This window comes from Tolumonas osonensis, from assembly GCF_014202415.1.
In the GTDB taxonomy this organism is placed as follows: Bacteria; Pseudomonadota; Gammaproteobacteria; order Enterobacterales; family Aeromonadaceae; genus Tolumonas; species Tolumonas osonensis.
Window position 1 is genome coordinate 171,410 of sequence record NZ_JACHGR010000007.1, and the last position, 85,589, is coordinate 256,998.

General features: G+C 47.4%; 82 protein-coding genes and 2 tRNA genes (1 of these 84 cut by a window edge). 41 read left to right on the forward strand and 43 right to left on the reverse strand.

Annotated features, from left to right (window positions below):
* Positions 1–222, reverse strand: the beginning of a protein-coding gene (lpcA, locus tag HNR75_RS11165) for a D-sedoheptulose 7-phosphate isomerase (RefSeq protein ID WP_188027050.1). The gene continues 357 nt to the left of window position 1, outside the view; the window shows 222 of its 579 coding nt (coding positions 1–222); its start codon is at positions 220–222; its stop codon lies beyond the left edge, outside the window.
* A 42-nt stretch (positions 223–264) separates the two neighbouring features.
* Entirely contained in the window at positions 265–1,014 is a 750-nt protein-coding gene (gene dnaQ, locus HNR75_RS11170) for a DNA polymerase III subunit epsilon (RefSeq protein ID WP_188027051.1), read from the reverse strand.
* Between the two features lie 50 nt (positions 1,015–1,064).
* Here dnaQ and rnhA point away from each other — a divergent pair, with 50 nt between their 5' ends.
* Positions 1,065–1,529, forward strand: coding sequence for a ribonuclease HI (gene rnhA, locus HNR75_RS11175; RefSeq protein ID WP_188027052.1), 465 nt, complete (start codon positions 1,065–1,067; stop codon positions 1,527–1,529).
* On the opposite strand, the gene HNR75_RS11180 is transcribed toward rnhA, so the two are convergent.
* Entirely contained in the window at positions 1,526–2,281 is a 756-nt protein-coding gene (locus tag HNR75_RS11180; RefSeq protein ID WP_188027053.1) for a methyltransferase domain-containing protein, read from the reverse strand. The two genes, rnhA and HNR75_RS11180, sit on opposite strands and share 4 nt — an antisense overlap.
* 86 nt (positions 2,282–2,367) lie before the next feature.
* On the opposite strand from HNR75_RS11180, the gene gloB reads away from it, so the two are divergent.
* From gloB to HNR75_RS11195, 3 genes are all read left to right on the forward strand, one after another.
* Positions 2,368–3,138: a hydroxyacylglutathione hydrolase gene (gene gloB, locus HNR75_RS11185; protein ID WP_188027054.1), complete on the forward strand. Its 771-nt coding sequence runs from the start codon at positions 2,368–2,370 to the stop codon at positions 3,136–3,138.
* Between the two features lie 83 nt (positions 3,139–3,221).
* Complete coding sequence (locus HNR75_RS11190; protein ID WP_188027055.1) at positions 3,222–4,649, forward strand: LysM peptidoglycan-binding domain-containing protein; 1,428 nt, start codon at positions 3,222–3,224, stop codon at positions 4,647–4,649.
* 105 nt (positions 4,650–4,754) lie between these two features.
* Positions 4,755–5,582 carry an SDR family oxidoreductase gene (locus HNR75_RS11195; protein ID WP_188027056.1) on the forward strand — a complete coding sequence of 276 codons (828 nt, stop codon included), beginning with the start codon at positions 4,755–4,757 and terminating at the stop codon, positions 5,580–5,582.
* A gap of 42 nt (positions 5,583–5,624) precedes the next feature.
* On the opposite strand, the gene HNR75_RS11200 is transcribed toward HNR75_RS11195, so the two are convergent.
* Complete coding sequence (locus HNR75_RS11200; RefSeq protein WP_188027057.1) at positions 5,625–5,957, reverse strand: DUF1904 family protein; 333 nt, start codon at positions 5,955–5,957, stop codon at positions 5,625–5,627.
* A gap of 11 nt (positions 5,958–5,968) precedes the next feature.
* Here HNR75_RS11200 and HNR75_RS11205 point away from each other — a divergent pair, with 11 nt between their 5' ends.
* The 5 genes from HNR75_RS11205 (at position 5,969) to xthA (ending at position 9,878) form a co-directional block, all read left to right on the forward strand.
* On the forward strand, positions 5,969–6,886 hold the full coding sequence (locus tag HNR75_RS11205) for a TraB/GumN family protein (protein WP_188027058.1): 918 nt from the start codon (positions 5,969–5,971) through the stop codon (positions 6,884–6,886).
* A gap of 126 nt (positions 6,887–7,012) precedes the next feature.
* Positions 7,013–8,500, forward strand: a complete 1,488-nt coding sequence (locus HNR75_RS11210; RefSeq protein WP_188027059.1) for a carboxypeptidase M32 — start codon at positions 7,013–7,015, stop codon at positions 8,498–8,500.
* 206 nt (positions 8,501–8,706) lie between these two features.
* Positions 8,707–8,791, forward strand: a tRNA-Tyr gene (locus tag HNR75_RS11215).
* Positions 8,792–8,819: 28 nt separating this feature from the next.
* Positions 8,820–8,904 (forward strand) — tRNA-Tyr (locus HNR75_RS11220).
* Positions 8,905–9,071: 167 nt separating this feature from the next.
* Positions 9,072–9,878 carry an exodeoxyribonuclease III gene (xthA, locus tag HNR75_RS11225; protein ID WP_188027060.1) on the forward strand — a complete coding sequence of 269 codons (807 nt, stop codon included), beginning with the start codon at positions 9,072–9,074 and terminating at the stop codon, positions 9,876–9,878.
* Here xthA and HNR75_RS11230 read toward each other — a convergent pair.
* The 5 genes from HNR75_RS11230 to HNR75_RS11250 all read right to left on the reverse strand — a co-directional run bounded on the left by HNR75_RS11230 (position 9,871) and on the right by HNR75_RS11250 (position 14,975).
* Entirely contained in the window at positions 9,871–11,826 is a 1,956-nt protein-coding gene (locus tag HNR75_RS11230; protein WP_188027061.1) for a DUF3857 domain-containing transglutaminase family protein, read from the reverse strand. The genes xthA and HNR75_RS11230 overlap by 8 nt on opposite strands.
* A 70-nt stretch (positions 11,827–11,896) precedes the next feature.
* Entirely contained in the window at positions 11,897–12,592 is a 696-nt protein-coding gene (locus HNR75_RS11235; protein WP_188027062.1) for an ABC transporter permease, read from the reverse strand.
* 5 nt (positions 12,593–12,597) lie between these two features.
* Positions 12,598–13,338 carry an ABC transporter permease gene (locus tag HNR75_RS11240; protein WP_188027063.1) on the reverse strand — a complete coding sequence of 247 codons (741 nt, stop codon included), beginning with the start codon at positions 13,336–13,338 and terminating at the stop codon, positions 12,598–12,600.
* Between the two features lie 68 nt (positions 13,339–13,406).
* The gene (locus tag HNR75_RS11245) at positions 13,407–14,174 is read right to left on the reverse strand and encodes an ABC transporter substrate-binding protein (protein WP_188027064.1); all 768 of its coding nucleotides are present in this window, start codon (positions 14,172–14,174) and stop codon (positions 13,407–13,409) included.
* A 30-nt stretch (positions 14,175–14,204) separates the two neighbouring features.
* Positions 14,205–14,975, reverse strand: coding sequence for an ABC transporter ATP-binding protein (locus HNR75_RS11250; RefSeq protein WP_188027065.1), 771 nt, complete (start codon positions 14,973–14,975; stop codon positions 14,205–14,207).
* Positions 14,976–15,410: 435 nt separating this feature from the next.
* Between HNR75_RS11250 and HNR75_RS11255 the strand changes: the two genes are divergently transcribed.
* On the forward strand, positions 15,411–15,599 hold the full coding sequence (locus HNR75_RS11255) for a DUF3545 family protein (protein WP_188027066.1): 189 nt from the start codon (positions 15,411–15,413) through the stop codon (positions 15,597–15,599).
* 39 nt (positions 15,600–15,638) lie between these two features.
* On the opposite strand, the gene HNR75_RS11260 is transcribed toward HNR75_RS11255, so the two are convergent.
* Positions 15,639–16,181: a hemerythrin domain-containing protein gene (locus HNR75_RS11260; protein ID WP_188027067.1), complete on the reverse strand. Its 543-nt coding sequence runs from the start codon at positions 16,179–16,181 to the stop codon at positions 15,639–15,641.
* 96 nt (positions 16,182–16,277) lie between these two features.
* Entirely contained in the window at positions 16,278–16,949 is a 672-nt protein-coding gene (gene ung, locus HNR75_RS11265) for a uracil-DNA glycosylase (protein WP_188027068.1), read from the reverse strand.
* Positions 16,950–17,285: 336 nt separating this feature from the next.
* Between ung and grcA the strand changes: the two genes are divergently transcribed.
* Complete coding sequence (gene grcA, locus HNR75_RS11270) at positions 17,286–17,666, forward strand: autonomous glycyl radical cofactor GrcA (protein ID WP_188027069.1); 381 nt, start codon at positions 17,286–17,288, stop codon at positions 17,664–17,666.
* A 56-nt stretch (positions 17,667–17,722) separates the two neighbouring features.
* Here the strand turns inward: grcA and norR are convergent, their stop codons facing one another.
* The gene (norR, locus tag HNR75_RS11275) at positions 17,723–19,267 is read right to left on the reverse strand and encodes a nitric oxide reductase transcriptional regulator NorR (protein ID WP_188027070.1); all 1,545 of its coding nucleotides are present in this window, start codon (positions 19,265–19,267) and stop codon (positions 17,723–17,725) included.
* Between the two features lie 161 nt (positions 19,268–19,428).
* Between norR and ytfE the strand changes: the two genes are divergently transcribed.
* Complete coding sequence (gene ytfE / locus HNR75_RS11280; protein ID WP_188027071.1) at positions 19,429–20,094, forward strand: iron-sulfur cluster repair protein YtfE; 666 nt, start codon at positions 19,429–19,431, stop codon at positions 20,092–20,094.
* A gap of 33 nt (positions 20,095–20,127) precedes the next feature.
* A complete protein-coding gene (hmpA, locus tag HNR75_RS11285; protein ID WP_188027072.1) occupies positions 20,128–21,318 on the forward strand; it encodes an NO-inducible flavohemoprotein in 1,191 nt (396 codons plus the stop codon).
* Positions 21,319–21,384: 66 nt separating this feature from the next.
* Here hmpA and HNR75_RS11290 read toward each other — a convergent pair whose 3' ends face one another.
* From HNR75_RS11290 to asd, 10 genes are all read right to left on the reverse strand, one after another.
* The gene (locus HNR75_RS11290) at positions 21,385–21,615 is read right to left on the reverse strand and encodes a zinc ribbon domain-containing protein (RefSeq protein ID WP_188027073.1); all 231 of its coding nucleotides are present in this window, start codon (positions 21,613–21,615) and stop codon (positions 21,385–21,387) included.
* Positions 21,616–21,633: 18 nt separating this feature from the next.
* Complete coding sequence (gene der / locus HNR75_RS11295; protein ID WP_188027074.1) at positions 21,634–23,130, reverse strand: ribosome biogenesis GTPase Der; 1,497 nt, start codon at positions 23,128–23,130, stop codon at positions 21,634–21,636.
* A gap of 69 nt (positions 23,131–23,199) precedes the next feature.
* Positions 23,200–24,378: an outer membrane protein assembly factor BamB gene (gene bamB, locus HNR75_RS11300; protein ID WP_188027075.1), complete on the reverse strand. Its 1,179-nt coding sequence runs from the start codon at positions 24,376–24,378 to the stop codon at positions 23,200–23,202.
* A gap of 20 nt (positions 24,379–24,398) precedes the next feature.
* Complete coding sequence (locus HNR75_RS11305) at positions 24,399–25,049, reverse strand: tetratricopeptide repeat protein (RefSeq protein ID WP_188027076.1); 651 nt, start codon at positions 25,047–25,049, stop codon at positions 24,399–24,401.
* Positions 25,050–25,051: 2 nt separating this feature from the next.
* Positions 25,052–26,329 carry a histidine--tRNA ligase gene (gene hisS / locus HNR75_RS11310; protein ID WP_188027077.1) on the reverse strand — a complete coding sequence of 426 codons (1,278 nt, stop codon included), beginning with the start codon at positions 26,327–26,329 and terminating at the stop codon, positions 25,052–25,054.
* A gap of 102 nt (positions 26,330–26,431) precedes the next feature.
* Positions 26,432–27,553, reverse strand: a complete 1,122-nt coding sequence (gene ispG, locus HNR75_RS11315) for a flavodoxin-dependent (E)-4-hydroxy-3-methylbut-2-enyl-diphosphate synthase (RefSeq protein WP_188027078.1) — start codon at positions 27,551–27,553, stop codon at positions 26,432–26,434.
* Positions 27,554–27,556: 3 nt separating this feature from the next.
* On the reverse strand, positions 27,557–28,609 hold the full coding sequence (gene rodZ, locus HNR75_RS11320) for a cytoskeleton protein RodZ (RefSeq protein WP_188027079.1): 1,053 nt from the start codon (positions 28,607–28,609) through the stop codon (positions 27,557–27,559).
* Positions 28,599–29,375: a type IV pilus biogenesis/stability protein PilW gene (pilW, locus tag HNR75_RS11325; RefSeq protein WP_188027080.1), complete on the reverse strand. Its 777-nt coding sequence runs from the start codon at positions 29,373–29,375 to the stop codon at positions 28,599–28,601. The genes rodZ and pilW overlap by 11 nt, the downstream gene beginning before the upstream one ends.
* A gap of 26 nt (positions 29,376–29,401) precedes the next feature.
* On the reverse strand, positions 29,402–30,523 hold the full coding sequence (rlmN, locus tag HNR75_RS11330; RefSeq protein ID WP_188027081.1) for a dual-specificity RNA methyltransferase RlmN: 1,122 nt from the start codon (positions 30,521–30,523) through the stop codon (positions 29,402–29,404).
* A gap of 172 nt (positions 30,524–30,695) precedes the next feature.
* Positions 30,696–31,814 carry an aspartate-semialdehyde dehydrogenase gene (gene asd, locus HNR75_RS11335; protein WP_188027082.1) on the reverse strand — a complete coding sequence of 373 codons (1,119 nt, stop codon included), beginning with the start codon at positions 31,812–31,814 and terminating at the stop codon, positions 30,696–30,698.
* Positions 31,815–32,007: 193 nt separating this feature from the next.
* Here asd and ycaO point away from each other — a divergent pair, with 193 nt between their 5' ends.
* From ycaO to pflA, 4 genes are all read left to right on the forward strand, one after another.
* On the forward strand, positions 32,008–33,762 hold the full coding sequence (ycaO, locus tag HNR75_RS11340) for a 30S ribosomal protein S12 methylthiotransferase accessory factor YcaO (RefSeq protein ID WP_188027083.1): 1,755 nt from the start codon (positions 32,008–32,010) through the stop codon (positions 33,760–33,762).
* Between the two features lie 264 nt (positions 33,763–34,026).
* Positions 34,027–34,857 carry a formate transporter FocA gene (gene focA / locus HNR75_RS11345; protein ID WP_188027084.1) on the forward strand — a complete coding sequence of 277 codons (831 nt, stop codon included), beginning with the start codon at positions 34,027–34,029 and terminating at the stop codon, positions 34,855–34,857.
* Positions 34,858–34,910: 53 nt separating this feature from the next.
* Positions 34,911–37,193 (forward strand): formate C-acetyltransferase, encoded by a 2,283-nt coding sequence (gene pflB / locus HNR75_RS11350; RefSeq protein ID WP_188027085.1) that lies wholly within the window; start codon positions 34,911–34,913, stop codon positions 37,191–37,193.
* A 146-nt stretch (positions 37,194–37,339) separates the two neighbouring features.
* The gene (gene pflA, locus HNR75_RS11355) at positions 37,340–38,086 is read left to right on the forward strand and encodes a pyruvate formate lyase 1-activating protein (RefSeq protein ID WP_188027086.1); all 747 of its coding nucleotides are present in this window, start codon (positions 37,340–37,342) and stop codon (positions 38,084–38,086) included.
* Here the strand turns inward: pflA and yfbV are convergent, their stop codons facing one another.
* Positions 38,087–38,509 carry a terminus macrodomain insulation protein YfbV gene (gene yfbV, locus HNR75_RS11360; RefSeq protein ID WP_188027087.1) on the reverse strand — a complete coding sequence of 141 codons (423 nt, stop codon included), beginning with the start codon at positions 38,507–38,509 and terminating at the stop codon, positions 38,087–38,089. It lies immediately after the preceding gene.
* A 278-nt stretch (positions 38,510–38,787) separates the two neighbouring features.
* Here yfbV and HNR75_RS11365 point away from each other — a divergent pair, with 278 nt between their 5' ends.
* From HNR75_RS11365 to HNR75_RS11380, 4 genes are all read left to right on the forward strand, one after another.
* Positions 38,788–39,984, forward strand: coding sequence for an acetate kinase (locus tag HNR75_RS11365; RefSeq protein ID WP_188027088.1), 1,197 nt, complete (start codon positions 38,788–38,790; stop codon positions 39,982–39,984).
* A 75-nt stretch (positions 39,985–40,059) separates the two neighbouring features.
* Positions 40,060–42,219: a phosphate acetyltransferase gene (gene pta / locus HNR75_RS11370; protein WP_343043276.1), complete on the forward strand. Its 2,160-nt coding sequence runs from the start codon at positions 40,060–40,062 to the stop codon at positions 42,217–42,219.
* A gap of 300 nt (positions 42,220–42,519) precedes the next feature.
* Positions 42,520–42,861 carry a Rap1a/Tai family immunity protein gene (locus HNR75_RS11375; protein ID WP_188027089.1) on the forward strand — a complete coding sequence of 114 codons (342 nt, stop codon included), beginning with the start codon at positions 42,520–42,522 and terminating at the stop codon, positions 42,859–42,861.
* A 260-nt stretch (positions 42,862–43,121) separates the two neighbouring features.
* Positions 43,122–44,021 (forward strand): TIGR01777 family oxidoreductase, encoded by a 900-nt coding sequence (locus tag HNR75_RS11380; RefSeq protein ID WP_188027090.1) that lies wholly within the window; start codon positions 43,122–43,124, stop codon positions 44,019–44,021.
* 4 nt (positions 44,022–44,025) lie between these two features.
* On the opposite strand, the gene HNR75_RS11385 is transcribed toward HNR75_RS11380, so the two are convergent.
* Both HNR75_RS11385 and HNR75_RS11390 read right to left on the reverse strand, forming a co-directional pair.
* Entirely contained in the window at positions 44,026–46,461 is a 2,436-nt protein-coding gene (locus tag HNR75_RS11385) for an ABC transporter permease (RefSeq protein WP_188027091.1), read from the reverse strand.
* On the reverse strand, positions 46,458–47,138 hold the full coding sequence (locus HNR75_RS11390; protein ID WP_188027092.1) for an ABC transporter ATP-binding protein: 681 nt from the start codon (positions 47,136–47,138) through the stop codon (positions 46,458–46,460). Before HNR75_RS11390 ends, HNR75_RS11385 begins: the two co-directional genes overlap by 4 nt.
* Before the next feature lie 16 nt (positions 47,139–47,154).
* Between HNR75_RS11390 and HNR75_RS11395 the strand changes: the two genes are divergently transcribed.
* From HNR75_RS11395 to HNR75_RS11405, 3 genes are all read left to right on the forward strand, one after another.
* Complete coding sequence (locus tag HNR75_RS11395) at positions 47,155–47,754, forward strand: arylesterase (protein WP_223157881.1); 600 nt, start codon at positions 47,155–47,157, stop codon at positions 47,752–47,754.
* Between the two features lie 119 nt (positions 47,755–47,873).
* A complete protein-coding gene (locus tag HNR75_RS11400; RefSeq protein WP_188027094.1) occupies positions 47,874–48,563 on the forward strand; it encodes a response regulator transcription factor in 690 nt (229 codons plus the stop codon).
* Positions 48,564–48,566: 3 nt separating this feature from the next.
* A complete protein-coding gene (locus HNR75_RS11405) occupies positions 48,567–49,931 on the forward strand; it encodes an ATP-binding protein (protein WP_188027095.1) in 1,365 nt (454 codons plus the stop codon).
* A 29-nt stretch (positions 49,932–49,960) separates the two neighbouring features.
* Here the strand turns inward: HNR75_RS11405 and HNR75_RS11410 are convergent, their stop codons facing one another.
* On the reverse strand, positions 49,961–51,031 hold the full coding sequence (locus tag HNR75_RS11410; RefSeq protein WP_188027096.1) for a YcjF family protein: 1,071 nt from the start codon (positions 51,029–51,031) through the stop codon (positions 49,961–49,963).
* On the reverse strand, positions 51,028–52,440 hold the full coding sequence (locus HNR75_RS11415; RefSeq protein WP_188027097.1) for a YcjX family protein: 1,413 nt from the start codon (positions 52,438–52,440) through the stop codon (positions 51,028–51,030). Before HNR75_RS11415 ends, HNR75_RS11410 begins: the two co-directional genes overlap by 4 nt.
* A gap of 159 nt (positions 52,441–52,599) precedes the next feature.
* Here HNR75_RS11415 and sapA point away from each other — a divergent pair, with 159 nt between their 5' ends.
* Genes sapA through HNR75_RS11440 form a run of 5 tightly spaced genes read left to right on the forward strand, consistent with a single transcriptional unit; the run spans position 52,600 to position 57,836 of the window.
* Positions 52,600–54,213, forward strand: a complete 1,614-nt coding sequence (sapA, locus tag HNR75_RS11420; protein ID WP_188027098.1) for an ABC transporter substrate-binding protein SapA — start codon at positions 52,600–52,602, stop codon at positions 54,211–54,213.
* Between the two features lie 3 nt (positions 54,214–54,216).
* Entirely contained in the window at positions 54,217–55,179 is a 963-nt protein-coding gene (locus tag HNR75_RS11425; RefSeq protein ID WP_188027099.1) for an ABC transporter permease, read from the forward strand.
* Positions 55,163–56,056 carry an ABC transporter permease subunit gene (locus HNR75_RS11430; protein WP_188027100.1) on the forward strand — a complete coding sequence of 298 codons (894 nt, stop codon included), beginning with the start codon at positions 55,163–55,165 and terminating at the stop codon, positions 56,054–56,056. Before HNR75_RS11425 ends, HNR75_RS11430 begins: the two co-directional genes overlap by 17 nt.
* Positions 56,056–57,054, forward strand: a complete 999-nt coding sequence (locus HNR75_RS11435; RefSeq protein WP_188027101.1) for a peptide ABC transporter ATP-binding protein — start codon at positions 56,056–56,058, stop codon at positions 57,052–57,054. The genes HNR75_RS11430 and HNR75_RS11435 overlap by 1 nt, the downstream gene beginning before the upstream one ends.
* Positions 57,051–57,836 carry a peptide ABC transporter ATP-binding protein gene (locus HNR75_RS11440; protein ID WP_188027102.1) on the forward strand — a complete coding sequence of 262 codons (786 nt, stop codon included), beginning with the start codon at positions 57,051–57,053 and terminating at the stop codon, positions 57,834–57,836. Before HNR75_RS11435 ends, HNR75_RS11440 begins: the two co-directional genes overlap by 4 nt.
* Positions 57,837–57,904: 68 nt before the next feature.
* Here HNR75_RS11440 and pgm read toward each other — a convergent pair whose 3' ends face one another.
* Together pgm and seqA are read right to left on the reverse strand one after the other, a co-directional pair.
* Positions 57,905–59,554, reverse strand: a complete 1,650-nt coding sequence (gene pgm / locus HNR75_RS11445; RefSeq protein ID WP_188027103.1) for a phosphoglucomutase (alpha-D-glucose-1,6-bisphosphate-dependent) — start codon at positions 59,552–59,554, stop codon at positions 57,905–57,907.
* Positions 59,555–59,573: 19 nt separating this feature from the next.
* A complete protein-coding gene (gene seqA / locus HNR75_RS11450) occupies positions 59,574–60,098 on the reverse strand; it encodes a replication initiation negative regulator SeqA (protein WP_188027104.1) in 525 nt (174 codons plus the stop codon).
* Positions 60,099–60,407: 309 nt separating this feature from the next.
* On the opposite strand from seqA, the gene HNR75_RS11455 reads away from it, so the two are divergent.
* The 4 genes from HNR75_RS11455 to fur all read left to right on the forward strand — a co-directional run bounded on the left by HNR75_RS11455 (position 60,408) and on the right by fur (position 62,752).
* Positions 60,408–61,193 carry an alpha/beta fold hydrolase gene (locus tag HNR75_RS11455; RefSeq protein WP_188027105.1) on the forward strand — a complete coding sequence of 262 codons (786 nt, stop codon included), beginning with the start codon at positions 60,408–60,410 and terminating at the stop codon, positions 61,191–61,193.
* A 104-nt stretch (positions 61,194–61,297) separates the two neighbouring features.
* Positions 61,298–61,591 (forward strand): LexA regulated protein, encoded by a 294-nt coding sequence (gene ybfE, locus HNR75_RS11460; RefSeq protein WP_188027106.1) that lies wholly within the window; start codon positions 61,298–61,300, stop codon positions 61,589–61,591.
* 44 nt (positions 61,592–61,635) lie between these two features.
* On the forward strand, positions 61,636–62,160 hold the full coding sequence (fldA, locus tag HNR75_RS11465) for a flavodoxin FldA (RefSeq protein ID WP_188027107.1): 525 nt from the start codon (positions 61,636–61,638) through the stop codon (positions 62,158–62,160).
* Positions 62,161–62,320: 160 nt separating this feature from the next.
* The gene (gene fur, locus HNR75_RS11470) at positions 62,321–62,752 is read left to right on the forward strand and encodes a ferric iron uptake transcriptional regulator (protein WP_188027108.1); all 432 of its coding nucleotides are present in this window, start codon (positions 62,321–62,323) and stop codon (positions 62,750–62,752) included.
* A 75-nt stretch (positions 62,753–62,827) separates the two neighbouring features.
* Here the strand turns inward: fur and HNR75_RS11475 are convergent, their stop codons facing one another.
* Positions 62,828–63,451 (reverse strand): FKBP-type peptidyl-prolyl cis-trans isomerase, encoded by a 624-nt coding sequence (locus tag HNR75_RS11475; RefSeq protein WP_188027109.1) that lies wholly within the window; start codon positions 63,449–63,451, stop codon positions 62,828–62,830.
* A gap of 153 nt (positions 63,452–63,604) precedes the next feature.
* Between HNR75_RS11475 and HNR75_RS11480 the strand changes: the two genes are divergently transcribed.
* The 3 genes from HNR75_RS11480 to HNR75_RS11490 all read left to right on the forward strand — a co-directional run bounded on the left by HNR75_RS11480 (position 63,605) and on the right by HNR75_RS11490 (position 67,954).
* Positions 63,605–65,542, forward strand: a complete 1,938-nt coding sequence (locus HNR75_RS11480; protein ID WP_188027110.1) for an ABC transporter ATP-binding protein — start codon at positions 63,605–63,607, stop codon at positions 65,540–65,542.
* Positions 65,543–65,545: 3 nt separating this feature from the next.
* Positions 65,546–66,394 (forward strand): 23S rRNA (adenine(2030)-N(6))-methyltransferase RlmJ, encoded by an 849-nt coding sequence (locus HNR75_RS11485; protein ID WP_188027111.1) that lies wholly within the window; start codon positions 65,546–65,548, stop codon positions 66,392–66,394.
* Positions 66,395–66,793: 399 nt separating this feature from the next.
* Positions 66,794–67,954, forward strand: a complete 1,161-nt coding sequence (locus tag HNR75_RS11490; protein WP_188027112.1) for a type III PLP-dependent enzyme — start codon at positions 66,794–66,796, stop codon at positions 67,952–67,954.
* 74 nt (positions 67,955–68,028) lie between these two features.
* Here HNR75_RS11490 and pdxJ read toward each other — a convergent pair whose 3' ends face one another.
* From pdxJ to rpoE, 10 genes are all read right to left on the reverse strand, one after another.
* Positions 68,029–68,760, reverse strand: coding sequence for a pyridoxine 5'-phosphate synthase (gene pdxJ, locus HNR75_RS11495; protein ID WP_188027113.1), 732 nt, complete (start codon positions 68,758–68,760; stop codon positions 68,029–68,031).
* Positions 68,757–69,476 (reverse strand): DNA repair protein RecO, encoded by a 720-nt coding sequence (gene recO, locus HNR75_RS11500; protein ID WP_188027114.1) that lies wholly within the window; start codon positions 69,474–69,476, stop codon positions 68,757–68,759. Before recO ends, pdxJ begins: the two co-directional genes overlap by 4 nt.
* The gene (gene era / locus HNR75_RS11505) at positions 69,469–70,371 is read right to left on the reverse strand and encodes a GTPase Era (RefSeq protein WP_188027115.1); all 903 of its coding nucleotides are present in this window, start codon (positions 70,369–70,371) and stop codon (positions 69,469–69,471) included. Before era ends, recO begins: the two co-directional genes overlap by 8 nt.
* Positions 70,368–71,039: a ribonuclease III gene (gene rnc, locus HNR75_RS11510; protein WP_188027116.1), complete on the reverse strand. Its 672-nt coding sequence runs from the start codon at positions 71,037–71,039 to the stop codon at positions 70,368–70,370. Before rnc ends, era begins: the two co-directional genes overlap by 4 nt.
* The gene (gene lepB, locus HNR75_RS11515) at positions 71,036–71,956 is read right to left on the reverse strand and encodes a signal peptidase I (protein ID WP_188027117.1); all 921 of its coding nucleotides are present in this window, start codon (positions 71,954–71,956) and stop codon (positions 71,036–71,038) included. Before lepB ends, rnc begins: the two co-directional genes overlap by 4 nt.
* A 3-nt stretch (positions 71,957–71,959) precedes the next feature.
* A complete protein-coding gene (lepA, locus tag HNR75_RS11520) occupies positions 71,960–73,756 on the reverse strand; it encodes a translation elongation factor 4 (RefSeq protein WP_188027118.1) in 1,797 nt (598 codons plus the stop codon).
* A gap of 137 nt (positions 73,757–73,893) precedes the next feature.
* Positions 73,894–74,364, reverse strand: a complete 471-nt coding sequence (locus HNR75_RS11525; RefSeq protein WP_188027119.1) for a SoxR reducing system RseC family protein — start codon at positions 74,362–74,364, stop codon at positions 73,894–73,896.
* Between the two features lie 11 nt (positions 74,365–74,375).
* The gene (locus HNR75_RS11530) at positions 74,376–75,338 is read right to left on the reverse strand and encodes a MucB/RseB C-terminal domain-containing protein (RefSeq protein ID WP_188027120.1); all 963 of its coding nucleotides are present in this window, start codon (positions 75,336–75,338) and stop codon (positions 74,376–74,378) included.
* A gap of 10 nt (positions 75,339–75,348) precedes the next feature.
* Positions 75,349–75,927 carry a sigma-E factor negative regulatory protein gene (locus HNR75_RS11535; RefSeq protein ID WP_188027121.1) on the reverse strand — a complete coding sequence of 193 codons (579 nt, stop codon included), beginning with the start codon at positions 75,925–75,927 and terminating at the stop codon, positions 75,349–75,351.
* Positions 75,928–75,962: 35 nt separating this feature from the next.
* Positions 75,963–76,553: an RNA polymerase sigma factor RpoE gene (gene rpoE, locus HNR75_RS11540; protein ID WP_188027122.1), complete on the reverse strand. Its 591-nt coding sequence runs from the start codon at positions 76,551–76,553 to the stop codon at positions 75,963–75,965.
* A 169-nt stretch (positions 76,554–76,722) separates the two neighbouring features.
* Between rpoE and nadB the strand changes: the two genes are divergently transcribed.
* Entirely contained in the window at positions 76,723–78,336 is a 1,614-nt protein-coding gene (nadB, locus tag HNR75_RS11545; RefSeq protein WP_188027123.1) for an L-aspartate oxidase, read from the forward strand.
* Here the strand turns inward: nadB and HNR75_RS11550 are convergent.
* Both HNR75_RS11550 and HNR75_RS11555 read right to left on the reverse strand, forming a co-directional pair.
* Entirely contained in the window at positions 78,333–78,716 is a 384-nt protein-coding gene (locus HNR75_RS11550) for a protein YgfX (protein ID WP_188027124.1), read from the reverse strand. The two genes, nadB and HNR75_RS11550, sit on opposite strands and share 4 nt — an antisense overlap.
* Complete coding sequence (locus tag HNR75_RS11555) at positions 78,685–78,942, reverse strand: succinate dehydrogenase assembly factor 2 (protein WP_188027125.1); 258 nt, start codon at positions 78,940–78,942, stop codon at positions 78,685–78,687. The genes HNR75_RS11550 and HNR75_RS11555 overlap by 32 nt, the downstream gene beginning before the upstream one ends.
* 91 nt (positions 78,943–79,033) lie before the next feature.
* Between HNR75_RS11555 and ygfZ the strand changes: the two genes are divergently transcribed.
* The 4 genes from ygfZ to HNR75_RS11575 all read left to right on the forward strand — a co-directional run bounded on the left by ygfZ (position 79,034) and on the right by HNR75_RS11575 (position 84,777).
* Positions 79,034–79,939 carry a tRNA-modifying protein YgfZ gene (gene ygfZ, locus HNR75_RS11560; protein ID WP_188027126.1) on the forward strand — a complete coding sequence of 302 codons (906 nt, stop codon included), beginning with the start codon at positions 79,034–79,036 and terminating at the stop codon, positions 79,937–79,939.
* 420 nt (positions 79,940–80,359) lie between these two features.
* Positions 80,360–81,802, forward strand: coding sequence for a PTS glucose transporter subunit IIBC (ptsG, locus tag HNR75_RS11565; protein WP_188027127.1), 1,443 nt, complete (start codon positions 80,360–80,362; stop codon positions 81,800–81,802).
* 480 nt (positions 81,803–82,282) lie between these two features.
* Positions 82,283–83,734, forward strand: coding sequence for a PTS glucose transporter subunit IIBC (gene ptsG, locus HNR75_RS11570; RefSeq protein ID WP_188027128.1), 1,452 nt, complete (start codon positions 82,283–82,285; stop codon positions 83,732–83,734).
* 176 nt (positions 83,735–83,910) lie between these two features.
* On the forward strand, positions 83,911–84,777 hold the full coding sequence (locus HNR75_RS11575; RefSeq protein WP_188027129.1) for a Tim44 domain-containing protein: 867 nt from the start codon (positions 83,911–83,913) through the stop codon (positions 84,775–84,777).
* 220 nt (positions 84,778–84,997) lie between these two features.
* Here the strand turns inward: HNR75_RS11575 and HNR75_RS11580 are convergent, their stop codons facing one another.
* The gene (locus HNR75_RS11580) at positions 84,998–85,429 is read right to left on the reverse strand and encodes an early set domain-containing protein (RefSeq protein ID WP_188027130.1); all 432 of its coding nucleotides are present in this window, start codon (positions 85,427–85,429) and stop codon (positions 84,998–85,000) included.
* Positions 85,430–85,589: the final 160 nt, after the last annotated feature.

The following is an 85,589-nucleotide window of genomic DNA, read 5'->3' on the forward strand; positions in this document are numbered from 1 at the left end:
ACGATCTTCCCGGTAACGACCCGTTAGCTCTTCCGCAAAATGCATGGCATCACAATGAGAACCACCATTGCCGCATGACATCACTTTACCGCCAGTACGCAAGGAGGCAGCAATCAGTTTCGCAGCCTGTTCTATAGCATTAATATTTTCAGCATCAGCAATAAAATCAGCCAATGCCTGCTGAGCTGTTACCAATTCCTGCTTGATCAATTCCTGATACATATATTCTATTTTTCCTTTCAGATAGTTATATGGAAAAACAATTTATTCCTGCGTTGGTCGCCAGAGACAACTACCACCTTTTTTGGAAACCAAATCCAGTCTTTTCTCATGTTCGGCCAATTCATCAACTGAAGCCCGGAGAATTCTGAGTTCACCATTACGTTGTAACATTTTAGGCTGATGTCCGGAAACAGATACGCCTGAACTATTATCATTAACGCCAGCATGTAACTCCAGCCGGGTTTGCCCACCGGTCATCAATAAATAGACATCAGCCAGAATTTCGGCGTCAAGTAACGCGCCGTGCAAGGTGCGATGAGAATTATCGATACCGAATCGGGAACAAAGCGCATCCAGGCTGTTCCGCTTACCAGGAAACTGACTTCGGGCTAATGCCAGCGAATCGGTAACCTGGCAGAGATCCCTGGTTCGCTCGGTCCAGCCCAGCTTTTCAAACTCATAGTCCATAAAGCCCACGTCGAACGACGCATTATGAATAACAAGTTCAGCACCTTTGATAAAATCCCGGAATTCCTGTGCGATTGCCGCAAAGGGCGGTTTATCCGCCAGAAAGGCATCGCTGATCCCATGAACACGGAATGCCTCTTCATCCACCAGACGATCAGGTTTGATATAAACATGATAGTGATTACCGGTTAATCGCCGGTTAATAACCTCTACACAGCCGATTTCGATAATACGGTGGCCTATATAATGAGGGCCACCGTTTTGATTCATACCAGTGGTTTCGGTATCCAGAACAATCTGGCGGTTGGTTTGCATTGGGTTCATAGCACTTTTATGTCACACTTTACTCAGATGCTCAGAATACCACGACACAGATGTTAAAACAGATAACTCTCTACACTGACGGTTCCTGTCTGGGAAATCCCGGACCGGGCGGTTATGCCGCAGTGCTGATTTACAAACAACACCGTAAAGAATTAGCTCAGGGTTATGAGTTAACCACCAATAACCGTATGGAGCTGATGGCTGCGATAGCCGGCCTGCAATCATTAACCGAACCATGTCAGGTCCAACTGACCACGGATAGTCAGTACGTGCGTCAGGGGATTACGCAGTGGATCCACGGCTGGAAAAAGAAGGGTTGGAAAACAGCAAATCGGGAACCGGTAAAAAATGTGGACCTCTGGTTATTACTGGATGCCGAAATACAACGTCATGATGTTGAATGGCATTGGGTGAAAGGCCACTCGGGACATCCGGAGAATGAACGCTGTGATGAGCTTGCCCGGAATGCTGCGATGGCAGATGATCGTCGTCCTGATTCTGGTTATCAAACTTAATATTTCACATTCCCGCTGTTACTGCAGGCCGGATTTTTTAGTCTGGCCATGCCACCAACCATGACCGGGCGTCTTAGCCAGGCTGTTTCCTGAATACGGGTTAACGGAATCGTTCGCTTTCTTGCGGCCAGCATATAAGTTGACGCAAAACGGTGACCACTCCGTTTCCCGGTATTGTCCCGTAAACCATGGGTACGGTTGCGACGTTTCAGTGCAGAATAAGCAAAACCTTCAATGTGTACGATTTCAAAGCCGAGCAAATGCAACCAATCCAGCACACGCTCTGGCGAAAACATACGAGCCGACCAGGGTAACCGACGGCGCAGATTCGGTAATAACTTGCCAAGACCAACCACGCTATAAGGGTTAAATCCACTGATAATAATCCAGCCATCCGGAGTTAAAACCCGCTCCGCCTCTCTTAATATCTGGTGCGGATCATTGCTGAAATCCAGCAAATGAGCCAGCAAACAGGCATCAACACTGCCGGAACGGATTGGCAACTCATCAACATCAGCAATAATACCGAGAGAAACGCCAGATGAAGCAATTGCACACTGATGACGAATGGCGGACGCGGTACAGGAGAGCTGGCTGCTTAAAGTACCGAGCTTCAGAAGGTGGTAGCCAAACATAAAAGGACACCATTCATCCAGCTTGTGCTGAATTTCCATTGCCAGCCAATCGCCCATTGGCAATTCAGTCCAGGTTTCTGGTGCAATGATTTCCCGGTTTGTTTTTGCTGGTTTCACTTCATCCCCTCAATACGGGTAAATGTTGCCTTTCTTTCTTATTCATTCTATACACAACTTCTGTCATCAGACCCGGAGCACATCACATGTTGCAGGTACAAACAATTCCAAGTCGTCAAGATAACTATATTTGGCTGATAAAACAGGGAGATCAAGCCATTGTTGTGGATCCTGGTGAATCGGCCCCCGTTATTGAACGGCTCCGTCAGCAATCATTAAATCTCCGGGCTATTTTTCTTACGCATCATCATCATGATCATGTTGACGGTGTCGCCGCATTGTCAGAGTTATACCCACAATGTGAGGTTTATGGACCCAAGATAACATTATCCGCCGTACCTCAGTTAAAACCCATGAATGATCAGGATCTGATCAGTTTCCCGGATCTTGGACTAACATTCACTGTCTGGCATACCCCGGGGCATACTGCTGAACATATTGTGTTCCATAGTCATGGTGCCCTGTTTTGTGGCGATACACTCTTTTCCGGAGGCTGCGGTCGTTTGTTTACCGGAACAGCAGAACAGCTGTATAACTCTCTGCAACGGCTGACCACCTTACCTGAGGATACATTGGTTTATCCTGCTCATGAATATACTTACAATAATTTAAGCTACTGCCTGCTTGTTGAACCAGATAATATGTTCACAATAAAGCGAATTAAAGAAGTGAGTAAATTGCGGCAACAAGGTTGTCCAACGCTGCCCTCCACGATAGAAATTGAAAAACAGAGTAATGTGTTTTTACGGACGAAAATGCCCTCAGTAGCAGTTTTCGCTCAGAATTCAAGCAATCTCTATCTCGAAAATGAGATCCAGATCTTTGCTATTTTACGTGAAAAAAAGAATAATCTTTAACCTGTAAATGAGCATAATTTATGCAAGGCTTGATCTGAACCCCAATCACACTTACCATCTGTCAAAATTTTAAGGATGACTGGATGAACATGAAGCTACATTTGGCCCTTCTGGGCGCGTTGTTGCTGACCGGTTGCCAGGCGTTACAAACCGACTCAGATAAAAATAATTTGGGTTCTACCGTTAACGTAATGTCGAATTACAGGTCGCATGCGACTTCGGCACTGGATCGATCGGAACGCTCACACCCGTATATGTGGGATCGCATTGCTGACGAGATGCAACTGCCCATGCCAAACGATCCAGACGTCATCGCATTCCGAGACTGGTACATCAAACATCCTAAATACCTGCGCACAGTTACCGAACGTGCCGCCCCTTTCCTCCATCTGATCACCGAGGAAATAGATAAACGTCAGATGCCAATGGAGCTGGTGTTATTGCCCATTGTTGAAAGTGCATATAACCCTAATGCCCGCTCCCATGGCAACGCTGTTGGCTTATGGCAATTTCTTAGTGCGTCAGGCCGACGTTACGGTCTGAAACAGGATTACTGGTATGACGGTCGTCGTGACGTTGTCGCATCAACTCAGGCTGCATTAGATTACCTTGCTCAGCTTAATGCCTACTTTGAAGGCGACTGGCTGAATGCAGTGGCTGCTTATAATGCAGGAGAAGGTCGTATTCAGAATGCGATCGAGGCTAACCGATCCCGCGGTAAAGCGACTGATTTCTTTTCTCTGAATTTGCCACGTCAGACCATGGAATATGTACCTCGGCTGATGGCACTGGCTGACGTCATTAAAAATGCCAAAAAATATGGGATCGACCTGCCTAAAATACCTAACCGCCCATCAGTGCGTTTAATTGATACCAATGGTCAGATCGATCTCCGGACTGCGGCAGAACAAGCCAATATGTCCTTGCCAGCATTAAAACGACTGAACCCTGGCTTCAATCGTAACGCCACGTCACCGCAAGGTCCGAATCATCTTCTGGTGCCGATTAACGTAGCTGATGAACTGGAGTTAGCGTTGGCAGACATGTCACCGCAAAAACGGATGCGCAGTGACAGTGAACGCGTTGCAGTAGCCAGCAATAATGAAAATGATTCTGCCGCTGGTGGCCGTACCACAAAAACAACGTCAGTTATTGCCGTTCATCATAAAGTAAAACGTGGTGATACGTTATGGACTATTGCCAGCTCTTACGGTGTATCCGAGAAACAGCTGATGCAATGGAACAAGTTGAGCAAGAAGAAACTGAAGGCAGGTCAGGTGCTGTTAGTTAATGCGCCAACGAAAAAGGCGTCAGGCAAAGCATCTAAACTGTCTGTTGCAAAAGCAGCAAAATCCAAGCGTTATGAAGTTCGCCGTGGAGATTCGCTTTCTTCCATCGCAGAGAAATTCCAAATCAAAGTAAACGATCTGGTGCGCTGGAATGGACTGGATCATAACCGCCTTAAACCAGGTCAGACACTGACCGTCAGACTTGATGACAATGGCGTGTGATTACAGTATGTTCAAGAAAAATCGGGAGCCAGTGCTCCCGATTTTGTTTTCTGCACGTCTTCATTCTAAGATAAAACCTGCTTGCTGTTATCCGGGAAAAATACCATGTCCGATTTTATTCTCATTACAGGCTGCTCAACCGGTATCGGTTTACATTTAGCGCAACGGTTACAGCAGGAAGGGTTTAATGTATTGGCAACAGCCAGAAACGATGCTGATGTTAAACGTCTGAGCGAATCCGGTCTGAATGCGCATCTGTTAGATTTGGATAATGAAAAGAGTATTGAGCAGGCTGCCGGATGGGCTTTAACTCAGTCTTCTGGTCAACTATACGGACTCATAAATAATGGTGCTTATGGCCAGCCTGGTGCCATCGAGGATTTACCGACCCAGGCGCTACGGGCACAATTCAGTACCAATTTATTTGGCTGGCATCATCTTATCCGTCAGATCCTGCCTGTCATGCTCAAAAATAACCGGGGACGAATCATTCAGGTCAGCTCGCTGCTGGGTCTGGTAGCGATGAAATATCGTGGCGCCTATAACGCCAGCAAGTTTGCCCTGGAAGGTTATACCGATACACTTCGCCTTGAATTACGCGATACGGCGGTCCAAGTCAGCCTGATTGAGCCCGGCCCGGTACGCAGTCAATTCCGCAGTAACGCGCTTAAAAAGTTTCTACAGAATATTGATGTCAACGGAAGCCGGCACCAGGTAATTTATCAGCTAACATTACAACGTTTACAACGGCCTGAGCCCAAAAATCCGTTTACACTGGAACCGGAGTCCTGCGTGGCACCGGCACTGCATGCGCTACGAAGTAACCGGGCCAGAGTCCGCTATGGTGTCACCTTTCCCACTCACCTGTTTGCTGTATTAAGACGACTGCTTCCGGCCCGCTGGCTGGACAATATCCTTTGCCGCTCTGCCTGACGAAAAAAATGCCGCTTTGTAATAGCGGCATTTATCTGCTGGTTAATAATGTTCACCGTTATCGTAATAACCACTCCGGTTCAGTGGCTGAACGACAACTGCTATTTCAGCATCATTTCCGACAACCGGCCGGACAATTGATGTAATCAGTTTCGCTGCAGCATCCTGCATTTCCTGTCCCCGATCGAACCAGAAAAGCTCAATAAATGGATATGCCTGTCCACCAAAGCGTGTCGCAATAAACTCAGTCGGAATATACTCAACAGTAAAATGAGCGGCAGGCGCTTTGGTTAAATCAGCCAGTTGTTCAACCAGCGTTTCACTGATTGCAACAACTGTTTCACGTTGCATTCCCCGGCATCGAATATGAGGCATTACATATCTCCATGAAAAAAAGACTACGGCACTATGGTAATTCGCTGATTTCAGGAATGAAAGAGGCTAGCTGGCTGGGGCTGTTACTGCTAAGCCTGTCACCGGGTCATATACTGGCTGCTTCCGCACCCGATTTCTGGCTGGCAGAACGCGGATCGCAAAAATTATGGCTACTGGGTTCCATTCATGTTGGTAGTGAAGAGATGTATCCACTATCGCCGGTCATCATGCAAAGCTGGGCCAGCGCTGAAAATTTAATCGTGGAAACCGATCTGAGCAACTCGCCTGAAAATAATCAGACATTGCTCAACTATGCAATGTTACCCCCAGATACCGCATTAATCCGGCAACTCAGTGAACCGCTTTACCGGAAAACCATGGATGTTGCTTCGCAATATCAGCTGAAAGAACCCTTACTGGCTCATTTCCGTCCCTGGTTTATCGCCATCACCTTGCAGCAGCAGGCCATTCAGCTCGCTGGTTATCAACCCGCATTCGGAATTGATCAATATTTCATCAGTCAGGCCAAAAACCGTCAGGTACCCGTTACCTGGCTGGAAACACCGGAGCAACAGCTAACCTATCTGGCAAATCTGGGAGATATTGAGGATGATTTTCTGGATGCTACGCTACAGCAAATCAGTAAAGTCCATGAAGATCTCCCGGAATTGATTAAAGCCTGGGAAAAAGGTGATCGGGAAAAAATACAGGCATTACTCGATGATGACGCCACCAGTCCTGAATTACAGCACTATCTCAAACAATATTTGATCAAGGAAAGGAACCAGCGCTGGATACCGAAAATTATGGCTCAGTCTCCGGCCAATCATTTTATCGTCGTTGGTGCCATGCACCTTTATGGTAATGACGGGCTGTTAAAACTGCTGGAATCAAACGGATATAAACTTACCAATGTCAACACGAAATGAACTGCTAACTGCCTGTCAGTATCTCAATCGGGTCAAGAGTTAATTACTGGTCTGATAAAGACCCGGACGCTATTATGACTGCAACAACGTAATTAATTGCTGCAGAAAGAGAACAGGAAAAACAACATGTCTTATCAGTTATTAGAACAACGTTTTCAGCAATTACATCATCTGCAACACCTGCAGGCTATTTGTGGCTGGGATCAGGCAACCATGATGCCCGACGGCGGAAATCAGGCCCGGGGCGCGGCTTTAGCTGAACTGGCATTATTACAACATCAGAAACTTACTGCACTGGAAGTCGCAGACTGGCTGAACACAGCCGAAAATGAAGAATTATCAGACCACCAGAAAGCCAACCTGCATGAAATGCGTCGCCGCTGGCAAAATGCAGCTCTGCTACCGGATGATCTGGTACAGGCCAGAGCACTAGCGGGTTCCCGATGTGAACATGCCTGGCGGGAACAACGAAAAAACAATGATTGGAAAGGGTTCGAGCCAAATCTGAAGATTGTTGTGGACCTTACCCGTGAAGCGGCTCAAATCCGGGCAGAAGCATTAGAACTCTCGCCTTATGACAGTCTGATCGATCTCTATGAGCCCGGCATGACTAGTCATCAGTTACTCCGTATATTTAATGAGCTTAAAACCTGGCTGCCACAAATCATCCGTCAGGCTGGCGAACGTCAATCTCAGTTTAACCCGATCAGACCCGAGGGTCCGTTCTCTGTTGCCAGACAGAAGTCTCTGGGCTTACATGCCATGAAAATGCTGGATTTTGATTTTAACCATGGCCGTCTGGATATCAGCACTCACCCATTCTGCGGTGGCGTACCAGAAGATGTGCGCATTACCACCCGCTATAACGAGCAGGACTTCATGTCCAGCCTGATGGGCGTTATCCATGAGACCGGACACGCCCGTTATGAACAGGGATTACCGGCTGAATGGCAGGGACAACCTGCAGGCGAAGCCCGTTCTATGGGTATCCATGAAAGTCAGAGCCTGTTTTTCGAAATGCAGCTGGCTCGTCATCCTGCGTTTATCCAGCGTATTGCGCCACTGATTAAACAGCATTTCGGCGATCAGCCTGCGCTGGAAGCAGAAAACCTCATTCAGCTGTACAGCCGTGTTGAACCGGGCTTTATCCGCGTGGACGCCGATGAACTGACCTATCCAGCTCATATTATTTTACGTTTTGAAATTGAACAGGCACTGATAGAAGGGAAAATTCAGGTTCATGATCTGCCTGAAGTCTGGAATACCAAAATGCAGCAATATCTAGGGCTTAGCACCAAAGGTAATGATGCTATTGGCTGTATGCAGGATATTCACTGGACCGACGGCTCTTTCGGCTACTTTCCAAGTTATACATTAGGTGCTCTCTATGCTGCACAGTTCGCAGGTGCCATTGAGCGGGATGTGGGCAATATTGGTGATTTGATTACAGCTCAGGATGGTTTGCCACTCATCTTCAACTGGTTAAGAACTCATGTATGGGAAAAAGCCAGCCTGCTCAGTACCGATGAACTGGTGCGTCAGGCCACGGGTGAAACATTGAATACACAATGGTTCCGGCATTATCTCGAACAACGTTACGTATCTGCGTCATAACAACTCCTGTTCTGGCCACAGAAAGTTGTTCTGTGGCCATTTCTTCATATTTAAAATCGCACCGCCTCTGCCCAGAAAACACTCACCAACCTGATTTTTAGACACAAAAAGCCTGAAAAATAAGCACTTGAACTGATATGAGCTGTTTTTATCAGATTCGGGGTTCACAAACCCAAAGATTCTGGTAGTATTCGCTCCGCACTCGAGGAGGGGTTCCCGAGCGGCCAAAGGGATCAGACTGTAAATCTGACGGCTCTGCCTTCGAAGGTTCGAATCCTTCCCCCTCCACCATTCAGTGCATCAAAAACGTAAAGCTCGTGGAGGGGTTCCCGAGCGGCCAAAGGGATCAGACTGTAAATCTGACGGCTCTGCCTTCGAAGGTTCGAATCCTTCCCCCTCCACCATCTCCTTCTTAAATCCTCTTATTTTCAGCCGCCTCACACACCGAATAGAATTTATTTTATTATTCATTCATCGGTTCCTGGACTGTTTCCAGACAATCAGCATAATTTCAAAGATGATTACCAACATTTTGGCTGAACCCACAAAGCACTGAGATGAATCATATCAGATGAAAATTATATCTTTTAATATCAACGGACTTCGTGCCAGACCACATCAATTACAAGCTATTGTTGAACAGCATAATCCTGACATTATTGGTTTGCAGGAAACCAAAGTGCATGATGATGCTTTTCCGGTAAACATCATTGAAGAGCTGGGATATCAGGTGCAGTACCATGGGCAAAAGGCACACTATGGTGTTGCATTATTGTCGCGTCAAACTCCGGATGTTGTAATTAAAGGATTCCCTGACGATGATGAAGAATCTCAGCGACGTTTGATTATCGGCCGTTTCCGGCAGGAAAACGGACGTCAGCTGACTGTTTTCAATGGTTACTTTCCTCAGGGAGAATCGCGCGATCACCCGGTTAAATTCCCGGCCAAACAAAAGTTTTACCGGGACCTGCTGAAATATTTGCAACAAAATCATACCCCGGATGAAGATATCGTGATCATGGGGGACATGAATATATCCTCAACAGATTTAGATATTGGCATTGGTGAGGCAAACCGGAAACGCTGGCTGCAAACCGGCAAATGCTCTTTCCTGCCGGAAGAGCGGGAGTGGCTGAATGAACTGCTCTCCTGGGGCTTGGTGGACACATGGCGTAGCCAGAATCCTGATTCCAACCAGCATTTCTCATGGTTTGATTACCGCAGCCGGGGATTTGATGATAACAGGGGACTAAGAATTGATTTGTTATTAGCTACCCCGGCCTTGCAGCAACGCTTGCAGCAGACCGGTATAGACTATCAGATAAGAAGCATGGATAAACCATCTGACCATGCTCCGATCTGGGCTGAGTTTATTTAGTTTTCTCTGTCTCTGTATTGGCTGTGGCTGAGCTGGCAGGCATAAGCGTAAAGTTAAATGCCAGCTCATCCCTTGCCTGCTCCACAGCTTCCCGGTAACGGGCCAGTTCACGCACAGGGACATGATCAAGCCTGTTCTGATAGCGGTAAGTTACCCGCAGTAAACGAGGATTTATCTGCCGAACCCAGACACTGAATTTAAAGACAGCGTTATCATATTGCTGACTGTAATCTGCGATATTCACATCATGAGGCAGATGAAAAATAAACTCTTGTCTGATCCTGACAGGGGCACTCAACGCCAGAGGCTGTTTTCTCGCACTATCAATCGTTTTCAGATACGAATCCATCAGATCTGCGTAGAGAGGCAATCCATTTTTCATTAGCTCATCAATTCCGGCAGATAATGAAAATTGCTGACGCACAATCAGTTCATTTTTGCGCAGACTATCCTGCATATCCGGCTGAGAGGTACCCTCCAGATCCGGATAGAGCTTTGAATAATATCCCAGCAACTGATGTGTAATTTGCTGAAGAGGAATGTCTTTCCAGGATGAGCGCTGACTTTCAGCTTCATGTCCGGAATAAATCGCCTCGACCATGAGACGACTTTGCGGTTTATCCAGCCATAGCTCCCGCCGTAATACGGCTTCTGCAATACGGTACTTATCATCCATAGCGACAAGCTCTTTACTATCCGTCGCAACAGGTAATGCATAATGCAGATAAGGCACACCGATGGAGTTAATATCCGTTCCCTGATTCAGGTTTGTCCCATCCAGCCAATATTGCTGATCATTCAGCCGAAGCGTAACGATCACATGATCAAAAGCATAAGGTGACGGTAGCTGGCTGGGCAATGTGGCCCCTTGTTCAAGACTCACCAGAGCAGCCTGTGGACTGAACCCCATTGCTTTCAGCAATGCCATGAGTAAAACGGTTTTATCCTTACAGTCCCCATACCGACGATAGAGGGTATCCGACGCTTTCCGCGGCAGATGGGAGCCTATACCATCTTCAATACCGAGATAACGGATCTGTTGTTGCACAAACTGTAATGCCGCCATTACATGGTCTTCCGGTTTCTGTGATGACGACATCAGCTGATCTGCGGCTTTTTGTATTACCGGCTCAATAACTGCGGCCTGTTCATACAGAGGATACGCCCACATGGCCACATCGGCCCATGAAGAAAACTCACTGAGCGACCAGTAATGATAAGGCGTAAACCAGGCTGGCACATCATCATCCACAGTAATAGCCCGAACAGGTGACTCCTGCCATAATAACTCCCGGTGCGTGGAAGTTTCCGTCATGGTGAGCTTGCCATTAGGATTTTCGGGGACGGAATAATAGAGGGTCCGGCCTGAATTAACTAAAACTCTGACAGAATTCAGGGCTACGGGCATATCCCAATCAAGTTGAATTTGTTTACTGAATTTATTACCCATCACCGGATTATTACCTGTGAGGGTGTAACTGTATTCCAGAATATCGCCAACCCGGATATCCGGTAAAATCAGATACGCTGTTTTGGTACCGGAGTAGAGATAATGTTCCAAATCCGGTTCGCGCTGAAAAATCCGCAGTTCCTGAGGTTCCAGACGATCCAGGGTTATACCCTTTCGTATCACCCGTACCTGATGAATCTGGAGAGTTTCAAAACCAGGATCAAATTCAAATGAGAGCTGAGAGGCTTGTTCAAGACCCTCAGTGCTGGTTATTTCCGTCACATAACGGAAATAGCGCGAGACTTGCGGCATCTCCAGATTTAACTGGCGGTCGATCAATAAATGTCGCAACCCGCCAACGGATGCCTGTACTGAGGACACAGGAGGCTTCACCTCCTGTACCCATTTCGGTGCTGGTAAAAACTTCACCTGTTCATCAGCAAAAACAACCAGACTACAGACCAGACAACAAAAACTGATGAACAATCGGATAAACAAGATGGAACCCTTAACAGATATGCACGCGCAGCTGTATGGTACCACGCTATAGATCCCCGGGAATATATGCTTAACCGATTCGTGGACGTAAATGTGCGTACCAGTGACGTTCCAGGCAACGGAAGCCCCAAACCAGCATCAGACTCAGCATCAGATAGAGTAAACCAGCCGTAATAAACGCTTCAAAAGGCGTGTAATACCGGGCATTAATAATACGGGCAGCGCCCGTTAAATCGACAACCGTAATAACACCGGCCACAGAAGAACCATGAAGCATCAGAATGACTTCATTACTATAGGCAGGCAATGCGCGACGCAGTGCACTAGGCAGAATAATATGACGCAACATCTGCCAGCCGGACATACCAAATGACGCCGCCGCTTCCAGCTCTCCTTTCGGTATCATCTGAATCGAGCCCCGTACAATTTCGGCGGTATAAGCGCCGGTATTCAGGGCAAAGGCCAGCAGAGAGCAGAACCAGGCCTCCTGAAACCATTTCCAGGCCCATGAGTGCTGTAACCACTGCCATTGACCCGCTCCGTAATAAATGATGAACAGCTGAACCAGTAACGGCGTTCCGCGGAAAAAATAGATATACGCCCAGGCCGGATAACGCAAGAAGGCATTGTTGCTGCTGCGAAAAATCCCCACCGGAATCGCAATACACAACCCGACGATTAATGAGACCACCACCAGCCAGCTGGTATTTATTAATCCCTCAAGGTAAGTCGGCCATTCATCAAGAATAATGGAAAAATCAAACATCCGGCTTACCTCGTTTTAATTGCATAACGGACTTCTGCCCAGCGCAGCAAAGCCGTGGAAATTGCCGTGAACGCCAGAAAAATTAACGCCACAGCCATATAGAAAGTAAATGGCAACTGTGTACTACCCGCTGCTAATCCCGCTTTTCGTACCATATCATCCAGCCCGATGACCGATACCAGTGCTGTCGTTTTTAATAAAACCAGCCAGTTATTTCCAAAGCCAGGTAAGGCATGACGCACCATCTGAGGGAACAGAACCCGATGGAAAACCTGCCACGGAGACATACCATATGCGTATGCAGCTTCCAGTTGTCCCCGCTCAATGGCCAGAATAGCGCCACGGAATGTTTCAGCCATATAAGCGCCGAAAATAAATCCGATAGCCAAAACACCCGCAATGAACGGGCTTATATCAATATAATCAGGAACATAAGAAACCCATTCATGCGCGGGATCACGCTCAGTGAACCAGTTATTCAGTCCTTCGTTGATTTGGGTACATAAGAAATTCAGGAAAATCTGACCACCAAAGAAAATCAGCATCATCAGAATCAAATCGGGAATACCCCGCACAATCGTGGTGTAAAAAGTCGCAACACTTTTTGCCACCCGATTTTTTGAAAGCTTGGCCAAAGCCCCCATCATTCCCAGAATGACAGCAACAAGCACTGACAGTAATGCTACTTCCAGCGTGATCCAGGCACCGTCAAGAATAGTGGCGCCGTAACCTTTCAAATCTAACATACCTTTATCCATCAAAACGGGCCCTTAAGCGGGCCCGTTGAATACCAGAGAGATTGCACGAACGGGAATTATTCGCCGTAGATGTCAAAATCAAAGTATTTGTCATTGATCTCTTTATATTTACCGTTAGCACGGATATCCAGAATGGCTTTGTTAAACATGGCCTTCAGGTCACCATCACCTTTACGCAAGGCAACACCGGCACCTTCACCAAACCATTTTTTATCTGTCAGACCAGGACCGACCAGGCTGAATTCACCATTAGATTTTTTCACCAGACCATCAATCAGTGATGCAGTATCAGCCAGCACATAATCTACACGGCCTGCTTTCAGATCCAGATAAGCTTCATCTGCAGTACCGTAACGTTTGATGGTGGCATCCGGGAAGTTATCCGATACATAGGTATCCATGGATGTAGCGCGTTGCACACCGATTTTCTTGTCTGTCATGAAGGCACTGGTCAGCTCAAGCGCTGTGCCTTTCTTGGCAGCAAAATGGGCTGGAACATGCTGATATTTATCAGAGAAATCAATGCGTTTTTTACGTTCTGCAGTGATATCCATCGTAGCAATAATCGCATCAAATTTGCGAGCCAGCAGGCCAGGAATCATGCCATCCCAATCCTGTTTGACGATGGTACATTTCACCTTCATCTGTTCACACAGCGCATTGGTAATATCAACGTCAAAACCCTGTAACTGTCCTTTTTCGTCAACACTGGAAAACGGAGGGTAAGCCCCCTCAATCGCGACACGAACTTCTTTCCACTGCTTTGCCTGAACACCAGTTACCATCAGGCTGGCCATGATTACCGTTAATAAAAATTTTTTCATTGATTGCTCCTTGCTGGAATGGAACCAATATTAATAAGTAGACGAGATAAACTGACGGAAACGGTCCGATTTAGGATTAGCGAATAACACTTTCGGATCGCCTTCTTCTTCAACACGCCCCTGATGCAAAAACAATACCTTGTTAGAAACATCACGTGCAAATGCCATTTCATGGGTAACCACCAGCATGGTGCGGCCTTCTTCCGCCAGACCACGCATGACTGATAACACCTCACCGACCAATTCAGGATCCAATGCAGATGTGGGTTCATCAAATAACATGACTTCAGGATCAACTGCCAACGCCCGCGCAATTGCTGCCCGCTGCTGCTGACCGCCGGACAGATGTCCCGGATAGTAGTCCCGGCGTTCATATAAACCAACCCGCTGCAACAACGCCTCGGCTTTATCAATTGCTTCCTGACGCGGAACTTTCAATACATGCACCGGCACTTCAATGATGTTTTGCAGGACGGTCATGTGTGACCACAGATTAAATCCCTGAAACACCATCGCCAGGCGGGAACGTATTCTGGCCACCTGTTTTGGATCAGCCGGAACCCGCTCACCGGATTTGTCAGTTTTCATACGAATTAGCTCACCATGGACATAAACGTCACCACTGGTAGGCGTTTCCAGCAAATTAATACAGCGTAAAAATGTCGACTTACCAGACCCGGATGAGCCGATAATGGAAATAACATCACCCTTATTCGCGGTCAGACTAATACCCTTCAGCACCTCATTTGAGCCGAAGCGTTTGCATAAATTTTGCACCTCTAAGGTGGCCATCTGCTCCATATCTGAGCCTTTCCCAATCAACACCGAAGACAAAAAATCATCATAAAGATAATACCCGGAAAAATACCAGTATAAGCCCTAAATACAAAATTATTATTGATATTATTTTCACTAACCAGCATAAATATTCAAAATATGAAATTATTATGCAGTTTATTCCTGTTAATTCTCTTTTGAAGCCAGTAAAGCAAATTCCTTTTTTACCTGATGATCATTATGACTTTTTCAACCTTTGAACTCTGTAATAGTTTCGTCATGTCCGTATTTTAGTTTCTGAATAGCTGTGATATACGGAAAGCAGTTATCAGAATGCGGACAGACGGATTCCGCCTGAAGCAAGCCAACGTATGCTCATTTATGCTCAGGTAATTTCTGGCCCGTAAAATGCTTTTCAAAGTTTGTACGTTCTGTAGTTTGAGACGAGGAGGTAGTTCCATGGACAGGTTCTCACTGGAAACGGAAGAGCTGGTTGTCATTGATATTGATGTACGTCAACGCCAAACAAACAAAAAACGCAGATGGAGAGAAATCGAGGCATTAAAAGACAGATATCGCTTGCAACGGGAATTGCAGTCTATCGATTTAAACTATGAACTGAGTATTAATGATATTTCTCTGAATTAAAAAACGGCGCCGATGAGCGCCGTTTTTTATTTTTTAACTTCAGACTGCTAAAAGTTGTGTGGCCAGATCCTGATAGCGTTCGGCGATTTCTCGCCCGAATAGCGGATCATCAACGGTCATATGCGCCCAATTATGCTCTAAATGCCGCCAGTCATCTTCTGTCAGGGAACGCCGTAACAACGGGAAAACGGTGCTTTCCTCATAATCCAGGTGTTTCTGCTGTAAAGCGATAAACTGTTCCAGGGCGGCAGCAACATAATCCAGCGGTATCACAGCATCCATCAGGATCATTGCGACCATCTCCCGCAATGCCTCCCCACTACTAACAATCTCTTTATGTTGTTCCTTTAATTCATTCGTAATCACAGATGGTTCATTACAACGATACGCAGAGAAATAATCGTATATCAGATCTTCCCGTGGATGATGATAAGTATCTGCGACCTCTTCCAGATAGCTGAGCGCATCTCTGAGCAAACTGAAGCGCACAGGCTTCTCACTACGAATCGCAGCCAGGATATCGCGCAACACATCCAGTAATTTGGCGATGTTGATATGTTCCTGGTGCAAAATATCCAACATGGCGCACACTCCCGAACTGACCAAATGATGATAGTTTACAAATTATAGTGAATTTTATTATCGATCATGAATCCATCCTGAAATGTGCCGGCAATATCACGTAATCGATGGAATTTGCCAGGTAATAGGTTGCTGACCTGTTTCAGTTAAAAACTGATTGGTTTTAGAAAAGTGGCCACAACCTAAAAAACCCCGGTGGGCAGATAACGGACTTGGATGAGGAGCCATCAGTACATGATGACGCTGACGATCAATATATTGCCCTTTTTTCTGCGCATGATTTCCCCAGAGCAGGAAAACCAATCCCTCTCTATGATCATTTAATGCGGCAATGACACGATCAGTAAATTTTTCCCAACCAAGTGATGCGTGAGAATGTGCTTTCCCCGCTTCCACGGTCAATACTGTATTCAACAGTAATACCCCTTGCTGCGCCCACGACAACAGGTAACCATGACCTGGTATTTCAAAACCGGGAATATCCCGCTGTAACTCTTTATAAATGTTGACCAATGACGGAGGAACAGCAACACCAGGCAGGACAGAAAAACACAGGCCGTGCGCCTGATTAGGGCCGTGATACGGATCCTGTCCCAGGATAACGACCTTCACATCAGCAAATTCGGTGTATTTGAAAGCATTAAAAACATCAGCTGCAGGCGGATAGATTACCTTCCCAGCCTCACGCTCCTGTCGCACAAAATTCAGGGTTTCCTGAAAATAGGGCTGTTGTTTTTCCTGACCCAGCACATCACTCCACATCTGCATTCTGTTCCCCGGTTTTAAATTAGAAATTCATTTTATCGTACTTCATCCAGAAACGGGATCGGATGATTTTGTAGTAAATTTACAAGATCAAGTCAGGTGTAAACCCGCCAAAAAACCAATGATAGATGCAAAATGTATGTTTATTGATTTTGATCAACCTTTTGGCAGTAATACCCTCCTTTTTTAAAAGGGTTTCCTCTTGCACACTGCTAGTAAATTTACTAATGTAGTATCAAAGATACATGATTAAACCGATGCGGTTTAATCAACCTGACACTACGGGGCATTTTCTTGTAATCGTGACAAGAACCGCCCCAGACTATCGAGGAGTTCATCATGGTTAAGGGTATTCAAATCACTCAGGCAGCTAATGCAGAACTGATCAATTCTTTCTGGTTGCTGGATGATGCAACACAGGAAGCGCGTTGCCTGTGCTCAAAAGATCCCCGTTACACTGAAGATCAGGTTGTTGCTGTAGCATCTCTGGGTACCATCGAATATCGTGAAATACCGGTTAATGTTGCGCCACAGGTCGAAGGTGGTCAGCACCTGAATGTGAACGTTTTACGTCGTGAAACACTGGAAGATGCAGTACTGCACCCGGAAAAATATCCGCAGCTGACTATCCGTGTTTCTGGCTATGCAGTGCGTTTTAACGCGCTGACTCCGGAACAGCAACGTGATGTGATCACCCGTACTTTCACTCAGTCGCTGTAATTGAGTTCTATTAAGAGGGTCTGCCGTGGCAGGCCTTCTATCATTTCTGATTTACCTTATTTCAAACCCAGTCGTTTGGCTAACTTATGCAGATTGCTGGCATCCAGTTCCAGTTTCCGGGCAACTTCCGCCCAGTTATCATTGCTATTGGCAAGCGTTCTTCTGATCAGTTGTCGCTGAAATTGTTCAACGGCCTCTTTCATGGCATGTATGTTTTCCTGTATTGCCGGTGTTTCATCTGCATCAGGCGATATGCCGGACTGCTCCTGTGCGGAAACAATGTCCAGATCCAGATGGCGAGGTTCAAGCGTGACAATATTTGTCCTGATCGCCCCCTGACTTACAGCCCGTAATGCAGCCCGGCTGATTACATGTTCCAGCTCCCTGATATTTCCGGGCCAGGAGTATGCGCATAGTGCCTGTTCAGCCTGATGGGACAAACGCAGACTTCTGAAACCCAACCGGGTACGGTTCAATTCCAGAAAATAGCCTGCCAGCAGAAGCACATCGTCTCCCCGCTGGCGCAAAGGTGGTACCGGAACCGGATAAACCGAAAGACGATGATACAGGTCGGCCCTGAATTCGCCGCCCCGAACCTGTTCAGCCAAATCCCGGTTAGTCGCTGCGATAATACGAACATTTACTTTTAAAGGCTTATCCGAGCCTAACCGCTGAATTTCTCCGTTTTGCAATGCTCTTAGTAGTTTTGCCTGTGCAATAAGCGGTAACTCACCAACCTCATCCAGAAATAAAACGCCACCATCCGCAGCTTCAAAACGGCCGGAACGATCAGCGACTGCGCCGGAAAATGCGCCTTTGACATGGCCGAACAATTCGCTCTCAATCAGCGATTCAGGCAGTGCGGCACAATTCACATGAATCATCGGCGCATGGGCTCGCGATGATTTCCGGTGTATCCGCCGGGCAAGCAACTCTTTACCGACCCCCGTTTCACCCGATAACAGAACCGGAAGATCTGAATCTGCCACGATATCAAGCTCATGCAATAAACGTAGTAACACCGGGCTACGGCCGATAATTTCCCTGTTCTCATCCAGATGACCATCGCCGGTTAATTCATCATCGATCCGACTTGCCAAATGCAAAGCACGATTTTCATCTTCCAGGCGGCAAAGTCTGATCACGGCCTCACAACAAGCAGCGATCTCCGGCATCCTATCAATGACAGAGCGAGGAAAAGGTATCTCATCAACCGAATCCAACGTGAGAACACCCCAGCAGGTATCCCCCAGATATAAACTTATTCCAAGACAATCATGTACCGGGAGTGGTTCGCCTAAATGAGATGCCAGTAAACCGTCATATGGATCCGGAAGCGGGTTTCCCGGCTCAAAATGGACTGGCGTACGCTGAGCAAGAATGGCGGCTAACCGTGGATGCTTAACAATTTCAAACCGCCGGCCTAATGTATCTGGCACTAAACCAGAAACAGCCACAGGCGTCAGACTTTCTCCAGCCTGTTTTAAAAGCCCCACCGCACCACAATTTAGCCAGGTATGAATTGCACCAACTAATCGTTCTTCTCTGACTGCACGCGGAAATTCACAGGCTATATCCCGGATAATTTGATGAACAAGCATGGTTTAAATCACCCTGAATGGTTTTATATACCATACACAAGAATGGTTTAAATCACCACACCAAAAATAAAACTGATAAATATCAATAACTTAATTGTTGGCACGCCTCATGCTAATAATTGATTGAAATCAAACTTTTGCCATACTCACGGAGTAATCATATGAATTATCTGGAACAGACTCTGGCGCAGCTGGCCTGCGACATTCCCGGCGCCACCCGCGTATTTCATAAATATAAACTTGATTTTTGCTGTGGTGGTAAAAAAAGCCTGGCAGAAGCCATATCAGAACGTAACTTTACTGCCGAACAAATTATCGCCGATCTGGATGCGGTTGTTTCCTTACAGCCGGAAGCGCATGACTGGCGGAATGCTTCACCATCCAACTTGATTGATCATATTCTGGAACGCTATCACAACATCCACCGTATCCAGCTACCTGAACTGATCCGGCTGGCTAAGCGGGTTGAACATGTTCATGGTGACAGAGCGGACTGCCCGAAAGGATTGTCATCTCATCTGGAATACATGCATGGCGAATTAGAAAATCATATGCAAAAGGAAGAACAGATCCTGTTTCCAATGATAAAAACCGGAGAATACTTTACAGCTCAGGGTCCTATCCGGGTGATGGAACATGAGCATGAACAACATGGCGACAGCTTAGAAATGATCGCCAAACTGACTGATGACATCACGCCACCACCTTTTGCCTGTGTCACCTGGCGGGCACTCTATACCGGATTAACACAGTTACGGGAAGATTTGATGGCGCATATTCATCTTGAAAACAATGTGCTGTTTCCAGCTACCCATAATGCCATCTGATACAGCGACAATGTCCAAAAGAAGGAATATGGCATGAATGAACAACAAAAAGCGCTGATCCGGGCAACTGTGCCGGTATTACGCAGCAGCGGCGTGGCACTTACCAGTCATTTTTACAACCGGATGTTTACCCACAACCCGGAGTTAAAAAATATATTCAATCAGGGCCATCAGAAAACCGGCCGCCAGCAAGAAGCGTTAGCTGGCGCCGTACTGGCTTATGCTGAACATATTGATGACCCTTCTGTTTTATTGCCGGTTGTTGCGCGTGTAGCGCACAAACACGTGAGCTTAGGGATTCGGGCTGAACATTACACCATTGTCGGCAAACATCTGCTGGCCTCCATAAAGGAGGTCCTGGGTGATGCGGCAACACCTGAACTGATAGATGCCTGGGCTGCAGCTTATGGTTCACTGGCCGATTTATTCATCAATTTTGAATCTGATTTATACCAGCAATCTATTGATACGGATGGTGGCTGGACCGGCTGGCGTCCTTTCCGGATCAGTAAAAAGCTCAAAGAAAGTGATGAAATTACATCGTTCTGTTTTGAACCATTAGATGGCGGTGCAATCCCTCATTTCAGGGCAGGACAATATATCAGCGTGCGTATTTATGTACCGGAGCTGGGATTATTCCAGCCACGCCAGTACAGCTTATCCGATGCGCCGGGTCAGAGTCATTTACGGATCTCAGTGAAACGGGAAAACGGCAATACAGAACAACCCGCCGGAAAAGTTTCAAATCTACTCCATGAACACTATGCCGAAGGACATATTATTGAGCTATCGGCGCCTTATGGTGATTTCTATATCAATGAAACGTCTCAGGCACCGGTTGTTTTAATGAGTGGAGGGGTGGGAATAACCCCCATGATTTCCATCATGAATTATCTGACAGCTAAAAATAGCACCCGGGAATTGCATTTCATTCATTCAGCAAGAAATGAGTCGTCGCATGCATTTAAGTCTCATGCAGAATCAGTGGCAGAAAAACATGGTGTCATGCTTCATGTATTCTACGATCAACGTGAGGCACACCAAAGCCATGCCAAACAGGCACCCTATCAGCTGGAACATGTCCTGCCAACAGATGCCCTGAATGCGGAATATTATTTATGTGGCCCCGTGTCGTTCATGCGTCATTATATCGGCGAGTTAAAGCGTATCGGTGTCAATGACGAACAGATATTTGCCGAGGCATTTGGATCTGGTGGCGTATAACCACTTTTTACCTGAAAAATAGAGACAAAAAAGCCGGATTTTCATCCGGCTTTCCCTTTTATATGATTAAACAGGTGTAATCTGATATTCGGCCTGTCGCTTTGAAATCATCGAGTTGCAGGTGTTACAGAAAAATTCTGACGCACCACAAGCTTGCAGACGTTCCAGCTCAACGTGACATGTCGGACAGAATCCAACAATTTTAAACTGCTTTGCGCAATGCGAACAGGTTGCTGTACTCTGTCTTGGATCCAGCCCTTCTTGCTGACAAGAAGGACAGGTGATTTGATAAGCCATTTCACCTCTCCTTATGCATTAGCCCTTTTTCACAAACTTCATCATACGACGACGCTTACGGATCTGGTTTGGAGTCAGTTTATTCCGCTTACCCTCAAACGGATTATCGCCTTCCTGGAATTCAACATGGATAGGCGTGCCCATAATTTTAAGCGACTTACGATAATAGTTTATCAGATAACGCTTATATGAGTCGGGCAGATCATTCACCTGGTTACCATGAATGATAATACGTGGCGGGTTATAACCACCCGCATGCGCATATTTCAGCTTAACACGGCGGCCACGTACCAATGGTGGCTGATGATCTTCCGCAGCCATATTCATGATACGGGTCAGCATGGAGGTACTGATACGTTTAGTCGCAGAACGGTACGCTTCCTGAATAGAATCAAACAGGTTGCCGACACCAGAACCATGCAACGCAGAAATAAAATGGACCCGGGCAAAATCAACAAAACCCAAACGGCGTTCCAGATCTTCTTTGATTTTTTCCTTGGTGTCCTGATCCAGTCCATCCCACTTGTTGACAGCGATCACGATGGAACGACCAGAATGCAGCGTGAATCCTAACAGGCTGAGATCCTGATCAGAAATACCTTCACGAGCATCAACCAGCAGCAATACCACGTTAGCATCTTCAATCGCCTGCAACGTTTTAACGACCGAGAATTTTTCTACTGTTTCGTAGATCTTTTTCTTCTTACGTACACCCGCGGTATCAATGACAATATACTGCTGCTCGTCTCGTTCCAGCGGAATGTAGATAGAATCACGGGTTGTTCCCGGCATATCGAAAACAATAACGCGATCTTCACCCAACATGCGGTTAGTTAATGTAGATTTGCCGACGTTCGGACGTCCGATGATTGCAAATTTAATCGGTAGATCGGCATAACGATCTTCACCGGTTAACTCTTCCTCATCTTCGTTCAGCAGAACTTCTTCTTTACCTTCAAAGGCAGCCCAATAAGCAGCCTCTTCCGCAGCCGCTTTTTCTTCCTCAGTAGGCTCCACTAATTCTTCAAGAAACGGTGCTAATGCTTTCTCAAGCAATGCAGTAACACCTCGTCCATGAGCTGCTGCAATCTGGTGGATCTCACCCAATGCCAGGCTATAAAAGTCTGCACAGTGAGCATCTCCATCAATACCATCAGTTTTATTCGCAACCAGAAAAACTTTCTTTTGTTGACGACGCAGATGGTTAGCAATACCAATATCAGCACTGGTCACACCTGCACGGGCATCAACCATGAATAAGACAACATCGGCTTCTTCAATCGCCTGCAGCGATTGTTCTGCCATTTTGACTTCGATCCCTTCCTCGGAACCATCAATACCGCCGGTATCTACAACGATGAAATTCAATTCGCCGAACGATGCCTGCCCATATTTACGATCACGAGTTAATCCCGGGAAATCGGCCACCAGTGCGTCCCGGCTACGCGTCAGACGGTTAAATAGTGTGGACTTGCCAACGTTTGGGCGTCCCACCAGGGCAACAACAGGGGTCATACAAAACCTCAATAAATAAACATAAGCCCCCGATACAAATCAGGGGCTATTTACAAACCAGAATCCGGATTATAACGGACGTTTTAACGCGACAAGTTCGCCGCCACGAGTTTGAATATAGACTAAATCACCATCAATGATGGGTGCTGCATAGAGACCATCACTATCGATCTCCTGCATAGACACAATCCTACCCGTTGTTTGTGAAATCCAGTACAGATAGCCTTCGCTGTCGCCAACGACAACATAATCACCTAATACCAGAGGAGCCGTCAGATTACGATATTCCAGCTGGGTATTAGACCACTTCTCAGTACCGGTTGAGCGTTCGACGAGATAGATATGCGACTTTGAATCAGTAATAACAATATCGTTTACGCCAATTCCCATGTTCTGATAGGAAGCATATTTCCGCTTCCAGAGTTCATCACCGGAGATCAGTTTACGGGAAACAAGCTGTCCATTATATGCTACTGCGTATAGTTCATCATCAACAATAATCGGGACTGCATCGACATCTACCATACGATCAAGATCGGTACGGCCATGTGGCGTCGCTACACGGGTTTCGTTCACCAACTGCCCGTTTTGCAGAATAACAATGCCTATTTTACCATCTGCCCGGCCATACAGCACACCACCCGCGGCGATCACCGGCGCAGATGTACCACGTAAAGTCAGGTTTGGTTGCTCACTGGTCACAGTCCAGCCGATCTTTCCACTTTCGCCATCAAGAGCGAGTAACTGGCCAGCACTCGTGCTAACTACGACTTTACCAGCCTCGGTAGCAGGCATAGCCAACACTTCACCACCAACATCGGTGTGCCACAACAATTCACCATTTGTCTGGCTCAGCGCAATCAGCTCACCATTTTCGGAACCGACATAAAGACGACCATCCGCCGCCGCCAGGCCGCCAGATAAACGGGCACTGCGCTTTTCTTCGTAAAAAGCCTGATCACTCAGATCAACATTCCACAACTCTTTACCACTCAGCTTATCAAAGGCATATACATCACCATCTCTTGATGCTGCAAATATATGCTCGCCGACAATCACCGGTTGCAGTTGTGAATAGAACTTACCGATGCCGGAGCCAATGCCATGGCTCCATACGGTTTCTGCCTGGAATGCTGATTCTACAACCGGCACCTCAGCCATTTTGATGACATCTTCTTCGGAGCTGCAGCCAGACAGGAGAATACCTCCCAGCAACAGACAGCTAAATTTTTGCCAACCTTTATGCATTCGGTTCACCATCCTTCGCTTTATTTCGCTTTAGGTGTATCAACGTCTTCGCTGGCTACAGAAAGATCATCCAGTTTCATCTGTAAAACAGGATTAGTACCTGCTTTACCGGACTGCATGGCTACAGTATAGGCTTCACGGGCTTTATCAGGCTGCGATGATGCCAGTAATGCATCACCTCTGATTTCAGCCACTACCGCTTTGTATTGTTCTGCAGTAATAGAATCCAGTACTTTCAGCGCATCGGCTGGTTTATCCATTGCAACTAACAGACGTGACAGGCGGATAGCAGCAACAGGTTTAAATTCCTCTTCACTGCCCTGTTCCGCAACATAACGCAATTGCTCTGCAGCCAGCTCAGGTTTATTCGCGTTTACTGCTTCAGCGGCGAGTTGCAGACCAGCAAGATCACCATACGTATTTTTATGTGATTTGATAAACTGACTGACAGCATCAAATGCTTTTTCATGCTGTTCAGACAAACTCTGCATGACTTGCTGATATTCAGCCGCAGCAGCTTCACTTTGCTGACGGGTGTAATCATTATAATAGCGCCAGCCAAACAGACCCACAAAACCGATTATCACACCGGCAACAATGGACTTACCATTTTCTTGCCACCATGATTTTATAGCTTCAACCTGTTGTTCTTCTGAATTGTAAACGTCCACTATTACTCTCCCAGTTTATCCAGGATCGGTAACAGCGCTGTGACATCAACAGTCTGCTGTTCAACCTGATCACGTAAAAATTTAACTGTGACTTTATTATCTGCCACTTCGGATTCACCCAGAATCAATGCAATCCGGGCTTCTACTTTATCCGCACGTTTCATTTGCTTCTTGAAGTTTCCGCCACCGCAATGTGTCATAACACGCAGTTCCGGACGCTCATTGCGTAATTTTTCAGCCAGCAGCAAACCAGCGGTCAGAGTCCCCTCGCCGGCCATGCAGATATATACATCCGCAACAGCAGGGATATTACGAATTTTTTCCAGCGTTTCGAGCATCAGCGTCAGACGCTCCAGCCCCATGGCAAAACCAATTGCCGGTGTAGCATGACCACCCAGCTGTTCCACCAAACCATCATAACGGCCACCGCCACAAATAGTACCCTGAGCCCCCAGGCTGTCGGTAACCCATTCGAATACGGTGTAATTGTAATAATCCAGACCGCGCACCAGACGTTCATTAACCTGGTATGCAATACCCGCAGCATCCAACAGTGCTTTCAGCCCGTCAAAATGCGCTTTGGTCTCTTCACCAAAATAATCAGACAGTACAGGAGCTTGGGTAAGAATTTCCTGAACCTGAGGATTCTTGGTATCCAGTACACGCAGCGGGTTAGTATACATACGGCGCTGACATTCTTCGTCCAGTGACTCTTTATGCTGTTCCAGGAATGCAACCAGCGCATCACGATATGCAGCGCGTTCCGCTGAAGAGCCCAACGTATTCAATTGCAGGGTGGTAAATTGTTCAATACCCAGCTCACGCCACAAACGGGCAGTCAGCATGATCAGCTCAGCATCAATGTCCGGACCGGTCAGACCGAATACTTCAACACCGAATTGATGAAACTGGCGATACCGGCCTTTTTGCGGACGTTCATGACGGAACATTGGGCCTACATACCACAGGCGACGTTCCTGATTGTAAACCAGGCCATGCTCGATACAGGCACGCACACATCCGGCAGTGCCTTCTGGCCGCAGTGTCAGACTGTCGCCGTTACGGTCATTAAAGGTATACATCTCTTTTTCAACGACATCGGTAACTTCACCGATAGCTCGCTGAAACAAATGCGTCATCTCGACAACGGGCATCCGGATTTCAGAATAACCATAAGAAGACACTACACGACGCAAAGTTGCTTCGACCATTTGCCAGACCGGAGTTTGTTCCGGTAGGCAATCATTCATACCACGAATCGCCTGAATTTGTTTAGCCACAATAATTTCCGAATTTTTAATGCAAAAGCTGCCCGCATTATAGGGAGTTTCAAAAGACGGGTACAACCCGCCAGCAGACAGCGTGTAATATAAAGTCAGGAACTATTCCTGATGCTCTTTGACTGGAATACGCTTTTCCTGATCAAGCAGTGCAGCTTTGGCTCTGATGCGCGCTTCCAGTTGATCTAGCAGTTCATTGTTATCAAGACGATCAACCCGCTCACCATTCTCATACAATGCACTCTTGCGATTGGCGCCAGCCAATCCGAGATCAGAAACCAGTGCCTCACCCGGACCATTCACCACACAACCGATAATAGACACATCCATCGGAGTGATAATATCTTCCAGTCGTTGTTCCAGGGCATTGACGGTACCAATCACATCGAACTCCTGACGCGAACATGTCGGACAGGCAATAAAATTAATGCCGCGGGCACGGATGCGCAGTGACTTCAGAATATCAAAACCAACTTTAATCTCTTCGACCGGGTCGGCGGCCAGAGAAACCCGCAATGTATCCCCGATACCTTCGGCCAGTAGCATGCCTAGCCCAATCGCTGATTTCACAGCACCGGCACGGAAACCACCAGCTTCAGTGATCCCCAGATGTAACGGCTGTTCAATTTGCTTTGCCAGTAAACGATATGCGTCGACTGCCAGAAAAACATCGGATGCTTTAACACTCACTTTGAACTGATCGAAATTGAGGCGATCCAGTATGTCCACATGACGCATAGCTGATTCAACCAGCGCTTCTGCAGTAGGCTCGCCGTATTTATCCATCAGTTCCTTTTCTAATGAACCGCCATTTACGCCAATACGGATTGGGATATTCATATCCCGGGCGCAATCAACCACAGAACGGATACGATCTTCTTTACCAATGTTGCCCGGATTAATACGTAGACAATCGACACCGTATTCCGCAACTTTCAGCGCGATACGATAATCAAAATGAATATCAGCGACCAAAGGGATAGACACTTGCTGGCGGATCAGTTTAAACGCTTCAGCTGCATCCATCGTCGGAACAGACACACGAACAATATCCGCTCCGACACGTTGTAACGCCTGTATCTGGGCCACTGTAGCAGCGACATCGGTTGTCAGTGTATTTGTCATCGACTGTACCGATATCGGCGCATTTCCGCCGACCGGTACATTCCCGACCATAATCTGTTTACTAACCCGGCGCTTTATGGGGGAAACATGTTGCGTCATAGATTAATTCTTCAGTGGTAATTTATAACGAGCGACTACACCCTGACGGATATAGGATGACATATCGACGGCCTGACCGTGGAAATAGACCGAAACGGCTCTTGGCGCACCAATAATCAAGCTGTATGGTTCCTGGCCATTCAGATTGATTTTATCGCCGGCATTTTTGGTGCCTTCAAATAAAGTTTTTCCTGTGGCATCAGTAACACGCAACCAGCAACCGGCACTAAATTGCAATTGAAGCGCAACAGATGGATCCACTTCGTTCTTTTGCGGCGCGTCACTGACAGTACTTGAGGCAGAAGATGCCGCTGCACTTGCTGTCGCATTGATAGGAGATACCAGAGGAGTCTCTGCTGCAGCCGGGACAACAGCAGCCTGATTCTGAGTATCGGCATTAGCAGCTGCATCAGACAGCACCGTTGGCTCTTGTACCTCATCAGTATCATTGCCACTGTTCGCTTCGGAATCAGTTGCCGGGACAGCCGCCAAATCAGTATTTGTCACCTCAGAAGTTACTGTCGGCAAGGCTTTGCTTACGGCTGCTTCAGTTGAATCGACAGAAGCAGGCGCCACAGCCTCAACAGCGTTAGTAGCCGCTTTGACAACCAGTTGCCCGGCTTCATTGATACTGGTAGGAACGGGTTCTTCGGCCGGCTGTAACCACCACCAGGCGGCGCCAACTGCCGCCAGACCGACGCATAATACCCAGGAAATGAGGCGAACCCGATGTTCACTCGCTTCCCGCTGTGTTCGGCCGGAGAAGCTGTACATTTCAGTGTATTTTTTATCATCCAGTCCGAGACGATCGTATGCATCTAAAACAGCCTGTTCATCGGCACTGACAAAACGGGCATATGTTTTCAGATAACCACGGGTAAAAGTGCTGGCCGTTTTCTGATCAAAACGATCCTCTTCTATATCGCGAATTAATGAAATACGCAGATTAAGACGATGAGCCACATCCTGTTGACTCAAACCTTTTTGTTCACGTGCTGCTTTTAATATTGAGCCCGGCGTAGGCTGTGCCGTCTCATGACGCTGTTCAGTAGTCATTGTTCTGATATCTTTTTGCTTGGGTCGAGGATGGGAATTGGGTAACCAGGGTCTGGCCGAACAGATGAGTATCGGCTATGCGTCCTTGTGCCTGAGCAGTACGAATACTCAGCCACAAACTTTGCGGCGTATCATTGGCTTTTTTACGGTATGAACTTAACCATAATTCTGCATCTGCAGGCTTATTGGCATCTAATGCCATTTCAGCTAAATCCAGCAGCAATCTTACTTTGTGCGGGTTGTAACCAAGAGCAAGCTTGTAATACTCCTGCGCTTTTTCTTTTTTACCCGATTTCAATGCACAAATGCCGGCATTTTCATAACTATCGTCCATTTTCAGATAATGAGGCTGAGCGATTGCCCGCATAAACATCTTATCCGCTTCGGAATAGTTAAGATTACGACAAAGAAACGCGCCGTAGTTATTAAGGACATCCGGATTATTGCCATGGCTGGATAGCAACTTCTCATAGGTACGCTGAGCCGACGATTTATCACCGACAGCCTGATAATAATAAGCCAGTGCCAGATAAGGCTCTGCACTATCCGGATCCAGTTCAATACCTTTTTCAAAATTATATTTCGCCGGAGCCATCTGACCATTATTCAGATACCCCATACCAAGCTGAATACGCGTCTTGGCCGCAGCGGCATTATCTATTGAATTCTCTTGTTTTACAGAATTCTTGCCGATAATTGTAGTTTCGGTGACACATCCGGACAGCGCAATTAGCGCTGTCCAGAGTAGCAGAAGATTTCTTTTCATTTCTCAGTACATTAACGAACTGGATTTCAAAGCATTTTGACGGAAATCTCCTGTTCTTGCATCCGTTTTTTCATGGTTCGTTTTGTTCTGTCGATTACATCACCTACCAGCTGGCCACAGGCAGCGTCAATGTCATCACCGCGGGTTTTACGTACGATGACAGTATATCCGTATTCCATCAGTACTTTAGAAAAGCGATCAATACGGCTATTGCTCGGTTTACCGTACGGATTACCCGGGAACGGGTTAAATGGAATCAGATTGATTTTGCTTGGGGTATCTTTCAGCAACTCAGCCAGTTCATGTGCGTGCTGCATATCATCATTCAGGTGATCAAGCAGGACATACTCAACAGTTACCCTTCCCTGGTTTGCATTTGATTTCTCAAGATACCGGCGAACTGCAGCCAGAAATTCCTGGATATTGTACTTGTCGTTAATCGGCATGATTTCTGATCGAAGCTGATCGTTCGGCGCATGCAAAGAAATGGCCAGCGCAACGTCAATCATATCGCCAAGCTTATCCAGAGCCGGTACAACACCAGAGGTTGAAATAGTCACTCTGCGTTTGGACAATCCGAAACCGAAATCATCCATCATCAAATCCATCGCCGGCACAACATTGGCGAGGTTCAGCAACGGCTCGCCCATCCCCATCATCACAACGTTAGTGATCGGTCGTTTGCCTGTCTCTTTGGAGAAACCAACAACCTGTGCTGCACGCCATACCTGACCGATAATTTCTGATACTTTCAGGTTCCGGTTAAACCCCTGCTGTGCAGTTGAACAAAACTTGCATTCCAGCGCACAACCCACCTGGGACGAAACACAAAGCGTTGCCCGATCGGCTTCCGGGATATATACCGTTTCAACTTCCTGATCGCCAACCAGCATGGCCCATTTAATTGTGCCATCAGCTGAACGCTGCTCCCGACTGATCTCTGGCGCCCGGATCTCTGCAATCTGAGACAGTTTTTCACGTAACACTTTGTTAACATTGGTCATTTGTGAAAAGTCATTACAGCCAAAATGGTAGATCCACTTCATGATCTGATCAGCACGAAACGCTTTTTCGCCTAATTCATCGGCAAAAAATGCCCGTAATGCTTTACGATCGAAATCCAGCAGATTGACTTTATTTTCGCTCATGAATGCCTCAGTGACCTGTATAGAAGGGCGCGGATTGTACAAAGTTTAGGGTAGGAAGACCAGAGTCAGGATAACATATATCTGTACATATTTTAACCAGAAGTGATTATCTCTAAAACAAAAACGCACCGCCGAAGCAGTGCGTTTAGCATTTAGCTGATACCGGGCTAAATTATGCTTTCGCCAGCAGAATGTTCAGCATGCGGCGCAGTGGTTCTGCCGCACCCCATAACAGCTGGTCACCAACAGAGAACGCAGACAGGAAATCCTGGCCCATGTTCATTTTACGCAGACGACCAACCGGTACGTTCAGCGTGCCAGTAACGGTAGCCGGGGTCAGTTCTTTGACGGTAATTGCACGATCATTCTCGATCACGCGAACCCAGTCGTTATGGGCAGCCAGCATCTGATGAATATCAGTCAGCGGTACATCTTTTTTCAGTTTGATAGTGAAAGACTGGCTGTGGCAGCGCAGCGCACCGATTCGGACACAGTTACCATCAACAGGAATACCTGCGGTCGGCAGACCTAAAATCTTGTTGGTTTCAGCCATGCCTTTCCACTCTTCCTTGCTTTGACCGTTTGGCAGTGGAACGTCGATCCATGGGATCAGACTGCCCGCCAAAGGCGCACCAAACTGAGAAGTCGGGAATTCGTCAGCACGCATAGCGGCTGTTACTTTGCGTTCGATGTCCAGAATCGCGGAAGCCGGATCAGCCAGCTCAGCGGCCACCACATCACGCAGTGCGCCCATCTGTTGCAGCAGTTCACGCATATGGCGCGCACCGGCACCAGAAGCAGCCTGATAAGTAGAAGAAGAAACCCACTCAACCAGATTATTCGCAAACAGACCACCCAAGCCCATCAGCATCAGGCTGACAGTACAGTTACCGCCAACATAGGTTTTGATACCTTTGTTCAGTGCGTTATCAATGACATGGCCGTTCACCGGATCCAGAATGATAATGGCATTATCTTCCATACGCAGAGTTGAAGCTGCATCAATCCAGTAACCAGTCCATCCGGAAGCCATCAACTTTGGATAAACTTCTTTAGTGTAATCACCACCCTGACAGGTGATAATGATATCCATCGCCTTCAGTGCATCAATGTTGAATGCATCTTCCAGTACGCCAGCAGGTTTACCTGTAAATTTCGGTGCTTCCTGACCAGCCTGAGAGGTAGTAAAAAATACGGGGTCGATCTTACTGAAGTCGTTTTCTTCAATCATGCGGCTCATCAGAACCGAACCCACCATACCACGCCAACCAATTAGTCCTACTTTTTTCATTTCCATTCCTGCTTGGATTACTCATCAAAAACACGTCACATCACAATACGGATGCCGGGCGTTGCTGCAAGCATTTTTTGCATGAAAATAGCTAAATCATCTCTGAATCTGGGGCAGACAGTGACATATCCAAGATTGCAGCATATGATCCGTTATTGTGTTTTAACAATTTATCAACACATGGATCCCCTCAATGCAAACCTTCATTCCTGGTAAAGATGCCGCACTGGAAGACTCAATTACGCGCTTTCAGAACAAACTGCAGGCTTTGGGCTTTAATATTGAAGAAGCCTCATGGCTGAATCCGGTACCCAATGTCTGGTCTGTACATATTCGGGATAAGGATTGCCCGCTTTGTTTCACCAATGGCAAAGGGGCAACACAAAAAGCCGCCCTCGCCTCAGCCCTGGGTGAATATTTTGAACGACTGTCTACCAACTACTTCTTTGCTGACTTTTTCTTGGGTGATGAGATTGCAAACGGGCCGTTTGTTCATTATCCGAATGAAAAATGGTTTGCTATTCCAGAAGACGGCTCGATTCCTGCCGGGTTACTCGATGAGTTCACTCGTCAATATTACGATCCGGAAAATGAATTAACGGCTGATATGCTGGTCGACCTGCAATCAGGTAATGATGAACGCGGTATCTGCGCACTGCCTTTTATTCGTCAGGATAATCAGCAAACGATCTATATTCCGATGAATATCGTCGGTAACCTGTATGTGTCCAACGGAATGAGCGCTGGCAACACAGTAACCGAAGCCAGAACTCAGGCGCTGTCTGAAGTTTTTGAACGTTATGTAAAAAATAAAATTATCCGCGAAGCCATCAGTCTGCCGGCAATTCCGGAAGAGGTCATTGCCCGTTTTCCTAAAATAAAGGAAGCGATTACGACTCTGGAAGCAGAAGGATTCCCAATCCTGAGCTATGACGCTTCACTCGGTGGGCAATTCCCCGTCATTTGTGTTGTGTTATTTAACCCGCAAAACAGCACCTGCTTTGCCTCATTCGGTGCACACCCACAGTTTGAAGTGGCCTTTGAAAGAACTGTCACCGAATTACTGCAAGGCCGTGGACTGAAAGATCTGGATGTATTCGCTCCCCCTTCCTTTAATAATGATGACGTTGCAGATCAGCATAATCTGGAAACACATTTTATTGATTCATCAGGACTCATCAGCTGGGATCTGTTCAAAGACGAAGCAGACTATGAATTTGCAGACTGGGATTTTTCCGGCACAACAGAACAGGAATTCAACGGATTGCTGGCTGTTTTTGATGAGATGAAACAACCAGTATACATTGCAGACTATGAGCATCTTGGTGTTTATGCCTGCCGCATTCTGGTTCCGGGCATGTCAGATATCTATCCGGCAGAAGATTTGCTTTATGCCAATAACAACATGGGCAGTCATCTGCGCGAAACCATTCTCAGCCTGCCGGGTAGCCAGTGGGAACAGGAGGATTATCTGGCCTTGTTTGATCAACTGGATGAAGAAGGTTTTGATGATCAGACCCGTGTTCGTGAATTATTAGGCATTGCCGCAGACAAAGGCACAGGCTGGCACACCTTGCGCGTTGGCGAACTGAAATGCCTGCTGGCTCTGGCCGCCGGAGAACATGAATTAGCACAAGAATGGGCTGGCTGGACGCTGGACTTTAATAGCTCTGTCTTCACAGAAGAGCGGACACGCTTCTTCCGGTGTTTAAATGCCAGTCTGGAGCTATTCCTTGATGAAGAGCGCGATGCCGAACAATACCGGATGGCTTTCATTCGCATGTTTGATGAAGAAACGGTAAACCGGGCATGGAATCATATTGATGGTTCTATGCGGTTCTTTGGTTTGCAAGCTGCTGATTCCACGTTGCAAACTTTCAAAAACCATCAAAAATTGCTGCAAGCCTATGATAAGCTTCAAAGAGCTAAAGATACATATAAAATATAACTTTAAGTAATTGATAATAAATAATTAATTGATTTTATTAATTTAATTAATTATTTGTGGGTCGGTTAGAGCCGACCCACATTAGAAACATACCATTCACATTTTTGTAACCAAGGAAACAATTGCTCAAAAAAAAAGCAACCCAAAAGGAATTTAATGTAATAAAATTACATGGTGACCGGTGAGATTTGATCTGGAGCAATTTTGAGATAAATCATTGTTGCTATCATTGTCCTAGTAATCTGACTTACAGGTGTAAATTCCGTGAAAGCTGAATCCCCTTTTGATTGCCTGAAGCCCGAAGCTATTGCAGCAGCGGCCGAAGACATAGTCCATGGTAAAGCAACCAAACCCGCCTCGAAAGCATTCTTCCTGGCCATTACGGCCGGTGCGTTTATCGCAATCGCCTTCGTCTTCTACGTTACAGCACTCTCCACCGGTAACAATAAACTGGTTGGTGGTATCTGTTTCGCACTTGGTCTGATTTTGTGCGTCCTGCTCGGCGGCGAATTGTTTACGTCTACAACACTGACTATTGTCGCCCGTGCAGCAAAACGCATCACATGGGGACAAATGTTCAAGAATTGGGGTATTGTCTATTTCGGCAACCTGATTGGCGGTTTGCTGATTGTTACCCTGATTATGCTGAGCAGCCAATACACCGCTGGTGAAGGCCAATGGGGTAAAGTTGCTTTATCTGTAGCACAGCATAAAATTCATCATACATTCATCGAAGCTGTCGCGCTGGGTATCATGTGTAACCTGATGGTTTGCCTTGCTACCTGGATGGCCTTCGGTGGTCGCACCATGACTGATAAAGCGCTGATCATGATCCTTCCTGTTGCCATGTTCGTAGCATCTGGTTTCGAACATAGTATCGCAAACATGTTCATGATCCCTGTCGGCATTGCAATTGAGAATTTTGCAGCGCCTGAATTCTGGACATCTATCGGCGTCCAGCAGTCAGTGTATGCGGATCTGACAATTCAAAATTTTGTTATCAACAATCTAATCCCAGTCACTATCGGCAATATCATTGGCGGTGGTGTTATGGTTGGTCTTACATACTGGTTTATTTTCCGTCGTCATCACTAACCAGGTGCTGATTCCGGAAGTTCATACATCAATACCGAAGAGGTAATGAAAAAATGGCAGAGTTAAGTGAAAAATGTCTGAAAGCGTGGGAAGGTTTTGCTCCTGGTGCATGGCAGTCAGAAGTAAACACCCGTGATTTCATCCAGAAAAACTATTCCCCTTACGAGGGTGATGAATCCTTCCTGGCTGGCGAATCTGATGCCACTGCCAAACTGTGGGAACAGGTTATGGAAGGCATCAAGGAAGAAAACCGCACCCATGCTCCTGTCGACTTTGATACTGACCTGCCGTCAACCATCACTTCTCATGATGCTGGTTATATCAACAAAGATCTGGAAAAGATCGTTGGTCTGCAGACTGAAAAACCACTGAAACGCGCAATCGTTGCCTTCGGTGGTATCAAAATGGTTGAAGGCTCTTGCCAGGTTTATGGCCGTCAGCTGGACCCACAAGTTAAGAAAATCTTCACCGAATACCGTAAAACCCACAACCAGGGCGTGTTCGATGTTTACACTAAAGACATCCTGAACTGCCGTAAGTCTGGTGTTATCACCGGTCTGCCTGATGCATACGGTCGTGGTCGTATTATCGGTGACTACCGTCGTGTTGCTCTGTACGGTATCGACTTCCTGATGGCTGACAAACTGGCTCAGTTCAAATCTCTGCAAGCCAAAATGGAAGCGGGTGAAGATCTGGAAGCCACCATCCGTCTGCGTGAAGAAATCTCTGAACAGCACCGCGCGCTGGCTCAGCTGAAAGAAATGGCTGCTAAATACGGCTGTGATATTTCCGGCCCAGCTACTACTGCACAGGAAGCTGTTCAGTGGACTTACTTCGGTTACCTTGGCGCTGTTAAGAGCCAGAACGGTGCTGCAATGTCTTTCGGCCGTACTGCGACCTTCCTGGACGTGTACTTCGAACGCGACATCAAAAAAGGCCTGCTGACTGAAGCTCAGGCTCAGGAAATCATCGATCACCTGATCATGAAACTGCGTATGGTTCGTTTCCTGCGTACTCCTGAATACGATACCCTGTTCTCTGGCGACCCAATCTGGGCAACCGAGTCTCTGGGTGGTATGGGTGTTGACGGTCGTACTCTGGTAACCAAGACTTCTTTCCGTTACTTGAATACCCTGTACACCATGGGCCCTTCACCAGAGCCTAACATGACCATCCTGTGGTCTGAAGACCTGCCAATGGGCTTCAAAAAATACTGTGCTAAAGTATCTATCGATACCTCTTCAGTTCAGTATGAAAACGATGACCTGATGCGTAACGATTTCAACAACGATGACTATGCTATCGCTTGTTGCGTATCCCCAATGGTTATTGGTAAACAGATGCAGTTCTTCGGCGCCCGTGCGAACCTGGCGAAAACCATGCTGTACGCAATCAACGGCGGCGTGGACGAAAAACTGAAAATCCAGGTGGGTCCAAAAACTGCACCAATCACTTCAGAATACCTGGACTACGATGATGTCATGGACCGTCTGGACCATTTCATGGACTGGCTGGCAACTCAGTACGTCACCGCACTGAACATCATCCACTACATGCACGACAAATACAGCTACGAAGCTATTCAGCTGGCACTGCATGACCGTGACGTGATCCGCACCATGGCTTGTGGTATCGCTGGTCTGTCTGTAGCAGCTGACTCTCTGTCTGCTATCAAATACGCGAAAGTTAAACCGGTTCGTGACGAAGACGGTATCGCTGTTGATTTCGAAATCGAAGGCGAATACCCACAATTCGGTAACAACGATGAGCGCGTAGACAGCATCGCTTGTGACCTGGTTGAGCGTTTCATGACCAAGATCCAGCATCGCAAAACTTACCGTAATGCGATCCCGACTCAGTCAGTTCTGACCATTACTTCTAACGTAGTATATGGTAAGAAAACAGGTAACACCCCTGACGGTCGTCGTGCTGGTGCTCCGTTTGGCCCAGGCGCTAACCCAATGCATGGTCGTGACCAGAAAGGTGCTGTAGCCTCTCTGACTTCTGTTGCCAAACTGCCATTCGCTTACGCTAAAGACGGTATCTCTTACACCTTCTCCATCGTGCCGAACGCGCTGGGTAAAGAAGCTGATGCACAGAAAGCCAACCTGGTTGGTCTGATGGACGGTTACTTCCATCACGAAGCGAGCATCGAAGGCGGTCAGCACCTGAACGTCAACGTAATGAACCGTGAAATGCTGCTGGACGCGATGGAAAATCCTGAGAAATATCCTCAGCTGACTATCCGTGTATCTGGTTACGCAGTACGTTTCAACTCGCTGACTAAAGAACAGCAACAAGACGTTATTACTCGTACTTTCACACAGTCCATGTAATATTCGTTCTGTTCACAAAAAACCCCGGCTGGCAACAGTCGGGGTTTTTTTATGGATACAGGTTCCGCTTTAAACTATGTCTCCGTGCTCAACGTATAAATATGTAATAAAATGAGCATTATTAAAGAAGTATTCTGGAGTTAACTATGACTATTAAAGGCCGCATACACTCTGTAGAAACCTGTGGCACCGTCGATGGCCCGGGTATCCGCTTTATTGCTTTCTTTCAGGGATGCCTGATGCGTTGCAAATATTGTCATAACCGGGATACCTGGGACACTGAAGGCGGTAAAGAAGTCACCGTTGATGATTTGATGAAGGATTTACTGGCTTACCGCCATTTTATGAAATCCTCGGGTGGCGGCGTAACCGCATCAGGTGGTGAGGCAACACTGCAGAAAGAATTCGTTACGGAATGGTTTAAAGCCTGTAAAGCGCAAGGCATCCATACCTGCCTGGATACCAATGGCTTTATTCGCCATTACGATCTGGCACTGGATGATTTATTGGCCCAAACCGATCTCGTCATGCTGGATATCAAGCACATGAATGATGAGATCCATATTCCTCTCACCCATGTCAGCAATAAATATTGTCTGGAATTTGCCCGCTATCTGGCGAAAAAAGGCAAAACAATGTGGATCCGGTATGTTGTTGTGCCAGGCTGGAGCGATGATGATGCGGGAGCGCATGCATTAGGCGCTTTCATTCGTGATGAGCTGGGTGGCAAGGTGGAAAAGCTGGAAATGCTGCCTTATCACGAACTAGGTAAGCACAAATGGACAGCCATGGGGGAGAAATACGAACTTGATGGTGTCCATCCTCCGAAAAAAGAAGTCATGGAACACCTGAAAGAAATTCTGGTCTCTTATGGTATCAAAGTCAGTTACTGATCACTGAAACAGAAATACCCGATCCAGTTGCTCAAACGCTTTTCGCAGCGTTTTGGCTAAATCAAAATAGCTGGGTCGGTTTACTGACGGCATACAATTCAGTTTCTGATTAATCTCGAAATACCAGCGTGACAATGAAGGCGGTAGCTGTGTTTCAGCCCGCCGGCCAAGCCAATAATACCCTTGCACCGGTAGACTCAATGCAAACATGCAACTGGCGATAAAGGTTGGCCAGTTATCAGAAGTTCCCCATTGCAATTGCAGACATCCGCTAATGACAATCAGTGCGGGAATTAATCGCTTTCCCCAATTAAGCAGATAAATAACCTTTTGTTCCGGAAAAAACGCTGCAAGTTCAGGATGTTGTGGCCATACAGAAGAGTAATCAGCACCATACGACAATGTTTTGCTGAAAGAATTCATACCGCACCTCCTCTTTCCGCCAATTTGTAACTTTAACTCACAGTTAAGTAAATAAGAACTATTTGTGGTTTGGCGATATCCACTGTATCCTTCGGCGCTTAAAACGTTAAGTTTTAACAGGAAATATATGCCACTTAGTCAGGGCCTGTTGATTGCCCGAATTAGTGGTAAACAGTGGGCTCCTGACATAATCATATGCTATATTCTCTGCCAGTGTTTAACATTTTTTAAACATTACTGTAACTGTGTTGTTAGAACCCCATTTTTAGGATTAATGAATGAGTAGCAAGTTGGTTCTTGTACTTAACTGCGGCAGTTCTTCTCTGAAATTCGCCGTAATTGACGCCACCACTGGTGATGAAAAACTCTCCGGCCTTGCCGAATGTTTACACCTCGATGACGCCAAAATCAAGTGGAAACTTGATGGAGCCAAAGGCAATGCCGATCTGGGTGCCGGCGCCGCTCATCAGGAAGCGCTTGATTTTATCGTACAAACCATCCTGCCAAACAAGCCGGAACTGGTAGCCGATCTGATCGCGATAGGTCATCGTGTGGTTCACGGTGGTGAGAAATTTACACAGTCTGTCCTGATCGATGACAGCGTTGTAAAAGGGATTGAAGAATGCTGCACACTGGCGCCACTGCATAACCCGGCACATCTGGTTGGCATCAGCGCGGCAAAGCATGCGTTTCCGTCATTACCTAACGTAGCTGTATTTGATACAGCCTATCATCAGACGATGCCGGAACAAGCATACCTGTATGCGTTACCGTATAAACTTTATAAAGAAAACGGTATCCGCCGTTATGGTATGCATGGCACCAGCCACTACTATATCAGCCTGCAAGCGGCAGAAGCGCTGAACAAACCGGTTGAAGAACTGAACATCATCAATTGCCATCTGGGTAATGGTGGTTCTGTTTGTGCTATCAAGAGTGGTCATTCTGTTGATACCTCCATGGGCATGACCCCACTGGAAGGTCTGGTCATGGGTACCCGCTGTGGCGATATCGATCCGGCTATCATTTTCCATCTGCATGATGCACTGGGTATGAGCCTGGACGATATCCACCGTATTCTGACCAAGGAATCCGGTCTGTTAGGCCTGACTGAAGTCACCAGCGACTGCCGTTACGTAGAAGATAACTACGAAACTAAAGAAGAAGCCAAACGAGCGATGGATATTTACTGCTATCGTCTGGCAAAATATATCGCTGGCTACACCGCTGCGCTGGATGGACGTCTGGATGCGGTAGTCTTCACTGGTGGTATCGGTGAAAACTCTGCACCTATTCGTGAACTGACGCTGAATCGCCTGGGTCTGTTAGGCTTTAAAGTTAATGCCGAAGCAAACCTGAAAGCTCGTTTTGGTAAACAGGGTATCATCACTGAAGAAGGCAGCACGGTTGCCATGGTGATCCCAACCAATGAAGAGTGGGTAATTGCGCGTGATGCGGCGAATTTGGTCGCCTGATAATATACAATAATCAAGGCTGCCTTCGGGCAGCCTTTTCGTTAGTAAGTAAACGTCGTAACAAGGGGATATAAAGTGGCTCGTACAATCATGCTTATCCCGATTGGCACCGGCGTTGGCGTCACCTCTGTAAGTCTGGGCATGGTCCGGGCTATGGAGCGTCATGGCGTTAACGTAAGCTTTTTTAAGCCGGTAGCTCAACCGAGACCTGGTCAATCTGGCCCTGAAACATCAACAGCCGTCATTCGTGCCGGTTCAAACATCACACCTCCTGAACCACTCTCCCTGCAATATGCAGAGAATATGATCACCTCGAATAACAGTGCCATTCTGTTAGAAGAGATTGTCGCTCTCTATGAGAGACACATCCAAGAGAGTGGTGCCGAAGTGGTGGTGATTGAAGGTCTGGTTCCGGTAGATAAGCAACCTTTTGCTAATAAACTGAACCAGGAAATCGCAACTGCACTGGATGCAGATATCGTTCTGGTAACTCATCCTGGCAATTACTCCAGTCAGAAACTGAAAGAAAGCATCGAACTGGCCTGCGCTAATTTTGGTGGTGCTAACAGCAAACGTATTGTTGGCTGCATCATCAATAAAGTCGGTGCGCCAGTTGATGAACACGGTATTACCCGTCCTGACCTGACCGAGATGTTCGAAGCACATCATACAGGTGAAAGCGGCAGTAACCATCTGGAAATTCTGCAGTTCTTTGGCAAGTCACCACTGAAGATCCTGGGTTGCATCCCATGGAATTCTCAGCTGATTGCACCACGTGCGATTGATCTGGCTCGTCATCTGAATGCGAAAATCATCAATGAAGGCGAAATTTACTCCCGTCGTCTGAACATTGTGACTTTCTGTGCCCGTTCCATCCACAACATGGTACAGCACTTTAAACCAGGCAGCCTGCTGGTTACTTCTGGTGATCGTTCAGACGTTATCGTTTCTGCCTGTCTGTCTGCAATGAACGGCGTTAAGCTGGGCGCATTGCTGCTGACCGGTGGTTACCATCCTGAACCGCAGGTGATGGCACTGTGTCAGCAGGCAATGCAGACTGGTCTGCCAATCCTGATGATTAATACCAATACCTGGCAAACCGCTGTCAGCCTGCAGAATTTCAATGTTGAAATTCCGATTGATGACAATGCCCGGATTGAACTGGTTCAGGATTATGTTGCCGGCCATATCGACAAACACTGGCTGGAAACACTGACTTCCGAGTCCAGCCACCCTCGTCGTCTGAGTCCGCCAGCCTTCCGTTATCAGCTGACTGAACTGGCACGTAAAGCGAATAAACGTATTGTTCTGCCGGAAGGCGATGAACCACGTACAATCCGGGCTGCAGCTATTTGTGCGGATCGTGGTATTGCCCGTCCAGTTCTGTTGGGTAACCCTGATGAAATCCGTCGGGTTGCTGAGCAGCAAGGCGTTGTGCTGAGCGATCTGGTTGAAATCATTGATCCAGTAGAAGCTCGTGAACGCTATGTACCGCGTCTGGTTGAACTGCGTAAGAGCAAAGGTATCACTGAGGTTGTCGCCCGTGAACAACTGGAAGACAATGTGGTATTGGGTACTCTGATGCTGGAACGCAATGAAGTGGATGGCCTGGTTTCCGGTGCTGTACATACAACTGCGAATACCATTCGTCCGCCGCTGCAGATCATCAAAACTGCACCAGGCAGCTCATTGGTATCATCCATCTTCTTCATGCTGCTACCGGATCAGGTTCTGGTTTATGGCGACTGCGCGATTAACCCGGATCCTAACGCAGAGCAACTGGCTGAAATCGCAATTCAGTCTGCTGACTCAGCAGCGGCCTTTGGTATTGAGCCTCGCGTTGCCATGATCTCCTACTCTACCGGTACTTCCGGTACTGGTGCAGATGTAGATAAAGTGCGTGAAGCCACTCGTATTGCGAAAGAGAAACGTCCTGATCTGATCATCGACGGTCCTCTGCAGTACGATGCGGCAGTCATGGCTGACGTTGCCCGTTCTAAAGCACCGAATTCACCGGTTGCTGGTCAGGCTACCGTGTTCGTCTTCCCTGATCTGAACACTGGTAACACCACTTATAAAGCGGTTCAGCGTTCTGCCGACTTGGTTTCTATCGGCCCGATGCTGCAGGGTATGCGTAAACCTGTAAACGACCTGTCTCGCGGCGCTCTGGTTGACGATATCGTCTACACCATCGCACTGACCGGTATTCAGGCAACACAAACACCTGAAGCCTGATAAGCCGTTTGTCTTCTATTTAAAGCCCTGGTTTCAGGGCTTTTTTGATCCTATTAACCTGACTCCAGTCGGCGTTTACATCACACACTGATCCGACCGCCGTATCGCCATCTGCCAGGCTTAATATCCGTTTTTCAGAACTCCTATTTACATGCTTTTTGGTTTACTAATACCAACAATCATCTATACCTTATTTAAGGCCTTTGTATTTAAGATCTTGGTATTAAAGATGAAATAAATCAAAAGGCCCATGACTGAACATCGCCTCATAAGACAGATCTGATTTTCGCAGGAGATTTTATGTATAAAATCATTATGGCTTTTGCTATCACCATCAGCAGTTTCTCCGCCAATGCTGCCTTTATATTTGGTGATGAACTGTATCAGCTCTGTACTTCTGATGAGAACAGTCAGTATTACATTCAAAATGAATCTGAATGCCGCGGCTATGTGACAGGCGTTTATGATCGTTTGACCGGAACGGCAAAAGACGGTGTTTTGTGCCTTAAAGGCAAAATAACTACCGGGCAGATAAAAAAAATATTTATCGCTTATGCAGATAAAAATCCGGCTAAATTAAACAGATCCGCATATGAAGTAGTCGAGAATTCAATTTATCAGACATTCAGGTGTAGCAGGTAAAAATGATCGCCACTGCATATACCAAACGGTATGTCACAAGTACGTATCAGCCTGAAACTGAGTACGATACTTTGCTCACAAATTAACCATCTGCACGGTTATGTCACCTTTCTTCCACAACATTAACCACAGGAAATGTGGATAAGATCAATCTATTGAAATCGTGATCTGCAGAAAAAAACATCTTACTTTGCGTATCCGACATACTGTTTATAGCCTCTTCACCCGTAAATTGTGCAATTTATCAGCAAGGCGGTTATATGAGGATTTTGATCACAGGTGCGTCCGGATTTATTGGTCAATATTTAGCCAGATTATTGCGTGCAGAACATGACCTATTATTGGTCAGCCGGCAACCAGAGTTAACAGCCAGGCAATTAGCTGTGGATAACTCTAAAGTTATTCAACTGGAACAATTGAATTCGCTTAATAATGTGGATGCAATTATCAATCTAGCTGGTGAATCACTGGCAACAAAACGCTGGAGTATTGAACAGAAACGCCGAATCAGTGAAAGCCGCTGGGTGATCACAGCTGAATTACTGGAAAAACTGAAACAGAGTACACCCGCTCCCCGAGTCTGGATCAATGCATCTGCAATCGGATTTTATGGTGCACACGGCACTGAACCACTTGATGAAAGTTATATTCCTTCTCATGGTGACTTTCCTTACCGCGTCTGCGCCCATTGGGAAGAGCTGGCACAGCAGGCATCTGACTATCACTGCCGGGTCTGCATTATGCGCATCGGTCTGGTTCTGGGGCGGCAAGGCGGCGCACTGGCCAAAATGTTACCGGCATACTGGTTAGGTTTAGGCGGTCCGCTTGGTTCAGGTAAACAGATGGTATCGTGGATCACGCGCGCAGATCTGGCCGATGCGATCCGCTTTCTTTTGGAACATCCGGAATGCCAGGGAGTCTATAACGCAACGTCTCCTCATCCTGTAAACAATGAGACATTCAGTGCCACGCTGGCCGCCGTATTGCACCGTCCTCATTTTCTCCGGACACCGGGCTGGCTGCTGAAAATATTATTAGGCGAGATGGCCGGCCTTCTTCTGACCGGACAAAATGTTCAGCCCAAACGATTACTGGAAGCCGGCTTCCAATTCCGGTATCCCGAATTGTCAGAAGCCATGCGTCATGTGCTGGAGGATTAATACTCTATAAACTTCGTAAACGGCCGGCCAGTGTCCTCCGCAGCAACGGTTGTAAGGTAAATTGAGACACCAGCAGAACAGTTGCCGCGCCGCTCAGCGGCAATAGCCACCATAATACCGGTAACCAGTGCCAGGGCTGCTCACTCCATTCCATATGCAGCCACCAGCGGATCAGCTCACAACTGAACGCGGCAGTGATACCGGCAAACCCACCCAGTAATATCGCCTGCCAGTGCAGCATGTCCCGCAATTGCCGGCGCTGTGCGCCGAGTGTTCGCATGAGCAGCAGACTGGTCTGACGCTGCTGTAATCCAGCCTGCCACTGTACCAGCAATACCTGTATTGCTGCGGCAGAAACCAGCAACATCAGCAGTGTCATCGCCCGGGCCAGTTTATCCAGCACGCTCTGCAGTTTATTCAGTATCGTATCAATATTAAGCGATGTAACGGTTGGAAAAGTCCGGGCAAGATCCAGTTCCGCAGGTAGTTTGTCTGCGGGAACCCGCATACTGGTCATCCAGTTAACCACGAATGGCTGCAGGACATCGGGTGAGAAAATCATGAAGAAATTAGGCCGCATACTTTGCCAGTCAACCTGGCGGATATTCCGGACTGTCACTTCAAAGGATTGATCATCCACCGTAAACCGCAGCCGATCTTTCAATGTGATATTGAGCTCTGTTGCCACGCCCTGTTCTATCGAAACCATCCCGGACAAATCACTATTCCAGGACTCACCGCTCACGATCAGGCTATCTCCCGGTAGCTCTGCCTGTGCGGTCATCGTCAGTTCACGATGGATGCCTTTCCGCCCGTTCTGGCCTTCCTGCTGCGTTACTGCTTCGTCGTTAATGTGTGTCAGGCGTCCTCTGACAATCGGATACAACGGTGCATGTGGCAGTTGATGTTGCTGCAGAAACTTCTCCAGAGCCGGTTTATCGCTGTCAGGAATATTGATAAGAAAACGGTTTGGCGCATCCGCAGGCAAAAACGTCTGAAAACCGGTGACTATTTCACTGCGCACACTGATCACCACTCCCAGCAACAACAGCGACAACGCAATACCACTTAACTGATGCAGAATTTCAAGCGGCTGACGCTGCCAATGCTGTACCGCCAGATAGAAACTGCTGCCTGTCACCCCTCTTGGCAAAAGGCGCAGAAGCAAATAGCCGATCCCGCCCAATACCAGGAGCAGGGCAACGACGCCCCCCAGCAATCCCAGTACCAGCCGGGTATCCTTCAACAGAAACAGATTGATCAGTAACAGACCGGTGATGAGTAACGGCAATGCCAGCCAGGCCGGAACCCGGCTTTCCTGTTCCTGACGTAATACGCGTAACGCCGGCACATCCAGCAAACGCCAGAGTGGTATGCACACCAGAATAGCAACCAGAATGCCTCCCAGCACAAAGGCCAGAATAAATGGCTGCAGCGAAGGTGTTGCCAGTTCCGGAGGTAACGCATTGCCCAGTTGCCAGACCATCCAGCGATGAATTAGCCATCCAAGGAAGCAACCGATCATGATTCCGGTCAGAGTCAGTAAACTGAGTAAGCCACCCAGTAACGTCATGATCCGCCAGCGTGAGGCACCGAATGTCTTCAGCAGCGCCAGCATGGTTTGTGTCTGGCGGGTGTATTGTTGAATGGCAATGCTCATCGCCGTGGCCCCCAGTAACAGCCCCAGCAACGAAGTCACCCGGAAGAAGCGTTCGCTGCGTTCCAGTTGCCGGGATAAATTACGGTTTGCCTGTTCCGGTTTTAATAATTTTTGTCCTGCCTGTAAGCGGGATGAAATCCAGGGTTCCCATTTTTCGAAGGCGGCAGCATTGCCATGAAACAGATAACGATGAATCACCCGGCTTCCGGGTAACAGCACTTGGGCGGCACCGACGTCATGCTGGTGCATCAAGGCTCTCGGTGCCAGTGCTAACGGATTGAAACTCTGATCCGGTTCCTGAACCAATTCACCGGCGACACGTAACTCAGTAGAGCCAAGCTGGACTTCATCTCCGGGTTTAACCTGCAACATTAACATCAGCTGCCGGGACAGCCAGAGCTCTCCAGGCCGAACCGCCTGCTGTGGCAGAAGCTGTAAACGGCCATAGAACGGGTATCCCTGGTCAACGGCTTTCACCGAAGCCAGCTGCATCTGTTCAGCGGTGAGCAACATGGTCGAAAACTCGGTTGTCTGGGTAAATTGCAAGCCGCTATTCTTGGCTTGTGTCAGCCATAACTCCGGTAACGGTGTAGCAGACTCAATAACCTGATCGGCGGCAAGAAAATCACGTCCTGATACTTTCAGGCTCTGAGTCAGACGATCAGAAACCAAAGATACACTTAATACCGAGGCGATACAGACTGCCAGCGCCAGTACGAACCATTGCAGGCCACCCTGCCACCCCATCCGGCAAAACAGACGCCACAATAATCGGATCATCGCGATTCCTCCAACCGTCCTGCCGTCATACGCAACTGACGCTGGCAACGTGCAGCCAGAGCCACATCGTGTGTGACAATTACCAGGCTGGAACCGGACTCCCGATTCATCCGAAATAATAAATCTGCTACTTTTTGTCCGGTATGCTGATCCAGATTACCGGTGGGTTCATCCGCCAGTAACAAGGCCGGCTGACAGATAAAAGCCCGGGCCAGCGCAACACGTTGCTGTTCGCCACCGGATAATCTGGCTGGTTTATGATGCAAACGTTCCCCTAACCCCACGTCATTTAGCAACGTGGTTGCCAATTGTTTAGCCTGACTGATCCCCCGTAATTCAGCCGGTAGCATCACGTTTTCCAGCGCGGTAAGTTCCGGGATCAACAAGAAAGACTGAAAAACAAAACCGATCCTTTCTGCGCGCAACCGGGCGCGTTGTTCTTCATCCATCTGATGTAATGGCTGACCGGCAATGTAAATTTCACCTTCACTCGGCAGATCCAGCCCGGCCAGCATTCCCAGCAAGGTCGATTTACCTGAACCCGAGGCACCAACGATGGCAACACTCTCTCCCGGCTTGACTTGTAACCGGATCCCATCAAGGATGGTAAGCTGTTCCTTACCTACCGAAACCCGTTGCGACAAATTGTTGACCTGTATCATAAGAGGTTGCGTCATGAAAGGTATCCTATTGATGTTATTATCTATTTTCTCACTGTCTGGTCATGCCGGTACATTATTGATCCTGGGTGACAGCCTGAGCGCCGGTTATATGATGGCGGCAGAGCAAAGCTGGCCTGTTCTTTTGCATCAGCAGTGGCAGAAGGAAAAATTCCCGGTCACTATCATTAACAGTAGCATCAGTGGCAGCACCACTCAGGACGGGCTGGCCCGTTTACCGGCCTTATTGTCCCGACACAAGCCCGACTGGGTCTTAATCGAACTGGGTGCCAATGATGGTATCCGGGGTTTTCCACCTGCTATTCCTTATCAAACGTTGCAGAAAAGCATTCAGATCATTCAGCAAGCCGGCGCTAAACCGTTATTAATGCAAATCCGGATCCCAAGAAATTATGGTGTGGCCTATATCGAAAAACTGGAAGCGATTTATCCCAGACTGGCAGAAGAAACAGATACCCCACTGCTACCATTTTTCCTTGAGCCCATCGTGACTCGTCCGGAGCTGATGCTAAACGATGGCATTCATCCGACAGCAGCAGCACAACCCCTGATCAGGGATATGATGGCACCGCTATTACGTCAGTATATTCAAACCACAGAAAAGACTCTTTAGACAACCTTTTTTGCCCTGAAATGTAATTTCAGGTAAAGATGTGTATATCTATGCAGAGTCTATTGTCCGGTTCTTTCAGCACCGTATCATGGCGCTGTCTTTTTATTAGGAAGGTTTACATGATCCGCATTCTGTTGGTTGATGATGATCCCGAGCTGTGCAGCATGCAGGGGGAATATCTCAGTAACGAAGGTTTTGCAGTACGAATGTGCCACGATGGTGAGAGCGGACTGGAAGAGGCGCTCAGTGGGCATCATGATCTGATCCTGCTGGATGTTATGATGCCGAAACTCAATGGTATTGAGGTTCTGCGCCGTCTGCGGATCCACAGTAATATCCCGGTACTGATGCTAACGGCAAAAGGGGATGATATTGACCGGATCATCGGCCTAGAGTTAGGCGCTGATGACTACGTTTCCAAGCCCTGCACTCCTCGTGAGCTGGTTGCCCGGGTAAGGGCCATATTGCGCCGGGCCGATCCAGAGAAACAGGACTCGGGGCAATTACAACCGTTGCGGGTCGGCGCGCTGGCCATTTCAGCTGCCAGCCGCAGCGCTTCCTGGCATAACGAAGTGCTTGATCTGACCAGTACCGAATTCAATCTGCTGGAGATGTTGTGCCGCCGTGCCGGCAGAACTATCAGCAAGGAAGATCTCTCCCTGCATACCCTTGGCCGCCCGTTGGCACGTTATGATCGCAGTATTGATGTACATGTCAGTAACCTGCGGCAAAAACTGGGTCTGCTGAAAGATGGACGTTCTCCGATTCAAACTATCCGCGGTATTGGTTATCAGCTGGTCGTGGAATAATTAATGCGTCGCATCTTCTGGAAAATACTGCTGAGTTTCTGGCTGGCTATTCTGCTGACCGGCATTGTCACCGGCATCATTATCAAACTCTATCAGGATGCCAAGATTGCATACAGCGTCATAGAAACCGGCGCGCGTCCTAACGGCCTGACAGAATCGGTTGCCAGAACGCTGGCCACTGGCGGCAAAGCATTATTAAGAGAGATAGTAAAACCGCAAACAGCCGGGAAAGAGGCAACCGGAGGTCCTCCCTTGCCATTTGTTGTCGATACACAGGGAAAAGATCTATTTAGCCGGACAGTAAACAGTAAAGCCTGGGCTGAAGCGCAACGTCTTACTGACAAGCAGGCAAACACCCCGGGGGTGGAGAAAGTAACACTGCCTGATGGCGAAGTTTACTGGATATTCATGCCTCGCCGTCCTCCCCCTTTTCCGCATAACATCATGTTTGAGCTGTTTGATGCACCGTTTTTCCTGCTGGTTATGGCAATCCTGACCAGTCTATTGTTCAGCAGTTGGCTGGCCCGTGTTATCTCCCGTCCGATAGAAACATTGCGCGACGGCCTGAAAGCCGTATCCCAGGGGCATTTTGATATTAATGTCAGCCAGACACTCGGCAAGCGTTACGATGAGTTCGCCGACCTGGGACAAGACGCTGACTCAATGGCAAAGAAACTGAAGCAGTCGATCCATGCCCAGCGCCGCTTGCTGCACGATATTTCGCATGATTTACGTTCGCCGCTGGCCCGTCTTCAGCTGGCAATCGGTCTGATGCGTCAGAAACCAGAAAATAGCGAACTGATGCTGCAACGGATTGAACAGGAATGTCATCGCCTGGATAGCCTGGTCGGTGAGGTATTGATGCTTGCCCGTATGGAATCCGGCGTACCGCTGCCTAAAGAGGACTATCTGGATCTGGTTGAACTGCTGCAGTCACTGGTGGATGATGCCCAGTTTGAAGCCAGAGACAGCGACTGCATGATAGCGCTGCATGTGGATGAGGTGCTGAATGACGGCATCATTATCCAGAGCCGGGGAGAATTGTTATTACGGGCATTTGACAATCTTATCCGTAATGCACTGCTGCATGCCGGCCCTCGCTGTCATATTGAAATCAGCGTGTATCAGAAATCGCCGGGGCTGCTGCAGATCGATATTGCTGACAATGGTCCCGGTATTGCTGAACATACTCTGAGTTCAATTTTTGAACCCTTTTTCCGCAGTAATAATAATCAAGGGTCCGGATTGGGTCTGGCGATAACCAAACGGGCAATAGAAGCGCACGGCGGTACCATCTCTGCATATAACAGAGAGTCCGGCGGCTTATGCATGCATATTGAATTACCCTGTCCGGAACAACCTTCCTGACACGGAAAGGATAAAAACCTTGGCTGGTTTTATCCTTTCCGGGATGGCTGATCCTTAACCGTAAAAAACTGACTCACGGTTGCACTCAGCCGTTTCAGCAAAGCCCTTCTGATTTGTGAAAGTCTCGGTTTTTCATTGGCCTGCAACTCGATCGGACGGCATAACTGAATCGTATTGATACCTAACCGGGCGGACATCAGCCCACTCCCCAGCCCTTGTGCCAACTTGGCTGAAAGTTTTGATGTCAGCTCACTACTGAACCAGTCTGTCCCCAGTTCTGTTGCCAATTCCGTTGCGCCGGCAAATACCATATTCTGCAAGATCTGACGAATCAGACGAATTTGTCCCCAGTAACCAAGACGGATCTGATAAACAGCGGCAATATTCCGGACCATTCTGATATTCCGCCATACCACCAGCAACATATCTGCCAGCGCTAACGGACTGGCTGCCACCAGCAATGCGGTCTGACTACTGGAGGCAAGCACCAGCTGTAACGCCTTTTCATCCAGCGGATGCAAGACAAACTGGCTGAACAACGTTAAAACTTCAGCGTCGTTATGATGGGCATCAATCTGTTCCAGCCATTGCTGATAGCCGGGCGAATGCTGTAAACCCGTTTCATTGGCCAACCGCCGGCAAAATGCCTGCGCATTTCCATGCTGTTGCTCACGGCTCAGATCGGCAGATTGTTCCCGGTAGCAGGTATTACTGCGTAACCGCCGCAGTACCCGCCATTCACGCCAGATCATCCCGCCAGCGCCTATCAACAAGGCCACGATGGCTGCAGACCAGGCTCCCCCCAGAAAAACATTTTCCGATAATTTCTGATAGATAAACTGACCAGTCTCCAGTAAAGCCAGCACCAGCACAGCACAGCTTCCCCACCACAGCCATGCGGACGGAGTGGAAGCTGATTCAACCGGCAGCGACGTCGCATCATCCGGAATATCAACTTCATCAAAACGGGAATCTTCATTCAGCTGTAATGGCGTCAATTCTGCCGGAGGAACGGTATCGGCGACGGTCTCCCGGTTTAATAACGTAAGAGGAACCTCTACTGCTTTTTTTTCATCTGAAGCCGATGCTGTTTTTTTCATTGCATCTTGTCTCCCAGCAAGTATTCCAGTACCTGATCCAACCGGATGTGAGGTCTGGCCTGGTCCTTCTGCCAGAGTGGCGGACGTAAATCGGTCAATCGTAACGGCGAGTTTTGCCAGAAATCAGGATCTGGTATCCGGGACGGTATCACGCCAGGAAACAGCGCCAGTTCATGTCCGGCCAGATCAATCCCGTGTAATACCGTCAATGGCTGCCCCAGATAATCCACCTGATGATATTCGCTGGAACGAATTGCAGCCATTGCCATACATTCCAGCGAAACGCCTTCAAAACGGGCCCGGGCCAGACCAGGCTGAACCAGGTCACGCAGCAGACTAAGCAATGCCGGATGCTGATCCGGCGTGACATGGTCCGCTTTACTGGCGACAAACAGTAATTTATCTATCCGTGGGGAAAACAGCCGTTGCCACCAGTAGCTGCTGCCATACTGGAAACTCTGCAACAATTGCCCCAGCGTGTCCCTTAAGTCATAAATCGCTTCATGACTTACTTTTAATGGTTGCAAACAATCAACCAATACAATCTGCCGGTCAAATCCGGAAAAATGTTTCTGATAAAACTGTTTTACCACATGTTCCTTATAAGCTTCATAACGCGCTTGTAGCAGGCCATACAGAGAGTCATGCTCGGGGGATTCCGGCGATGCACCCCATACCCAGGGCACAAACTGCAGCATCGGCGCTCCGGCAAATTCACCGGGCAACACAAAGCGTCCCGGCTGAATACTTTGCAGGCCGAGTTGCTGGCGGCAGTCCTGCAAATACTGCGTATAAAGAGCAGAAATATTCTTAACCTTATCCACCATCGCCGAGAACGGTTGTGATGCGGACCAATGACTCCCGGCACTCAGCCAGGGCTCTGCCAGACGTCGTCGCCTGGGCGATTGAAGCTGTTCCCGGATCTGCGCGCTCCACTGGGCATAACTTAAATCCAGCAGCGGCAAATCCAGTAACCATTCCCCCGGATAATCGACAATATCCAGATACAGATGACAGACATCATGACCGATTTTCTGACGCAGCAGATGCTGACTGCGAAAACGCAACTCCAGCCGGATCTCGCTGAGCGTCTGTGTCGGCTCCGGCCATCCGGGTGGATCTGACGACAGTACCGACAAAGCCTGGGAATAACCAAACGTTGGTATATGCTGATGCGTCTGCACTACCTGCTGCACGCCCAGCAAACGGCCTTGCTGTAATACCTGCCAGTGCGGTAACCGGGCGCTGAATCCAGCCTGTTCCAGTTGCTGAATCAATGCCGTTACAAATGCCGTCTTTCCGCTACGCGCCAGCCCGGTAACCGCCAGACGAAGATGACGATCCCAGGTTCGTTGCCATAACGTATCCGCCTTACGTTGCAAATTCAGCCATCGTTCATGCTGCAACACAGACACCTCCGCAGATATGAGTTCTTCCCGTCTTTATCAAGTATGCGAACAGACAGCATCTCAGACAAGCACTCGGATATAACTCGCGTTATAATCAGCACTTAGATGTGGCCAACACCAATGGTGGTGATGCCCCGGTCTGCCAGTCATGGATGTCGTATGAAACATTTTCCATTAATACAGTGTTTGGGTGCTGTACTGCTACTACTCACCGGCTGCACCCCGGCCGAGACAGTTAAAACCAGCGGTGCGGTGTACTGTGTTGATAGCTTTAGCAATCATTTGAACCCGCAGATTCTGAGTTCCTCACCTTTTGTTGCCTCATTGTCACAGCAGGTCTATAACCGCCTGATTGAGATCAATCCCGACACACAGCGTCTGGACGGTGCTTTGGCGGAAAATTGGAGTATCAGCCGTAACGGGTTGGTTTATACCTTCAATTTACGACGGAATGTCTCATTTCACCAGACAGCATGGTTTACGCCACAGCGAACCTTTAACGCCGATGATGTGATTTTCAGCTTCCGCCGGATCATTGACGCATCCCACCCTTACCATGCGGTATCTGGTACTCGCTATCCGTTCTTTGATAACCGGCAATTTTCACGGGTTTTGCAGGATGTCAGGAAAATAACCGACTATCAGGTTCAATTCATTTTGCGCCATCCGGATGCTTCATTTATGGCCACACTGGCCAGTGATTATGCCGTTATTTTGTCCGCCGAATACGGTAATTATCTGCAGCGTCAGCACGGCGATCTGCAGGATATTGATGATATGCCGGTAGGAACCGGACCATTTCAGATACTGGAATTGCGGCCAAATGAATATCTGCGCCTGACCAGAAATCCCAGCTACTGGGACAAGACTCCGATACTGGAACAACTGGTTTTTGACTATACCCCCCGGGCATCCAAGCGACTGGCCAAATTATTTACCGGAGAATGTCAGGTTGTTGCCACGCCCGCAGCCAGCCAGCTTCCATTCATCCGCAATAATCCGCGTACCGATGTCGATATTCAGAGCAACATGAATACCACTTATCTGGCGCTGAATACGCACCAGAAACCGCTGAACGATGTGCGTGTACGTCGGGCTATTGCCATGGCCGTTAACAAGGATAACCTGCAACATGCTGTGTTCTACGATACCGGAGAGGCCGCGTCCAGCTTACTACCCCCAGCCTCCTGGGCTCATCATCCAAATCTGGATGAATACTATTATGATCCCGACCAGGCAAAACAATTATTAAAGGAAGCCGGTTATCCAGACGGTTTGGAGCTTACGCTCTGGGTACAGCCGATTCCCCGCACTTACAATCCGGATGCGTCAAAAACAGCACAGTTACTGCAGGGCGATCTTGCCCGGATTGGCATTAATGTCCGGGTCATTGAAACGCGCTGGACAGTAATGCGGGCCAATCTGAAAGAAGGAAAACATGATATGGCTCTGTTGGCATGGGCTGCCGACAACGCCGATCCGGATAACTTCCTGCGCCCGCTGCTAAGTTGTGAAGCCATGAAGAATGGCGGTAATAATTACTCCGGCTGGTGTAATGATGATTTTGATTCACACTTAGATAATTCGCTGGCAACCCAGCGATTATCGCAACGGATTTTTGAGTATCAACGTACCCAGGAAATGATTTATGAACATGTCCCTGTGATTCCGCTGGCTCATGCTTTGATCGTCAGCGCTTACTGGCAGAATATGCACAATATAATCATTCCGCCAACAGGTGGTGTTTCATTCAAAAAGGCATACCGGGAGTAAATTATGCTTATTTACATATTACGCCGTTTAAGCCTGTTGTTTTTCACATTGCTGATACTGAGCCTGCTGGCTTACGGTATGGATCGTAGTATTAACGCTTATCCGGAGACCGGACTACTCAGTGGCTACATTGAATTTGTGAGCCGCTTTTTCAGTGGGAACTGGGGTTTCTCCAGTGTCACCGGCGAGCCAGTGCTGGATAATGTGCTTTCCTATTTACCGGCAACGCTGGGGCTCTCACTGGCTGGAATTATCCTTGCCACCATCATCGGTGTTGCGCTGGGTTCAATTGCAGCCATTTATCGTGAACGGTTACCGGATATCATGATTACCAACCTGAGTTTGCTGGGATTCTCCATTCCTGTTTACTGGTTGGCAACCCTGCTGATCATGACGCTTGCCATGCAACTGGGCTGGTTTCCTTCATCGGGACAACTCAGCCTGCTCTACCAGATCATACCGGTTACCGGATTCAGCTTACTGGATTGCTGGTTATCTGATAGTCCATACCGCATGGAAGCTTTTCTGAATGCACTACAACATCTGGTACTGCCAGCCAGTGTACTTGCACTGGCTACAACCACGGAAGTGATCCGGCTGGTACGCAATTCACTCAGCGAAGTCATGGCCCAGGGATATATCAAAGCTGCATTAAGCCGTGGTCAATCAACCTGGAGTGTTATTCTGGCCCATGGCTTGCGGAATGCGCTGCCACCGATCTTACCAACACTGAGCATGCAATTCGGCACCATAGTGACGTCAGCCATTATTACCGAACAGATCTTTGAATGGCCGGGCCTGGGACGCTGGCTTGTCAGCAGTATCAGTGCCCGTGATTTTGCATCCGTGCAGGCCTGCATGCTGGTCATTGCGATTGCACTGATCATTATTAATATTTGTTCAGAATTGCTGACTGTTTTGTTTTACCCGGCCAAAAGGAAAGCGTTGTATGCCCAGCAAGGTTAGAGTTTATCCTGAGATCCGCATACCATCGCCGCTGATCCAGACCTGGCAAACATTCCGCAAGAACTCCCGGGCAATGACCGGGTTGTGGATCTTCTCTTTCTTTATTGTCATGGCGGTGCTTGGTCCATCACTGACCAGCTACGATCCGTTTAGCCAGAATGCGGACGCCTTGTTACTACCCCCATCCTGGGAAACCAACGGTTCTCTTCATTATTTTCTTGGCACCGATGACTTGGGCCGGGATGTGTTATCGCGTTTGCTATACGGCGCACAACTGACCTTCGGCAGTGCCTTGACTGCTTGCGTACTGGCAATGCTGGTTGGCTCCGGTATTGGCATGATTGCCGGCATGCAGCATGGTCTGACCTCCAGTATTCTGTACCACATGCTGGATGTCTTGCTGTCGATCCCTTCACTGCTGCTGGCAATTGTGCTGGTTTCGGTCATGGGGGCGAGTCTGGAAAATGCGCTTCTGGCCATCACACTAGCATTACTCCCCCAATTTATACGAGCATCATTTAATGCGGTACGTGAAGTCGCCAATAAAGAATATATCATCGCGGTCCGGCTTGATGGTTCAACGCCATGGCGTATTCTCCGGCTGGCAATTCTCCCCAACATTCTTGATGTTCTGGTGACACAGACTACGCGCGGACTATCCACGGCCATTCTTGATATCAGCGCCGTCTGTTTTCTCGGCATCGGTGCCCAATCTCCACTGCCCGAGTGGGGTACCATGCTGGCGGATAGTCTGGATCTGGCCTACATATCGCCCTGGAACGTAGCGTTACCCGGATTTGCCATCATGCTGAGCGTGGTAGCCACAAATCTGGTCGGTGAAGGTCTGCGTAAAGCACTGCAACAAGGACAGGAATAATGCCGCTGCTGGATATTCGTAATCTGACCATTGAAATCGGGACTTCACAAGGCCGGGTCAAAGTTGTCGACAAAATCAGCCTCACGATCAACGAGGGTGAAGTACGAGGACTTGTGGGTGAATCCGGTTCAGGGAAAAGCCTGGTTGCCAAAGCACTGGTTGGTATCACTAAAGATAACTGGCATGTATCCGCTGACCGTCTGCGGATCTGCGATGTCAATATACTGGAACTGAGTGCCCGTCAGCGCCGCCAGTTTTTATCACAAAATATTGCTATGATTTTCCAGGAGCCCGTCTCCTGTCTGGATCCCTCAATTCCTGTTGGCGAACAATTGATGGAGGTTATTCCTGACCGGATGTTTGAAGGAAAATGGTGGCAACGTCCGTTCTGGCGTAAAAAGCACGCCAAAGCACTACTACATCGGGTAGGTGTGAAGGATCATGATCGTGTCATGCATGCTTATCCCCAGGAGTTGTCTGACGGCATTTGTCAGAAAGTCATGATAGCAATGGCCATTGCCGTCAAACCCCGGCTACTGATTGCGGATGAACCGATCAGTTCCATGGAAGCGACAACACAGGCACAGATCCTGCGGCTGCTTGATAAAATGAACGTGGTCAACAATACAACCATCTTGTTGATTAGTAATGATTTAACCGCTATTGCCAATCTGGCGGACTCCATCAGCGTCATGTACTGCGGACAAATGGTTGAAACAGGTACCCGAGAATCGATCCTGAAAAATCCGCACCATCCTTATACTGATGCTTTGCTGAATGCACTGCCGGATTTCACTCAGGATCTGCCGCATAAATCCTTACTAACCACATTGCCCGGCTCGATTCCACCACTGCAGCATTTACCTATTGGCTGCCGTCTGGGTCCGCGCTGTCCCTATGCACAAAAAATGTGTGTCCGTATGCCAGGTGTCACTCAGTTAAAAGGACATCAGTTTTATTGCCATTTCCCGCTGAACATGGAGGAATCCAGCCGATGAGCTCCGTACCATTATTGAAAGTCAGCGGTATCAATAAAACCTTTTTTAACCGCGTCGGTTTATTTCGCCGGAAAGCTGTTCAGGTACTGAAAGATATTTCGTTTACGATGGAATCCGGAGAAACATTGGCTCTGGTTGGTGAAACAGGTTCTGGCAAAAGTACTCTGGCTAAAATCCTGGCCGGCGTGGTCCCTCCAACCTCCGGTGAGATTGAAGTTAACGGTGAAGTGATCGCGTATGAAGATACCCAGAAACGCTGCAAACTGATCCGTATGATTTTTCAGGATCCCAACTCCTCGCTGAATCCCCAATTGCGGGTTGGCCGGATACTGGAGGCACCACTGCGTCTGAATACTGAGCTGAGCGAAGAAGAGCGTGCAAATACGGTGATAGAAACATTACGTATGGTGGGCCTGCTGCCTGAACATGCGCTGTTCTATCCGCAAATGATATCGCTCGGGCAGAAACAGCGGGTCGCGTTTGCTCGGGCACTCATCCTCAATCCTAAAATCATTGTCGCTGACGAAGCATTTTCAATGCTCGACGTGTCTATGCGTTCGCAAGTCGTCAACCTGCTACTTAAATTACAAGACCGGCTAGGATTGTCTTATGTCGTTGTGGCCAATGATCTGGGGTTGGTGCGTCACATCAGTGACAAGGTACTGATCATGCATCAAGGGGAAATTGTAGAAAGCGGTGCCACCAGCGAGGTTTTCGCCAATCCTCAGCATGATATCACCAAGCGGTTGATTCAAAACCACGGACATGAATACCGCCGGTAAGCTTCATCAGTTATCCGAATATAAAAAAGCCCTGAAAATTCAGGGCTCTATTTTATTGGCTGGACGAATTATACGCCCGCTTTAGCCAACGCGGCTGACACAATCTGTTGCGCTTCCTGCTGGATCGCATCCAGATGTGCTTCACCTTTGAAGCTTTCCATATAGATCTTGTAGATAGACTCGGTGCCGCTCGGACGAGCCGCAAACCAACCGTTCTCGGTCACTACCTTCAGACCACCGATAGCAGCATTGTTACCCGGCGCTTTAGTCAGTTTCGCCAGAATCGGTTCGCCTGCCAGCATAGTTGCCTCAACCAGCTCAGGACTCAGTTTCGACAATACCGCTTTCTGGGCAGTATTTGCCGGCGCATCAATACGACGGTACACCGGTGCACCAAACTCTTTGGTCAGCTCATTGTATAACTGCTGTGGATCTTTTCCGGTCACCGCCAGAATTTCAGCAGACAGCAATGCCAGAATGAAACCATCTTTATCGGTTGTCCAGACAGTACCGTCTTTACGCAGGAAAGATGCGCCCGCACTTTCTTCGCCGCCAAAACCGAAGCTGCCATCAAACAGGCCATCGACAAACCATTTGAAACCAACCGGTACTTCTTTCAGATCACGGCCAATTTTGCCGGCAACACGATCAATGATTGAAGAGGAAACCAGTGTCTTACCTACCGCCGCCTGTTTTGGCCAGTTTGGACGATGCGTAAACAGGTATTCAATAGCCACTGCCAGATAGTGGTTAGGATTCATCAGACCGGATTTGGTCACGATACCATGACGGTCATAATCCGGGTCGTTACCCAATGCGATATCAAATTTGTCTTTCAGACCAATCAGGCTCGCCATCGCCCACGGGCTGGAGCAATCCATACGCACTTTGCCATCTTTATCCAAAGTCATGAACGAGAAAGTCGGATCAACGCGATAGTTAACCACTTCAATGTTCAGACCATAGGTCTTGGCAATCACATCCCAGTAGGCAACACCGGCACCACCCAACGGATCAACACCAATCTTGATACCGGATTTACGGATCGCTTCCATATCCAGGACGTTACCCAAGTCATTCACATAAGGGGTAACGTAGTCGTATTCTTCAACAAATTCGGAAGCCATCGCTGCAGCGAAAGGCATCACTTTGACATCAGCACAACCGTTTTCCAGGATCTGGTTAGCGCGGTCTTCTACCCATTTGGTAATATCGCCTTCAGCCGGACCACCATGTGGCGGGTTATATTTGAAACCACCGTCTTCCGGCGGGTTATGAGAAGGAGTGATGACAACACCATCCGCCTGATCGGCATGGCCTGCACGGTTATAAGTCAGAATAGCGTGTGATACTACCGGAGTCGGTGTATATCCCAGCCCTTGCTGAATGCGTACCTTAACACCATTTGCAGCCAGGACTTGTACCGCACTGGCTAATGCCGCTTCTGACAACGCATGGGTATCCATCCCAATGAACAGCGGACCGGTGATACCTTTGTCTTGACGGTATTCGGCCAATGCCTGACTGACTGCCTGGATATGAGACTCTGTGAAAGCACTGTTCAGTGAACTACCGCGGTGGCCAGACGTACCAAACGCCACACGTTGTTCCGGCAATTTCATATCCGGTTTATTCAGATAGTACGCGGCAACCAGACGTGGAATATTGGTTAAGTCTTCAACGCGAGCTGGTTTGCCTGCATGTGGATGTTGTGCCATATAACGACTTCCTGTTCTTTTATACCTTGTTACAAACCTCTGCGATTGTTTCTGCAGAGTAGCCCATGACCTGCATTAACTGCTTAATAATCAAGCGCTTACGGCCAGTATTCGTGTTAGTAATAACCCAGTACGGGGTCTCGGGGACAGGTTTAGGCTTAGTAGTCGTACCGTTATCCAGCAAGGCTTGCGGATCTTCAGCAAAATAAATCCGCTTACGACCTTTAATGTCGGCAGCACGTCTGAAAGCATCCGGTTGAGAACGATACAAAGCAGAAAGAATCAGCATAAAACGTGCGATAGCACTCTCTTCCCTTGCAAGTTGTGCATCGTTAAGCAATGCAGCCAGAACATCCACTGAATTCCCGTTCGCTTGTTCTGTTGCTGCTTCATGATCCGATAACGCGAACACAGCCGTTTCCGTATCTGCATCCTGAGGCAAAGCAAGCAGGCGTCTTAAAATATCAGAAGCACTCTCACCAATATGCAAGGTACGGCTGGCAATGTAACGGTATATCTGATCATCAACCTCGATGGTTTTCATTCTTCTTTGATTCCGACACTTTGAATATAGACAACAGCCGGATTATACATAAGCCATAGCAGCAAACCTAACCCTGTGCATGGTGTTTAGCGAGCCCCGTGCCTTTACAGTCGCATAAATTCCGGCGTAACACACCCGGGATCATCTCCGCACGTGACTCATCCCTCATTTTGATTTCAGATTACGCCAATCGGATTATTTCGTTAACCAGGAGAATAAATCCATCTTTCGCCATCAGAACAAAGTTTGATTCACTCTATTGATACAAATTTGTTAAAATTACGTTACATTGATGTTCAAGGATAAGATGTGAAACTGAATTACCAGATAACCCCAGCTCCACAGGCTGCAACCATTCCGGTTGTATTATTGCATGGCCTGTTTGGGAAACAGGATAATCTGGGATTATTGAAACAACATCTCATGACGCAATACTCGGTCATTTCTGTTGATTTACGGAATCATGGCCTGTCGGAATGGCATTCCGAAATGAATTATCATGCCATGGGCGAGGATATTCTGGCATTACTGGCGCAGCTTCATATTCCTCAGGCACATCTGATTGGTCACTCCATGGGTGGAAAAGCGGCAATGGCTGTTGCGATACAACAACCCACCCAGGTTGCCTCGCTTACCGTGGCGGATATCGCACCAGTCAGCTATCAGCAGGATCGCCATTCTGCTGTTTTTGCCGCTCTGCAGACCGTAGCAAAGAAGCCGGAGGTAACCTCCCGCAAAGATGCTGATACTCTGATGAGCCAGCATCTGGCCGAACCATCCGTGCGCCAGTTTCTGTTGAAGTCATTCAGCAATGACTCACCTTCCCATTGGCAATTTAATCTCGATACCCTGGCAACCCATTATAGCGACATCATGGGGTGGCCATTTTCAGCCGATCAACAATACCCGGGGCCAGTTCTTTTTATCAAAGGCGGCGCGTCGGACTATCTGCAGCCAGAACATCAACCAGCCATCATGAATCATTTTCCTAACGCCACTGCCCGCGTCATCCCCAGCTGTGGACATTGGCTACATGCGGAAAAACCGGCTTTATTCAATGGTATTGTGGAGCGGTTTCTACAACAGGTGAGCTAGCCCGTCGGGCTTATCATGCGTTATGCTTTCTTTCACATTGTGATATAGTGCGCCCCCTATTGAGAAAGCTCGCACCTGAACCTTGTCTGAAAGTAGTTTTATATATGGCAAAACATCGATCGGATCGTACCACACTGGATCTGTTTGCTGACGAAAAGCGTCCAGGGCGCCCCAAGACTAATCCTCATCCACGTGAATTACAGCTGAAAATCAATAAACGTAATCAGCTGAAACGGGATAAGGAAAAAGGGCTCCACCGGGTTGAACTCAAACTCGAGGCCACGTTATTGGATGATCTCAATCAGCTGGCAGATGCCCGTAGTATTAGCCGGTCAGAACTTATTCAGGAGCTGGTCCGGGAATACGTTAGCACTCAGCGCTCCACCCAGCTAAAATAGTAAACAGCATTTTTGAATTCCGACGAACAAGGAAAACTCATTTTATGGCACTGATAGGTCTGTTCTTTGGCAGTGACACCGGTAATACCGAAGCCGTTGCCGGCATGATCCAGAAAGAACTGGGCAGCGATCTGGTTGATGTACTGGACGTGGCGCAGAGTACCCACGCTGATTTTGAGAAATATGATTTGCTGATCTTGGGCATTCCAACCTGGTATTACGGCGAATCTCAAGCTGACTGGGATGATTTCTATCCGGAACTGGAAAAAGTCGATTTCAGCAGCAAACTGGTTGCCATTTTTGGTTGTGGTGATCAGGAAGATTATGCTGAATACTTCCTGGATGCGATGGGTACCTTACGAGATCTGGTACAGGCAAAAGGCGCCACTATTGTTGGTTACTGGCCGACCGATGGTTATCAGTTCGAAGCATCGAAAGCGCTGGTAGATGATAAACATTTTGTGGGCCTGGGTATCGACGAAGATCGTCAACCGGAGCTGACCGCTGAACGTGTTGCGGCATGGTGCCAGCAATTACGGGAAGAAATGTGTTTATCCGAGTTGGTATAACTCTCTCCGCTCCGTAAAGCCTGTGAATTTCACAGGCTTTATTTTATATATAAATGCGAATCATCCGCGTAACACATTTCTTTTTCTTTGTTTTGCGCCCTATAATGGGGTAAGCCCTACTCGCAGCAGTCTCAAACCTGCCCCAAGAATACAGAGAGCTATGACAGACCATAATCAGCAATTGAAAGATGCCGGACTAAAAATCACCTCTCCCCGGGTTAAGATTTTAGAGTATCTGCGCCAGCCTGAATGTCAGCACATCAGTGCGGAAGACCTTTATAAACTGCTGCTGGACAATGGTGAAGAGATTGGCCTGGCCACCGTTTACCGTGTACTGAACCAGTTTGATGATGCAGGCATAGTAACGCGCCACCACTTCGAAGGTGGTAAATCTGTTTTTGAACTGGCGCAGCAACATCACCATGATCATCTGGTATGTCTGGATTGTGGCAGTGTCGTCGAGTTTTCAGACGAAATTATTGAGCAGCGCCAGAAAGAGATCGCCGCGCAACATGGTATGAAGCTGACCCACCACAGTCTGTATCTGTATGGTCACTGTGCCAAAGAGAATTGTCCCAATCGTAAGGCATAATTGATCTTTGCCGCGCGAAATCGGTATCAATAAAAAATCCCGCATATAGCGGGATTTTTTATTTCTGCGGCTCAATTAATGTTTGCAGCCACCGTGGCCACCGCAACATTCATGCGCATCATCGTCATCATGTGCATGACCTTTTCCGCCACAGCACTCATGATCATCATCATGACCATGGCCGCCACAGCAACCTTCACCATGAGCGTGATGGTGGTGATGTCCGCAGCCTTCGTCGTCACCATGCACATGACCATGAGCAATTTCTTCAGCCGTCGCAGCGCGGACGCCTTGCACAGTCACCTTGAAATGCAGATCCATGCCAGCTAACGGATGGTTTGCATCTACTTTTACAAAATCTTCCGACACTTCAACGATAGTAACCGGACGGTGACCATCATCGGTATCCGCAACAAACGTATCACCTTCGGCAACTTCCATGCCGTCGAACAATTCACCAGGCACATCCTGCACCAGAGATTCTTCATATTCACCGTAGGCATCCATCGCTGGAACAGTCAGTTCAAAGCTGTCGCCTTCTTCACGATCATACAAAGCGCTTTCCAGCCCAGGAACTAAAAAACCGCTGCCTTGCAGATAAACAAGCGGCTCACGCCCTTCGGTTGTATCCAGCACTTCGCCCGCATCGTCAGACACGGTGTAATCCAGCGTTACTACGCTCAAATGAGTAATCTTCATTATGTATCCCGGTTAAATGACAACTATCTTCGTCAGCATACCGGAAAAATCCGGTAAAACACAGTCACCACCATCTCATTCAGGTGCTGCCGGACAACTCTTTTCTTCGTATAATGATTTTTTATCTTTATCGGCCGCAGAATTATTCCCGTCATGATCATCGTATCTCAAATCACGCTGCTCCGAGGCAATAAGCCTTTGTTAGAAGAAGCTACCGCCACTATTCATCCGGGTCAGAAAGTCGGGCTGGTTGGAAAAAACGGTTGCGGAAAATCGAGCTTTTTTGCTCTGTTAAAGGGGGAACTGACTGTTGATGCCGGTTCGATTTCTGTACCAGCTCAATGGCAAATCGCAACCGTTGCTCAGGAAACCCCGGCTCTTGAATGTTCTGCGCTGGATTATGTCATTGACGGCGATAAAGAATTCCGCGACCTGGAGCAACAGCTACAAAACGCAGAACAACAAAGCGATGGTATTCGTATTGCAGAACTGCATGCCCGGTTGGATGCTGCCGGTGCCTATACGGTTCGCTCCCGTGCGGGAGAATTACTGCACGGCCTGGGCTTTACCAGTGAACAGCACCAGCAACCGGTCTCCGCCTTCTCGGGGGGCTGGCGTATGCGTCTTAACCTGGCACAGGCACTGATTTGCCCTTCAGATCTTTTACTGCTTGATGAACCGACTAACCACCTGGATTTAGACGCCGTTATCTGGCTGGAAAGCTGGTTGCGTTCATATCGCGGCACACTGATCCTGATTTCGCATGACCGAGACTTTCTGGATCGCGTCATCGGCCGCATTATTCATATCGAAAATGGCAAATTGAACGAATATACCGGGGGCTATTCCGATTTCGAAATCCAACGAGCATCTGCGCTGGCACAGCAACAATCCATGTATGAGAAACAGCAACAAGCACTGAGCAAGATGCAGGATTATGTCGACCGCTTCCGCTATAAAGCGACCAAAGCCCGTCAAGCACAAAGCCGTCTGAAAGCGATGGAACGGATGGAGCTCATTCTTCCGGCTCATGTCGACTCTCAGTTCCAGTTTCAGTTCCGTGAACCAGACGCTTTGCCAACACCACTGATCAGCATGGAAAATTTAAGTGCCGGTTACGGTGAAAAGCTGATCCTAGAAAAAATCAAACTAAATCTGGTTCCCGGCTCCCGCATTGGTCTGCTGGGGCGAAACGGTGCCGGTAAATCCACCTTCATTAAATTGCTGGCCGGTGAACTCCAACCTCTTTCCGGTAAGCTGGAACCCAGCAAAGGCGTCAAGATTGGTTACTTTGCCCAGCATCAACTGGAATCGCTGCAACAGGGTGATTCACCTCTGCAGCATCTGACCCGTATTGCTGGCAACCGGCCGGAGCAGGAGCTGCGCAATTTCCTGGGCGGATTCGGCTTCCATGGTGATCAGGCGCTTGAAGCGGTTGATACTTTCTCTGGCGGTGAAAAAGCTCGTCTGGTATTGGCCTTGTTAGTCTGGCAGAAACCGAATCTGTTATTACTCGACGAACCAACCAACCATCTTGACCTGGAAATGCGTGAAGCGCTGACGCTGGCACTGCAGGGTTTCGAGGGCGCCATGGTGATCGTCTCGCACGATCGGCATTTGTTACGCACCACCACCGATGAGTTTTATCTGGTTCATCAGAAACGGCTGGAAGCATTTGATGGCGATCTGGATGATTATCATAAATGGTTAACCGAGCAGGATAAAAACGTCGGTGAAGCCAAAACAGATAACAGTAACACCATGGCAGCCCCACAAAGTGCCGCTGCACGTAAAGATCAGAAACGGCGGGAAGCGGACTTCCGGCAACAAACCCGCCCTTTGCGTCAGAAACTGGAAAAACATGAACAACAGATGGCTAAGCTGCAAAGTAAGCTGGATGATATTGAGCAGGCACTCGCTGATCCGGCCATTTATCAGGATGATGCCAAAACCAGACTGACCGGCTTATTAGCGCAGCAAGGCCCACTGAAGAACGAACTGGAACAAACTGAACTGGAATGGATGGACATTTCGGAACAGCTGGAACAGATGGAACAACAATTTGCCAGTGAAATGGCGATTCAGGATTAAAACATGCTTAGTTATCGTCATGCATTTCATGCTGGCAACCATGCCGACATATTAAAACACGCGGTTATTTCTCTGCTGATTGATCAGCTGAAACAAAAAGATAAACCGTTCTGTTATCTCGACACGCACTCAGGTGGTGGTTGCTATGATCTCACCGGTGAATGGGCGAACAAGAAAGCAGAATATCTGGATGGCATCGCCCGTCTATGGCCGCAAAGAGATAAATGGCCAGCCCTGAAAAGCTATCTGGACTGCGTTACCGCACTCAATAGTGGTGATGAATTGCATTATTACCCTGGCTCACCGGAAATTGCCCGTTCACTGCTGAGGGAACAGGATCGCCTGATCCTGATGGAGCTGCATAACAACGAAATCGATATTTTGCGCCAGCATATGCATCGTGATAAGCGCGTTGCATTACATCACCGCGATGGTTTTGAAGGTCTTGTTGCTCTGACGCCCCCCACTCCACGACGCGGGCTGGCACTCATCGATCCGCCCTATGAATTAAAAGAGGATTATGAGCGTGTCGTGAAAACCCTGGCCAAGGCTTGGAAACGCTGGTCAGTCGGTATTTATGCCGTTTGGTATCCGTTGCTGGGTAAAGAAGCTGATCGCAGTCAATACATGCTCAGAGAATGCGAAAAACTAGGCATCCCGATGCTAACGGCCGAACTGAGTGTTCAGGCGCAGTCACCGACCTGGGGTATGCATGGATCCGGCATGACTATATTTAACCCGCCGTGGCAGTTCGAACAACAACTGGAAAAATTGCTACCTGAACTCTGTTCCTTATTAGCGCTGACGCCTCAGGCAAGCTGGACGATAAAGTCGCATAATTCAGAGAGTTAAACCGAGAAAAAGGATGTCATTCGATACCCAAATTTCGAATGACATCCGTTTTTTCCTGATGGCTCTTCATCTTTATGAGCAAAATTTTTTATATATAGATATTTTTCACAATATTCTTTATTTACCGCCAAAAACCGACATATCTACAAGCAGAAATCCAAAAAAAGGCTATCTTGTTAGATTTTTTTGCCAAAAAACCACACATTTCCCCGCCGTTAATGCTGATAAATAGTCCATCAGACAGATTGTTGCGTAAATAGAGCAAAATTTGCTATTGCACTGTCACACAAAAGCCCGATAATGCGCCGGATTTTTTATAAAGCATCGCGTTCTGCTTGATCGGACAGAGCGTATCACTGGTGACAGGGCCGTGGCCCTTTTGTGAGGTGTAAACATACAATGAACAACGAAATCGTCCCTGCTGAACTGGATTACCGCGAATTGGTCGCAACCTATGGTTCACCCTTGCTGGTTCTGGATCAGGCCGCTGTCCGTAAACAATACCGCGCTTTAGTTAACGCCCTGCCGGGTGTTCGTATGCATTATGCGTTAAAGCCATTACCGCATTCAGCTGTTGTTGCCACCCTGAAAGCCGAAGGTTGTGGTTTCGATTTAGCCACGAACGGCGAAGTTGATGTGATGCTGGAAAATCAGATCAATCCGGACGATTGTATTCATACTCACCCGATCAAGCGTGACGGCGACATCCGTTATGCACTGGAATACGGCTGCAAAGTTTTCGTATTCGATAATCCGGTTGAACTGGATAAGTTCATCCCTTATCAGGATCAGGCCCAATTATTACTGCGTGTCAGCTTTCCGAATCCGGAAACCAAAGTGGATCTGTCCAAAAAATTTGGCTGCACGCCGGAAGCAGCCTTGCCTCTGCTGCGAAAAGCCAAAGCCATGGGTCTGAATGTGATTGGCCTGTCATTCCATGTAGGATCACAGGTGCCGAATGCGCGTCGCCATGTAGAAGCGATTACTTCCTGTAATCAGATCCTGCGTGATGCCGCTGCTGAAGGTATTGAGCTGCAGGTTCTGGATATTGGTGGCGGTTTCCCGGTGAACTACGGCTCTGATGGCGCCGATTTCAATATCTATGATTTCTGTGCACCAATCCGCGAAGCACTGAACAATACCCCTGCCGGTATCCGTAAACTGGCTGAGCCAGGCCGTTTCATCTGTGCACCGTGCATGACCTCCGTCGCAAGTGTGATGGGCAAGGCTGAGCGTTTTGGCCGCATCTGGTATTACCTGGATGATGGCCTGTACGGTAGCTACAGTGGTCAGCTATTTGATCATATCAACTATCCGAAGTCTGCACCTTACGCTACCGGTGAAGTAAAGCCTGCCGTACTGGCTGGCCCGACCTGCGACAGTATTGATGTGCTGGCAGACGATATCGACTTACCAGAACTGAATGTCGGTGATGTCATTGTTGGTAAAATGATGGGGGCTTATACCTGGGCCTCAGCAACCGAATTCAATTTCTTCCGTAAAGCAAGCATTCTGGTAGTTGATAGCCAGGAAGCGTCTGCAATGGAAGTTATGGCTTGATTTAAAGATAATTAAGCAAAATTAAAGGGCAGCGATGAATATCCGCTGCCCTTTGTTTTTTCAGCCAGTTAAAACTACTGACGCGCTTCAAGCATCAGACGCTTCATTTCCGCCACGGCTTCCGGCAAACCGGTAAATACAGCCCGACCGATAATCGCATGGCCAATATTCAGTTCAATCATCTCCGGGATCGCAGCGATAGCCTGCACGTTCTGATAATGCAGACCATGGCCGGCATTCACTTTCAGACCTTTTTGCGAGGCATAGGCTGCGGCTTCGGTAATACGGGCTAATTCTTCCAGCTGTGCTTCTTCTGTTTCAGCATCAGCATAGCGTCCGGTATGGATCTCGATATAAGGCGCACCGGCTGCAACGGCTGCATCAATCTGAACATGGTCGGCATCAATAAACAGCGAAACCTTTGTCCCGACAGCTGTAAGCCGATTGACCGCATCCTGGATCCGGTCAACCTGAGAGGCGACATCCAAACCACCTTCTGTTGTGACTTCCTGACGCTTTTCAGGAACCAGACACACAAACTGAGGCTTGATGCGACAGGCAATGGACACCATCTCTTCGGTAACGGCCATTTCCAGGTTCATGCGCGTTTTGATTGTCTGGCGCAGAATTTCAACATCGCGGTCCGTGATATGACGGCGATCTTCACGCAAATGCACAGTAATTCCCTCTGCGCCTGCCTGTTCTGCCAGTGCCGCAGCAAATACAGGATCCGGATATGCGGTGCCACGGGCGTTACGCAGTGTAGCTACGTGATCAATATTCACACCCAATAAAATCTTGCTCACTCTGATCTCCTTGCTATAAATGCAGAATAAAGCTCCCTGCTTTTCAGGGGTCGATTACCTAATAATGCAGCAAACGCCTGACGGCTGAAACGACGGGCTGCAGCTAAAATATTTTCATCAGAAAAGTCTTGTTCCGATATTCCGATTATTTCCCTGCCAGAAAAAACGGAATGGTTACATAATGCCGTTGTGACAAAACCGGCTTCAGGTTCATAACGATAAAAACAAGCCGGATCAATAGGCAAGCCGCTATCTGCAGCGTAACAAAAATCCGAGCCATAGCCTAATTGCTGCAGCAGCAACAGTTCAAATTGTCTTAACAGCGGCGAAACCAATTCTTGCTGATTTGATAGCGCCAGTAATGTCTGAAAATAACTGCTGAACAATCCGGGATATTCGGCATCAGGTTCCAGTAAATAATACAGCAATTCATTCAGATACAAGCCACTGAACAACCTCTCCCCCTGCAATACAATTTGTGCACTGCGAGCCTCAAGTTGCGATAGTGTTTTCAGACTACTGTTGCCGCTATAGCAAATATGCAGAGGTAAAAAGGGCTGTAACAGCCCCTTTACAGAGGATCGGGAAGAACGGGAGCCTTTGGCAACAACAGAGATTTTCCCCATTGAGGCAACAAACAGATCCACCAGTTGACTGGTTTCCCGGTATGGACGGGTGTGCAAAACAAAAGCCGGTAATAACTCCGGCTCAGTCATCACCATAACCTAAGCTACGCAAGGCGCGTTCATCATCGGCCCAGCCGGATTTCACTTTCACCCACAGTTCCAGGAAAACGCGTTGTCCAAACAGGCGCTCCATATCCATGCGAGCCTCAGTACCGATAACCTTGAGTTTCTCACCCTTGTTACCGATCACCATTTTTTTCTGGCCTTCACGCTCAACCAGGATCAGCGCATTAATATGGAATAAACCATCTTCTTCCACTTTGAAACGTTCAATCTCAACCGTGACTGAGTAGGGTAACTCCTCGCCCATGAAGCGCATCAATTTTTCACGCACAATCTCCGATGCCATAAAGCGGGAGCTGCGATCTGTAATATAATCTTCCGGGAAATAGTGTTGGCCTTCAGGTAACAGCTGACGGGCCATTTCACGGATCTTGTCGACATTGGTACCTTTGGTCGCTGAGATCGGCAGGATCTCAGCAAAATTGCCTTTTTGTGCCAACCATTGCAGATGAGGTAATAACACCTCTTTATCCTTGATGTTATCGACCTTGTTAACCGCCAGAACAACCGGACAACGGACATGACGCAGCTTGTTCAGCACCATCTCATCGTCATCCGTCCATTGTGTGCCATCGACGACAAAAACCACCATCTCGACATCACCCAAGGAGCTGGTCGCGGCCCGGTTCATTAACCGGTTAATGGCGCGCTTTTCTTCAATATGCAGACCCGGTGTATCCACAAATACCGTCTGGTAAGCACCTTGAGTATCAATGCCCAGGATACGGTGACGAGTTGTCTGTGGCTTCCGAGAGGTAATACTGACTTTCTGCCCCAATAATTTATTGAGCAAGGTCGATTTACCCACATTCGGCCGGCCTACAATTGCAACAAAGCCACAGTAGGTTTTTTCTTCGGTCATGCTAATTGCTCCAGTGCTTTTTCAGCAGCGGCCTGTTCGGCCTTTCTGCGGCTGGAACCAATACCTACGAACGCAGCCTCAACATCATCAATAACACACTCAACCGTAAACTGTTGATTATGTGCTTCACCTTTAACATCCGTTACAGCATAAGTTGGTAGCGGACGACGACGCCCCTGCAAAAATTCTTGCAGACGTGTTTTTGGATCCTTCTGCTCAACGCCAGGACGAATAGAATCTAACCGTTCGTTATACCAGTTCAGCAATAACGTCCTGATCCCTTCCAGATTAGTATCCAGATAAATAGCACCGATCAGGGCTTCCACGGTATCAGCCAGAATAGATTCCCGCCGGTACCCGCCGCTTTTCAGTTCCCCAGGTCCCAGAATGAGGTAATCCCCCAACACAAACTCCCGCGCCAGTTCAGCCAGTGTTTTTTCACGGACCAGAGTCGCTCTCATGCGGCTCATATCTCCCTCACTGACATTCGGGAAACGATGGTAAAGCACCTCGGCGATCACCAGACTTAATATAGAATCACCTAAAAACTCCAGGCGTTCATTATGACGAGAGCCTGCGCTACGATGTGTAACAGCCCGAATTAATAAATCCTTATTCTGAAACTGATAGCCGAGCTTTTTCTCTAAGCGAGATAACTTATCATTCACTGAATACTGCCTATACGATTAAAACGAACACCGGTCGGAATCCATTTAGGCACAGAACTGCCCTCCGGGTGATCGAATTCAAAACTCATCCAGATAGCAACCGCTTTTCCAACCAGATTTCGTTCTGGTACGAATCCCCAGAAGCGGCTATCCAGACTGTTATCGCGGTTATCTCCCATTGCAAAATAATGTCCTTCCGGCACAACCCACTCACCAACAGACTGGCCTGGTTGCTGGTAATACTGACCCACTCGATCCGGAATATAATTATTTAACAGAATTTCATGACGCAGGGTTGTCGCCAGTTTCTCAGAATAACGCTCCAAAGGCATATTTAGCTGAGAAAATGTTCCGCTTTCAATAAACTCAGCGTCAATTTTCTTTAGCTGAGGACAAACTTTACTATCGTGACAGGCTGGCTGCAGGTAAAGCTCTTTGTTGCGGAAAACGACCCTGTCTCCAGGCAATCCAATAATACGTTTTATGTAGTCAACACGCGGATTTTCGGGATATTTAAATACAACGACATCACCACGCTGCGGATGGCTGGTTTCAATCAGCGTTCTGTTGGTCACCGGTTCTTTCAATCCATAAACGTACTTGTTTACCAGAATGAAATCCCCTTCCAATAATGTAGGCATCATAGAACCTGAAGGGATCTGAAAAGGCTCATATAAAAATGAACGCAAAACCAGCACCGCAGCAATAACCGGGAATATACCTTTGCACTGCTCCACCCAGACGGGCTCGGTCATTAATTTCTCGATAGCCTCTGCCGTCAACGGAGCCTGTGCTGCGGCCTGCGCCCGACGGGCTTTAGCGGCCCGGAAACGGACCAGAACCCAATGATCCAGCAACCAGACAAGGCCTGTCACCGCAGTGACAGTAACCAGAATCAGAGCAAAAGTATTAGCCATTAATTAATTATCCTTTCCGACATGCAGAATAGCCAGGAATGCTTCTTGCGGAACATCAACCCGGCCCAGCGACTTCATGCGCTTTTTACCTTCCTTCTGCTTATTCAGCAGTTTTTTCTTACGGCTGACGTCACCACCATAACATTTAGCCAATACGTCTTTACGCATCGCTTTTACCGTACTACGGGCAATAATATGGTTACCAATTGCAGCCTGAATAGCAATATCAAACATCTGACGAGGGATCAGCTCCCGCATTTTTTCCACCAGCAGACGACCGCGAGTTTGAGCATTATCACGGTGCGTAATGATTGCCAATGCATCAACACGTTCACCATTGATCATTATATCCAAACGAACCATATCCGCTTCCTGGAAGCGTTTAAATGAATAATCCAGAGAAGCATAACCACGACTGGTCGATTTCAGGCGGTCAAAGAAATCCAGAACAACTTCAGCCATCGGAATCTCATACGTCAGTGCAATCTGGTTTCCGTGATACACCATGTTGGTCTGTACACCACGTTTCTCAATACATAACGTGATCACATTACCCAGATACTCCTGCGGCACCAGAATATTACATTCCGCAATAGGTTCTCTCAGTTCCTGGATACTGGTAACAGCAGGCAAGCGGGCCGGACTGTCAATATGAATCGTTGAGCCGTCCGTCTGCACGATTTCATATACTACGGTTGGTGCAGTCGTGATCAGGTCCAGGTCGTATTCACGTTCCAGGCGCTCCTGAATGATTTCCATGTGCAGCATACCCAGGAAACCACAACGGAAACCAAATCCTAACGCAGCGGAGTTTTCTGGTTCATAGAACAGTGACGCATCATTCAGTGACAACTTTTCCAGAGCATCACGGAAGGCTTCATAATCATCAGAAGAAATCGGGAACAGACCCGCATAAACCTGAGGTTTAACCTTTTTAAAACCGGGCAAGGCCGCATCAGCCCCATTTTTGGCATGCGTTAAAGTATCACCGACCGGTGCGCCGTGAATATCTTTGATACCGCAGACAACCCAACCTACTTCACCACAGGTCAGTTCAGTTGTGTCTTTTTGTTTCGGCGTAAAGATACCTAACCGATCAACACCCCAGGTCTGACCGGTACTCATTACTTTGATCTTATCGTTCTTTTTCAGGCTGCCATTTTTAATTCGCACCAGCGACACAACACCCAGGTAGTCATCAAACCAGGAGTCAATAATCAACGCTTGCAGAGGCGCATCCGGATCGCCAACCGGTGCAGGAATCTTTTTAACAATATCTTCCAGTACGTCATTAACACCCAAACCTGTCTTGGCCGAACAACGGACTGCATCCACCGCATCAATACCAACGATATCTTCAATTTCTTCAGCGACACGTTCTGGTTCGGCTTGTGGCAAATCGATTTTATTCAGAACCGGAACTACTTCCAGGTTCATTTCCATTGCGGTATAGCAGTTAGCCAAAGTCTGCGCTTCAACCCCCTGCCCGGCATCAACTACCAGCAATGCGCCCTCACAGGCAGCCAGGGAGCGCGACACCTCATAGGAAAAGTCTACGTGGCCCGGTGTATCGATGAAGTTTAATTGATAGGTTTCACCATCTTTGGCCTTATAGTTCAGCGTAACACTCTGTGCCTTGATCGTGATGCCACGTTCACGTTCAAGATCCATTGAGTCAAGAACCTGTTCCTGCATTTCACGTTCGGATAGACCGCCGCAGATCTGAATCAAGCGGTCTGACAAAGTCGACTTACCATGGTCGATGTGGGCAATAATAGAGAAGTTACGAATATTCTTCATGAGGTCTTAGTTATCTGATGGCATGTAATTAACGACAATTTGGACGGGATTTTACTGGATTAGCGGCGGCAGAGCTATGATTACTATCGACTGATTGCACACACGCCCGGAATGAGCATGGTGCAATAACAAATCATTCAATGGCAAGGGGTCTGTACTGTCTGAACAACAGGAATGGTTATACCGAGAATCACGGGTTTATAATCATTATCTGTTAATCTGGCTGACCTGATACGCATCAGCATAAATCCGGCATAACCTCCAAGCACAGCACCTGCTATCGCCGGCCATTCTTCTCCCGGAACGGAAAAAATCTGACCGATAACCGCGCCTGACATAATAAAAAACAAGGGTAAAATATAAACCAGCAAAGCCCCCTTCAGCAGCCCCTTTTCAGGGATACCAATTCTGACCTGCTGACCAACTTCCAGCGGAAGAGAACATGCAATATCAATGATGCGATCTGAATGTTCCTGTTCTTCCTCATGCCCGGAACTGATACCACAGCTTGATTGATGCTGACAATGACCACATGCTGATTTACGTTGATATTCAACACTGACATAACCAGACTTAGTAGCTACAACGGTAGCAATAGCTTCGATCATTGACTATTCCTCTATCGATTCATCTCAATAGTCTCTGCTATCTGTCGCAAACTAGGCAAAGGCAATTCACCAACCACAGTCAGAATGACACCATCGTTCCGGTTAACACTCAGAATAGAGGTCGCGCCATGCATTGCGATTTGTTCCGTTTCCCGACCAGCCGGTTTAGCGTTTGCCCGGGAAATATAGACAGAAACATCCACCAGACCATCACTAAGCATAAAGTAGTCCATTAATTCGTCACTACCGATTAATTTATGCTGATCGGATGATTTTGCTGCAAACCCTGGTGGTACCCAGCCAAGCTTCCACTGATGAGATGGCGGCTCTGCACGATAAATATCCCGGCTGGTTTCCGCAGGAGGAACATTCATAGCGGCAAGCGTCTTAATATTTGAAGAATGTTCGGATAAAAAGCGGAAATCAATGCCCAAATACTGCTCAACCGGATTTCCTTGCGCATCATTCACATCCAGTCGTAACAAAATACCCGTTTTTTGTTCTAACCAGAGGATAAAGCTATATTTACTGTCATCTTTGGCCGTCAAACGAACTGATTGTGCTACCTGACCAGCAATCCGGCTCTTGCCCATACTGACTACGTCATAAAACTTAAGTAAGGTTTCCGGAGAACAACTCATCATTGCAAACCACAAGCCCGGTAATCTGGACTCCTGCAACGTATATGACACTTGTGCAGATTCTGCGAATGTGACTTGTTTGTTTTTTCCCAGATATTCAACAAGTCGTCCACTCAATGTCAATAAATGCGTTATCTCGGTACGGTTATTCCAACCATGAGTCAAACGTAATGGCTCAATGTTGTTTTGTAGTATATGCACCATCACCAACTCAAAATTGTTGTGATGATAACCACGTTGCATCTGAAATAACAAAGCCTCTGCTGAGGGTTCAGCGGAGGCTTTAGTTACCAACGAGCCAATAAGAAGGAATGCTAAAACTATACGATGCATCAAAATTTAATTACCGCTCAGCAGGTGATAAACGTTGTTGTAACTGGTGATCCTGAATATAGCGAGCAATACGCTGACGGTGTTCCTGAAGTTGTTGCTCTGTCATGGCTGAAGACTGTTGTTGAGCATCATGAACCCGTCCTGTATTGAAGTTAATACTGACCGGGATAGCCGAACCACCAACAGGAACTGTATTTAATACCGGAGTTTGTTTAATACCAGCCAAAGCATCATCTTCTTGCTGATATTGCTGAATACCCACAAGAACAGCGACAGCAACAGAAGCCGCAATACCATATTGCCCGGCAACCTGAATAAACTGTTTCACACTTGGTTTGACCAAAGAGAACAGTGAACGACGAGGTTTAGGCGCTAAAATAGTGGGTTCTTGTTCCAGAGCATCGGCGATACGCTGTGACAAATCGAGATCCAACTGTTCCGGTAATTCATCACGTAATGCATCACCGATCAAATGATAACGCTCCCAGGCAGCAGATGCCGAAGGATCTTCTGATAATGCCTTTAGCGCCTGCTCAGAATGCAACTGATTATCCATCAGCGCTGAAATGCGTTCTTTTGATGTTGTCATATTAACCCGTTACTCCATTTCAAAGCAGGATAATCCTAATCTATTCCCTGCAGTACGGCCTTAAGACGATTATCAATAAACTCCCGGGCACGAAAGATACGAGAACGAACAGTGCCAACCGGACATCCAATAATTTCGGCGATCTCTTCGTAACTCAAGCCCTCAAGTTCCCGCAACGTAATGACCGTTCGCAAATCCTCAGGTAATGACTGCAAAGCATCCATTACGGTTTGCCGAACCTGATCAGATGACAGTAACCGTTCAGGACTTGCGATATCACGCAATGCTTCACCTGAGTCATATTGTTCTGCATCAATAATATCAACATCTACCCCTGGTGGACGGCGGCCATTTGAGACCAGGTAATTCTTTGCCGTATTCACTGCGATACGATACAGCCAAGTATAAAAAGCACTGTCATTTCTGAATGAAGGCAAGAAACGATAAGCACTTATAAACACTTCCTGAACCACATCAGCAATATCACCAGAATTACTGACATACCGACTTACCAGATTCATTATCTTCCGCTGATATTTGGTAACCAGCAGATTAAATGCCTGTTTATCGCCCCGTTGCACTCGTTCAACTAATTGTTGATCGATCTCTATATCGCTATCGCTCATATCGACGCCGATTTCCTCCCTATTCGCATTATCGGCCCGAAGTAGCGCACTTAATCAGACAACATTTTTAGAGAAAAGTTCTATTCTCGACAAAAAAACGTGATCCGGGCTGTACCTGAGCATCAGTTGGGCTAGTATAAAGCTTTAATCATCAAGGCCAATGATACTTATGAAACAGAATGTTGAATACTCCTGCGATGTTTTGATCATTGGCAGTGGTGCCGCAGGCCTCACTTTGGCGTTACGCTTGGCTGATCATGCCAAAGTGGTGGTATTGAGCAAAGGACCCTTGAGCGAAGGGGCTACCTATTATGCCCAGGGAGGCATCGCTGCTGTTGCTGAAGAAACAGATAGCGTGGAGTCGCACGTCAACGACACATTAAATGCTGGTGCCGGTTTATGCGATAAATCTATTGTTGAATTTACAGCTCAGAATGCAAAAGAGTCGATTGACTGGTTGATCCAGCAAGGTGTTCCTTTTGATAAAGAGGAAGGCAAATCGGAAGACGGTGAACCGGCATACCATCTGACCCGTGAAGGTGGACACAGCCACCGCCGGATATTCCACTCAGCCGATTCTACCGGTAAGTATGTTGAAATCACCTTGGTTGACCGTGTCAGACAACATCCGAACATCCAATTAATGGAGCGTTTCAATGCTGTCGACCTTATTACCACCAGAAAACTGGGCATTCCGGGCAACCGGGTATTAGGTGCCTATATCTGGAACCGGACTAAAGAACAGGTCGAAACAGTCAGAGCACGATTTGTCGCACTGGCAACAGGCGGTGCATCTAAAGTTTATCAATATACCTCCAATCCTGATGTCAGTTCCGGAGATGGTATTGCCATGGCATGGCGAGCAGGTTGCCGTGTGGCAAACATGGAATTTAACCAGTTTCATCCAACCACTCTGTTTCACCCCGATGATCGTAACTTCCTGCTGACTGAAGCATTACGTGGTGAAGGCGCATTACTGAAACGGCCTGATGGTTCGCGTTTCATGCCTGAATTCGATTCGCGGGCTGAGCTCGCTCCGCGTGACATCGTAGCCCGGGCCATCGACTATGAAATGAAGCGTCTTGGCGCTGACTGTATGTTCCTGGATATCAGCCATAAACCTGCAGATTTCGTCCGCAAACATTTCCCGACTATCTATGAACGTTGTCTGAAACTGGGAATTGATATCACCAGACAACCTATCCCAGTTGTTCCGGCTGCTCACTATACGTGCGGCGGAGTAATGAGTGATAAATTCGGTCAGACTGATATCCCGGGTCTTTATGCAATCGGAGAAGTATCTTATACCGGTCTGCATGGTGCTAATCGCATGGCATCTAACTCTATACTGGAATGTATCGTTTTCGCGCAATCAGCGGCAAAAGATATCGAAGCTCGTTTGCCAATGAGCAGTATGCCACCATCATTACCGGCATGGGATGAAAGTCAGGTATCAAACTCAGACGAAGAAGTTGTTATCCAGCACAACTGGCATGAATTACGGCTATTCATGTGGGACTACGTGGGAATAGTTCGCACGAATAAACGATTGGAACGCGCCAAACGCCGTATTGATCTGCTCAAGCAGGAAGTCCATGAGTATTATGCAAACTTCCGCGTTTCAAACAATTTACTCGAATTGCGTAATTTGCTGCAGGTTGCTGAACTGATGGTACGTTCCGCTATGGCACGCAAAGAGTCCCGGGGATTACATTACAACCTGGATTACCCTGAGCAACAGGATAATCCGGTACCAACAATTCTGATTCCTGGTGACTACTAAGTCCGCATAGCGATCCGCCGGGCAATCCGGCGGTATTCCGCTTCATCCATACTGTCAGAGAATAACCACAAATGTGTTGTTTTTTCCCCTTGTAACACAAGCCAGATAAAGCCATAGCCAACCTTAGACGTCGGAGTAATATGATAAAATTTCCCGTCTATAAAGACTTCATCACCACGCATTTCAAAAACAAACCGACGGTGATAGGCATGGTACAAAGACCAGAAAAAAGAACATCCCCACAAAATAAAAAACATCAGCCACAGATGACCATGCAGACTTATCCATGCCAGCCACCCAAGAATGATATGACCAATCAGCAGAAATAACTGGTGGTGATGTGATGGTTCAACCCGAATGACGTGCCTGATGTTTTTCACGAATCACTCCCAATATAGGCTGTAATGATAGATCTGACGGAACCTCTGAACGTAACAGACAATAAAACAACTCCAGATCAGAGCATTCGAGCACACGCCGGAAATCATCCTGTAGTGACTCAGAAAGCCCTGTGTAATCATGTTCAAGAAAAGGAGCCAGGATCGTATCCAACTCCAGCATCCCTCGGCGACAAGCCCAGCGTAGTCTTGACAATTCAACACTCATATCATGATTTCCTCTGATAATCTCAGCAATATCAGCTGACAAATAATAGTCTGTTATTTACCATGAATTACCATCCCTAAGTGGAAAAACCATGATGAATGAAAGACTTTTATTTCCTTCTGAGCCTAGTGTATATCATTTGAATGATATAGCAGTGATCCGTCTGGAAGGTCCGGATGCCATCAAATATCTGCACGGTCAAGTTACCTGCGACGTCACGGCATTAGCCCCGGGGCAAAGTACTTTGGGCGCACACTGTACCCCGAAAGGAAAAGTGCTGGCCATATTCAGACTAGTCAGACGTGAACAGGATCTGCTACTGATTTATAAAAAAGAACTGACAGACATACAGTTAGCCGAGTTTAAGAAATATGCTGTTTTTTCTAAAGTAAGCATTACAGACATCAGCGAGCAATATCATGTCACCGGGATAGCGGGTACTGGCACCGATAACTGGCTGAACAATACTGTCCACGGCAACGCAAATGAAATAAAACTGCAAGTAGCCGCCGATCGCTGGTTGATGCTGAGTGAAAAGCAACCCCCTTTGACACTCTCTTTGCCTGAACAACCCGCTGCAGACTGGTATGGACTGGATATTCTGGATGGTATCCCTCAGCTAAGTAAACGCACTCAGGCAGAATTCATACCACAGGCGCTTAATTTACAAGCCTTGCATGCGATTAGCTTCACAAAGGGCTGTTATACAGGACAAGAAATAATAGCCCGCGCCAAATACCGGGGAGCCAATAACCGGGCACTGTTCATTCTGCAAGGTCATTCCGCTAAACCAGTTACAACAGATACTGTGCTGGAACGTCAGATCGGTGAGCAATGGAGAGGAACTGGTACAATTCTGGATGTCTGGCAAAAACAGGAGCAGGTCTTACTTTCTGTTGTGCTGGCATCAGATACACAACATGACAGCCTTTTCCGGGTAGAAAATGATCCCGACACCAATTTTACTATAATTCCACTACCTTATCCCTTAGATTAAAATCTTTGTTCCGGTTATCCCACTTAACCGGAACAGGCCCCCCCTTTTACTCCACTTATCTCAGTCTTATGAATAAGTCGAAGAACACAGGGGATTACAAACAAACACTTATGTTACAATTTGTTTCAAACAAAAATAATGTGAAACAATTAAAAAGAAAAAGAAATGTTTAAATATATAAAAACACAATAGGTATAATAGGTTACATATTAATTTGTATTGTTGCTCTGGTAATAAATAAGAAACAATCATCTATGTGATCTATATTTTATTTCCATGTTTATTCCCTTCTGAGAAGAATTAATTCAACTATCATTATCTTCGTTGAAATACACAGAATATAACGAGTGGTTTCTTTAAATCGAAACCCGTGTAGTTCAATTCATTAATAGGACGCACACTCCTCAGGAGCTCACTAATATGAAAAATTTGTTCGCAAGTCTTCAACAAGTCGGTAAGGCACTGATGCTGCCTGTATCCGTACTGCCCGTAGCAGGTATTCTGCTGGGTGTCGGTGCGGCTAAATTCAGCATTCTGCCTGCCACCCTGTCATCTGTTATGGAACAAGCAGGTGGTGCGGTATTCGGTAACATGGCATTGCTGTTTGCAATCGGTGTAGCATTAGGCTTTACCAAAAACGACGGTGTTGCTGGTCTGGCTGCTGCTGTTGGTTACTTCATTCTGACTAAAACTGTTACTGTAGTTGCCCCTCTGCTGGCTGGCTTAGACCCTGCCGCTGCTGATTTCGCAGCTCAGGCAGATAAAGTATCAAACGTTGGTGTACTGGGCGGCGTTATTGCCGGCGGTATCGCTGCGTACATGTTCAACCGTTTCTATCGTATTCAGTTACCTGAGTATCTGGGTTTCTTTGCCGGTAAACGTTTCGTTCCGTTGTCAACCGGTATTGTAGCTATTGCAGCTGGTGTTGTGCTGGCCTTCATTTGGCCTCCAATCGGTGGTGCTATCAAAGCATTCTCTCACTGGGCGGCATATCAAAACCCTGCGCTGGCTTTCGGTATCTACGGCGTTGTAGAACGCTCGCTGATCCCGTTCGGTCTGCATCATATCTGGAATGCGCCATTCTTCTTCGAAGTAGGTGAATACACTAACGCAGCTGGTCAGGTATTCCATGGTGAAATCGCTCGCTACATCGCTGGTGACGCGACCGCAGGTAACCTGGCTGGTGGCTACATGTTCAAAATGTACGGTCTGCCTGCTGCAGCTATCGCTATGTGGCACACAGCAAAACCAGAAAACCGTGCAAAAATCGGCGGTATTATGATTTCAGCTGCGCTGACTTCATTCCTGACCGGTATTACTGAGCCAATCGAATTCGCCTTCCTGTTCGTTGCACCAGTACTGTACGCGATTCATGCTCTGCTGGCTGGTTCTGCCTTCATCGTGATGATCCTGCTGGGCATGAAACATGGTACTACCTTCTCTCACGGGTTGATTGACTTCCTGGTACTGTTCTCTCAGTCTTCTAAAGGCTGGATGTTCCCGGTTATCGGTCTGATCTACGCAGCCATTTACTACACCGTGTTCCGTGTAGCAATCACTGCACTGGATCTGAAAACCCCTGGTCGTGAAGAAGAATCTTCTGAAGAAACAGCGTTGTCAGGTTCAGAAATGGCTGGTGAACTGGTTCATGCATTCGGTGGTAAAGAAAACATTACCAACCTGGATGCTTGCATCACTCGTCTGCGTGTTACAGTGAAAGACGTATCTAAAGTAGACCAGGCTAAACTGAAATCTCTGGGTGCTGCAGGTGTTGTTGTCGCAGGCTCCGGTATTCAGGCTATCTTCGGCACCAAATCAGACAATTTGAAAACTGATATGGACCACTGGATTCACTCAAACTAAATTAAATAAGAAACTACGGTTTCCATTTTAACCCCTCTTCGGAGGGGTTTTTTATTCCCAAAATGCAATACATAAAATATCCAATAGCTTCGGGAGCATAAAACTTTGGGTGTTTTGGGTTTTATTTTAAATATTATTTTTCGAAAGAAAGCCTCATAAAAACACAGGCAAAACCTTCATACAAAAGAAAAAACCACAGAAAACCCGTTACATTTACTTTCGATATGAAGCGTTTTGTAAGAATAAAGAATAAAAAGAAACAGCAGGAAACCATTAAACAGTTTATTAATAATAACTTACATCCCTCTCTATTGCCTTTTCTTGGCTTGGCATTGAAAATAATTATTGAGATCAATGCTTCGTTTTTCACCAATATCGCACTCGCTCGATGTTCTGGTCACATGCAACGATCGAAATCAAAGTTTGACGATAATAAAAAATTCTGGTTTCCCTATCAATACACTCATCAGGAGTTTCTAAATGAGTAATGCGTTTGCAAATTTGCAAAAAGTCGGTAAATCGCTGATGTTACCGGTTTCCGTATTGCCAGTAGCAGGTATTCTGCTTGGCGTCGGTTCCGCCAATTTTAGCTGGTTGCCCGCGGTAGTTTCACAAGTTATGGCTCAGGCTGGTGGTGCCGTATTTGGTAATATGGCTCTTATTTTCGCTATTGGTGTCGCTTTAGGCTTTACCAATAATGATGGTGTAGCTGCATTGGCTGCGACTGTAGGTTATGCCATCCTGACCAAAACCATGACCGTAGCAGCACCATTTATTGCTGGCCTGGATCCTTCAGCAGCTGACTATGCGGTACAAGTAGAACACATGTCCAATACCGGTGTTCTGGGCGGTATTATTGCTGGTGCGATCGCCGCATTTATGTTCAACCGCTTCTATCGTATTCAGTTACCTGAATATCTGGGGTTCTTTGCCGGCAAACGTTTTGTACCAATCATTACCGGTTTCTCCGTCATTATTGCTGCGGTAATTTTGTCTTTCATTTGGCCTCCGGTAGGACATGCCATTGATTTGTTCTCACAATGGGCTGCATACCAGAACCCTACACTGGCATTTGGTATCTATGGTCTTGTTGAACGTTCACTGGTGCCTTTCGGTCTGCATCATATCTGGAACGTACCATTCCAGATGCAGGTAGGCTCATTCACTAATGCCGCTGGCCAAGTATTCCATGGCGATATTCCTCGTTTTATCGCTGGCGATCCAACTGCTGGTAAACTGGCTGGTGGTTTCCTGTTCAAAATGTACGGTCTGCCTGCTGCCGCTATTGCGATCTGGCACAGTGCTAAGCCAGAGAACCGCGCTAAAGTTGGCGGTATTATGATCTCTGCTGCACTGACTTCATTCCTGACCGGTATTACAGAACCAATTGAATTCTCATTCATGTTTGTTGCACCGGTATTGTATGCAATTCATGCTGTGCTGGCAGGTTTGGCATTTGTAGCATGTATCGCTCTGAATATGAGTGCAGGCACCAGCTTCTCTCATGGTCTGATTGATTTCCTGGTTCTGAGTGTTCTGGGTAACAAAGGTAGTAACCTGATCATGTTCCCACTGATCGGTCTGTGCTACGCAGCTGTCTACTACACCGTATTCCGTGCAGTTATTAAATTCCTGAATCTGAAAACACCAGGTCGTGAAGAAGAATCAGCTGAAGACAAAGCTTTATCTGGTTCTGAGCTGGCAGGAGAATTGGTTCATGCATTCGGCGGTAAAGACAACATCACTAACCTGGATGCATGCATCACACGCTTACGCGTTAGTGTGAAAAGCACAGAGAATGTTAACCAATCCAAACTGAAGTCTTTAGGTGCTGCCGGCGTAGTAATTGCGGGCACTGGTGTACAGGCAATTTTTGGCACCAAATCCGACAACCTGAAAACCGATATGGATCAGTGGATAAAAGCAAACTAATTCTGTTTAGCTATTTTAATCCGTTATCTAAACCCCTCGCCTTGTCGAGGGGTTTATTTTATCTAATAACAACGAATTACTCAGTTATACCGAGCAATTCCAACTAGCTAACTGAATTGACGGTTTCTATCTTAAGGATAGGATGTTACGTGTATATAACCTTCAAGGATAAAGATATGCGTAAACTTTTCTCCATGCTTACCATTTTTTCTCTTGTATTCAGCATTTCATTATTCTCTGAACATGCTGAAGCAAGAAAGTTTGGTGGCAGTAAATCATTTGGCCGAAGCTATAAAACGGCTCCCGCACAACCGACACAAACAGCAACAAACACAACAAATCCAACATTAAACAAACAAGCCCAGCCTAATAAAAGCGGTTTGATGGGTGGACTGCTTGGCGGATTACTTGCTGGCGGCTTATTTGCCTGGTTATTAGGAAGTGGCGCATTTGAAGGTTTACAAATCTTCGATATTCTCCTGATGGCTGGTGTTGCATTCCTTATTTTCCGTTTCCTGCGAAGCCGAAAAACAATCACAGCAGCAGGACCACAACCTGCCTATAGTATTATGCCGTACCAGACCAAGCAAAATGTCGAACCAGAATCTCTGCAACCAGGATATGCAACCAGCGGATCTTTCACATCTTCAGCAGATGCTATACCGTTTGATTTGCCTGCTGGCTTTGATATCCCTGCGTTCATAAAAGGCGCGTGTGATCATTACCGAACGTTGCAAACTGCATGGAATGATAATGATTTTTCAAAAATACAGGAATATGTTACACCCGAGTTATTCAATGAACTTAAACAGGAACGAGCAAACTATTCTGGCGAACAACATACTGAAGTCATGTTTGTGAGTGCGGAATTAGTTCGGGCTGAACGAAAAACTAATTTGGCCCAAGTGAGTGTTTTATTTAAAGGCCGCTACCGTGACGTAGTAGAAGGCATTGAAGAGGATATCAACGAAGTGTGGCATCTGGAACGCGATCTAATCGTAACAAATGCACCATGGTTGATTGTCGGTATAGAAAATAACTGATACACCAATATCTATTCTATCTATCTTGTATTACTGAATAGTAAAAACGCGCTGGAGAAATTCAGCGCGTTTTTTATTTTTAACTGAAAAATACAACTTATGGATATGACTTCGCCTTTTGTCATTCTACCGAGACCAAGAAATAACATATTGTTTTATAAATAAATATTTTATTTTTATGAGTGAATAATCTTCGTCAGTTCAAGCTGCCATTTATGATTTACTGTGCCAGCTTGACCAAAGCAACTGGCTTATGACCACGAAAATCCAGCATAAACTCGTAGGTTCCGGCTTGTTCCGGCGTAAATTTCAATTCATCCAGATAACTATAAGCCCGAACAGGCAAAGGTCTATTTAAGCTTAATGCTGCATCATCAATAGCCGTGCCATAATTCATAGAAGGATTCCATTGGGCATCAGCAAATTTAAAATGGTATGTTTTTCCTGCTTCAGGAAGGTTCGCTTTTACACTGAATAAACGAGTAGATGTTTGTTGAACTTTATATTCAGGAAGAGCATCCCAATTAGTCATATCTCCACGGAGAAACAGCACAGAGCCGGAAGAAACACGATCCTGAATATCATGTTGATTTGACTGAGAACTACAGCCTACGATCAATACACCAGCGATTAATGATATTACCAGCCTCATGCCCGCATCCTTACTCTGAGAAATATATTGGCTGAATTATAACAACTAATTGATTGATAAAATTAAAAAAAGAAAAACAAAAAGCCCTGAGCAGTTGCTCAGGGCTTTATTCTTTTCAATGGTGCTGATACCCAGAGTCGAACTGGGGACCTCACCCTTA

Excerpts from the sequence above, each read along its gene's own strand:
- HNR75_RS11365 (WP_188027088.1), top strand. The coding sequence starts at position 38,788 with ATGAGTAGCAAGTTGGTTCTTGTACTTAACTGCGGCAGTTCTTCTCTG.
- HNR75_RS11530 (WP_188027120.1), bottom strand. The coding sequence starts at position 75,338 with ATGCATCGTATAGTTTTAGCATTCCTTCTTATTGGCTCGTTGGTAACT.
- ycaO (WP_188027083.1), top strand. The coding sequence starts at position 32,008 with ATGCAAACCTTCATTCCTGGTAAAGATGCCGCACTGGAAGACTCAATT.
- HNR75_RS11190 (WP_188027055.1), top strand. The coding sequence starts at position 3,222 with ATGAACATGAAGCTACATTTGGCCCTTCTGGGCGCGTTGTTGCTGACC.
- HNR75_RS11480 (WP_188027110.1), top strand. The coding sequence starts at position 63,605 with ATGATCATCGTATCTCAAATCACGCTGCTCCGAGGCAATAAGCCTTTG.
- HNR75_RS11525 (WP_188027119.1), bottom strand. The coding sequence starts at position 74,364 with ATGATCGAAGCTATTGCTACCGTTGTAGCTACTAAGTCTGGTTATGTC.
- ispG (WP_188027078.1), bottom strand. The coding sequence starts at position 27,553 with ATGACGCAACATGTTTCCCCCATAAAGCGCCGGGTTAGTAAACAGATT.
- der (WP_188027074.1), bottom strand. The coding sequence starts at position 23,130 with ATGACCCCTGTTGTTGCCCTGGTGGGACGCCCAAACGTTGGCAAGTCC.
- fur (WP_188027108.1), top strand. The coding sequence starts at position 62,321 with ATGACAGACCATAATCAGCAATTGAAAGATGCCGGACTAAAAATCACC.
- HNR75_RS11205 (WP_188027058.1), top strand. The coding sequence starts at position 5,969 with ATGAAAAAAAGACTACGGCACTATGGTAATTCGCTGATTTCAGGAATG.
- sapA (WP_188027098.1), top strand. The coding sequence starts at position 52,600 with ATGAAACATTTTCCATTAATACAGTGTTTGGGTGCTGTACTGCTACTA.
- HNR75_RS11475 (WP_188027109.1), bottom strand. The coding sequence starts at position 63,451 with ATGAAGATTACTCATTTGAGCGTAGTAACGCTGGATTACACCGTGTCT.
- HNR75_RS11535 (WP_188027121.1), bottom strand. The coding sequence starts at position 75,927 with ATGACAACATCAAAAGAACGCATTTCAGCGCTGATGGATAATCAGTTG.
- ptsG (WP_188027127.1), top strand. The coding sequence starts at position 80,360 with ATGAAAAATTTGTTCGCAAGTCTTCAACAAGTCGGTAAGGCACTGATG.
- HNR75_RS11390 (WP_188027092.1), bottom strand. The coding sequence starts at position 47,138 with ATGACGCAACCTCTTATGATACAGGTCAACAATTTGTCGCAACGGGTT.
- HNR75_RS11200 (WP_188027057.1), bottom strand. The coding sequence starts at position 5,957 with ATGCCTCATATTCGATGCCGGGGAATGCAACGTGAAACAGTTGTTGCA.
- asd (WP_188027082.1), bottom strand. The coding sequence starts at position 31,814 with ATGAAAAAAGTAGGACTAATTGGTTGGCGTGGTATGGTGGGTTCGGTT.
- recO (WP_188027114.1), bottom strand. The coding sequence starts at position 69,476 with ATGACTGAGCCGGAGTTATTACCGGCTTTTGTTTTGCACACCCGTCCA.
- ung (WP_188027068.1), bottom strand. The coding sequence starts at position 16,949 with ATGCAGATGTGGAGTGATGTGCTGGGTCAGGAAAAACAACAGCCCTAT.
- HNR75_RS11380 (WP_188027090.1), top strand. The coding sequence starts at position 43,122 with ATGAGGATTTTGATCACAGGTGCGTCCGGATTTATTGGTCAATATTTA.
- HNR75_RS11485 (WP_188027111.1), top strand. The coding sequence starts at position 65,546 with ATGCTTAGTTATCGTCATGCATTTCATGCTGGCAACCATGCCGACATA.
- pflB (WP_188027085.1), top strand. The coding sequence starts at position 34,911 with ATGGCAGAGTTAAGTGAAAAATGTCTGAAAGCGTGGGAAGGTTTTGCT.
- ytfE (WP_188027071.1), top strand. The coding sequence starts at position 19,429 with ATGAATTATCTGGAACAGACTCTGGCGCAGCTGGCCTGCGACATTCCC.
- xthA (WP_188027060.1), top strand. The coding sequence starts at position 9,072 with ATGAAAATTATATCTTTTAATATCAACGGACTTCGTGCCAGACCACAT.
- era (WP_188027115.1), bottom strand. The coding sequence starts at position 70,371 with ATGACCGAAGAAAAAACCTACTGTGGCTTTGTTGCAATTGTAGGCCGG.
- HNR75_RS11260 (WP_188027067.1), bottom strand. The coding sequence starts at position 16,181 with ATGTTGGATATTTTGCACCAGGAACATATCAACATCGCCAAATTACTG.
- pilW (WP_188027080.1), bottom strand. The coding sequence starts at position 29,375 with ATGAAAAGAAATCTTCTGCTACTCTGGACAGCGCTAATTGCGCTGTCC.
- pflA (WP_188027086.1), top strand. The coding sequence starts at position 37,340 with ATGACTATTAAAGGCCGCATACACTCTGTAGAAACCTGTGGCACCGTC.
- rpoE (WP_188027122.1), bottom strand. The coding sequence starts at position 76,553 with ATGAGCGATAGCGATATAGAGATCGATCAACAATTAGTTGAACGAGTG.
- seqA (WP_188027104.1), bottom strand. The coding sequence starts at position 60,098 with ATGAAAACCATCGAGGTTGATGATCAGATATACCGTTACATTGCCAGC.
- hmpA (WP_188027072.1), top strand. The coding sequence starts at position 20,128 with ATGAATGAACAACAAAAAGCGCTGATCCGGGCAACTGTGCCGGTATTA.
- HNR75_RS11290 (WP_188027073.1), bottom strand. The coding sequence starts at position 21,615 with ATGGCTTATCAAATCACCTGTCCTTCTTGTCAGCAAGAAGGGCTGGAT.
- HNR75_RS11250 (WP_188027065.1), bottom strand. The coding sequence starts at position 14,975 with ATGGAGCAGATGGCCACCTTAGAGGTGCAAAATTTATGCAAACGCTTC.
- HNR75_RS11405 (WP_188027095.1), top strand. The coding sequence starts at position 48,567 with ATGCGTCGCATCTTCTGGAAAATACTGCTGAGTTTCTGGCTGGCTATT.
- rlmN (WP_188027081.1), bottom strand. The coding sequence starts at position 30,523 with ATGAGCGAAAATAAAGTCAATCTGCTGGATTTCGATCGTAAAGCATTA.
- HNR75_RS11385 (WP_188027091.1), bottom strand. The coding sequence starts at position 46,461 with ATGATCCGATTATTGTGGCGTCTGTTTTGCCGGATGGGGTGGCAGGGT.
- gloB (WP_188027054.1), top strand. The coding sequence starts at position 2,368 with ATGTTGCAGGTACAAACAATTCCAAGTCGTCAAGATAACTATATTTGG.
- HNR75_RS11255 (WP_188027066.1), top strand. The coding sequence starts at position 15,411 with ATGGACAGGTTCTCACTGGAAACGGAAGAGCTGGTTGTCATTGATATT.
- HNR75_RS11395 (WP_223157881.1), top strand. The coding sequence starts at position 47,155 with ATGTTATTATCTATTTTCTCACTGTCTGGTCATGCCGGTACATTATTG.
- lepA (WP_188027118.1), bottom strand. The coding sequence starts at position 73,756 with ATGAAGAATATTCGTAACTTCTCTATTATTGCCCACATCGACCATGGT.
- HNR75_RS11235 (WP_188027062.1), bottom strand. The coding sequence starts at position 12,592 with ATGTTTGATTTTTCCATTATTCTTGATGAATGGCCGACTTACCTTGAG.
- HNR75_RS11435 (WP_188027101.1), top strand. The coding sequence starts at position 56,056 with ATGCCGCTGCTGGATATTCGTAATCTGACCATTGAAATCGGGACTTCA.
- HNR75_RS11245 (WP_188027064.1), bottom strand. The coding sequence starts at position 14,174 with ATGAAAAAATTTTTATTAACGGTAATCATGGCCAGCCTGATGGTAACT.
- lepB (WP_188027117.1), bottom strand. The coding sequence starts at position 71,956 with ATGGCTAATACTTTTGCTCTGATTCTGGTTACTGTCACTGCGGTGACA.
- HNR75_RS11410 (WP_188027096.1), bottom strand. The coding sequence starts at position 51,031 with ATGAAAAAAACAGCATCGGCTTCAGATGAAAAAAAAGCAGTAGAGGTT.
- grcA (WP_188027069.1), top strand. The coding sequence starts at position 17,286 with ATGGTTAAGGGTATTCAAATCACTCAGGCAGCTAATGCAGAACTGATC.
- HNR75_RS11400 (WP_188027094.1), top strand. The coding sequence starts at position 47,874 with ATGATCCGCATTCTGTTGGTTGATGATGATCCCGAGCTGTGCAGCATG.
- rodZ (WP_188027079.1), bottom strand. The coding sequence starts at position 28,609 with ATGACTACTGAACAGCGTCATGAGACGGCACAGCCTACGCCGGGCTCA.
- HNR75_RS11210 (WP_188027059.1), top strand. The coding sequence starts at position 7,013 with ATGTCTTATCAGTTATTAGAACAACGTTTTCAGCAATTACATCATCTG.
- yfbV (WP_188027087.1), bottom strand. The coding sequence starts at position 38,509 with ATGAATTCTTTCAGCAAAACATTGTCGTATGGTGCTGATTACTCTTCT.
- HNR75_RS11425 (WP_188027099.1), top strand. The coding sequence starts at position 54,217 with ATGCTTATTTACATATTACGCCGTTTAAGCCTGTTGTTTTTCACATTG.
- HNR75_RS11555 (WP_188027125.1), bottom strand. The coding sequence starts at position 78,942 with ATGAGTGTTGAATTGTCAAGACTACGCTGGGCTTGTCGCCGAGGGATG.
- HNR75_RS11375 (WP_188027089.1), top strand. The coding sequence starts at position 42,520 with ATGTATAAAATCATTATGGCTTTTGCTATCACCATCAGCAGTTTCTCC.
- ybfE (WP_188027106.1), top strand. The coding sequence starts at position 61,298 with ATGGCAAAACATCGATCGGATCGTACCACACTGGATCTGTTTGCTGAC.
- rnhA (WP_188027052.1), top strand. The coding sequence starts at position 1,065 with ATGTTAAAACAGATAACTCTCTACACTGACGGTTCCTGTCTGGGAAAT.
- HNR75_RS11440 (WP_188027102.1), top strand. The coding sequence starts at position 57,051 with ATGAGCTCCGTACCATTATTGAAAGTCAGCGGTATCAATAAAACCTTT.
- pgm (WP_188027103.1), bottom strand. The coding sequence starts at position 59,554 with ATGGCACAACATCCACATGCAGGCAAACCAGCTCGCGTTGAAGACTTA.
- HNR75_RS11490 (WP_188027112.1), top strand. The coding sequence starts at position 66,794 with ATGAACAACGAAATCGTCCCTGCTGAACTGGATTACCGCGAATTGGTC.
- nadB (WP_188027123.1), top strand. The coding sequence starts at position 76,723 with ATGAAACAGAATGTTGAATACTCCTGCGATGTTTTGATCATTGGCAGT.
- HNR75_RS11195 (WP_188027056.1), top strand. The coding sequence starts at position 4,755 with ATGTCCGATTTTATTCTCATTACAGGCTGCTCAACCGGTATCGGTTTA.
- HNR75_RS11580 (WP_188027130.1), bottom strand. The coding sequence starts at position 85,429 with ATGAGGCTGGTAATATCATTAATCGCTGGTGTATTGATCGTAGGCTGT.
- ptsG (WP_188027128.1), top strand. The coding sequence starts at position 82,283 with ATGAGTAATGCGTTTGCAAATTTGCAAAAAGTCGGTAAATCGCTGATG.
- norR (WP_188027070.1), bottom strand. The coding sequence starts at position 19,267 with ATGCTTGTTCATCAAATTATCCGGGATATAGCCTGTGAATTTCCGCGT.
- bamB (WP_188027075.1), bottom strand. The coding sequence starts at position 24,378 with ATGCATAAAGGTTGGCAAAAATTTAGCTGTCTGTTGCTGGGAGGTATT.
- HNR75_RS11430 (WP_188027100.1), top strand. The coding sequence starts at position 55,163 with ATGCCCAGCAAGGTTAGAGTTTATCCTGAGATCCGCATACCATCGCCG.
- HNR75_RS11575 (WP_188027129.1), top strand. The coding sequence starts at position 83,911 with ATGCGTAAACTTTTCTCCATGCTTACCATTTTTTCTCTTGTATTCAGC.
- ygfZ (WP_188027126.1), top strand. The coding sequence starts at position 79,034 with ATGATGAATGAAAGACTTTTATTTCCTTCTGAGCCTAGTGTATATCAT.
- dnaQ (WP_188027051.1), bottom strand. The coding sequence starts at position 1,014 with ATGAACCCAATGCAAACCAACCGCCAGATTGTTCTGGATACCGAAACC.
- fldA (WP_188027107.1), top strand. The coding sequence starts at position 61,636 with ATGGCACTGATAGGTCTGTTCTTTGGCAGTGACACCGGTAATACCGAA.
- HNR75_RS11240 (WP_188027063.1), bottom strand. The coding sequence starts at position 13,338 with ATGTTAGATTTGAAAGGTTACGGCGCCACTATTCTTGACGGTGCCTGG.